The sequence below is a fragment of the Stenotrophomonas sp. YJH_SMC_80 genome (genome assembly GCF_059372495.1).
On record NZ_JCAFVP010000003.1, the window covers coordinates 54,635 to 167,834 of the forward strand.

The following is a 113,200-nucleotide window of genomic DNA, read 5'->3' on the forward strand; positions in this document are numbered from 1 at the left end:
CGCGTGCCAGCGCCGTGGCGTCCATGCCATCGCTGAAGTACTGGCGGGCGAAGCCGGGCGAAGCAATCGCTTGGTAGCGCATGGCGCCGAGCGGATGCACGTTGCAGCCCTTCACCGGCTGGCTTTCGGCGGTGACCGCACCCAGCACGCTGCCGTCGCGCAGCAACCGCAGGGTGTGGTCCTGGTCGTCCATGCGCAGGTCGAACAGGTAGCCATGGCGCTGGTGCAGGTCGGCGATGGCCGGCACGAACCACGTATCGAGCGAATCATCATTGACCGCCAGCGGGATCGGGGTGCGCGCAGCGTCGCTGCTGCCACGCTCGGGTAGCAGCTCGGCCAATGCCTCGGCCTCCAGCGCCTGCATCGGTCGCACCCGGCGCAGCAGCGCCTCACCGGCGGCGGTGGGGCGGCACGGCGCCTGGCGCACCACCGGCACCTGCCCGAGCCGGTCTTCCAGAGCCTTGATCCGCTGCGACAGTGCTGATGGGCTGATCGACAGGCGGCGTGCCGCAGCCTCGAAGCTGCCTTCCTCCAGCACCGCGGCAAACGCGGCCAGTTGCGGGTGTACCAGGTCCATGCCGGTGCCTCTTCAGTTTTCCTGCACAGGATAAAGAAAAATCAGTTTGTCTAAACAAGGCTGTTGGCCGCACCCTGCGCGTCCCCTCGCTGCCTGGCCTGTCCCGATGTGGATTGCCGCTACCGTCGCCGGCCTCTTCGCGGGCGCCGGCCTGATCATCGCCATCGGCGCACAGAATGCCTTCGTGCTGCGCCAGGGCCTGCAACAACGTCATGTGGGCAGGGTGGTGCTGGCCTGCGCCGGCGCGGATATCGCGTTGATCCTGGCCGGCGTGGGCGGCATGGGCGCGCTGGTGCTGCAGTGGCCGTTGCTGCTGCAGGTGCTGCGCATCGGTGGTGCGGTCTTCCTGCTCTGGTATGGCCTGCAGGCCGGGATGCGTGCGTGGCGCGGTGGCAGTGCACTGGCGGCGGGTGACTTGGACGGTGGCGATCGACGGCAGGTGCTGCTGACCTGTCTGGCCTTCACTCTGCTCAATCCGCACGTTTACCTGGATACGGTGGTGCTGCTGGGCAGCCTGTCCACGCGCTACCCGGGGGATCTGCGCTGGGCGTTTGCCGCCGGCGCCTGCGCAGCCAGCGTGATCTGGTTCTGCACGCTGGGCTATGGCGCGCGCCTGTTGCAGCCGGTGTTCCGCAGGCCGTCTGCGTGGCGGGTGCTGGATGCTGGCGTGGCGATGTTCATGTTCTGCCTTGCGACGTTGTTGCTGTTGCGTCCTTTATCGCCATGAGTGCGCGGTCGGGTACCGCGCGCTTGAGTCGTACTTCGTGCATACATCGATCACAGCGGGAGCTCCCATTGCAGGCGAAGGCTGGGTACGGAACGTCGGGTGTTGCGAAGTACCTGCGACCCGCCTTCGTCGAAACGCCACTGGCCGGTCTCGATGTCCTGCGCCAACAGGTTCGAGGCGGTCAAGCGCAGCTTGCCGTGCCGCTCGGTCGCGTACTGTGCCCAGGCTTCCAGTTCGCGTCGATAGGACGTGATGTCCAGCTCGCTCAGGCTGTAGCGTATTCTGCCTCCGCTGCGATGGGTGTAGGCCAGGCCGCTGCTCCAGCGCGATGAGATGCGGTAATCGAGCGACGCATTGGCGGTGAATGGCACCTGGTCTTCAATCCGATTGTCAGGCCCGGGAAGATCCCTGACCCGGGAGTGGTTCCAGGTGGCGTTGCCGCGCAGCTCGATATCCGGCCCTCTGCGGTACAGGCGTGCCAGCGGCATCCTGCCATCCATCTCGATTCCCCAGGCCATGGCGCGGGTACCGTTGACCGGCGTCGATACCCAGCGCCCGTCACGTAGCACCGTTTCATTGCGGATCGGTGCATCGATGCGACGCAGGTAGCCGCCGATGCTTCCTTGAGTACCTTCACCGCCGTGCATTTCCCAAGCCGCATCCAGACCCCACGCCAGTTCCGGACGCAGCGATGGATTCCCGATCTCGTCGGGGTTCAGTGGACGGTTGTTGGTAGAGGTGTACGGACGCGGGACCAGCGAGCGCAGCGCTGGTGCGCGGAAGCTGCGGCTCAATGAGACCCGTAGCTGGTCCTTGCCCTTTGCACGCTTCCACAGGCCCTGCAGGACCGGCGTGAACACGCTGGCACGGTGACGCGTGGTGGCGAAATTCCGACCTTCGCTGCGGGTCTGCAGTTGTTCCCAGCGACCGCCGACGTAGAAGGCACTGCGCGCGCCCCAAGGAAACTCATCCTGCGCGTACAGCGCCACGCGATTCAGCCGCGCATCGAAGGAGAGGTCGCTGACCGTCGATGGTTCGCTGGGGGAAGAATGCAATTGCTGCACTCGGGATTCACGCCGCGAGTCCATGCTGCTTTCGGCACCGACCTGCAGTGTATGGCGGCCCCACGCCGGCAGGGTCCACTTCACGCGGGTGGTGCCACCCAGCACGTGCAGCTTCGCATCGGTGCGATCGAAAAGATTATCCTGCTGTGCCTCATCCTGTCCTTGTTCGCGAAAGCGGTAGTCCTCCCGGTTTCCGTCCATTGCCAGGCGCAGGTTCAGGCTGCCTCCATCCGACAGTTTTTTCTCCCACTCTGCACTGACCTGGCCCTGGTCAAGGCGCAGGTGCGTGCGTTGCCGGTAATGGGGAGTGCGTAGTGCCGGGCCCAGCAGCGTGTCCCAATCAATGGTCATGTCGCGACGGAAGTCGGACGCGTCCACCAGGGCCTGCAGCGAAAGGGTGATGTCATCGCTGGTTCTGAACGTCAGTGAGGGCGAGAGCGAAACGCTGTTGCGTTGGCCGGTGGCACGCAGGCGCGATTGTCGATGCAGCAACGGCGTACCAACACCATCCCAGGCGTCCTCTCTACTGCGTTCCTCCGCCAGGAATGCGCGGGCGGTTGCCGTGGCGGTCAGTGAAACATCACGGTCGAGATTGGAACGGGCCTGCCGCCAGCTCGCTGACGGGGTCATGCGCCCTTGGGTATCCGTCCATGAAACCGTCAGCCGTTGACTGTCTTTTGCAACCGGTGCACGGGTGACGATGTTGAGTGTGCCGGCGATGGCACCCATGCCCTGATCAGCGGAGGGCGCGCGCAGGATTTCGATGCGCTCGATCAGATCGGTGGCCAGTGAGTCCAGGCTGAAAGCGGCGGGTGTGCGCTGGCCGTTCAACAGGATCTGTGTGTAGCCCGCGCCCAGGCCGCGTAGTGACACGGTGCCTGGACGGCCCGGTGCGCCGTTCGAAACGCTGACACCGGGCAAGCGCTTGAGTGCCTCCAGCAGGTCGGTATCGCCATGCCGTTGCAGCGCCTCGCGGTCCACCACGATGCGGCTCGCAGTGTCGTCACGGCGAGCGTCGTAGCGCTCGAACTGGACGTGCACTGCATCCAGATCGGTCGTGTTCGAAGGGGAGGGTGTCGTTGGTGGAAGGGCCATGGCATTCGCTGGTCCCATCAGGCAGCCAATGGTGAGCCACACGCCCGCGTGTGGCCGCAGTGTTGTCGGGGAGGGCGAAGATCGACGCATGGTCGTGCGGTTCCTTTGTCACGGCGGGACAGCGGGCCGCAGCAGGTCCTCCCGCGGCCGGGTATCGAAACGATGCATGGAGGGCGGCGGCAGGGCGCCGGTCAGTGCATTACTGCAACCAGTGCTGCGGGTCCACTCGTGTTCCGTTGCGCAGCAGTTCCATGTGCAGGTGTGGGCCGGTAGTGCGCCCGGTGTTGCCGCTGCGGGCGATGGGATCGCCCCTGCGCACCTGCTGGCCTGGCTGTACCGCGAAGTCCTGCAGGTGTGCAAACAGCGACTGCCAGCCACCGCCGTGATCGATCACGACAACCGTGCCGTAGTTCGCACCATCGGGATAGGCGTGCGTGGCAGCGATCACGGTGCCGTCGGCGGGGGCGAGCACGGCGGTGCCACGGCGCGCGGCGAAGTCGGTGCCGTGGTGGGCGCTCTGGCGGAAGTCGGCGACGTGCCCGAACACGCTGGTGACCCGCGCATTGGACAGTGGCATGAAGAATGACGGAGGTGGCAGCGTGGCTTCCACCAGTGTTACCGATGCGATGGGGAGTGGCAGCGTCACGGGCGTCGGTCCTGCCACCACGGTCGCCTGTACGGTGGCCACGCCGACTGTGCAGGCAGAGCCCAGTGCGAGCAGCAGCAGGACGCTGGTGAGGCCTGGGCGGCGACCGTTGTCACCCTTCAGCATGTGCTGCAGGCGCACCTGGTGGCCGCCGAGATCGCGATGGGTGAGGGCGCTGGTCGGCTGCACGGCCGTCGCGTAGCGAAGGGTCTGGACATAGGCGTGGGCCAACAGACGGCCGTCGTTGGCGGCGCCACCCTCGGCCAGTGCTCGCGCATCGCATTGCAGTTCGGCGGCCAGTTGCATGCGCGCGGCAATGCGTCGAACGAAGGGATTGAACCAGTACAGCGCACCAACAAACCGCATCAGCGCAGCGCGCTGGGGGTCGCGGCGCTGCAGGTGGGCCGCCTCGTGGCCGATGACCAGGCGAAGCGTACGATCAGGCAGGGCCAGGCATGCCGTGGGCAGGATGATCTGCGGCTGCGGCCTGCACAGGGCGAACGGCGTGCCGCTGCCTTCTACAATGCGCAACGCGACGCCTTCCTGCTGAAGCCCCTGCACAGCGTGGTGCGATTGCGGGCCAGGCAACTGCGCAGTCTGCAGCGGGTGGCTGCGGCGTAGCAGGGCCCGCAGCCTGCCGCTGGCCAATGCCCAACGAACGAGGGTCAGCATGACCCCCGCGATATAGACGGTCAGCAGCAGTGGCGTCAGCCAAGCCATCAATGGCTCGGTCGCCGCGAGTGCAGGCAGTTGTTGCACTGGCCGCAGTACGGCGGTGCCGCTGTCCAGCGCAACGGGCAATGCGCTGGCCAGCTTCTGCAACGGTGCCGCCTGCACCGGCAGCAACAGCGCAAGCAAGGGGGGCAGCACGGCACACAACCACGCCCCCAGCCAAAAGCGTGTCGACGCATGTGAAAGCCTGAGCAGCCGCTGCAGCGATTGCGCGCCGTACCAGGCCAGGCCAGCCCCCAGCAGGCTCGCAGCGAGGCTGATCATCCACGGCGCGGTTGATGACAGGCTCATGGCTGGTCCTCGTCATCCTGGAGCAGCAGCGCCTGCAGTTGCTCGATTTCCTTGTCGCTCAGCAGGCGGCTTTCGGCGAATGCCTGGGTCGGCAGCGGCCCGTCGATCTCCAGTACGCGACGAGCGAAGTCGGCACTGAGTGCGGCCAGGGTGGCCACCTTGCCGACCTTGGCACTGTAGACATTCAGACCGTGCTGGCTGCCCTCTTTCACCAGGCCCTTGTCGACCATCCGTTCCAGCGTCTTGCGCGTGGACGAGTACGACCAGTCCAGTGCGGCAGCTGCCGCGTTGTGCAATTCACGCGCGCTGCAGGCGCCGTCGCGCCACAGGCACTTCAACAACTCCAGTTCGGCGTTCGAAGGTGTTGGGACGCGGGGCATGGTCAGACCTGTGCGTGCGATTGATGTCGTGAGTGTGCGACAGATGTCGCACGCCATGCAAGAGGCACATCAAGGCGCGGAGGTGCTGAGGTCAGCCGGTCGCCATCCGGTCGATGGCGCACAACGGTGTCTCGCCGGGGCGCAGGGTCAGCACGCGCACGCCGCTGCCGGTGACCGCCACGGTGTGTTCGAACTGCGCCGACAGCTTGCCGTCGCGGGTGTAGACCGGCCATTCGTCCGGCTGCTGGCGGATGGCCGGCTTGCCCTGGTTGAGCATCGGCTCGATGGTGAACACCATCCCTTCTTCCAGCACCATGCCGGTGTTGGGATGCCCGTAGTGCAGGATCTGCGGTTCCTCATGCATCTCCTGGCCGATGCCGTGGCCGCAGTACTCCTTCACCACGCTGTAGCCGTGGCTGCGTGCGTGGCGGGCGATGGCGTGGCCGATATCGCCCAGGCGTGCGCCGGGGCGCACCGCGGCGATGCCTTTCCACATCGCCTGGTAGGCGGTCTGCACCAGCCGGCGCGCGGCGTAGTCGACCTCACCGACCAGGTAGGTGGTGCTGGAGTCGGCGATGTAGCCGTTCTTTTCCAGGGTGATGTCGAGGTTGACGATCTGGCCGTTGCGCAGCACGTCGGTGGTGCTGGGCACGCCGTGGCAGATGACGTTGTCGATCGAGGTATTGAGCACATACGGGAAGCCGTACTGGCCCTTGCTGGCCGGCCGTGCCTGCAGCTCATCGACGATCATGCGCTCGACGAATTCGTTGATCTCCATCGTGCTGCGGCCCTGCAGCGGCAGCTGGTCGAGCGCGGCGAACACCTGCGCCAGCAGGCGCCCGGATTCGGCCATCAACGCGATTTCGTCGGGGCGCTTGATGATGCCCATCGGCTCAGACCTGGCCCGGGGGCAGCAGCGGCGGCTGCACGCCGGCCGCGCGCAGCTCGCTGGCGACGATGTCCTGGAAGCTCAGCGTCGGGTTCAGCTCGCAGAGCATGCCGACCCGGATCCAGAAGTTGGCCTGGGCGTTGATCGAGCGGCTGGAGACGGTACAGGCACGGCGCAGCTGGTCGTGCAGGGTGTCATCGATGTTGACGATGCCCATGGATGGCCTCGAAGTATGAATATACGAAGCGTATATGTTTCGTATATCCATCTCAAGCCAACGTCATTCAGTCGGTGTGGGTGGCGAAGCGCAGCCGGTTGCCATCGGGGTCGCGCAGCAGCACTTCGCGGGTGCCCCATTCGGTGTCATGCGGGGGCTGCTCGATCGGCACGTTGGCGGCACTGAAGGCGCGGTGTAGGTTGTCGACGTCGTCGACGATGAAGTACACCGCGCCGCCGACCTCGCAGTCGCCGCTGTGTTCGGTGAGGAAGATCGTCTGGCCGTCGCGGGTGAGCTGGGCGAACAGTGGGAAGCCGGGTTCGAAGCGGTGTTCCCAGTCGACCACGAAACCCAGCCCCTGCACGTAGAACGGCAGGGTGGTGTCGGCGTGGCGCATGCGCAGTTGCGGGATGACGGTCTGGGGCATGGCGAGGGCTCCGGGACGGGAGTCCAGTGTAGTGCCGGCCGCTGGCCGGCATTGGTCTGGTAGATGCCAACCTTGGTTGGCATTGCCGGCCAGCGGCCGGCACTACCGAAGCCATGCCGGCCAGCGGCCGGCATTACCGGCGCGGTCAGCAGGCCGTCGGTACGGCGGCGATTGCCGCCAGCAGTTCGCGATTCACCTGCTGGTGACGCGCCTGCCAGGCAGGAAGATCTTCGGCGCTGATGTCTGGTTGGCCATCCAGCGATGACAGCCAGCGCTTGAAGCGGCTCTGGTAGTTGGCCAGCGACACTTCCCCGGTGATGTCACTGCCGACCAGGCCGCCGGCACGCAGCGCCTCGATCACCACCAGTGCGTCTTCCAGCTGGAATCGGCCCTGGTCCCAGTTGCTGCGCGCGACGTCCTTGGCGAACACGTCCTTGTCGATCGACAGGTAGGTCGGCTGCGGCGACTTGGCCTGTTCGGCAGCGAACGCGGCCACCAGCGCTTCGGGGTGCTCGAAGCGGCGGAACGCGTGGCCCATGCCGAGGCGATGGCCCCAGCTGACATCCACGTCCATGCACCAGTACGTCAAGCGACCGCCCAGCAGCGGGCGCCAGTGGTTCTCCCAGGCATGGCCGAGGCCGATGTCGCTGGAGGTAATGCCGAGCACATGGATGTGCGAGATCTGCGGCAGCTTGCTGGCGGCATTCACCCATGAGCCACAATGCATGCCGAACGGAAAACGCATGTTGTCCGGATGGTTGTCCAGCACTACCAACTGGAACGGCACCTGTGTGCGCATGCGGCGCAACAGCGGCAGGCTGAGGTGATGGAAGTCGCCACTGCCCAGCATCACGGTGCCGAGCTGCGCGGGCAGCGGCGCCAGCACTTCGGCGGCGAAACGGTGCAGGGTGGCATTGCTGCAGGCGAAGCGCAGCGGGTCGTGCCACTGCGGCAGGGCCAGGGTCTGCGCCTGGGGCAGCGGCAGCACGCCACCGTCCAGGTCGAGGATCAACGGAGAACGCAACGGCATCGTTCAACCGCCTCCATCAGGTTCGCCCTGCAGATGCGGCGCCAGCTTGCGCAGGGCAGCGCGCAGCAGCGGGGAACGGGCGTGGATCGCGTGCCGGGTGGAGGTGAAGCGGGCGCCCAGTTCGGCCTTGATCCGCGAGTCGGTCCAGCCGGCCACGTAGTGGCTCAGGCCGTGCTGCAGGGCATACTCGAGGTTGTGCATCCAGCTCACCGCGTACAGGTTGTGCTCGCGTGACTGCGGGTAGGCCAGGCCGATGTACTTGTCCACCAGCTTTCCGGCATGCACGTAGCACAGGTTCCAGCCGATCAGCTGACCTTGGTGGCGGTACAGGAACATTCGTCCCTGGCCCTGGCTGTCGGCCAGCAGGTACTGGAAATAGGTCAGGTCGAGCTGGTCGAAATGCACCGCGCTCTGCGCATACACGCCCAGGTACAGCGCATACAACTCGGCCTGCAGCCGTGGGTCGGCCAAGGCGGGATCACCGGTGGCGATGCAGTCGACCTGCAGGTCATCACGCGAACGGAGCTTGCGCCGGATGTTCTTGCGGCGCGAGGGCGACAGGCGGCCGAGGTAGCCATCGAGCGAATCGAAATCGACCGCCACCCAGGCAAGCGGCATGCCTTCCAGTTCAACGAAGCCGCGCGCCAGCAAGGCCTGCAGGAACGCCGCGCTGTGCGCATTGGCCGCGTCGTCCAGCAGCGGTGAATCGATGGCCAGGTCCTTGACCACCAGCAGCCGGGTATCGCCGATCGCGTGACGCGTCACGTCCTCGGCCAGCGCCTCAGGCGCGATGTGTGCCGGCAACGGGGTGTACTCGGTGCTGGTGGCACCGACGAAACGGGTCTTCCAGGTGATCCATGGCCGCCACAGGCGCGACAGCGGCAGGCCGAGCAGCCTGCCGCGCAGTTCGTCGTCCATTGTAGTGGTCAGGTCCAGCGGCGCACGGAAGGTCGGCAGGCCGCTGGGAAGGCGGCCTGCCTCGAATCCGAGCGGCGGGTGGGCCAGGAAGCCCTCCAGCAGCGCGGCCGGTTCCAGCGCGGTGCTGGATGCGCGTGACGTCATTTCCATCGGCACGGGAACCGGCAGCCCATCCAACCTCAGCCCTTGGCCTTGGTCAGCGCCTGGTCGAGCAGGGTGATCGCCAGGTCGATCTCTTCGTAGCTGATGTCCAGCGACGGCGCGAAGGTGATCACGTTCTTGTACCAGCCACCCACGTCGAGCACGAGGCCCATGCGCTTGCCGTCGTGCAGGAGGTCACCGGCCAGGCCGATGTCGACCATGCGGTCCAACAGTTCCTTGTTCGGGGTGTAGCCGTCGGCCTGGCAGATTTCGGCGCGCAGGGCCAGGCCCAGGCCGTCGACGTCGCCGATTTCCGGGTGGCGCTTCTGCAGGCCACGCAGGCCGTCCAGGAAGTACGCGCCCTTTTCCGGCACGGTGCGCTCGTAGTCCATTTCCTTGCCCAGCTTCAACACTTCCAGGCCCAGGCGGGTGCCCAGCGGGTTGGAGTTGAAGGTGGAGTGGGTGGAACCCGGCGGGAACACGGTCGGGTTGATCAGCTCTTCGCGTGCCCACAGGCCGGACAGCGGGTTCAGGCCGTTGGTCAGCGCCTTGCCGAACACCAGCACGTCCGGGGTCACGCCGAAGTGCTCGATCGACCACAGCTTGCCGGTACGCCAGAAGCCCATCTGGATCTCATCGACCACCATCAGGATGCCGTACTTGTCCAGCACGCGCTTGAGGCCGGTGAAGAAGTTGCGCGGCGGAATGACGTAGCCACCGGTGCCCTGGATCGGCTCGACGTAGAACGCGGCGTACTCGGCCTGGCCGACCTTGGGGTCCCACACGCCGTTGTATTCGCTTTCGAACAGGCGCTCGAACTGCCACACGCAGTGGTCGGAATACTCGTCCGGGGTCATGCCCTTCGGGCGACGGAAGGGGTATGGGAACGGGATGAACATCGCGCGCTCGCCAAAGTGGCCGTAGCGGCGGCGGTAGCGGTAGCTGGAGGTGATCGACGAGGCACCCAGGGTGCGGCCGTGGTAGCCGCCTTCGAAGGCGAACATCAGGCTCTTGCCGCCGCGCGCGTTGCGCACGATCTTCAGCGAGTCTTCAATGGCCTGCGCGCCGCCGACATTGAAATGCACGCGACCGTCGAGGCCGAACTTCTCGTGCATGTCCACGGCAATGGTCTTGGCCAGCTGCACGCGGGTCGGATGCAGGTACTGGCTGGCGACCTGCGGCAGGGTGTCGATCTGGTCCTTCAGCGCGTCATTCAGGCGCTTGTTGCTGTAGCCGAAGTTGCAGGCCGAGTACCACATCTGCAGATCGAGGTAGGGCACGCCCGCACCGTCGAACATGTAGCTGCCTTCGCCGCGCTGGAAGATCTTCGGCGGGTCGACGTAGTGGACGGTATCGCCGAAGGAGCTGTAGCGGGCTTCGTCGGCCAGCAGCTGCGCGTCGGAGGCAGCGGCGTCGGCGTTCTTGTCAAAAATGTTCATGCAGTTCGGTTCCGTGAAGGACGTTCGAAAGGGGCGACGGGGGAGCGTGCTTGGAGGGAGTGCTCAGGCGGTGGCCAGCAGCGGGGGCAGTGCGGCGGGCTGCGGACGGGCGTCGATGCGACGTGGCTGCAGCAGGCTGCCATCGAGCAGGCGCGGCAACAGTGCGACTGCATCGTGGAAGGTGTCGATGGCGGCATGCTCGATGCCGGCATTCGTGCAATGGGTAATCAGGCGGCGCTTGGCGAACACGAAGTCGGCGTCTTCGGACACACAGAAATCCGAGCTGCCGTCACCGATCATCAGCACGCGCGGTGCTTCGTTGGCGCGCGCCTGCGCGGCGCAGGTGCACTTGCAGGTGCCACTGCGGCAGCCTTCGGCCTGGTAGGGCGACTCCAGTTCCCAATGGTCTTCGCACCAGCGCAGGTGGTTGGCCACCACCGGCAGCTGCGACAGGCCGTGGTTGGCCAGGATGCGGTGGATCGCATAGTCCAGGCCGTCACTGACGATGCGCAGCGGCAGGCCCAGTTGTTCGGCACGGCTGACAAAGGCGGCGAAGCCCGGATCGATCTGTACCTGGTCCAGATGGGCGTCGAGCGTGGCCGGGTCCAGTTTCAGCAGCCGCACCTGGCCCTGCATGCATTCACGCGAGCCGATCTTTCCCGCTTTCCACTGGTCTTCCAGTTCCTGCCAGCCCGGCTGGCCGTACTTTTCCAGCAGCGAGTCGATGACATCTTCGAGGCTGATGGTGCCGTCGAAGTCACACAGGATGCTCCAGTGCATGGGCAGGTCCGTCGATGAAAGAAACGCCCGGCCCGATGCCGGGGCAGGCTCAATGTAGGCAGGCCGCCTTTCTCGTTCCTTTCCTGTTGAAAGGCTCTTCTGACAGGCTGGGAAAACGTTCAGGAAGGTGCACGGATGAATGCGCGGAGGGCAGGCTACGCGTGCACTTTCGGGTCAGGCGCGGGCCAGGAACTGCAGTATTTCGGCAGTCTCTTCGCGGGTCTGCCAGGCGCTGTTGCCAAGGGTCAGCATGCGTGCGGCGAAGTCGCGTGCATTGGGCATGTCGTCCTGCGGCACGATGCCGCGCAGGTACGCGTAGCCGGGCAGGGCATGGATGAACATGCGGCTGGCGCCGAGACCACGTGGCCACAGGTCTTTCAGCACGGCATCGCGGGCGCGCTGGCTGGGCAGCAGCAGCATCAGCAGTGGCCAGGTGCCACCGCTGCCGGCGAGGCCGTCGACCACCTCAACGGCTGGCAGCTGTGCCAGCTGCACGCGCAGCTGCAACGCACGCAGGCGACCGGCCTGCAGGAACGCCGGCAAGCGCCGCGCGGCACGCGCGCCGATGTTCTGCCGCCAGTGGCTGACCCGGTGCTGCGGTATATCAAGCGGGAAAATGTCACCGACCGCTTCTTCCAGATCGTCGCGTTGAAGCGCACTGCGCAATGGATTGCCATACACCAGCGACAGCAGCGAAGGGCGATAGCAGGCAGCAAGGCCGATCAACTGCACGCTGCGCAGCAGCTCCCAGCGCAGGCTGGAGCGAACGTGCTGGACGGCATGTTCGGCCAGCGCAGCACGCAGTTCGTCGTCACGGCTGACCAGCAGGCCGCCTTCATGCAGGCTCAGGCCCTTGCCGGCAGCCAGGCTGAAGAATCCGATATCGCCACGCAGGCCGACACTGGTGTTGCCAACGCGTGCGCCGAGCGCCTGCGCGGCATCCTCGATCACCCAGGCGCCGGCGCCGCGCGCAACCTCGCAGGCCAGCTCGACATCGGCGATGCGCCCGCCCAGGTGAGTGGGCAGGATCGCCAGCGTGCGTGCATCGGCCAGGCGCTTGAGCTGGCCAGGGTCGAAATCGAAGTGGCCATGACGGGTGTCGCACAATTGCGCGCGCAGGCCCAGGCTGTGCACCGCGATCGGCACCAGCGGGCAGGTATAGGCCGGCATGATCACGGTGTCGCGCCTTGGCGCGCGCTTGCGCAGCGTACGCAGCGCGATCAGCAGTGCGTGCGTGCCGGAACAGGTCAGCTGCAGTGGCGGTGTGCCGAGCTGGCTGGCCAGGACTTCGCGCAGGTCGCCACCACCGGGCAGGAAATCGCTGGCCTGAATCGGCAGGCCAGCGGTAGGTGGCAGTTCGCGCGCGAACAGGCTCATCGCAGCCCACTCACGACGCGCTTTCGGCGGGACTGTGCGGGTCGTCCGCTTCAGCGCGGCCGAGGCAGACGATGCCGGCCACGATCAGTACCGCACCGAGCAGATGGTGCAGGGTCAGTGGCTCGTTCAACAGCCACGCCGACAGCAGCAGCACGCTGATCACTTCCAGGTGCGAGGCCGCGAACGCCGGGCCGATCGGCGCATGGCGCAGCAGGCTCATCCAGGTGAAGAACGCACCCACGTAGCCGAGGATGGCGCCATACACCCACGGCTGCGACAGCACGCGCAGCAGCCAGGCGGTGTTGGCCTCGACCGGCAGCGCGGCGTCACCGGCGTACTTGAAGCACAGCTGGGCCAGCGTGTCGAAGGCCATCAGCAGCGGGAAACCGATCACATACAGGCGCCTCATGAGCCGGCCCCCACCACCGCCACGCCCGCGGTGACCAGCAGCATGCCGGTCACCCGCAGCGGCGTGAGCTTCTCGCGGAACAGGAAACGACCGGCGATCATCAACGCAACGATGTTGATCGAGCCCAGCAGCACGCCCTTGGACAGCGGCACCAGCGACAGGAACGCAATCCAGGCCACGAACTCGAGCACGTAGCAGGCGATGCCGATCCACAGCCAGGGGCGGCTGAGCATGTGTTTCCAGCGTTGCAGTCCTTCGCCTTCCTGCGGGTCGCTGGCGGCGGCCTTGAAGGCGAGCTGGCCACCGGTATCGAGTACCACATTGGCCAGCCACAGCAGGGTGGCGAGTGCCCCCATCTCAGGCCACCGCCTTGAGCACGCCCGTGCGTTCACCGATCTCGGTGAAAAAGCGCGCGCTGCGACGGATCACATCGCGGCGTTCGCGATCGATGGTGATCATGTGGTAGCTGTCTTCCAGCACCACCAGTTCCTTCGGGCCGCTGACCCGCGACATCACCAGCTCGGCGTTGCCCATGCTGGCCACATCGTCTTCGCGGGCGTGCATCACCAGGCACGGTGCGGTGACCTGGTGCAGGTGGCGGCGGGTCCACTGGCTCAGCGCACGCATCTCGGCCAGCGCATGCCAGGGGTTGCCCGGCAGGCCGGCAGCCGCGCTGTCGCCGGACAGCATTGCGGCGCTGACCTGCGCGCGCAGGCGCTCGTCGCGCAGGCCGTACGGCGGTTCTTCCATGAACATGCGGTCGCGGCCGATGTTGAAGCGCTTGAACCACGGCAGCAGGAACGAGAAGCGGGCCACGGCGGGAATGTTCCAGCCGTCGTAACGGAAAGTGGCGCCGTACACGCCCACGCCGGATACCCACTCCGGGCGACGTGCCGCCAACGCCAGCGAGAGTACCGCGCCCATCGACAGGCCACCCACGAACAGCTGGTCGACCTTGCCGCGCAGGGCGGCCGCCGCATCTTCCACGCCCTGGTACCACTGTTCCCAGGTGGTCGCCAGCAGGTCATCCACGGTGCCGCAATGGCCGGGCAGTTGCACGCCGTGGACGGTGAAGCCGGCATTGTTCAGGCCCTTGCCCAGCATGCGCATTTCCGCCGGGGTGCCGGTCAGGCCATGGACCAGCAGCACGCCCTGGGGGCCACCGGGGAGGAAGAAGTCGTGCGATTCGGTCACCTGGCGGCTCCGGGACGGCAGTGGGGATGGCAGGATCGCAAGCGCGATTTTCACCAGCCTTTCAGAGCGCCGAGCCGGGTCAGGGGGCCTTCAGCAGCGGCAGCGTGATGGCGACCTTGAGCCCCCCGCCCGGGCGGTTGAGGAAGCTCAGGCGGCCGCCGAAGTGCTCTACCGCCTCGTGCGCGATGGCCAGGCCGAGGCCGGTGCCGCTGGCAGCGGTGCCCGGCGCCCGGAAGAAGCGCTCGCCCAGCCGTGGCATCACGTCGTCGGGCACGCCGGGGCCGTTGTCTTCCACATAGAGTTCGACATCATTGTCGTCCAGCGCGTGCACGCCCACCGTGACGGTGGCATTGCGGCCGGCATAACGCAGGGCGTTGTCGATCAGGTTGTCCAGCGCCTCCTGCAGCATGGCGCCGTTGCCGAGCACACGCAGCGGATGGGGGCTGCCGCGGTAGCCGAGGTCGATGCCATCGCGGATCGCCTCCGGCACGCGCATGCCAACCCACTGCGGCACCAGCTCGCACAGGTCCAGTGCTTCCACGGTATCGGGCACGGTCTGCGCCCGGCTCAGCGCCAGCAGCTGGGTGCTGACCCGGGCAGTGCGCTGGTTGAGCCGGCGGATGTGCTGCAGCGCCTCGCGCACCGTATCGGGGTCACCGTGTGCCAGCGCCTGGTCCACGTGCAGGGCCATGCCCGCCAGCGGCGAACGCAGCTGGTGCGCGGCATCGGCAATGAAGCGGTTCTGCAGGGTGATCATTTCCGCCTGGCGGGCAAACAGATCGTCGATGGTGCTGATCAGTGGCTGGATCTCCTCCGGTACGTCGGCGTCGGAGATCGGTGCCAGTTCGCCACGGCGCTGCGCCAGGCGGGTCCTCAGCGGCGTGAGGATGCGCAGGCCGTAGGTCACGCCGAACCAGACCAGTGCTGCGGTGCCCAGCGCCAGCATGGTCATCAGCGGGATGATGATCATCAGGATCTCGCGCGCCCGCTGTCGGCGGTCGGCCATGCTCTCGGCCACGGTCACCGCCAGCTGGTCCTGCGGATCGTTCATCGCCTGCGTGCAGACCGTGGCCATGCGCACCTGCTGGCCATTGAGGTTGCCGTCGTACAGCGCCGGATGCACGCCGGTGCAGTCCTGAGAAGGGGCATACGGGCTGAAGTCGGCATTGCCGCTGAGCGTACCCATGCGGCTGCTGTCGACGTTGAAGTAGCGATGGCCGTCGGGGTCGTACTCGATCAGGAAGCGCGCCTGCGGCGACAGGTCGCTGGTCACCGGCATGGTGCTCAGCATCTGCGCGAACGAATGCGTGTCGTCGATCAGGTTGCGGTCGTGGATGCGGTTGGAATAGTCCAGCGCAACGTAGTAGGCCAGGATCGTGTTGAAGGTGAGCAGACCCAGCATCGGCAGCGCCAGGAAGGCGAGCAGGCGCCGGCGCAGGCTGGGCGGTCCACTGATCACGGGGTGCTGTCGTCCTGCGCGTCTTCCAGCATGTAGCCCAGCCCGCGCACGGTGCGGATGCCCATGCCGCCGGGCTGCAGCTTGCGGCGCAGGCGGTGCAGGGCGATGTCCAGGCCGTTGTCGGTCAGGTCCTGGCCCCAGTCGCACAGCGCTTCCACCAACTGCGCGCGTGACACGATGCGCTCGGCGCGCACTGCCAGTGCCGACAGCAGGCCGAACTCGCGTGCGGTCAGTTCCAGCGACTGGTCGTCGATCCACACCCGATGCCCGGCCAGGTCGATGCGAAGGCGGCCGATGCGCAGGTCCGGGTTGCCATTGCTGGTGACCCGGCGCAGCTGGGCGCGCACGCGCGCTTCGAACTCGTCCAGCGCGAACGGCTTGACCAGGTAGTCATCGGCACCCAGGTCGAGCACACGCACGCGCTCGGCCAGGCCGTCACGGGCGGTCACCACCAGCACTGCGAGGCCATCACCGCGCTGGCGCAGGCGCTGCAGCACGTCGCGGCCATCCAGCTGCGGCAGCCCCAGGTCCAGTACCAGCAGCGCGTACTGCGTCGAGCCCAGTGCAGCATCGGCGTGCGCACCGTTGTCGACGTGGTCGACCACGTGCCCCTGCCGGCGCAGCGAGGCGCACAGGCCGGAGGCGATATCCGGGTCGTCTTCAGCAATCAGAACGCGCATGCGCGGGGCTCCTGTAACGGTCAGGCCCACCGGATGGACGGGGGTGGGCCTCTCGGCTGCCGAGGGTAGCCGCAAACCGGCTGCAGGTGGAGCGCGTCGGCACCTCCCGGCACCGTCGCGCTGTCCCTCCATTCAGTCCTGCAGGCCCGGCTCACCGAGCGCCAGCGGCACCCGCGAACCATCCAGCAGGCCACGGCTGAGCTTGCCACCCTCGATGAACAGCAGTTCGCCGTTCTCGCCGTTCTTGATGCTGCTGTCGATGGCGATCACGCGGTCGCCGTGGAAGCTGCTGACGTGCGGCATCGAGGTATGGCCAACCACGATGCGCTTGAGCTGCAGGCGGTCGAGCACAGCCTGCACACCCGCGGTGTCGAGGCGGCCATCGAAATAGCCGCGGTACCAGATCGGGCTGGTCTTGCCGTCATACAGCGGTGCGGTGGCCGGGTCGGCCTTCACTTCGGCCTTGGGCAGGCCCAGCGAGGCCTGATAGGCCGCGTTGGTGCGTGCCGGGTCCAGCGCCAGCTGCACCGCCTCGGGCGAGATGCCGCCGTGCAGGAACAGGGTATCGCCGATCTTCAGCAGCACCGGGCGGGTGCGCAGCCACTGGCCGATCACCGAGTCGGCGCCATACAGCTGCGGGTAGCTGCGGCCGAGCAGCTGGGCGCTGCGCAGGTATTTCGGGTTGACGTAGCGCAGGTCGTCGTACAGCACCATGGTCTCGTGGTTGCCGAGCACGAAGTGCACCGCGCCGCCGGCGGCGGCCGCCTGCTGCTGCAGGCCATACAGCAGCCAGAAGGCTTCGGTTACCTGCGGGCCGCGGTCGAACACATCGCCGGCGATGACCAGGGTGTCCTTGCCCAGCGCCCAGCGGTCCTGTGCGTCGATGACCTTGTGGGCACGCAGCAGGCGCACCAGCAGCCCGTACTGGCCGTGGATGTCGGACAGCGCCACGATGCGCGGCACGGCCGGCAGCACGGAGACCGACGGAGCATTCGGGGCGGCCACGTGCACGCTGTGTTCGTAGCCGCAACGCGGGGTGATGTCGGTGCCTGCGGCCTGCGTGGCAAGTGTGTGAGACTCGACCTTGTCGTCGCAGATCCATCTGGCCTGCAGCTGGTTGCCCTGGCGGAACACATAGGGTCCATCGGCCTGTACGTGGTCGGCGGGCGCGGCAACCTCGCGGGCCTGCGTGGTTGCTGTGGCGCAGGCCAGCAGCGGCAACAGCAGGGCGGTCAGCAGGGAAGGGCGACAGCGCGACATCGGCGGCATCCAGCGGCGGAAAGATCCGATGCTAACCGGCGCGGGCGTCCGTCGGTGTGCGCGAATGGGCGGATCAGGTGTCGCGCCCGTCGTCCTTGAGCTTGCGCACGCGGGTGGCAGTGGGCTGAAGCGGCTGGCCATCGCGCCCGCGCGGCTGCATGTAGGGCAGCGGCCGCCGCGTCGCCAATTCGATCAGCTGCGAATGGGCTTCGCCTGCACCGAAGCGATGGCGCTCTCCCCACTGGCGCAGTGCGACCAGCAGCGGGAACAGTTCCAGGCCTGCGGCGGTGAGCACGTACTCCTGGTAGGCCGATCCATCGGAGGCTGGCTGCAGCTGCAGGATGCCGGCCTCGACCAGCCGGCGCAGGCGGTCGCTGAGGATGTTGCGCGCCGCGCCGAGGCTGCGCTGGAAATCACCGAAGCGGGTGATGCCGTCGAACGCGTCGCGGATCACCAGTAATGCCCAGCGGTCACCGAGCAGGTCGGCACTGCGGGCTACAGGGCAGGGGCTGTCGGCGTGCATGCTGGGTATCTCCGAATGTGGTTGCAGTTTAAAACCAATGGCGATAGCCTGCATCTGGTTTCAAAGTGCAACCATATGATGAGTGCCACATCGCTTCCCCGCCCGCTGCTGGTCCTGCTTGCGGCTGCCGCCGGCGCCAGCGTCGCCAACGTCTACTACGCGCAGCCGCTGCTGGATCAGCTTGCACGCGCCTTTGCGCTGGACCGGGCGGTGGCCGGCGCAGTGCTGGCTGCCACCCAGGCCGGCAGCGTGCTGGCATTGCTTGGCCTGCTGCCGCTGGCAGACCGCGGCGACCGGCGACGCCTGCTGCGGCTGCAGTTGATCGCGCTGGTGCTGGCCCTGTTGTGGCTGGCGGCGTCACGCACGGCGAGCTGGCTGTTGTCGGGCATGCTGCTGGCAGGCCTGCTGGGCACCGCGCTGACCCAGGGCCTGATTGCCTATACCGCCATGCTGGCACCGCCCGAGCAGCGCGGTCGCGTGGTCGGTGTGGTGCAGGGCGGCGTGTTCATCGGCCTGCTGCTGGCGCGCGTGGTGTCCGGTACGGTGGCGGCGGCCTTTGGCTGGCAGAGGGTCTACCTGCTGTCAGCGGTGGTGATGGCAGCGTTGGCGGCGCTGCTGTGGCGGCGCCTGCCCGCAGTACCGGTGCCGTCGGTCCCTCCACGCTGGCGCGAGCTGCTGGGCTCGATGCTGGGCATGCTGCGCCGCGATCGAACGCTGCGCGAGCGCGGGCCGCTGGCATTGCTGCTGTTTGCCGGCCTCAATGTGTTCTGGGCGGCGGCACCCTTGCCGCTGTCGGCACCGCCGCTGCACTGGTCGACCGCAACCATCGGCGCGCTCGGCCTGGCCGGCGTGGTCGGTGCGCTGATGGCGGCGCGGGTCGGACACTGGATGGACCGTGGTTTCGCGCATCGGGTCAGCCTCGGCGCGCTGTTGTTGATGCTGGTCGCGTGGTGGCCGCTGCTGGGCCTCCCGCATTCGCTGTCCTTGCTGCTGCTGGGGGTGGTCGTGCTCGACCTCGGCGGCCAGGCACTGCATGTCTCGAACCAGGCATTGTTGCTGCGTGCACCGGCAGAACAGCATGGGCGCCTGGTGGCGTTGTACATGCTGTTCTATGCACTGGGCAGTGGTGCAGGCGCGGCGGCGGGGCCCTGGATGCAGGTGCGGCATGGCTGGCCTGCCGTGTGCCTGCTGGGGGCAGGCATCGCGTTGCTGGCGCTGCTGTGGTGGGCAGCATGGCGGGTGGGGGCGGTGAAAGCAGCGGCTGGCGCGCGAACCGGTAGAGTCGACTTTTAGTCGACTGCTCTTCGTTCCGACGGCGAAAAATCCCGCGCTGCGCGCGATAGTCGACCAGCGGTCGACTCTACCTGTCCTGCCGTCATCGCTGCAGTGCACGCCGCCCCGGGGCTTCCTGCAGGTCCGCGCTGGCGACCACCACGCGGTTGCGGCCGCTGCGCTTGGCCTCGTACATCGCGGCGTCGGCACGTGCCATCAACCGCTCGTAGTCCGGATGACCATCGTGACCGGCCACGCCGATGCTGGCGGTCAGCTCCAGCACCTGGCCATTGGCCAGTGCTACCGGTGATTGTGCGATCTGTCGGCGCAGGTTCTCGGCGATCACGGTCGCCTGCGACTCGCTGGCGGCCACCAGCACCACCACGAATTCTTCGCCGCCATAGCGGAACAGGTAGTCGCTGCCACGCGTGAGCTGGCCGAGCAGGCCGGCCACGTGCTGCAACGCACGGTCGCCGGCATCGTGGCCATGGCCGTCGTTGATTGCCTTGAAATGATCCAGGTCGAGCAGCAGCAGCGAGAACGGTGTGCGGTTGCGCGTGGCCAGCTCGATTTCCCGGCGCAGCACGGTGGGCAGGAAGCGACGGTTGAGCAGGTTGGTCAGCGCGTCGCTGCCGGCATCCAGTTCGCCGATGCGCTCGAACAGCAGCGTCATCAGGGTGCGGATGGCGGCCAGGTCCTCGCGGATGGCCGGCAGCACCGCCAGTCGCTGCGCCGGAGCATCGCCACTCGCGCGCTGCAGGTGGCCGTCAATGCGGGCCATCAACTGGCCCACCTGCTGCGTTTCGCTGCTTTCGCCGAAGCTGGGGATGCCCTTGTGGGTGAACCACAGGCCGAACTCCGAGGTGGCCAGGCTGGCGTTGTCGCTGGCCTGCACGTGGCCGGCGAGGGCGTAGAGCAGGGCGTTCTCCCAGTCCAGCAGCAATGCGCGCTGGCGCTCGCGTTCGGTACCGACGTTCTGTACCAGCGAGAACAGCCGGTAGGCGGCGTCGGCACGGGTGGAGCGCTCGCGCGCATGGGTGTAGGCCAGGGTCATGCCTTCCATGGCGATGTCCATGATCGCGCTGAGGCAGGCGATGGCGGCGAACGCGGTCGCGCTGTCGGGCGCGTCGGCGCGCAGGCGCACGAACAGCTCGTGCTTGAGCACGCGCGCACCGCGGGTGACCAGGTCGACCGGGATGCCGACCCGTGCGTGTACGTCGCCGATCACCCGCTGCGAGGCGACCGTGGTGGCGATGCCAGCGGCGTCGGTGGTCAGCAGCTGTACCAGCCAGCGCTGCATGGCCGGCTGCAGGCGCTGCTTGACCTGGTCGTGGGACAGGAAGCGGCGTGCGCGCCCGTCCTGCAGCAGCACTTCGTAAAAGCGCTGGGCCAGCGCGGGTGGGGCATCGGTGGCAGCGGCGTTGAGCAGCGCGGTGGCGGCAGGGCCGGCCTGTAGCAGGCATTGCTGCCAGGCCTCGGCCAGCGGCTGGCTGGCATCGTCCAGTTGGGGTGGTTCCACGTCGATCTCTGACTGCGTACGGCAAACCATGGGTATCGGCCGCGGTGGCATACGGTTGATGGCGGGGTAGCCGGCCAGTTTACGCGCGGTGCAGGCTTGCACGGTGCGCAAAGCACATCGACGCCGCTGCGGCAATGAGTGAACGCATTTGAGAATCACTCGCATTGATGGGAGAATGCGCGCACGGAGCGGGCTGCAGGTGCCTGCAGGACGGCTCCGCCTCCCCCCCTCGTCGTTGCCTCAAGCCTTTGCCAGAGGCCCCGCAGCCCTGCCAGAAGGTCCTGATCATGTCTCCTGCCGTTGTCCATTCACCGCGCCCGCTGGCGCTTGCCGTCGCCGCCCTGCTGGCGGGCAGCGCCCTGACCGCCCAGGCCGAAACCGACGCCACCGACATCGACACGGTGCACGTCACCGCCTCGCAGATCGCGCGCCAGGCACTGGGTACCTCGACCATCACCGCCGAGGATATCGCCCGGCGCCCGCCAGCCAACGACATCGCCGAGCTGTTGCGGACCATGCCGGGCGTCAACCTGACCGGCAACAGCGCCTCGGGCCAGTACGGCAACAACCGCCAGATCGACCTGCGTGGCATGGGCCCGGAAAACACCCTGATCCTGGTCGATGGCAAGCGCATCGGCGCACGCGATGCCGTGCGCATGGGGCGCAGCGGCGAGCGCAATACCCGCGGTGACACCAACTGGGTGCCGGCGGAAATGATCGAGCGCATCGAAGTGCTGCGCGGCCCGGCGGCGGCACGCTATGGCTCCGGTGCCTCCGGCGGCGTGGTCAACATCATCACCAAGCGCCCGACCGGCGACCTGACCGGTGCGGTGGATCTGTATGGGCTGGTGCCCCAACACAGCGCCGAAGGTGGCAGCGAACGCGTCGGCCTGCAGCTGAGTGGGCCGATGACCGACACCCTGTCGTTCCGCCTGTACGGCAATCTCAACAAGACCGACGCGGACTCGCTGGAGCTCAACCGCCAGTACGCTACCAACCCCAACGCGGTGCCGCCGGCCGGTCGCGAGGGCGTCAAGAACCGCGATGTCAACGCGCTGCTGCGTTGGGACGTGACCGCCAACCAGGTGGTGGAGTTCGAAGCCGGCACCAGCCGCCAGGGCAACATCTACGCTGGTGATCGCGCGGTCAGCACCACCGGTACATCGACCGGTGTTGACCTGGCGGCACTGGCCGAGGGCGAAGCGGAGACCAACCGCATGTACCGCAACACCGGCGCGATCACCCATCGTGGCCGCTGGGGCGACGTGACCTCGCGGGTGACGGCCGCGGTGGAGGCGGTGAACAACTCACGCATCAACGAAGGCCTGGCCGGTGGCCCGGAAGGCAGCTTCAACGGCAGCGACTGGTCGACCTCGCGACTGCGCAACTACCAGCTGGACGGCGAAGTGAGCTTCCCGACCACGCTGGGTGGTGCCGAGAACATCTGGACGCTTGGCTTTGAATACCTGGACAGCCGCCTGACCGACCCGTACTCGATGAGCCAGTCCAGCAGCAGCGGCGGCGGCATCCCGGGGCTGTCGGCCGATCGTGCGCGGGGCAAGGCCGATGCGCAGACCACCGCCGTGTTCGTCGAAGACAACATCTACCTGGGTGAGCGCTGGATCGTTACCCCGGGCCTGCGCTTCGACCACCACAGCCAGTTCGGCAACAACACCAGCCCCAGCCTCAACGCGCAGTTCCGCATCAACGGCGACTGGGTGGTGAAGGGCGGCATCGCCCGGGCGTTCAAGGCGCCGAACCTGTACCAGTCGAATCCGGACTATCTGTATTACACCCGTGGCAATGGCTGCCCGAATGCACTGCCGAGCCTGGGCGCCGGCTGCTACATGCGCGGCAATGCGGACCTGAAGGCGGAAACCAGCCTGAACAAGGAACTCGGCATCGAGTGGGCACCGCAGAGCGGCTGGCAGGCCTCGTTGACTTACTTCCATAACGACTACAAGGACAAGATCCAGGCCGGCTACACCCAGATCGGCCTGACTGCCGACACCAGGGGCCGCATCTTCCGCTGGGAGAACGCGCCGAAGGCGATCGTGCAGGGGCTGGAAGGCAACCTGGTGATCCCGCTGCTGGGCGAGCAGGGCAACCGCCTGAAGTGGAGCAACAACTTCACCTACATGGTGGAGAACGAGAACAAGCGCACCGGCCAGCCGCTGTCGGTGATTCCGAAGTACACCGTCAACACGATGCTGGACTGGCAGGCCACCGACAAGCTGTCGCTGCTGCTGACCGGCACGTTCTACGGCAAGCAGAAGCCGGCCACCACCAACATCAACAATGATCCGCGCTGCACCGGCACCTGCGACCCATCGATCGCACTGCAGGATCGCGGTGCGTACAACATCTGGGGCGTGAGCGCGCGCTACAAGGTGACCGAGACGGTCAGCTTCGGCTTCGGCGTGAACAACCTGGCCGACAAGCGCCTGTTCCGCGAGGCCAACAGCAGCGATGCCGGCGCGGCGACCTACAACGAGCCGGGCCGCGCGTACTGGGCCAGCCTGCGCTTCGGGTTCTGACCCGATGAGGCCTGCGCCGGGGCGTTCCCCGGCGCAGCCTGAAGGCTACTTCACCTGCCGGCAATCGCGCAGGTGGACGCCACCGGTGTCCATCTTGTCGACCACGCCTTCCAGTTTCACCCAGTCGTTCTCGCGCAGGGTGGCGCCCAGCGCCATCTGATCCGGCGCAAGCGCACAGTGCACGGTGAAGTTGGCATTGTTGTCGTCGTTCGACTGGCGCCCGCCGATGCCACCGATGCCCTTCATCTTGGTGACCAGATAGCCCACCTCGAAGGTCTTGGCAAAGCGGTTGGGCTGGGCGGTGTACACCTGGCCATCGATGATGAAACGACGGCCGAAATACTTGACGAGCAACGGCTGGTACATCGCATCGGTATCCGGCGGGGTGCTGGTGCCGGAGAACAGCGCCCTGAGCGGTGCGGTGTTGATTTCCCGCTGCAGCCGCTTGGCGTCCTTGCCCATTTCGGTGGACATGCCGACCGCAGTGGCCTGGATCGGCTTGTCGAAACCGCTGGAGACACGCACGGCTTCCGCGATCGCCTCGCCTTCGGGGCCGGTCTTGAGCTTGTCCAGCCAGCCACACAGCGCGCTGCGTGCGTCCTCTTCCTTGGCGGTCTGCCCGCGTGACAGCTTGGTACCGACCACCACGTTGCCGCCATTGGAGGCGGTGATGATGCTGACCAGCGGCATCTTGGTGTCGGTCTGCAGCACGTACATCTGGCCTTCGGTCTCGGTGATGACATCTCCGCTGACGAAGTTGTTGCCTTCGTCGAGTGCCGCCTTGCGCAGCTGGCCCAGCGCACTGCGGGGCTTCAGGCCGGGAAGGGTGACCTCGGAGGTGAAAAACTGGCCATTGCGGGGGTCGCCTACCGCCTGGAAGTTCTGCTGGCAGGTCTTGGCCGAGGCGCTTGCGGCCACGCCCAGCGTGAAGGCCACGGCGACGGCGACCCAGGGGGTCTTGGTAGTCCACATGTTCCGGATTCCTTGTGCTTGGGTGTCCATTGCGGGCCGCAACGCCGAAGCGGTCTGGCTGCCCGTTCCCCGTCCAGAGGGGATGTGGTCATCATAGTGTGGCCCGGCACGGGCGCAAGCTGCGGCGAGCCGCGACGTGCAGTCTGCAATGTTATAAACACCGTGATAGTTTCCCCACGGCCGTCGGCGTAGCCTGCCTCCATCGCAAAGGAGCTGTTGCCATGGGCCACGACCACGATCACCTGCCATCCGAGATCCGCCACGAGAAACCCTTGTGGTGGGCGCTCGGCCTGACCTCCACCTTCCTCGTCGTCGAAGTGGTGGGCGCGTTCTGGACCAACAGCCTGGCGCTGTTGTCCGACGCGGCACACATGGCCACCGACGCGCTGGCCCTGATGATCGCGCTGGTCGCGGTGCGGCTGAGCCGGCGCCCGCCGGATGCGCGCCGCACCTACGGCTATGCGCGCCTGGAAGCGCTGGGCGCAATGATCAACGGCGCGATGCTGTTCGTGGTTGCCGGCTACATCCTGTGGGAAGCCGTCGGGCGCTTCAGCAAGCCGCAGGAGATCGCCTCCACCGGCATGCTGGTGATCGCCTCGGCCGGCCTGGTCATCAACCTGATCTCGATGCGCCTGCTGCAGGCCGGCAGCGGCGAGAGTCTCAACGTGAAGGGCGCCTACCTGGAAGTATGGGCGGACATGCTCGGCTCGGTGGCGGTGATTGCGGGTGCGGTGCTGATCCAGTTCACCGGCTGGAAGCCGATCGATCCGATCCTGGCGGTGCTGATCGGCCTGTGGGTGTTGCCGCGCACCTGGGTGCTGATGCGCGAGGCGATCAACGTGCTGCTGGAAGGCGTGCCCAAGGGCATGGACGTGGCCAAGGTGCGCGACAGCCTGTCCAGCCACGCCGCGGTAATGGACGTGCATGACCTGCACGTGTGGGCGCTGGCCTCCAGCACGCCGGCGCTGACCGCGCATGTCGTTACGCGCGACGGCACCGATGCCGATGCGCTGCGCCGTGAGCTGAGCGGGCGCCTGCACGATGACTTCGGCATCGAGCACGTGACACTGCAGCTTGAAGCGGACCACTGCGGCGAAGCCTGTGGTGAGCCGGCGCCGGTGAAGGGCGGCGAGCATGAGGGCCATGAAGGTCATGACCACGACGAGGACGCGCAGGGCCATCGCGGCCACGTGCATCGTTGAATGAAAATGAAAGCCGCACCGGGGAATGCCCGGTGCGGTCATTCGTCCCGTCGCGAGGCCAGCCGATCCGCCAGCCGGGTCGGCTCCGGCAGCCGGTAACCGCGCAGGGTGCGCTGCACCCAGTCCAGCGCGGTATCGGCACTGACCCGATGGCCACCGGCCACGAACAGCGGCTTGCAGCGCAGCTTGCTGCGCAGCACCCAACCCAATTGCTCATCGCCATCGAGCAGCGGCGTATGCGCGCCGGCCTCGGCGCCCGGTTCGACGAAGCGGCCGACCAGTTTCGACTTGGCCACACCGATGCTGGGCAGGTCGGTGACCACGCCCAGATGCGCGGCCACGCCCAGCCGGCGCGGATGGCTGATGCCGTGGCCATCGACGAACACCAGTTCCGGCGTGCGTGGCAGCAGCGCCAGTGCGGCCAGCAGAGCTGGCAACTCCCGGAAGCTGAGCAGGCCGGGAATGTACGGCATCACCGTGGGAATGCGCGCTATTTCCTGCGCCACGGGCTGCAATGTCTTCGCATCCAGCAGGACCGCTGCGGCGCGGGTGGTGGCACCGTTGTCCTCAAAGCCCACATCCAGCCCGGCCAGCCAGCGCACGTTGCGTGGCAGGCGGTCCTGGCGCTCCACGCGGCTGGCAAGCTGGGTCTGCTGCGCGCGGACAGCGGCGACGCTGCCTTCCCAGCGCCCGGGGTCGATCACCGTATTCATTGGCTGGAGCATCGCATGCGCGGCGCCACGGCCCGGTGAGCGGCAGCCGGGGCTACAATGGCGGCCTGCCTTTCCTCGCGTTGGAGACCCTGCAGTGACCCGTAAACTCGTACTGTTGCGCCATGGCCAGAGCCAGTGGAACCTGGACAACCGCTTCACCGGCTGGGTCGACGTCGACCTGACCGAGCAGGGGCGCCGGGAAGCGGCCGCCGCCGGTCGCCTGATGCGCGAGGAAGGCCTGCAGTTCGACGTCGCCCATACCTCCGTACTGAAGCGCGCCATCCACACCCTTCAGGGTGCGCTGGCCGAGCTGGAGCAGGACTGGCTGCCGGTGAACAAGTCCTGGCGCCTCAACGAGCGTCACTACGGCGGCCTGCAGGGCCTGGACAAGGCCGAGACCGCCGCCAAGCACGGCGAGGAGCAGGTCAAGGTGTGGCGCCGTTCGTACGACATCCCGCCGCCGCCGATGGAGCTGGAAGATCCGGGCCACCCGATCCATGACCGCCGCTACGCCGGCCTGGACCGCAACGCGCTGCCGGGCACCGAATCGCTGGCCACCACCCTGGATCGCGTGCTGCCGTACTGGCACGACGCGATCGCGCCGCAGCTGAAGGACGGCAAGACCGTGCTGGTCACCGCCCACGGCAACTCGCTGCGCGCGCTGTACAAGTACCTCAACAATGTCTCGCGCGAGGAAATCCTCGAGCTGAACATCCCGACCGGCATCCCGCTGCTGTTCGAACTGAACGACGACCTGACGGTGCAGTCGTTCCGCTACCTGGGCGACCCGGAAGCGGCGCGCAAGGCTGCTGAAGCCGTGGCCAACCAGGGCAAGGCGAAATAAGTAGATACCCACCGTTGGTGGGTATTCTTCTGCTGGGTGTGTGCGGACCAACGGTCTGCACACACCCGCTTGCGACCACGGGCGTTCCCCCTGTGACCTTTGGCCGGTCCCTGTCGTGGGCCTCCCCGGCTACCCTGTGAAATTACCCGCAGGAGAGCCTCATGAACGTCCGCAACCTGGTCCCGCTGGGCCTGACCATCGCCATCGCTGCCTCGCTGGCGGCCTGTGGCAAGAACGAAACCGCACCGGCGGCCGGTGCCGACGCCAAACCGGCCTTCGACCTGTCGCAGATCAAGACGCCGCTGATCTCGCTCAACAGCGCCGACCTCGATCCGGCCATCTCGGCCTGTACCGACCTCAATGGCTTCGTCAACAGCAAGTGGCTGAATGCCAACCCGGTGCCGGGTGACCAGACCACCTGGGGCAGCTTCGAGATCCTGCGCGAGCGCTCGCTGGAAGTGCAGCACGCGCTGGTGCAGCAGGCCGCCGCCAGCCAGGCCAAGGCCGGCTCGGTGGAAGCCAAGATCGGTGACATCTGGAAGACCGGCAATGACGAAGCCAAGATCGAAGCCGCCGGCCTCGCGCCGCTGCAGCCGCAGCTGGACAAGATCACCGCGCTGAACGATACCGCCGCCATCACCCAGTACCTGCGCGACAGCCAGGCCGAGGGCAAGGGCGTGCTGTTCTCGCTGTTTGCCAATGCTGATTACAAGGATTCGGCCAACGTCATCGCCTACGTCGGCCAGGGCGGCCTGGGCCTGCCGGAGAAGGGCTACTACTTCGACGATGCGCAGGCCAAGATCCGCGACGCCTACGTGGCCTACATCGCGCAGGTGCTGACCCTGTCCGGCGTGGACGCCGCGCAGGCCGCCGAGCAGGCCAAGGCCGTGATGGCCTTTGAAACCCGCCTGGCCAAGGCCTCGATGTCGCGCATCGAAATGCGTGACCCGGCCAAGCGCTACAACCCGCTCAGCGCCGCAGACGCCGACAAGCTGACCCCGAACTTCAGCTGGACCGCGCTGTTCGACACCCTGAAGGTGCCGGCCGCACAGAAGTTCTCGCTGGCCCAGCCGGGCTTCTTCGGTGAAATGGACAAGATGCTGGCCGATGTGCCGGCCAGCACCTGGCAGGCCTACCTGCGCTTCCACACCATCGACGACGCCTCGCCGTACCTGAGCAGCCAGTTCGAGAAGGCCAACTTCGAGTTCTATGGCAAGACCCTGCGCGGCCAGCAGGAAATGCAGCCGCGCTGGAAGCGCGTGCTGGAGTCGGTCAACGGTGGCATGGGTGAAGCCCTTGGCCAGCTGTACGTCGACGCCGTGTTCCCGGCCGAGTCGAAGGTGGCCATGCAGCACCTGGTGGAGAACCTGTCGCAGGCATTGAAGGCGCGTCTGGAGCAGCTGCCGTGGATGGGCGAGGAAACGAAGAAGAAGGCACTGGAAAAGTGGGCCAGCTTCACCCCGAAGATCGGCTACCCGGACAAGTGGCGTGACTGGGCGGGCCTGCAGACCAACGGCGACAGCTACCTCGGCAACATGCAGGCAGCGCGTGCGTTCAACTACCGCTACATGCTGGACAAGATCGGCAAGCCGGTGGACAAGACCGAGTGGGGCATGACCCCGCAGACGGTCAACGCCTACTACAACGCCACCAAGAACGAGATCGTGTTCCCGGCGGCGATCCTGCAGGCGCCGTTCTTCGACGCCAAGGCCGATCCGGCGCTGAACTACGGCGGCATCGGTGCGGTCATCGGCCACGAAATGATGCACGGCTACGACGACTCGGGCAGCCAGTTCGCCGCCAACGGCAACTTCGACAACTGGTGGACCGACGCCGACCGCAAGGCCTTCACCGAGCGTACCGACCAGCTGGTTGCACAGTTCGATGGCTACGAGTCGGTGCCGGGCGTGTTCGTGAAGGGCAAGCTGACCCTGGGCGAGAACATCGGCGATCTGGGTGGCCTGACCGTGGCCTACGACGCACTGCAGATGGCGCTGAAGGAAGACCCGAAGGCGAATGTGGAAGTGGATGGCCACAGCCAGGACCAGCGCTTCTTCATGAACTGGGCCACCGTGTGGCGCCGCAACTTCACCGACGGTGAGCTGCGCGTACGCCTGAACACCGACCCGCATGCGCCGGCCAACTTCCGAGCCAACGGTGCACCGTCGAACATGCCGTCCTTCTCTGCGGCGTTCCAGTGCAAGGCCGGCGACGCGATGGTGCGTGCCGACGACAAGCGCGTGGTGATCTGGTAATCGATCACCCGTGATGCGTGCGAAAGGCCCGGCGAACGCCGGGCCTTTTGTTTTCCAGGCCGATAGCGATGAGCGGACGGGTAGAGTCGAGTGTCAGTCGACTATCGCGCGCAGCGCGGGATTTTCTCGATCCGAAGAGCAGTCGACTAACAGTCGACTCTACCGCCGGGCGTTTCACGTGCCGGGAGTCGACCAACCGGTTCGACGGAATCCGCTTGGTAGAGTCGACCGTTGGTCGACTATCGCGCGCAGCGCGGGATTTTCTCGATCTGGACGAAGGGCAGTCGACTAACAGTCGACTCTACCCGGCGGGTCGTTTCACGTGCCGGGAGTCGACCAACCGGTTCGACGGAATCCGCTTGGTAGAGTCGACCGTTGGTCGACTATCGCGCGCAGCGCGGGATTTTCTCGATCTGGACGAAGGGCAGTCGACTAACAGTCGACTCTACCGGCGGGTCGTTTCACGTGCCGGGAGTCGACCAACCGGTTCGACGGAGTCCGCTTGGTAGAGTCGACCGTTGGTCGACTATCGCGCGCAGCGCGGGATTTTCTCGATCTGGACGAAGAGCAGTCGACTAACAGTCGACTCTACCGGCGGGTCGTTTCACGTGCGGGAAGATCTCAGGCCAGCTCAGGTTCCTGCGCCAGCAGGCGATGGAGGCGTTGCAGAACGTAAGGGTCGATCAGACCACCGGATTGCTCGTCGATGATGCGCAGTGCCGTCTCGTGTTCCATCGCGGCACGGTAGGGACGCACGCTGGTCATCGCGTCATAGGCATCCGCAACGGTGACGATGCGTGAGCCCAACGGAATGCTCTCGCCGCGCAGCCCATCGGGATAGCCACTGCCATCGAACGCCTCGTGATGGGCGCGGATCAGCCGCGCAACCGGTGCCGCATCGCTGCGGCCGGTGGCCAGGAAGATGTGTTCACCGCGCACCGGATGCTCGCGCATGATCGCGCGCTCCTCATCGGTATGCCGGCGCGGGGCCAGCAGCACCTCATCGGGAATGCCGATCTTGCCGATGTCATGGAAGCGTGCGGCCAGACCGATCTGCGCACTGGCCTCGTCATCCAGATCGCAGTGCGTGGCCAGGCGCTGCGCGAGCAGGCCAACGCGGTCGCAATGGTGGCGGGTGTAAGCGTCGCGCATCTGCAGCGACATCGAGAGGGCATCGATCAGGCAGGCCTGTGCATGCAGCAGGTCGGGGGCGGGTACGGCGTCAGGAAACATGGTCATCCGCCCGCACCGGGTGGGGACCGGTGCGGGGTGTTCGGGGGCGATCAACCCGGGGCGAGGGTGGTCAGAAGGGCGCGGGCCGCGTTGAAGCGGTCCTCCGGCAACGGCAGCGGATGCTTGATGCGAAGCTTGTCGGGCCCTTCCATGGCATAGAGGTTTGGCTGTTTCTGGATCAGCTGGATCACCGCCATCGGATCGATGTTCGGCTTGGACTCGAACACGATGCGGCCACCGTTCTCGCCCAGGTCCAGCTTGCGGATGCCCAGCGCGTTGGCTTTCAGCTTCAGCTCGGCGATGGCGAACAGGTGCTTGGCCGCATCCGGCAGCAGGCCGAAGCGATCGATCATCTCCACCTGCAGTTCGCGCAGCGCATCGCTGTCGCGCGCGCTGGAAATACGCTTGTACAGGGTCAGGCGGGTATGCACGTCCGGCAGGTAGTCTTCCGGGATCAATGCCGGCACATGCAGTTCGACCTCGGCACCACGCACTTCCTCGCCGGCATCCAGGTCGGGCAGCTTGCCCTGCTTGATGCTGCGTACCGCGCGCTCCAGTAGCTCGGTGTACAGGCTGAAGCCGACCTCGGCCATCTGCCCGCTCTGGTCCTCGCCGAGCAGTTCGCCGGCACCGCGGATCTCCAGATCGTGCGTGGCCAGGGTGAAGCCGGCGCCCAACTCGTCCATCGAGGCGATCGCTTCCAGGCGCTTCTCAGCGTCGGGGGTGATCGCGCGGCGGTCGGGGGTGATCAGGTAGGCGTAGGCACGGTGGTGCGAACGGCCCACGCGCCCACGCAGCTGGTGCAGCTGGGCCAGGCCGAAACGGTCGGCGCGGTTGATGATGATGGTGTTGGCGTTGGGGATGTCGATGCCCGATTCGATGATCGTGGTCGACAGCAGCACGTTGAAGCGCTGCTTCTGGAAGTCCAGCATCACCTTTTCCAGCTCGCGCTCGGGCATCTGCCCGTGGGCGATGCCGATGCGCGCTTCCGGCACCAGCTCGGACAGCTCGCGCTGCATGCGGCCGATGCTCTCCACGTCGTTGTGCAGGAAGTACAGCTGGCCGCCACGTGCCAGCTCGCGCTGGAAGGCTTCGCGCAGCAGCGCGTTGTCCCACTGGGTGATGAAGGTCTGCACCGCCAGCCGGTTCGGCGGCGGCGTGGCGATGATCGACAGGTCGCGCAGGCCGGCCATGGCCATGTTCAAGGTGCGCGGGATCGGCGTGGCGGTCAGGGTCAGCAGGTGCACGTTGGCGCGCAGCGCCTTCAGGGCTTCCTTCTGGCGCACGCCGAAACGCTGCTCTTCGTCGACGATGACCATGCCCAGGTCCTTGAACTTCACGTCGGGCTGCAGCAGGCGATGGGTGCCGACGATGACGTCGATGGTGCCGGCAGCGACCTTTTCCAGCTCGGCCTTGATCTCCTTGGTGCTCTTGAAGCGCGACAGCACCTCGACCTTCAGCGGGTAATCGGCGAAGCGGTCGCGGAAGTTGCGGTAATGCTGTTCGGCCAGCAGCGTGGTCGGCACCAGCACGGCCACCTGCTTGCCGGCACTGGCGGCGGCGAATGCCGCACGCACCGCCACCTCGGTCTTGCCGAAACCGACGTCGCCGCAGACCACACGGTCCATCGGCTGGCTGCTGGCGAGGTCGCGCAGGGTGGCGTCGATGGCGGCCAGCTGATCGGGGGTTTCCTCGAACGGGAATCCGGCTGCGAACGGCTCGTACATCGCACGGTCCACCTGCAGTGCCAGGCCGGCACGCGCCTGGCGGCGGGCCTGGATCTCCAGCAGTTCGGCAGCGACGTCGCGCACCTTTTCGGCGGCCTTGCGCTTGGCCTTGCTCCACTGCTCGCCACCGAGCGAATGCAGCGGCGCGGTTTCCGCTGAAGCGCCGGAGTAGCGGCTGATCAGGTGCAGCTGGGCGACCGGCACATACAGGCGGTCGCCCTTGGCGTATTCGATTTCGAGGAACTCGCCGGGCATGCCGCCGACGTCCATCGCGATCAGGCCACGGTAGCGGCCGACGCCATGGTCCTCGTGCACGATCGGTGCACCCTCGGTCAGCTCGCCGAGGTCGCGGATGATCGCTTCCGGCTCGCGGCCGGCACGGCGCGTGCGGCGGGTGCTGCCGGCGCGCTCGGGGAACAGCTGGCGCTCGGTCAGCACCGCGATGCGCGGATCGTCCAGTGCGAAGCCATCTTCCAGCGGTGCCACCGCGATCGCGAAGCGCGCATCGTCGGCGAGGAAGCTGGGCAGGTCGGCCACCACCGGCGGCTTCAGCTCGGCGGCCTGCAGCACTTCCAGCAGGGCCTCGCGACGTCCGGGCGAATCGGCGGCGATCAGTACCCGGCCCGGATAGTGGCCGAGGAAGGATTTCAGCGCGTCGCCAGCGGGGGCCTCGCGCGCGGCCACCGGCAGCGGCGGCAGCGGCTGGTCACCCAGCGCATGGGCATCGGCGATGCGCGCGTGGTCAGCCGACCACACCTCGATGCGCGGGGCATCGTTCAGGCGCTCGCGCAGCAGCTCCGGCGACAGGTACAACGCCGAAGGCGGCAGCAGCGGGCGCTCCACATCATGGCGGCGCTGCTCATAGCGGTCCGCGGTCTGCGCCCAGAACGCGACGGACGCTTCATACGCACCGGTACAGACCACCGGCAGGCTGCCGTCGGGCAGGTAGTCGAACAGGGTCGCGGTGCGTTCGAAGAACAGCGGCAGGTAGTACTCGACGCCGGCCGGGGCCAGCCCGGACTTCAGATCCTGGTACAGCGAACTGCGCCGGGTATCCACATCGAAACGCTCGCGCAGCGTGGCCAGCACGCGTGCGATGCTGGCCTCGTCCATCGGCACTTCGCGGCCGGGCAGCATGTGCACCGCCTCGACCTTGTCCAGCGAACGCTGGCTTTCCGGATCGAAGGCACGGATCGAGTCGATGTCCTCGTCCAGTAGTTCTACCCGCAGCGGCTCGTCGGCGCCCATCGGGAACACGTCGAGCAGGCCGCCGCGCACCGCGAAGTCACCTGGGTCCATCACCTGCGGCACGTTGCGGTAGCCGGCGCTTTCCAGGCGACGCTTCTCGGCTTCCAGGTCCAGGCGCTGGCCGACTTTCAGGTCGAAGCTGCCACCGATCACATAGCTGCGCGGGGCCAGCTGCTGCAGCAGGGTCTGCACCGGCACGATCACCAGGCCGCGCTTCAGCGCCGGCAGGCGGTGCAGGGCGGACAAGCGCTGCGAGATGATGTCCGGATGCGGGCTGAAGCGGTCGTACGGCAGGGTTTCCCAGTCCGGGAAGGCGACCACAGGCAGGGCCGGGTCACCGCCAAGCAGGGTCTGCAGGTCGGCTTCGAGCTGGTTGGCACCGTGGTTGTCACGGGCGATCACCAGCAGCGGGGCGTCATGCGCACGCGCGGACTGGGCCAGGTACCAGGCCAGGGCGGTCGGCGAGGCGGGGGCGCGCCACCAGGCGCGGAGCTGGCCGGCGCGCGGCAGCGGCGGGGCGGGGTATGAGGTACGCGACATGGACCCCGGATTTTAGCAGAAGCCCGATCGAAGCCCGGTGGGTCTTGTCGGCCGTTTGCCGACGGCCTCATGTGCCGTTGGGGGAACACAATGCCGGCCAGCGGCCGGCACTACCGGTAGGCATGGCCGGGCAGGGCCCGGCGCATCCGTCAGTTGTCCAGCTCCAGCACCATCCGCACCAGGCCTTCGGCACCGGTCGGGTGCGGCACCGGCTTGAAGCCCAGCGAGGCGGCCAACTGCTTCATCGGCTCGTTCTCGGCGGCAACGTCGCCGTACAGGCGGTCGAGGTACTTGCCGCGGCCCCACTTCACCAGCTTGCGCATCAGCTGCCGGCCCAGGCCCTGGCCAATGAGGAAGCGGCTGATCAGGATCGCGTACTCGGCTTCACGGGTACCGGGGATGATCGAGGCCCGGGCGACCGCGCCGACCACCGCTTCGCCAGCGGGCAGGGACTCGGCTGCGACCAGGGTGATCTCGGTCTTGGGATTGGGGTGGGTCAGGCGCTGGGTGGTTTCCGGCGACAGCTCGGTCACCGCCTGCAGGAAACGATCACGGATTTCTTCCGGCCCGAACAGGCTGAACGCCGCTTGCAGCGGTGCGCCATCTTCCGGGCGGATGGGGCGGATCAGCAGCTCGTGGCCGCTGGGAGCCTTGAAGATCTCATGCCAGGGCGGCATGCGGTTGCGAGTGGCCATACCGGGTGATTCCTTGGTGGTCCATCGATTGTGGCATCACCGGGGCTGCATTCCGTGAACGAAAGGCTCACGGCGGTACAGCCTCGTGAAGGCCGTTATTCGGGGGCTTTGAGCCAATCCAGGCGGGTGCTGGCCCCCGGTTCGCCCAGGTGCTGGCGCAGCGCCGGCAGGGCCGGGCCGACCACCCGGTCGAACTGCCACGGCGGGTTGAGCAGCAGCATGCCGCTGCCGTTGAGGCGCAGCGGCGAGTCGTCCGGGCGCACCAGGAACTCGATCGTCATCGCCGACTTGACCGGCAGGGCAGTGGCCTTGCGCAGGAAATGCAGGATGGTGCGGCGCTGCTTGATCGGGAACCAGACCGCACAGGTGGCCTGCGGCCAGCGTGCCAGGGTCTCGGCCAGGGCAGCCAGGATGTTCTGGTATTCGGCGTCCTGCGCCTCGTACGGCGGATCGATCAGCACCAGGCCACGACCGATCTTGCTGCCGTTGAACTTCGGCGGCAGCAGCGAGCGCAGCAGGGCATAGCCATCGCCAGCGCGCACATCGACGCGGCTGTCATGGGCGAACAGGGCCTTCAGCGTGGCCGTTTCGGCTTCCTGCAGCTCGCAGACCGCCATCCGGTCCTGCGCGCGCATCGCCTGTGCGCTCAGCAGCGGCGAGCCCGGGTAGTTGGTCAGCGCGCCGACCGGGTTGTCGGCCTGGACCGCCTTCAGGTAGCGCTCGACCACCTCCGGCAGCTTGGGCTGGGCCATCAGCCGCATGATCCCGGATTCGGCCTCCAGGGTCTTGCGGCTCTCTTCGCTGGCCAGCAGGTAGCGGCCGGCACCGCCGTGGGTGTCGAGCACGAAGAACGGGCTGTCCTTGCGCTTGAAGCTGTCGATCAGGGCCAGCTGCACGATGTGCTTGAGCACATCGGCGTGGTTGCCGGCATGGAAGGCGTGGCGATAGTTCATGGGCGGCAGTGTACGGGGCGGCGGCCGCAGCGGCTATGCTGCGCGCCATGACAGCTCCCGTTGCCCATGTCCTGGTAGTCGAGGACGAAGCCGCCATCGCCGAAACCGTGCTCTATGCGCTGCGCAGCGAGGGCTATGCCGCCAGCCACTGCCTGTTGGGCGGGGAGGCGCTGCAGCGGCTGCAGGCCGGGGATATCGACGTGGTGGTGCTGGACGTGGGATTGCCCGACCTGGGCGGCTTCGAGGTCTGCCGACGGCTGCGCGCGCAGCCCGGGCCGGTGGCGCAGCTGCCGGTGATCTTCCTGACCGCCCGCAACGATGAAGTGGACCGGGTGCTCGGCCTGGAACTGGGCGCCGACGACTACATGACCAAGCCGTTCTCGCCGCGCGAGCTGGTGGCGCGGGTGCGTGCACGCCTGCGCCGTGCGGCGCCGGTCATCGCAGCGCCCAGCGCCGATGCAGGCTGGCAGGAACATGGCGCGTTCGCCATCGACCGCGAAGGCCGGCGCATCCGCTTCCGTGGCCAGGCACTGGATCTGACCCGCTACGAGTACGCGCTGCTGGAGGCGCTGCTGCAGCGACCCGGTGCCATCCTCAGCCGTGCCCAGCTGATGGACCGTGGCTGGGACAGCAGCGCCGACAGTGCCGACCGCACCGTCGATACCCATGTAAAGACGCTGCGTGCCAAGCTGCGCGCGGCCGGTGCCAGCGACGACCCGATCCGCACCCACCGTGGCCTTGGCTACGCGCTGGAGGTCTAGCCGATGCGCCTGGTGCTGAAGCTGTTCCTGGGCTTCTTCCTGATCACCGGCATCGCGGCGTTCTTCGTGATGCGCGTGTTCGTCAACGAAGTGAAGCCGGGTGTGCGCCAGGCGATGGAATCGACCCTGGTCGATGCGGCCAACGTGCTGGCCGAGATGGCCGCCGCCGACGTCAAGGACGGCACCATCCGCAGCGGCAGCTTCACCCGCAACCTGGCCAAGGCACGGCAGCGCGACCTGAAGGCAATGGTCTGGCGTTTCCCGAAGCGCTCGCTGGATTACCGGGTGACCATCACCGATGCCAAGGGCATCGTCATCTACGACTCGCTGGGCCGTGACCTTGGGCGCGACAATTCGCGCTGGAATGATGTCTACCGCACCCTGCGTGGCGAGTACGGTGCCCGTTCCAGCCCGGAGATTCCGGGCGAGGAAGGCGATACGGTGATGCATGTAGCGGCGCCCGTATACGACCCGGCCGATGGCCGCACCCTGATCGGCGTGCTCAGCCTGGCCCAGCCCAACCGCAGCATCGATCCGTTCATCGCTGCCAGCCAGCGCGCCATCATCGAGCGCGGTGCCTGGCTCATCGGATTGTCGGCGCTGGTCGGCGTGCTGGTGACGATGTGGCTGACCACTGGCCTCGGCCAGCTCAGCCGCTATGCACGCGCGGTCAGCGCGGGCGAACCGGTGCCACCACCACGGCGCCGTCGCGACGAGATCGGCGATCTCGGCCAGGCGCTGGAAACGATGCGCCGCAAGCTCGAAGGCAAGGCCTACGTCGAGCAGTACGTGCAGTCGCTGACGCACGAGATGAAGAGCCCGCTGGCGGCGATCCGCGGTGCCGCCGAACTGCTGCAGGAGCCGCTGCCCGAAGCGGACCGCGTGCATTTCGCGCGCAGCATTGTCGACCAGCAGGAACGGCTGACCGAGACCATCGACAAGCTGCTGGCGCTGGCCGAAGTGGAACAGCACGGCTGGCTGCAGACCCGCGACCCGATCGCGCTGCAGGCATTGCTGGCCGATGCGGCCGCGGCCGCGCAGGTGCGCGCGCAGGCGGCCGGTGTGCGGGTCCACATCGGCAACGTGCCCGACCTGCGGGTGCAGGGCGACGGCTACCTGCTGCGGCAGGCGCTGCACAACCTGATCGACAACGCGATTGCCTTCTCGCCCTCCGGCGCGGAGATCGCGCTGCAGGCCGAGGTGGATGGACAGGGCGTGCGCCTGCAGGTGGCCGACCGCGGCGCCGGCATCCCGGACTATGCGCGCGAACGGGTGTTCGAACGCTTCTATTCGCTGGCGCGGCCCGGCAGCGGGCGGCGCAGTTCCGGCCTGGGCCTGCCATTCGTGCAGGAAGTCGCGCGCCTGCACGATGGACGCGCCAGTGTCGACGTCCGCGAGGGCGGCGGCACCGTGGCCAGCCTGTGGCTGCCATCGGGTGCGCCGGGCCAGCGCCCGCGCCGCTGACTTCACACTCGCTTCAAATTCGCCACAAACCCTGCTCACCCCAGCGGTCCATCCTGCAGCCCTCTCCAACGAGGATGGACCATGAAATCCCTGAAGATGCTGCTGAGGTTCGCCATTGTCGGCGGGCTGATCCTGCTGCTGCTGGTGCCGCTGACCATGATCCGCGGGGTCATCAACGAACGCAGCGCATACCGCGACGAGGCGTTCTCGCGGGTGGCCGACAGCCGCGCCGGTGCACAGCAGCTGGTGGGCCCGGTGCGGGTGGTGCCATGGGTGGAACGCAAACAGGTTGAACTGGTCGACCCGCTGGGCGTCAAGAAGACCGAGATACAGGTCACCGAGGGGCACTGGCTGCAGATGCCGGCGTCGCTGGAGGTGGGCGGCGAGATGCTGCCGAGCCAGCGCGAAGTGGGCCTGTTCAAGGTGCCGGTGTACAGCTGGAACGGCCAGATGAAGGCGACCTTCGCCGCAGACGACTATCCGGTGAAGGCCGGCCGCAGTTACGGCCAGCCGTATGTCGCGGTTGGTGTATCCGATGTGCGTGGCCTGGTGGGTACGCCGAACCTGCGCGTGGATGGCAAGCAGCTGCGGTTGCTGCCGGGCGTTGGCGCGGCCAGCGAGGTGGGGCGAGGCCTGCACGCACCGGTGGCTGGTTTCGCTGCGGATCAGGGCGGCACGCTGGCTGCCAGCACCGTTGAACTGGAGCTGCGCCTGGATGGCAGCCGCATGCTGTCGGTAGTGCCGTTGGGCGATGACACCCACATCGCGCTGCGTTCGAGCTGGCCGCATCCGTCGTTCAGCGGCGCGTTCCTGCCCAACGAACGCCGCGTTGATGCGCAGGGCTTCGATGCACGCTGGGCGGTGTCCTCGCTGGCCTCCGATGCCCAGCGCCAGCTGCGCAATGATGGTGCGGTTGAATCGCAGGCGGTGACGGTGTCGCTGGTCGATCCGGTCGATACCTACACCCAGGCCGACCGTGCCTCGAAATACGGCGTGCTGTTCGTGCTGCTCACCTTCGTCGGCTTCATCCTGTTCGAGCTGATCAAGTCGCTGCGCATCCACCCGTTGCAGTACCTGATGGTGGGCCTGGCGCTGGCGATCTTCTTCCTGCTGCTGATCAGCCTGTCCGAGCACATCGCGTTCTGGAAGGCCTATCTGGTCTCGGCGGTGGCCTGTATCGGCCTGCAGGCGGTGTACCTGGCCAATGTGCTGGGCCACTGGAAGCGCGGCCTCGGCTTCGCTGCGCTGCTGACCGTGCTGTACGGCGCGCTGTATGGCCTGCTGGTGTCGGAGAACAACGCGCTGCTGATGGGTTCGCTGCTGCTGTTCGTGATCCTGGCGCTGGCGATGTGGGTGACGCGCCGGGTCGACTGGTACGCGCTCGGCGCGGAACTGAAGTAAGGAGCAGGCCATGGGCTGGCGCCAGGGATTGCGGCAACGGGCACGGCAGGGCATTCCGGCCCTGCTGGAAGTGGATGCACTGCTGCAGGCACATGGCGTGCTGGCGGCCCTGCCGGGGGCACGGATCGCCCCCGGCCTGGTCCGCTTCCAGCTGGCGGCGGTGACCTGCGAAGGATTGCAGGGGCAGGGATTGCGCTGGCTGCAGGGCGCGCGGCAGGGACGCGGCGCGGTGGCTGGCCGGGTGCCGCGCTACCGGCCATGGAAGGCCGGGGCGGAGGCGCTGGCCGAGATCGGTATCGGTGGCCTTCCGGATGACTGGCCCGCACACGCGGCGGTGTACGGCTGCAGCAGCATCGACCGGCGGCACTGGTTGCTGCTGCTGCCGGAACGGGCACAGTTGTGGTTGGGATGGAGCGGGTGATTGGGCTGTTCATCCACGCATGGCGTGGATCTACTGTTGTGGGTGCGAACCTTGGTTCGCACGCTCCCGCCCATGACCGATGGGACGGTATCCCCGCGCCCCTGCTGGCTAGACTCGACGAGTTGATGATCGAGCCGAAGGGCAGGGGTGCGATGTGTTGAAGTGGGGCATGCTGGCCGCAGCGCTGGCGATGGGTGGCAATGCAGCAGCGCAGCAGCGCGAAACGGTGGACCTGGACATGGTCAGCCGCATCCGCCAGGAGGCGTTCCATCGTTCGCAGGTGATGGACACTTTCAGCTATCTCACCGAGCGCATCGGCCCGCGCCTGACCAACTCGCCGGCGATGGGGCGCGCCAACGCCTGGACCCGCGGCAAGTTCAACGAATGGAAGCTGGACAACGTCCACGACGAGGCCTTCGACGACTTCGGGCGCGGCTGGGAGTTCACTTCGGCGAGCGTGGAGATGCTGGGCGACCGCGTGCAGCCGCTGCATGCACTGCCCAAGGCCTGGACGCCGGGCACCAAGGGGCCGGTTGAAGGCGAGCTGGTCCAGGTCGAGATCAAGAAGCCCGAAGACATCGAGAAGTACCGCGGCAAGCTGCGCGGCAAGATCCTGCTGCTGGGCGAGGCGCGCGAGTACAAGCGCGGCACCGAGGCGGATTCGCATCGCCACGACGCCACCTCGCTGGAAGGCCTGCAGGAATTCACCCTGCCCAAGGACAAGGACGCCACCGCCGAGCGCGCCAAGCGGGTCAAGGAGTACCAGGAACGCCAGCAGCTGGCAGCCAAGGTCAATGCGTTCTTCGTCGAAGAAGGCGCGCTGGCCTCGATCAGCATCAGCAGCTGGGACAACGGCATCATCCGCGTTGCCGGTGGTGGTTCGCGCAAGGCCGGTGAGTCGGTGGGCATCCCCGAGCTGGCGATGATCAGCGAACACTTCAACCCGCTGGTGCGCGCGCTGGAGGCCAAGCAGACGGTGCGCCTGCGCGTGGATGTGGCAGCACGCTTCACCGATGAGGCCGACCAGCCCGGTTACAACACGCTGGCCGAGATCCGTGGCAGCAGCAAGCCCGATGAAGTGGTGATGATCGGCGCGCACCTGGATTCCTGGCACAGCGGTACCGGTGCGGCCGACAACGCGGCTGGCGTGGCGGTGATGATGGAGGCGATGCGCATCCTCAAGGCCACCGGCGCCAAGCCCAGGCGCACCATCCGCGTGGCGCTGTGGAGCGGTGAGGAACAGGGCCTGATCGGCTCGCAGGCTTATGTGGCCAAGCACTTCGGTCGTTTCCCGGAACCCACCGACCCGGCGCAGAAGGCGCTGCCTGCCTCGCTGCGCGAGCCCACCGGCGCGCTGCAGAAGACCCGCGATTACGGCAAGTTCCAAGTCTACTTCAACATGGACAACGGCTCGGGTCGCTTCCGCGGCATCTATGCGCAGGAAAACCTGGCGGCGATGCCGATCTTCGAAGCCTGGCTGGCGCCGTTCCATGACGTGGGTGCCACCACCGTGGCCACCCGCAACACCGGCAGCACCGACCACATCAGCTTCGACCGCATCGGCCTGCCGGGCTTCCAGTTCATCCAGGACCGGCTGGACTACTTCACCAATGTCCACCACAGCCACCTGGACACCTGGGACCACGCCGAACCGGACGACCTCAAGCAGGCCGCAGCCATCGTCGCCTCGTTCGCCTACAACGCCGCGATGCGCGAGCAGCCGTTCCCGCGCAAGGTGGAACCGTAAAAGGGGACGGAGGGGATTAAGTCGTTTCTCCCCTCCGTATCCCGGTTGCAGGCCCAGCGGCTGGGCAATCGCGACTTAATCCCCTCCGTCCCCTTTTTTCCGTCGGGGGCGGAGGGCTGGTAAAATCGGGGGATTCCCGTTCCTCGAGCCGTCCATGACCTGCCGCACCCGCTTCGCCCCCAGTCCCACCGGCTACCTGCACATCGGTGGTGCCCGCACTGCGCTGTACTGCTGGCTGGAGGCCCGCCACCGTGGCGGTGAGTTCGTGCTGCGCATCGAGGACACCGACCGTGAACGCAGTACCCAGGGCGCGATCGACGCGATCCTGGAGGCGATGGAATGGCTGGGCCTGGACTATGACGAAGGCCCCATCTACCAGACCGACCGCGTCGCCCGTTACCTGGAAGTGGCCGAACAGCTGGTGGCCGACGGCAAGGCGTATTACGCATACGAGACCCGCGAAGAGCTGGACGCGATGCGCGAGGCCGCCATGGCCAGGCAGGAAAAGCCGCGCTACAACGGTGCCGCGCGCGAGCTGGGCCTGCCGCGCAGGGACGACCCGAACCGCGTCATCCGCTTCAAGAACCCGCTGGAAGGCACGGTGGTGTTCGACGACCTGATCAAGGGCCGCATCGAGATCGCCAACAGCGAGCTGGATGACATGGTCATCTTCCGCCCGGACGGCTACCCCACCTACAACTTCGCGGTGGTGGTGGACGACTGGGACATGGGCATCACCGAGGTCATCCGCGGCGACGACCACATCAACAACACCCCGCGCCAGATCAACCTGTACGAAGGCATCGGCGCACCGGTGCCGAAGTTCGGCCACATGCCGATGATCCTGGACGAGCAGGGCGCCAAGCTGTCCAAGCGCACCGGCGCGGCCGACGTGATGCAGTACAAGGACGCCGGCTACCTGCCGGACGCGCTGCTGAGCTACCTGGCCCGCCTGGGCTGGTCGCACGGTGACCAGGAGCTGTTCAGCCGCCAGGAACTGATCGATCTGTTCGACGTGAAGGACTGCAATTCCAAGGCCTCGCGCCTGGACATGGCCAAGCTGGGCTGGGTCAACCAGCACTTCCTGAAGACCGAGGACGTGTCCGCGATCGTGCCGCACCTGGTCTACCAGCTGCAGAAGCTGGGCCTGGACGTGGCCGCTGGCCCGGCCCCGGAGGACGTGGTGATCGCCCTGCGTGAACGCGTGCAGACCCTGAAGGAAATGGCCGAGAAGGCCGTGGTCTGGTACCAGCCGCTGACCGAGTACGACGAAGCAGCGGTGGCCAAGCACTTCAAGGCCGGTGCCGAGGTGGCGCTGGGCAAGGCCCGCGAGCTGCTGGCCGCCCTGCCGGAATGGACCGCCGAGTCGGTGGGCGTCGCCCTGCACGAGGCGGCCGCAGCGCTGGAAATCGGCATGGGCAAGGTTGCCCAGCCGCTGCGCGTGGCCATCACCGGCACCCAGGTCAGTCCTGACATTTCCCATACCGTTTACCTGGCCGGCCGCGAGCAGGCCTTGAAACGCATCGATGTGGCCATCACCAAGGTAGCAACGGCCTGAGGCATCCTTGCCAGGCCCGAACCGGAGAACACGCATGCCCGCCAAGACCGCCACTGCCTGTACCGCCCCGCACCACCACGTCCACGATGCATCGGATTTCGTGGCGGTGGTCGAGCGCGTCTCGCGCGAACGCGGGCTGCGCCTGACCCCGATCCGCGCCAACGTGCTGAAGCTGATCGCCGAGGCCGGCAAGCCGGTCAAGGCCTACGAGCTGCTGGAGTGGGTGCGCAACGGCAAGGGCGTGGGTGCTGACGCCCCGCCCACCGTGTACCGCGCCCTCGACTTCCTGATGGCCAATGGCTTCGTGCACAAGCTGGAATCGGTGAATGCCTTCGTGGCCTGCCACCATCCCAGCAGCGCCGCGCATTCGGTGCCGTTCCTGATCTGCAACAGCTGCCACAGCGCGGTGGAGCTGGAAGACCGCGAGATCGTCACCCAGCTGGAGAAGCGCGCCAAGGAGCTGGGTTTCCAGCCGCAGGCGCAGACCCTGGAAGTGCATGGCCTCTGCGCGCGCTGCGCCGGGTAACGGATCGGTAGTGCCGGCCGCTGGCCGATCTGACCCCGTTTCATATCGGTGCGACAGGGCCCGCGTCCTAGTCCATCGCCTTGGAACGGGTATCCACCCGCACGATCACCGACATGCCGGGGCGCAGCTGCGCGGCCAGCTTCTGGCCTTTGTTGATCGAAATCCGCACCGGTAGCCGCTGCACCACCTTGGTGAAGTTGCCGCTGGCATTGTCCGGGCGCAGCACGCTGAATTCCGACCCGGTGGCGGGCGCGATCTCCTGCACGCGGCCCCGCAGCACCTGCCCCTGGAACGCGTCCACCGAGAACGTGGCCGGCTGGCCGATCGCCATCCCCCAGGTCTGGCCTTCCTTGTAGTTGGCCACCACCCACAGCGTGTCAGGTACCAGGAACAGCAGCTGCGAACCGGCGGCGACGTACTGGCCCACGCGTACGCTGGCTTCGCTGATCTGGCCGTCGCGTGGTGCGTGGATCACCGTGTTGGCCAGATCGATGCGCGCCAGTTCCAGCTGCGCCTGCGCGCTCTCCACCTGGGCCTCCAGGCTCTTGCGTGCCACCTGGGTCGACACCAGCGTTTCCTCGGCGATGCGGATCTGCGCCTGCGACTGCTGCACACTGGCCTGCGCCGAAGCCTGCGCGGTGCGGAACTTGTCGCGGTCGTTGATCGATACCAGCTGCTGCGCGGCCAGTTCCTCGTAGCGCTTGGTCTCGTTGCGTGAGCGTTGCAGCTCCGCCTGCCCGGCCGACAACGTGGCGCGGGCGGAGGCAATCTGCGCGCGGTTCTGCGCCTGGGACTGGTCCGAGTTGGCCAGGGCCGCGCGTGCGCTGTCCAGCGTCGCCTGCGCCTGGGCGACCCGCTGCGCATAGATGCGGTCATCGATGCGCAGCAGCGGCTCGCCTTCCTTCACGTGCTGGAAGTCCTTCACCAGCACCTCGGTCACATAGCCGTTGACCTGTGGCGCCATCACCGTGATCTGTCCGCGTACATACGCGTTGTCGGTCACCATCACGCTGCTGGTGAACGGCCACAGGTGCCAGGCGCGCAGGATCAGCGCAATGCCCAGCAGGGCCACCACCACCATCACCACCACGCTGCGCGCGCTGGGCTTGAGGTACTTCGGCGCGACAGCGGGTTCTACCGGCGTGGGGGCAGGCGCCGCGTCGGTCGGCGGCGGTGGGGTCACGTTGTCGGCGTCGTCGGGTCGGGGCGGGACGGGAGGCATGGTCGAGAACTCAGCGGGGCGCGGCCGGCGTGGCCACAGCGGGGGAAGTGGGGTGGCGCTTGCGCCATTGCTTGAGCACGGCGGTGCGCAGCGACAGCAGCAGCAACCAGCACAGGAAGCCGATGGCCAACCAACCGCTCAGCGTGAACACATCATTGAAGCCGCGTACGTTGGCTTCGCGGCGCGTCGTCTGCGCCAACTGCGCGCTGCCCTGCGCGCTGCGCAGCACCGGATCGGTGATCTGGGCGACGTACAGCTGCTGTTGGATGCGCAGGCGCTGTGCCACCACCGGGTCGGCTGGGTCGAGCTGGCTGGTCAGCGCGCTGGAATACAGCTGCTCGCGATGCAGCTGGAAGGTCCCCAGCACGGCCGAGCCGGCCAGGCCGCCCAGCGTCTGCGTGATCGACAGCGTCACCAGGAAGGTGATCATGTGGTCCACGCCCTGTTTCAGCGCGGCGGAAATGCCGAGCATGATCAACGGGCCCATGAACATGCCGGCACCGACCGAGGCCAGGAACTGGCTGGCGTAGAAGTCGTGCGGCCGATCCATGCTGGTGCGGTGCTGGTCGAAGAACGCGGCGGCGCCCAGCAGCAGGATCGCCATCAGCAGCTGCGGGATCAGCCGTTTGGGCCCGAAGGTCAGTGCAGTGCCGGCGATACCGGTGATCACGCCGGCAAGAATCACCACGAACAGCGGCCGCAACTGATCAGGGCCCATGCCGAGCGTGCGCATCAGGTTGACCACGCCGTAGGACTGCTCGGTGGTCAGGAAGCGGATCAGGAAGGCGCCGACGATGAAATGCAGTACGGGCAGGCTGGCCAGCCAGCGTGTCTGCAGCAGCGGATTGCGCCGGTAGTGCTCGATGATGAAGGCGGTGGTGGACAGCACGATCGAGGCGACCAGGGCCCAGCCCAGCCACGGCGTGTTAAGCCACCAGCGGGTGTAGCCCTGCGCCAGCACGATCACCAGCAGCGCGACGGCCGGTGCGAGCAGGGCAAAGGTGAGGAAGTCCAGCGGTTCGAAGGCCTTCACCTGGATGCCGGGCGGCAGCTTCAGCACCACCACTGCCGCGAACGCGCACAGTGCCAGCCCGGCTTCGAATGAGTAGAGCTGATGCCATTGGCCGGTATCGACCAGGCCTGGTGAAACGATCCAGGCGATCGGCACCGCCAGCTGCGAGAGGCCGACGCCGACCACCAGCAGATTGCCGGTAAAGCGGCGCGGCAGCGCCTGCAGCATGTACAGCGTGCCCAGTGTCGAACAGGCCGCACCCGCGAAGCCGCTGGCGGCGCGGGTCAGCATCGTGGTCTCGAAGCTGCCGACGAACAGGTGCAGCACCGCCAGTGCCGCGTACAGGCCCAGCCCGATCTCGGCGAACAGGCGGATGCCGTACTGCTGGCGGAACTTGAAGGCCAGCAGGTTGGCGGTGACATTCACCATGGCATAGGCGGCCACCAGCCAGCTGCCCTGGGTCGGGGTCAGTGCCAGCTGGCCCTGCAGGAACGGCAGGTTGGCGGTGACCAGCGCATTGCCGAGGCCGCCGGTGATCGCCACCAGCAGTGATACCAGCGCATAGGCCGCGCGCCGATACGGCGGGTGCCAGGGCATCGACGCCGAACCGGGCATGGTCGGCTTCTCGTGCTCCTCCCAATCCGGAACCGGCTTCAGATACGGCTGGACCATCAGCGAGCCTCGCTGGTTGCTCCCTGGAGACCCCCGCGCAGCAGTTGCAGTGCGCGCCCGGCCAACTGAGCGCGCTCGTCGCGGGTCTTGCCGCGCAGGGCCGCACCCAGCATGCCCGAGATCAGTGAAATATCCGTCTTTTCCAGGTCGGCACGGCACAGCCCGGCGGCCTTGGCGCGCGCGATCGGTTCCTCCAGCAGGTCGCGCACGGTCTCGCGCGCGGCGCGCATGGACGGCACGTCCGAATCGACCGCACGCCAGTAATCGGCCAATGCCGGCGAATCAATGATGCGCTGGGCCATGCCCTCGAACACCTCGAACAGGGCGTCGTCGCGGTCGCCGAGCTGCTCGACCTGGCGCCGGATGCGGTCGACCGTGCGCTGCAGCAGCGCCTGGATCAGTGCGGTGCGGTCGGGGAAGTTGCGGTACAGGGTGGCGCGGCCTACCTGGGCGCGTTCGACCACCAGGTCCAGCGGGGCGGTGACACCATGTTGGCCGAACACATGATCGGCGGCATCGAGGATGAGGGCACGGCGGGCAGCAGCATCGGCACGTTGGGCAGTCATGGAATTATTTTCGGACAAAAGTGTCCGATTGGCGAGACATTGGGTGACGGGATTGTCCGCTTGTTGTGGTACGCACATCTTTGTGACGGATGCGTGATGGCGTGGGTCGAAATGAAAACGGGGGCCCGAAGGCCCCCGTGGAATGGCGTGGGGGGTCAGAGCCCTTTCCTTCGAAAAGGGCTTCGACCCCGCCGTGCGCGATCAGAAGAACGCGCGGATGCCGAATGCGACACCACGGCCTGGCAGCGGCGAGTAGTCGCGCAGCAGCGAGGTATGCGGGCGCACTTCGCGGTTGGTCAGGTTGCTGCCATCCAGGAACACCTCGTAGCTGTTGCTGGCGTTGCGATCCCAGCGGTAGGCCAGGTGCGCGTCGACCAGGGTGTAGCCGTCGCTCGGGGCTTCGTTCTGGGCGACGTCCTTCTGGCGGGTGTAGCGGACCGCACCGACCGAAGCGCGCCAGCCGTCCTTCGACCAGCGCAGGTCGGCGCCGACGCGGGCCGGTGCGATACGCGGCAGATAGCCAGTGTTGGCCAGTTCCACCGTGTAGTTGTGGTTGTGGTCGCCATGCGGCACGGCGATGTCCAGGTTGCGGCTGCCGCTGCCATCCAGCTTGGCCTTCACGTAGTCGCCGAACAGGCGCAGATCCCAGTCACCGGCGCCGCCCTCGAACAGGTGCACCAGCGCTTCGGCCTCGGCACCGCGGAACACCGCATCCTGCTGTGTCCAGGTGCGCACCGGCAGGCCCTCGGTGATGCCGGTGTCGGCCAGGTAGATGAAGTCCTTGAACCTGGTCTGGTAGACCGACGCGGAGAAGTCCAGGCGCTCGCTGTGGGTGTGGATACCCAGTTCCACGCGCTGGCCGCGCTCGGTCTTCAGGTTGGCGTCGCCGATTTCCAGCGAACGGGTGGCGATGTGCGCGCCGGCGGCATACAGCTCTTCGTTGGTCGGTGCACGCTCGGAGCTGTCCACGCCGATGCGCAGGTCAACGGCATCGTTGAGCTTCCAGATACCAGCGGCAGACAGGTTGGTGGCACCGAAGGTGCGGCGGCGGTAGTCACCGCTCGGGTCCAGCTTGACCTGGTCGTGGCGGCCGCCCAGTTCCAGCTTGAACGGGCCAAACTGCTTTTCCTGCAGTACGAACAGGCCGATGTTCTTCGTGCCGGTATCCGGAACGAACGCCTCTTCGCCCTTGGCACCGAAATCACTGTTGCCGAACTGCAGGCCGAAGGCGCCGTCCCAGCCGCCGATCTGCTGCTGCACCGCTTCCAGGCGCGCTTCGATGCCGCGGTTGGTGAAGCGGGTCGACGGCGTACCGGCTTCCAGCTCTACGTGTTCGTAGTCGGTGTAGGCCACGCGTGCGTTGATGTTCTTCAGGAACGAGACCGGGTTGTAGATGCCGGCCTTGGTCTCGAAGCGGTTCTGCACCATGTCGATGCGCACGTCGTGCTCGTCGCCGCCTTCCTCTTCATCACCATGGTCGTGACCGTGGTCATGGCCATGATCGTCACCATCGGCGTGCACGTGCGCGCCATTGGGAATGCCGTAGTTGGTGCGGTAGGTACTGGCCGATACGCCGAAGTAGCCGCCGTCGCCCAGCCACGTTGCGCCGACGCCACCGGCGCGGGTGCGGATCGAGCTGTTGTCGAGGCGGCCGCGGCGCGGCTCTTCGCCTTCCTCGCCCGCATGATCATGGTCGTGGTCGTCGTGGTGGTCTTCCAGGCTGTCGATTACCGCGTAGCCGGGAATGCGGTAGTCGTCGCCGTTGCGGACCAGGCCATCCACATGCAGCACGACGTTGCCGCTGACGCCGTCGAGGCGGAACATGCCGCTGCGTTCATTGTTCACCGAATTGCCGCGCAGTTCGGCACGACCGCTGAGCGGCCGCTCAGGCAGCTCGCGCGCGATGCGCCCGTCGACCACATTGACCGCACCACCAATGGCGCCGCTGCCGAACAGCAGCGTGGCCGGGCCCTTCAGTACTTCGATCTGGTCGGCCAGGAACGGTTCGATGCTGGTGGCGTGGTCGGCGCTGACCGTGGACGCATCCATGTTGCCCATGCCGTTGGACAGCACGGCCACGCGCGGGCCTTCCTGGCCACGGATGATCGGGCGGCCGACGCCGGGGCCGAAGAAGGTGCTCTGCACGCCGGGCAGCTTGGCCACGGTATCGCCGAGGGTGCCGGCCTTCTGCTCGTCCAGGCGTTCACCGGCCAGCACCTCCACCGGGCGTGCCAGCGATTCGGCGTCACCCTGCAGCGGCGACGCGGTGACCTGCACCGACGACAGCTCGGTCAGGTGGCGGTCACGATGGGCGGTGTCCTGGCCGGCTGCAAAGGCGACGGACGGCAGCAGGGCGGCGAGGGCCAGGGCCAGGGAATGCGGCTTGAGCCGTGGGGTATGGGCGGGCATGGACGGGTCCTTTGTTACAATGTATCAATCGCGGGGCGCACGAATCCCGTCGATGGGACAGGGGGAGGGAAACCGTGCGGGTCGGAGAGGTATGTTATATTATTCCATAACGATTCGCCGACCCTGCTGGAAGTCATGTCCCTGTCCTCACGCCTGCGCCACCTGCTCGACCGTTTCGGCGCCACTGGTTCGATGCTGTGCGCGGTGCACTGCGCGGTGATCCCGGTGCTGCTGGCCGCAGCGCCTTCATTGGGGCTGTCGTTCTGGCTGAGCGACGGCATGGAACAGGCGCTGGTGGTGTTCGTGACCCTGCTGGGGTTGTTCAGCCTGGTCTGGGGCTACCGCCGGCACGGTGCGCTGCGTGCGCTGGGCTTCCTGATTCCCGGCCTGGTCGCATTGTGGGCCGGCGTGCTGTATGACCCGCTGCACCACAATGCGGTGCCGCACGCGGTGGTGATGACCATCGGTGGCCTGCTGGTGGGTGTGGCCCATCTGGTCAACCTGCGCCTCAACCACGGTCACGTGCACGACGCCAGCTGCGCGCACTAGGCGCTCCGTGATAGGATTTTCGATCGTGCGCGGGGGCGCCCAGCAAGGCGGCCCCGCCGAACCCGTGTCAGTACGGGGTAACCAGATTTCACATTTGAGGAGTTGAAGACATGGGTAAGGGTGACCGCAAGACCGCCAAGGGCAAGCGCTACAACGCCAGCTATGGCAACGCCCGTTCGCACACCGCCAGCAAGGTCGCCGTAGGCGCCGCCGCTCCGGTTGCCAAGAAGACCGTGGCCAAGGCTCCGGCGAAGAAGGCTGTGGCGAAGAAGGCCGTCGCCAAGGCCTGATCCGGTCGAACGACCGGTTCAATGAAAAACGCGGCGCCTGGCGCCGCGTTTTTTTATGCCTGTCCGGTGAGCCGAGCGTGGGTTCGGCTCTACAACCGCATCAGCGCAGTGTCTTCTTCAGCGTTTCCGGATTGCCATCGTTCGGCGCGGCCGGTACCTGCAGCAGGTGGGCCAGCAGCGGATAGACATCGACGTTGTCGAAGCCATCGATCACCAGGCCCTGGCGGAACGACGGGCCGCCGGCCACGAACACTGCGCGCATGGAAGGCAGTGCGTTGTCGTAGCCATGCGAACCTCGATCCTGCTTCGCACGCTTGGCGATCTTCTCCTGGTGCAGGGCATCCCAGCCTTCATCCATGACACAGACGATGGCCGGAACCCGCGGATGCGTGCCGTAGTGCCAGCGTGCCGGCAGGTTCTCCTTCTTCCAGCATTCGTAGTGCGCGTGGCGTCCGAGCAGGGCGCGTTCGGCTTCCGCTTCGCGGCCGGCGACCGGCGCAAAACCCACCGACTGCCCCTGGCTGATATTGCGTGCAATGGCCGGGTCGGCCATCGACTCGGTGGCGATCACGTTGCCGTCGGCGACGCTGGCCATGCCGTGGTCGGACACGACGATCACGTCGGTGGTCTTGGCCAGATCGCGCTGCTGCAGCCCGTCGAGCACCTGGCCGACGATCTGGTCGGCGCGCACGATGGCGTCGGCGTACTGCTTCGACCCGGGGCCGTAGTTGTGGCCGGCCTTGTCCACGTGTTCCATGTACAGCGTGGTGAGGCGCGGTGCATCAGCATCGGTCTGCGCCAGCCAGTCGAGCACGATGCCGGCCCGCTGCTCCAGCGGTTCCTTGCCGTCGTATACGCGCCACTTGCTGGGGCGCACGCCGCGGATTTCAGACTCACTGCCCGGCCACGCCGTGGTGGCCGAACGTACGCCAGCGTTCTCGGCACTGACCCAGATCGGTTCGCCACCCCACCAGCCGCTGGTGGTGACCGCGTCGCGGTTGCTCAGTTCGAAACGGCCCAGGGTTGCATCGTCCATGCTGTTGTTGACGATGCCGTGGTGGTCCGGCCGCAGGCCGGTGACGATGGTGTAGTGGTTGGGGAAGGTCAGCGACGGATAGGACGGCGTCATCCAGCGTGCACGCACGCCGCCGTCGATCAGTCGCTGCAGGTTCGGAGTGAGCCCACGGTCCAGCGCATCGGCGCGCAGGCCGTCGATGGAGATCAGCAGCAGCTTCGGAGGCGAAGCCGCAGCGGCGGAACCGGGAACGGAGGCGGAAGGGGCGGGCGCGGTGGTGCAGGCCGCCAATGGCAGCAACAGCGCCAGCGCGCAGGTCAGGCGTACGGAAGTCATCCACGCATGATAAGCCCGCGCAATGACGCGCCCAAGACACGGCGCGCTATCGCGCCCCGTGTCCGCGCATTTTTCCCTATCCCCGCGCCTGTCGGCGCGCCCCCTTCAACAGGAAGGGGGCTTTTCTCCAGACACAATTCCTGATGCTTCCATCCACGCATGGCGTGGATCTACCGTGTCGACCAAGGTCGACACCTACCAACAGTTGCGCAGAATGACGTTCGGACAGATCGCCGGAACCTGTCGAAGGCTGGGTGGGTCCGGTTGCAGGGGCGTGAGCGCCATGGATGGCGCGACCGAGCTTACAGGGACGTACTTGCAGCGTCCCCTGCAACTGGACCCACCCTGCCTCCCCGCAGGAAGCCCGCTGTTGCTGTTGCTCTAGCCTCTGCGGGTGCCGGGCGCAGCCCGGCCAGCCCTCTCAGGCGAACAGCGGGGCCTGGCGTTGTTCCAGCCGCAGCAGCGCGGCCTTGGTTTCCAGTCCGCCGCCGAAACCGGTCAATGCGCCGTTGCTGCCGATCACGCGATGGCAGGGCAGGATGATCGGCAGCGGATTGCGCCCGTTGGCCGCGCCGACCGCGCGGGTCGCACTGGGCTGGCCGAGGTGCTGCGCCAGCTGCAGGTAACTCCAGGTCTGGCCGAACGGAATCAGTGCCAGCGCCTGCCATACGCGCAGCTGGAACGGCGTGCCACGTGGCGCCAGCACAAGGTCGAAGCTGTTGCGCTCGCCGTGCAGGAACTGCAGCAGCTGTTCGCGTGCTTCCGGCAGGGCATCCGGTGCGTAGTGCCAGTCGTCGCGTCCGCGTGCCGGATGGCGGTTTTCCGGGAACAGCACATGTGACAGGCCACGCTCATCACCGGCGATGGTCAGCACGCCGATGGGGCTGTCGAAGCGATCAAACAACAGGGTCATGTCGGTTCTCCAACGAACGTGCCGGACAGGTGCCACAGGTGCAGCACGGCGTAGGCGCGCCACGGGCGCCACGGTTGCGAGCGCGCTTCAGTTGCACGTTCGCTCAGGCGCTGGCCCTGTGCGTGGCCGAGCACCTGCTGCAGCACCAGGTCGCCGGCGGGGAAGGCATCGGGCTGGCCGAGCCCGCGCAGGGCGATGTACTGCGCGGTCCACGGGCCGATGCCGGGCAATGCCACGCAGCGCGCAACAAATTCTTCCAGGGCCTGCCCGGGTCCGAAGTCGAGCTGGCCGCTGGCACATGCAGCGGCCAGCGCACGCACCGTGGCGGCGCGGCTGCGCGGCAGGCCGATCGATTCCAGCGGCGCCTCGGCCAGCACCTCGGGCGCTGGGAACTGGCGATCGAACTCGGACGGCATGCCCGGCAGATGCGCCCCATACGCATCCACCAGACGCCGCGCAAAGGTAGTGGCGGCGGCGACGCTGACCTGCTGGCCGAGCACGGCGCGTACGCCGACCTCGAAGCCATCCCAGCCGCCCGGAACGCGCAGCCCCGGGCGTTCGGCGATGCCGCGTGCCAGCAGCGGTTCCTCGCCCAGGGCGGCATGGACCTGCTGCAGGTCGGCGTCCAGATCGAACACACGACGCACACGGCGCACGATGTCGGGGATCAGGCGCGGGTCGACCGCGCCCAGCTGCAGACGCAGTTCCGGGCGCTTCGGGTCGGCGGTGACGCGCAGCAGGGTGGGGCGCTCGGGTGTGCCGAGCACGCGCTGGTAGCTGTCTTCGCCGATCAGTTCGATGCCAGGCAGGCTGCGCTTGCGCAGGAAGGCCAGCATGCGCGGGAAGTCCAACGGTGGGCGGTACACGAGCCGCAGTACCAGGCCGCCGTCATCGGCGGCCAGCGGCTGGTGCTGGCGACGCAGCGCCGTCGGTGCCATGCCGCAGCCCTGCAGGAAGGCGGTATTGAAGCGGCGCAGACTGTTGTAGCCGGCGGCCAGCGCAACATCGGTCACCGGCAGCGTGGTTTCGGTCAGCAGTTGCTTGGCCAGCAGCAGGCGGTGGGTGGCATGGATCTGTCCGGGTGTTGCGCCGAGATGTTCGACGAACAGGCGCTGCAGCTGGCGCGCGCTGAGGCCGATCTTCTGCGCGAGGTCTGCAACGGGCTGCTCCTGCAGGAAGCCGCCGTGGATGATGGCGAGGGCGCGCTGCACGGTTTGCCCGGCCAGTGCCTGCTGGGCCTGCGGTGCCAGTTCGGGGCGGCAGCGCAGGCACGGCCTGTAGCCGGCAGCAGCGGCCGCGGCAGCGGTCGGATAGTAGGTGATGTTGCGTGGCTTCGGCGGCGGCGCCGGGCAGACGGGGCGGCAATAGATGCCGGTGCTGCGCACGGCGGTGAAGAAAACGCCGTCGAAGCGTGCGTCACGGGCCAGGCGGGCGCGGTCGCAGGCGGCGGTGTCGAGGGCGAGGGCGGTGTCCATGGCGCCAGTCTAGGCGTGTGCGGGTAGGGATACTCGCCACATTCGGACATGGATGCTGAAGGGGGATCTGGCAGGGCTGCGCCCGGCACCCGCGGTAGTGCAGGCCGCTGGCCGGCAACGGCAACGGCAGAAGCTGGTTTCCTGCAGCAGGGCGGGGTGGGTCCGGTTGCAGGGGACGCTGCAAGTACCCCTCCGGGGCCCGGCCCAGCCGCTGGCGGCTGTGCGTTCGGGCGCTTGCGAAGCAGTGCTTCGCAAGCAAAGCGCCTTCACCCATGTAAGCTCGGTCGCCGCTTGCTCGTGTGCGCTGTCCTGCGCACACGGCAAGACCGGGGTTGGGCGTCCTGCCCAACCCGCCCGAGGCATGCCTCGGGCCCATGGCGCTCACGCCCCTGCAACCGGACCCACCCCGCCTTGGAGAGGTTCCTGCGACATGTCTTGCGGGCGTTCTGCGCTGCTGTTGGTGGGTGTCGACCTTGGTCGACACGCTTTTCCCAAGGGTCAGAAGGGGTTCAGTGCCACGCGCTGAATGCGTGCCCCGGACGGGTAGACTGTGGCTCTTGCTCACGTGAAGACTGGTTGCCCGATGTCCGCCAAACTCCGCTGGTTGCCCCTGTTGTGCCTGGCCCTGGCGGGCTGCAGCCAGCTGGAGAATCCGGGCAATGTCACCGCCGCCGACAAGGCCGCGCGCGCGCCGGCCAGCGATGGCGAGAACATGGTGTCGATCAATGCGGCTGACGCACCGCCACCGCCGGCGCCGCCGCGCAGCCGGGCGGATCGGCCGTGGCCGCAGGCGCAGTTGGAGAATGGCCGCGCCTGGGTCAGCTGCAGTACCGAGTACGCCGGTGAGGCGGGCGATGGCGTCGAGCTGGAGGGCCTGCAGCGCGAGCAGATCACCCAGGCGCTGACGCCGTGCGCCGAACGTGGCCTGATGCGCGTGCGTTACGCCGGCAAGATCAATCCGGGCTTCGCCGAGATGATGTGGCGGTTGGCGGTGGTCGCTGACGAGCAGAAGATCCACAAGCGCATCCTCGACCTGGATTCCAGCGGCGGCCAGGTGGAATCGGCGATTGTCGCCGGCGACAGCATCGGTGAATCGGGCTGGACGATCTGGGTGCGCGAGGGCTCGATCTGCCACAGTGCCTGCGTGTTCGTGCTGGCCGCCGGTGACAACCGCCTGCTGTCGGGCAAGGTCGGCATCCATCGCATGATGCGGATCAGCTCCAAGGCCACCTCGCGCGCGGAACTCAACCGCGAGCTGCACGAGGTCTACGACAACGTGAAGGACTACCTGCAGCGCAACGGCGTGGCGGTGGGTGTGGCCGATCTGATGATGACCGTGCCCAACCGCAGCCTGCGCCTGCTGACGCAGGATGAGCTGCGCCAGTACGGCCTGGACGGCACCAACGCGGTGCAGGACGATCTGGAACGGATCAAGCAGATGCGGTCCTGTGGCGATGACTTCGTGCAGCGCAAGGACGCGTTCCTGGTCGCCTTCGACCAGCAGTGCAAGCGCGAAGGCGCCGACATGGAATCGATCAACAGCTGCGGCCAGGCACTGAAGCAGCGCTTCGGTTTCCCGGATGCGGTGTGCCCGGAAGAAAGCCCACTGTCGGAGATCGATGTGGCAACGCTGCCACCGGCACCGTCGGAGCCGCCGCCGGTGGCCGAACAGGCGCCAGTGAACACCGCCGCGCCCGCCGCGCAGGCTGATGCGGCAGCGGTGGAGGGCAACGCCCCGGCACGCTGACGGCATAGTCACCGCGCTGGCGTAGACTGCGGTTCTCTCCAGAAAACCGGCGGTGTCCATGAAGCGTGTGCTCCTGCTGCTGTCCCTGCTGTCCCTGCTGCCCCTGACCGCATTGGCGCAGGCACCTGCGCCGGCCACGCCTGCACCGGCTCCGGCACGCCCGGCCCCGGCCTCGCCAGCGGCTGCGAAGCCAGCCACCGCCGGTGCCCCGGCTTTGACTGCTGCACAGCAGGCCCAGGTGCAGAAACAGGATGCCGAGATGGGCGCTGCTGCACTGAAAGCCGCGCAGCTGGTCGATGCCAACCGCGCCGGCGAACTGTGGGATGGCGCCTCCGCCGTCGCGCGCCGTGCAGTACCGAAGGCCGCATTCGTCAGCCAGCTGACCACCGAGCGCACGCGCTTGGGTGCGCTGGCCGGGCGTGGCCAGCCCACCATCACCCGGGTCAAGTACAGCGCAGGTGCCGCGGTACCGGAAGGGCTGTACATCAACGTCAGTTTCCCGACCCGTTTCGCCAACAGCGCGCAGCCGGTGCGCGAGCTGGTCTCGTTCCGTTTCGACGAGGACCAGGTGTGGCGTCTGGCCGGTTACAGCCTGCGTGCGTCGGCACCCTGAGGAGATGATCGATGGCAACTGAACTGACAATGCTGGCCTGGTCGGTGCTGCTGGGCTTCGTCTGTATCTTCGCCACCTCCACGGTGGTCACCCGCGAGCGCGGGATGAAGTGGAATGCCTCGGCACGCGATGGCGATGCAAAGCCGGTCAGCGCGCTGGCCGGTCGCCTGCAGCGTGCGCAGGCCAACTTCCTGGAGACGTTCCCGTTCTTCGCCGCCGCCGCCATCGCGGTGGTCGTGGCCGGTCGCGGCAACGACACCACTGCACTGGCGGCGCAGGCCTACTTCTGGGCGCGTGTGGTCTATCTGCCCCTGTACGCCGCAGGCGTGCCCTACGTGCGCAGCCTGGTGTGGCTGGTGTCGCTGCTGTCGATCCTGGCGCTGGTGTTCGCACTTCTCTAAGTCGGCCTGATCCAGATCAAGGCCGCTCAGGTGCGCGGCGCTATGCTGGCGCGGACTGAATCAACGGCAGGAGGCGCGCATGCGCAGGATGGACGTGGTGGTGGTCGGCGCCGGACCGGCAGGTCTGTGCTTCGCGCGCGCGCTGGCCGGCAGCGGGCTGCAGGTCGGGCTGGTCGAAGTGCAGCCGCGCCAGGCCCTGGCCGAGGCCGCCTTCGATGGCAGGGAGATCGCGTTGACCCATGCCTCGCGGCAGAGCATGGAGCAACTGGGTCTGTGGCAGCGCCTGCCGCAGGCCGAAGTCGCTGAACTGCGCGATGCCAAGGTGATGAACGGCGGCTCGCCATTCGCGCTGACCTTCGCCAGCAGCCAGGTCGACGGCCAGCCGCTGGGCTGGCTGGTACCCAACCATCTGATCCGCCGTGCCGCATGGGATGCGGTGCAGGGCCAGGACGACGTGGAACTGTTCGACGGGCGCAAGGTGCAGGGCGTGCAAGCCGATGCACAGGGCCATGTGGTCAAACTCGATGACGGCAGCCAACTGCATGCGCGGCTGCTGGTGGCCGCTGACAGCCGCTTCTCCGCCACCCGCCGCATGCTCGGCATCGGTGCGCAGATGCGCGACTTCGGCAAGTCGATGCTGGTGTGCCGCATGCAGGTCGAGCGCGACCATCGCCACACTGCCTGGGAATGGTTCGGCTACGGCCGCACGATGGCGCTGCTGCCGCTCAACGAGGGCCAGGCATCGGCGGTGATCACGCTGCCGCCGCGGCAGATCGAGGCGCTGCTGGCGATGGACGAGGTGGCCTTCGGCGAGGCCATCAGTGCTTGCTTCGAACATCGGCTGGGCCGGATGCAGCCGGTGGCCACGCCGCAGGCGTATCCGCTGGTGGGTGTGTACGCGCACCGTTTTGTTGGCGAGCGTTCGGCGCTGATCGGCGATGCCGCAGTCGGCATGCACCCGGTCACCGCGCATGGCTTCAACCTTGGCCTGGCCAGCGCACAGCGGCTGGCGCAGGGCATCGTCGCGCAGCAGCGTCGCGGTGCCGACATTGCCGCCGCCGGCATGCTGGCCAGCTACCAACGGGGTCACCGGCTGGCGTCGCGGCCGCTGTACGAGGCCACCAATGCGATCGCCAGCCTGTACACCGACGATCGCCGCCCCGCGCGGCTGCTGCGGGCGGCCGGCCTGCGCCTGGCGCAGGGCGTGGCACCGTTCAGGCAGCTGATTGCCTCGCACCTGACCCAGCGCGTAGCCTGAACAGCCTCACATCAGCCGGCGGCCAGCACCCGGATCTGGCTGTCGGCGAACTCGACCACCTGGCCTGCGCGGATCTTGCAGGCCTTGCGCAGTTCGACTTCGCCGTCGACCCGCACCAGGCCTTCGCTGATGACCATCTTGGCTTCGCCGCCGCTGGTGACTAGGTCGGCCAGCTTGAGCAGCTGCTTGAGTTCGACGTAGTCGCCGTCGAGGTCGAATTCGAGAATCTGCATGGAGCGGGGTTCCTGGGAAGAGGGGCGCAGGCCAGCGGCCGGGCCGGGAGGAGGGCGCGTATTGTGCGCCAGCACGGGGCATGACGGCACGCGCACGGAAAGCTGTACGCCTCGTTCAGGATCAATGCGGTATCATCCCGCTCTGAGCGAGTGAAATCTCCTCCGACCGAGCAGCGCCAGGGCACGCGATAAGAAGGGCGCCCAAAGCGCGGACCATCCCTTTTTTATCGCACTGCCAGGAAGACGGCAGTGCCTTCGGAGTTCCCCATGTCCCAAGATTCCCAAGCGCCGCTGCAGTTCGCGCAGCTCGGCCTGTCCGAGCCCGTGATGCAGGCGGTCACCGCCATCGGCTACGAAACCCCGTCGCCGATCCAGGCCGCCACCATCCCGGCGATGCTGGAAGGCCGCGACGTGCTGGGCCAGGCCCAGACCGGTACCGGCAAGACCGCCGCGTTCGCGCTGCCGGTACTGTCCAACATCGACCTGCAGCAGATCAAGCCGCAGGCCCTGATCCTGGCGCCGACCCGCGAACTGGCCATCCAGGTCGCCGAGGCGTTCCAGTCCTACTCGTCGAAGATCCCGGGCTTCCGCGTGCTGCCGGTGTACGGCGGCCAGCCTTACGGACAGCAGCTGTCGGCGCTGCGCCGTGGCGTGCATATCGTGGTCGGTACCCCCGGTCGCGTGATCGACCACCTCGACCGCAGCACCCTGGACCTGTCCGAGCTGAAGACCCTGGTGCTGGACGAAGCCGATGAAATGCTGCGCATGGGCTTCATCGACGACGTCGAAGCGGTGCTGAAGAAGCTGCCGGAGCAGCGCCAGGTGGCCCTGTTCTCGGCCACCATGCCGCCGCAGATCCGCCGCATCGCGCAGACCTACCTGCAGGACCCGGTGGAAGTGACCATCGCGGCCAAGACCACCACCTCGGCCAACATCCGCCAGCGTTACTGGTGGGTGAGCGGCATGCACAAGCTGGATGCGCTGACCCGCATCCTGGAAGTCGAGCCGTTCGACGCGATGATCATCTTCGCGCGCACCAAGGCCGGCACCGAAGAACTCGCCAGCAAGCTGCAGGCCCGTGGCCTGGCCGCTGCCGCCATCAACGGTGACATGCAGCAGGCCCAGCGTGAGCGCACCATCGCCATGCTGAAGGAAGGCAAGCTGGACATCCTGGTTGCCACCGACGTGGCTGCGCGCGGCCTGGACGTGGAGCGCATCAGCCACGTGCTGAACTACGACATTCCGTACGACACCGAAAGCTACGTGCACCGCATCGGCCGTACCGGCCGTGCCGGCCGCAGCGGCGAGGCGATCCTGTTCGCCACCCCGCGCGAGAAGGGCATGCTGCGCCAGATCGAGCGCGCCACCCGTCAGCCGATCGAAGAGATGCAGCTGCCGAGCGTGGAAGCGGTCAACGACACCCGCATCAACAAGTTCACCTCGCGCATCACCGAAACCCTCGGTGCCGGCGGCCTGGACTTCTACCGCCAGCTGCTGGAGCGCTTCGAGAACGAGCAGAACGTGCCGGCCATCGAGATCGCCGCCGCGCTGGCCAAGATGCTGCAGGGTGACACCCCGTTCCTGCTGCAGCCGCCGGTGCGTGCCCCGCGTGAAGAGCGCGCCCCGCGCGAGCGTTTCGACCGTGGCGACCGTCCGGAGCGTGGCGATCGCTTCGACCGCAACGAGCGTGGTCCGCGCTTCGAGCGTGGCCCGCGTCGCGACGACGCCGAAGGTGGTTTCGAGCAGCGTCCGCGCCGTGAGGTTCCGCCGCGTGGAGCACCGGAGCAGGGTATGGAGACCTACCGCATTTCGGTGGGCCACCAGCATGGCGTGAAGCCGGCCAACATCGTCGGCGCCATCGCCAACGAAGCGGGCCTGGAAAGCCGCTTCATCGGCCGCATCGACATCCACGACGACTTCTCGCTGCTGGACCTGCCGGCACAGATGCCGCCGGACGTGCTGTCGCACCTGCAGAAGGTGTGGGTGTCCGGCCAGCAGCTGCAGATGCGTGCGCTGGCTCCGGGTGAAGACACCAACCCGGCCCCGCGTCCGTTCAAGCCGCGCTTCGACAAGCGTGGCCCGGGCGGCCCGGGTGGCCCGCGTCGTGGTGGCCCGGGTGGTCCGGGTGGCCATGGTGGCCATGGTGGCGACCGCGGCGGTGACCGCGACAGCCGCCCGCCGCGTCGTGACGGCTTCAAGCCGCGCGGCCCGCGCAGCTTCTAAGCCGCACCCGCAGCCGTCCATAACAACGCCAGCCCCCGGGCTGGCGTACAGGAAAAGGGGACGGAGGGGATTAAGTCGTAAATGGCAGGCCATGCGCTTATGCCGAAAACGACTTAATCCCCTCCGTCCCCTTTTTCGCATGGTCCACACATTGCCGGTCATAGGCTGGGCCGGTTCCAAGGCAGGTTGTCACCGCAGCACATTCGGGGGGATCCGGGATGGGTAGAAGTGGCACGGACCAGCAGAGCCGGCGGGTGCCGATGACCCGTGGGCTGGGATTGCGCTTTGCGTTGTTGACGGGCATGGCGATCGGGTTGGTCGCGTTGTCCGCGTTGATCCAGGAACTGCAGGCAGCCTCGACGGCCTGGATTGCCGGCCAGGGGTACTGGTCACGAGGGCAGCAGGATGCAACCGCTGCGCTGAGCCGCTACCTGGCGCGTGGCCATGCCCAGGACCTGGATGACGCGCGCCAGGCGCTGCGGATTCCATTGGGCGATCTGCAGGCCCGGCTGGCGCTGGAACAGGCGGTACCGGACGAGGAAAAGGCCAGGCAGGGCTTCCTGCAGGGTGGCAACGCGCGCGCCGATATCCCGCGCCTGGTGTTCTCGTTCCGCCATGCACGCGACATCGGTGCATTCCGGGAAGCAACCACGCTGTGGCGACAGACCGACGATGATCTGTTGGCTGTGCAGCGGCTGGTTGCCGAGCTGCAGTCGGGGCACGCCCAGGGCGTGCTGCCAGCGGCGGAACGCGACCGGTACCTGCAACAACTGCGTGATCTGGACCGGCGGCTGCAGGTGCAGGCGCAGGCATTTTCGCAAGCGTTGCTGCGCATGGCCACGATGGTACGGATCGCCACGCTTGTGGTGGGCGGGTTGTCGGTGCTGGCGATCAGCCTGATGGCGGTGGCCCTCGCGCGCCGCGTCGGCAAGGACCTGACCGAGCATGAAAGCCGCTTCCGTGCAGCCTTCTACCAGGCCAATGTCGGCATGCTCAAGCTCGACACCGACGGCAAGGTGATCGAAGCCAACCAGGCGATGGCCGACATCCTCGACTACCGACGCGACGTGCTGCTGCAGATGTCGCTCGGCGATCTGTTGATGGAAGGCGAACTGGTCATCGATGGCGTCGGCCGCATCGACTGGGACCGGCAGCTGCGGCCGAGTGAACTGCGCTTCTGCCGCCGCGATGGCAGCCTGGTGTGGGGGCGCTGGAGTGGCACCGGCGTGCGCAGCGCGGGAGGCGGCCTGTCGGTGTTTGCGATCATCGAGGATGTCAGCCAGAACCATGCATTGGCACGTGAGATCGAGCATCACGCCAGCCACGATCCGCTGACCGGCCTGATCAACCGCCGCGAGATCGAGCGGCTGCTGGAACGTGCGCTGCTGCAGGTACGCAGTGATGGCGGTACGCATGCGCTGTGCTACATCAACCTGGACCACTTCAAGCTGGTCAATGACAGCTTCGGCCATGCCGCCGGTGACCAGATGCTGCGCAGTTTCACCGACTATCTGGTGGCGGCCGTGCGCGACGGTGACTGGGTCGGCCGCCTGGGCGCCGACGAGTTCGCCGTGTTCCTCGCCCATGCCGGGCAGGACGAAGCCAAGCGGGTGCTGCAGCGGGTGATTCGCAACCTGGGCCAGGCCACGTTCCCGATCAGCGAGGGCAGCCCGCAGCTGAGCTGCAGCATCGGCGTGGTCGAGGTCAGTGCCGATGCGCCGGACGTGAACTGGTTGATGAGTGCCGCCGACAGCGCCTGCTATGCAGCCAAGCAGGCCGGGCGCAACCGCGTGCACTGCTTCAATGAGAACCGCATGGCGCTGGAGGAGCGGCGGCAGGAGGCCGAGCGCCTGCAGGGCGTCAGCCTGGCGATGGCCGAGAATCGCATGCTGCTGTATGCACAGCGCATCGCCCGCGTGGGCGATCCGTCCTACCTGCACTACGAGGTGCTGGTGCGCATGCGTGGCACCGATGGCAGCCTGCATCTGCCCGGCCAGTTCATGCCGGCGGTGGAGCGCTATGGCATGGCAGTGGCGCTGGACCGGCACGTGCTCGGGCTGCTGTTCCGCCACCTGCAGGTGTGCCCGGCGCACGTGCGACAGCTGGGCCTGTGCAACGTCAACGTGTCCGCGCAGTCGATCGCCGAGCCGGGATTCCTCGCCTTCGTCTGCGACCTGCTCGAGCGCAACCGCGCGCTGGCCTCCAAGTTGTGCTTCGAGATCACCGAGACTGCGGCGATCAGCAACCTCAGCCAGGCCCGCGCCTTCATCGATGCGGTGAAGGCACGGGGGTGCCGGATGGCGCTGGATGACTTCGGCTCCGGCCTGTCTTCCTTCGGCTACCTGCGCCAGTTGCCGGCGGACATCCTGAAGATCGACGGCGCCTTCGTGCGCGACATGGATACCGACCCGGTCAGCCACGCCACGGTGCGCGCGATCAGCGAGCTCGGGCGCGAGCTGCAGATGGAAGTGGTGGCCGAGTGGGTGGAGACCGCCGAGGTTGCCGGTGCGCTGACCCGGCTTGGCGTGCAGGGGCTGCAGGGCTATGCCATCGAACGGCCGCAGCCGCTGGAGCGGCTGACCCTGGTCGATCTGCGCCCGGTACGGCTGGTCGCGGTGAAGGGGCCGCCGGCGGCTGGCTGAACCGCGGGCGCCGACTTTGGTCTACACATGCGTGGCGTGCCCGGCTGCGATAATGCGCGCCAGGGGCGGCGCGCAGTGGGCGCGGACGTAAGCAGGAACAGGACGTGGCGTGGGCGGCAGGCAGTGGCGGTATGGAACAGGAGCGGTGCTGGCCGTCCTGATGGTGTGGTTGGCGTTGCCGTGGCCGCTTCAGGCTGCAGAGGCCGTGTCGGGCCATGATTATCTCCTGGTCGGCGGCGCTACCGACGAGCCGACGCCGCACCGCGCATGCACGCCGCAGATGCTGTCCGGCGCCCGCCAGCAGGTGCTGGTGCCGGCTCCGCCGCAGGGCTGGTCAGGCCAACCGCAGGCGCTGGACGTGTTCAACGTCTTTGCCGGTGAAGTGCGCGTCCAGCATGGCGACCGCGAGATCTGCGGCAACATGCACGACGCGCGCACCCGCGATTCACGTTTCCGGGCTGGCATCGGCCTGGTGGCGGTACCGCCGGCCGGCAGCCATGAACCGTTCCTGGTCTCCTGGCAGACACCGCTGAAGACACGTTGGGTACCGACCCTGCGGCTGGGCGCGCCCAGCCCGGTGCAGCAGAACGACACCGCCCGCCTGCTGGTGCGCGCGGCCTGCATCGCGGTGGCGATCGCGCTGGCGCTGTCGGCGTTGATGGCCTTCCTGACCACCCGGGACCGCAGTTTCCTGGTATACATCGCCGGCACCACCGTGATGGTGCTGTGGCAGGCCATCCTCGGCGGGCTCAGCGGCTATCCGGAACCCTGGCTGCCGGTGGGCGAGCACGGCGCCTGGTGGCTGCTGGCGCTGACCGCTGCGACCCAGGCACTGGTGCTGCCGGCGCTGTGGCGGCTGAACGGAGGCGACCGCGTGCTGCCTCGATCGCGCCCGGCCCAACTGGCGGTGTTGTGGACCCTGATGGCGCTGGCCGTGCTGGTGCCGTGGCTGCGCTGGGAGCATCTGGCCTGGGTCGCGAAGGGCTTGCAGGTGTCCTATCTGTCCGGATGTGGCCTGGCACTGATGGCCGGCGTCTGGGCACGCTGGCGCGGCGACCGTTGGGCGCAGGCGGGTCTGGCCGCGCTGGCACCGATGCTGGTACTGATCATCGCCGATGCCTGTGGTGCGGCGTGGCTGCTGGAATACCGGGTGGAGGCGCTGCAGCTGGCGGTGACCTGGCTGTTGATGATGGCCGCGTATGCGTTGAACCAGCGGCTGGGCCGGCTGCGCCAGCAGCGTGATGAACTTCGCCAGCTGGCCGAGACCGATGGCCTGACCGGGCTTCCCAACCGTCGCGCCGGACTGCAGCAGCTGGCCCGCCATCTGGAACGGGTGGACCGTGAGCGCGGCCCGTTGGTGATCGGCTTCCTCGACATCGACCTGTTCAAGGACATCAACGACCGCCACGGCCACGCAGTGGGCGACCAGGTGCTGGTGGCGGTGGCGCGTGCCCTGCGCGCGGCGGTGCGCAGCCAGGACGAAGTGGTGCGGATGGGCGGCGAAGAGTTCCTGCTGCTGATGCCCGGCATGCCGCGCGAGGCGGCGTCGGCGCGGCTGGACCGCCTGCGCCAGCGCATCACCGAGGCTGGCCAGGCCCTGCAGGTGCCGGGGCTGGAGGTGACTGCCAGCATCGGCCTGGCGCAGTGGCGACCGGGCGAGGACGATCTGGCCGGGCTGCTGCGGCGCGCCGACCATGCCATGTACGTGGCAAAGCGGGCGGGCCGCAACCGGGTCTTCGACGGCGAGGAGCTCGATCCGCCCGCCCTGGCATGAAGCGCAGCGGGCGGCGATGCCGGATAATGGGCCGATGACCACCCGACTCAACAAACATATCGCCGACACCGGCTTCTGCTCCCGCCGCGAGGCCGATCGCCTGATCGCCGCGCGCCGCGTTACCGTCAACGGCCATCCGGCCGGTACCGGCGCGGTGGTGGGCGAGGAAGACCAGGTGCTGGTCGACGGCCAGCCGCTGCGCGCCCGCGTGGCACGCAAGCCCGGCGCCCGCCGCCACGTCTACATCGCACTGAACAAGCCGGTAGGCGTCACCTGCACGACCGAAACTTCGGTCAAGGGCAACATCGTCGACTTCGTCGGCCACGAACAGCGCATCTTCCCGATCGGCCGCCTGGACAAGGAATCCGAGGGGTTGATCCTGATGACCAGCAACGGCGACATCGTCAACCAGATCCTGCGCGCCGAAAATGGCCACCAGAAGGAATACCTGGTGGCGGTGAACAAGCCGGTCACCGATGAGTTCCTGCGCGGCATGGCGCGCGGCGTGCGCATCCACGACCAGATGACGCTGCCGTGCAAGACCTCGCGCATCGCCAAGTTCGGCTTCCGTATCACCCTGCAGCAGGGCCTGAACCGGCAGATCCGCCTGATGGCCGCCGAATTCGGCTATCGCGTGACCCAGCTGCGCCGCGTGCGCATCGACAACATCAAGATCGGCGCGCTGAAGCCGGGCCAATGGCGCAACCTGACCGAGCAGGAACTGCAGGGCCTGCTGCCGAAGCAGCTGGACTGGTAACGCGCGGTAGTGCCGGCCGCTGGCCGGCTGCTCCAGGCATCGAATGAGCGCGGGATGCCGGCCGGCGGCCGGCACTACCCGTTGTGCGGATTACGCGCCGGCATCAGCTAGACTTTGCAGTGACCTGCCGGAACGTGACGCTGCATGATCAAGCCCGACAAGCCTGCCAACGAAGCCCTTCGGCTCCAGGCGCTGTACCGCTACCGGATCCTTGATTCGCAGCGCGAGAAGTCATTCGACGACCTAGTGGCGATCGCCAAGGCGGTCTGCGGTACCTCGATGGCGGCGGTGACCCTGATTGACGTCGAACGGCAATGGTTCAAGTCGATCCAGGGCATCGACGCGGCGGAAAACCTGCGCAGCGAATCGATGTGTGGCCACGCCATCCTGCAGCCGCACGAAATCATGGTGGTCGAGGATGCGTTGCAGGACATCCGCTTCCATGACAACCCGGTGGTGACCGGCGACCCGCACATCCGCTTCTACGCCGGTGCGCCGCTGATCAGTTCCGATGGCCTGCCGCTGGGTACGCTGTGCGTGTTCGATGCACAGCCGCAGCACCTGCCCAGCGACAAGGCCGAGGCGCTGGCCGCGCTTTCACGGCAGGTGATGCTGGTGATGGAGCTGCGCCGTTTCGCGCTCGACATCCAGAAGCACATGCTGGAACGCGATGACTACGAGCGCCTGCTGTCGGAGTACCAGGACGTGCTGCTGGCGCAGAATGCCGACCTGGCCGAACAGAGCCGCACCGATGCGCTGACCGGCCTGCCCAACCGCCGCGCGATGGCAGCGGCACTGGAAGAGGCGGTTGCGGAGATCGATGGGCAACCGGGAGTAGCCTGCGTGGCCCTGCTGGACATCGATCATTTCAAGCACATCAATGACTTCCAGGGCCACGCCACCGGCGACCGGGTACTGGCCGAGCTGGGCGTGCTGCTGCGTTCGCATTTTGCCGGCCGTGGCATGGCCGCGCGCTATGGCGGGGAGGAGTTCGTGGCGGTGATGCCGGGCACTGATCTGCGCACGGCCGAACTGCAATGCGAGTTCCTGCGCCTGGCCGTGGCGGATCTGCCGCTGGGATTCCCGGTCACGATCAGCATTGGTGTGGCCCAGCACCAGTCCGGTGAAAGCGTGGATGAGATGCTGGCGCGCGCCGACAAGGCGCTGTACCGGGCGAAGGGCAACGGTCGCAACCGGGTGGAGCTGGCGGGCTGAAACACCGGCGGTTCGCGCGTTGAACGCATGCGACGCGTGGATGACTCGATGCCGCTCCAGTAGATCCACGCCATGCGTGGATGCTCTTCCCGTTTCACCTGGCGTCGCAGCTCCTGCGATCAGAACCGGCCAGCATGACGTCCCTGTTTCCACGGATACCAGCCATGCTGCAGACCCTGGCCATCGCCCACTATCGCTCGCTGCACGGGCTGGTACTGCCGCTGCAGCCGTTGAACGTGGTCACCGGTGACAACGGCAGTGGCAAATCCAGCCTGTACCGCGCGCTGCGCCTGCTGGCGGAAACCGCCCAGGGCGGCGTCGCGGCGGTGCTGGCCCGCGAAGGCGGGCTTGGTTCGGCGCTGTGGGCCGGCCCCGAATCCATCGATCGCCGGGTTGCGGCCGGCGAGATCCCGCTGCAGGGCGGGCCCCGGCAGGCGTCAGTGGGGCTGAAGCTGGGATTCACCACCGACGAGTTCGGCTATGCCATCGACCTGGGCTACCCGCCACCCAGCCGTTCCGCGTTTGCACTGGATCCGCAGATCAAGGCGGAGGCGATCTGGGCCGGGCCGTTCCTGCGCAGCGCCAACCTGCTGGTCGATCGCCGTGGGGCAATGGTGCGGCAACGCCATGCGCACGGCTGGGATCTCGTGGATGACCGGTTGTCGCTGTTCGACAGCCTGTTCACCCAGGTCGGCGATCCGCAGCGCATGCCGGAAACCATCGCCCTGCGTGAGTACATCCGTCGCTGGCGCTTCTACGATCATTTCCGCAGCGACGCCGATGCCCCGGCGCGACAACCGGCGATGGCAACGCGCACGCCGGTGCTGCATCAAGACGGCCGGGATCTGGCGGCGGCCTGGGTGACCATTCTCGAGATCGGAGATCCGGTTGCGTTGGCACGCAGTGTCGATGATGCCTTCCCCGGCGCCACGGTCGGCTTCGAAGAGCTGGACGGTCGACTGGCCCTGCGATTCCACCAGCCCGGGCTGCTGCGGCCGTTGTCGATGGCCGAATTGTCTGACGGTACCCTGCGATTCCTGCTGCTGGCCGCGGCACTGCACACGCCGCGGCCACCGCCGCTGCTGGTGCTGAACGAGCCGGAGACCAGCCTGCATCCGGACCTGCTGCCGGCGCTGGCGCGGCTGATCATCGCCGCCAGTGCGCGCAGCCAGGTGTGGGTGGTGTCACACGCCAGCCGGCTGATCGCGGCGTTGGAGCAGGCGCCGGGCTGCCACTCGCTGCATCTGCACAAGGAACAGGGCCGCACGCTGCTGAGCGGGCAGGGCCTGCTGGATGCGCCGGCCTGGCATTGGCCGCAGCGCTGAGACATCGATCCGGAACCGGCAGATCCACGCCATGCGCGGATGCACTCAATCGGCGATGTTGCGTGCTTCGGCCGTGCCAAGGATTTCCGGGTGCTGCACCGGCTTGCGGCGGTTCAGCAGCGGATGCAGGAACACCGCGCCGACAATGATGGCCACGCCCAGGTAGAACCACGGCGTGACCTCGTGCTGCTCGCGCAGCAGCACCACCGCCAGCACCACCGCATAGACCGGCTCCAGGTTGGTCACCAACTGCACCGTATAGGCGCTCAGGTGGCGCAGTGCGACCAGGGCCAGGGCGAACGGCAGCAGCGTGCAGAACCCGGCCAGCACCAGCAGCAGGATGCTGTCGTGCAGATTCGGGACCACCCACAGCGGGCTGGCCAGTGCTGGCAGCAGGTAGGGCATCAGCGGTGCCAGCAGGGTCAGGGTGAGGGTGCCGGCACCCAGCTCCAGGGCGGTGACCGTGAGCGGATCGGCGTGGCTGACCATGCGCTTGTTGAGCGAGCCGAACACCGCCACCAGCAGCGCCGATATCGCGCCGATCAAGACACCCAGGCGCATGCCATCGGGCACGCCACCGACCACCAGCGCAACACCCGGCAGCACCGCCAGGCCGAACGCCAGTTCACGTAGCTGGAACGGCCGCTTGGCGACCCAGGGTTCGATGATCGAGGTGAACACCGGGGCCAGTGCAATGCAGGTGGCGGCCACCGAGGCATTGGCCAGTTTCACCGCGCCGTAGAAGGTCAGCCAGTGCAGGGCGACCAGCGCACCGATGCCGGCGTAACCGGCCACCAGCCGCAGGGGCAGGGTGCGCAGCCCGCGCCAGACCCGCGGCAGCAGGGCCAGCATCGCCGTCACCAGCAGCATGCGCCACCACACCAGCGGCAATGCGGGCAGGGTGATCAGCTTGCCGAGGATGGCGGTGACGCCCCACAGCAGGACACAGAAGTGGATCTGCCACAGCGCTTTGCGGGTGTCGGGTGTGCTCATCCGCCTATTGTGAGGCAAGGCGAACGTCGCAGCGCTACCCGCGTGCGGGATCGCTGCCCTGGCCAACCCGCCGCTGCAGTGCCATCGCCGCCGCTGGGTTGCGTGCCTTGCCCGCGCCGATGCACAGCAGGTAGACCTCGCGCGGGGTTTCCGGAGCTGGCGCGGCCAGGCAGGGCAGGTCATCCACCGGTTCGCCGCGTGACCAGCGGCGTGCGCGTTCGGCCCAGCGCTGCTGCACGGGCGCCGGCAGGCCCTCGTTCAAGCGCGCCTGGCTGCGCTTGATCCGCGCATAGACGAAGCCGGCACTGACATCGCCGTGCAATGGCGCCTCGTCGCTGTCCTCGATCACCAGCGCCACGCCATGGCGGCGGGCGGCGTCGACCAGTGCCGGGCCATGTGCCTCGGCGTTGCGGACCTCCAGCGCATGCTGCAGCGGCACCCCGTCCAGCTGCTTAGGCAGCTGTGCCATCAGCCGTTCCAGTGCTTCGGCGCCGGCCGGATGCCGTGGATCGAACTGCCACAGCAGCGGGCCCAGCCGGTCACCGAGCGCAGTCGCCGCCTGCAGGAAGGGCGCGGCCGCCTCGACCGTACTGGACAGGTCGCGGCGCTGCACCAGGTAGCGTGGCGCCTTCATCGAGAACCGGAAGCCTTCCGGCGTCTGCGCGGCCCACTGCGCGCACTGCGCGGCGGTGGGCGTGCGGTAGAAGGTGCCGTTGATTTCGATGCAACGCAGCGCACGGCTGGCATGGGCCAGTTCTTCACGCTGCGGCAGGCCCACGGGGTAGAAAACGCCGCCGCGCCATTCGGGAAACACCCAGCCACCGATGCCGCAGCGGATCGTTCCGGCGGTCACTGGCCGTGGTCCGCGCGCCACGGGTCGTAACTGCCGAACCACCACAGGTAGCCTTCCGGGTCGGCGCAGGCATAGCCACGGCCGCCGTAGTCCTGGTCGGCGATGTCGATGACGATTCGGGCACCGGCGGCCTTGGCCCGGGCGTAGTGCGCGTCGGCATCGGTGACGATCACGCAGGCACTCTGCGTCTGGCGGCCGCCGACCTCATCAGGCATCGCCGCATGCTCGCTCCACGCGCTCTGGTTGCTGGCCGAGCCCAGCATGATCATGCCGGTGCCGAAGGTCAGCTGCGCATGGAACACCGTATCGCCATCGGCGTAGACGGCCTGGGCATGGAAGCCGAAGGCGCGCTGCAGCCAGTCGATGGCAGCCTGCGCATCGCGGTAGCGCAGGCACGGAATGATGGTGGAGCCGCTGCTCGGTTGGCCGTTCCCGCCCATGACACCCCTCCTATGGCACAGGGCAGGGTGCAACGCAGAACGTTACCATCCCGCGAAACCCCGGTGACGGCCTGCACATGGCCGCCACCCCTGTTCGGAGATCGTGCTGGATGAAACCCTGGATTGGAGGAGCCGTGCTGCTGGCGTGCACGACCATGGCGAGCGCTGCCACCCCGGCGCAGTTGCAGGAGCTGGATGCAACCGTTGAGCGCGTGCGCGCGCAGTTCGACGTGCCCGGTATTGCGGTGGCGGTGGTCAAGGATGGCGAGGTGGTGCTGGAGCGCGGCTGGGGCGTGCGCGAGCAGGGCAAGCCGGAACCGGTGCAGGCCGATACGCTGTTTGCCATTGCGTCCAACACCAAGGCGTTCACCGCCACCTCGCTGAATCTGCTGGCCGAGGACGGCAAGCTGAAGATGGACGACAAGGTAATCGACCACCTGCCGTCGTTCCGCATGTCCGATCCGTTCGTGACCGGCCAGATGACGATCCGCGACCTGCTGTCGCATCGCAGCGGACTGAGCCTGGGCGCCGGTGACCTGTTGTTCTGGCCGACCACCTCCTACAGCAATGCCGAAGTGGTGGAACGGCTGGGCAAGGTGCCGCTGAAGGGTGGATTCCGCGAGGGCTATGCGTACGACAACATCCTGTACGCGGTCGCCCAGCAGGTGATCGAGCATGTTTCCGGCATGAGTTACCAGCAGTTCCTGCAGACCCGCATCTTCGACAAGGTGGGCATGGCCGGCACGCGCTACAACGCCGATCACCTGAAGCCAGGCGACAAGGCCGCGGTCGGCCACGCCAAGTACGATTTCAAGGACCTGCGCACCGTCGCGCCGCTGACCTGGTCGAACAATGCCGGCGCCGGCGGCATCTATTCCAGCGCGCACGACATGGCGCGCTGGATGCAGGTGCAGCTGGCCGAAGGCAAACTGGCCGACGGCACGCCGTTGTTCACCGAGAAGAGCCAGCAGCAGATGTGGCGGATGATCACGCCGCAGTCGATCCCGGCGCCGAGCGTGCCGGAGCTGGCACCGGCGCGGGCCAACTTCGCCGGCTATGGCGAAGGCTGGAGCCTGAGCGACTACCACGGGCGGAAGCTGGTCTGGCACACCGGTGGCTGGCCGGGCATGGTTTCGCGGCTGACCCTGGTACCGGGCGAGAAACTGGGCGTGGTGGTGCTGACCAATCAGGAAGTGGGCGCGGCGTTCAATGCGATCACCCTGAGTGTGCTCGATGCCTACCTGGGCGGTGAAAAGCATGACTGGGTGGACGCCTATGCCAAGGCCGTGGCCAAGGGACAGGACAAGGCCGACGAGGCGTGGGCCAAGCACCAGAGCGCGCGCGACAAGGGCAGCAGGCCGTCGCTGGCGCTGGCCGGCTACACAGGCACGTTCCGCGACCGCTGGTATGGCGACATGCAGGTCAGTGCCGAGGGCAAGGGACTGCGCCTGCGCTTTGCCAAGACCGCGCAGCTGAGCGGACGCCTGGAGCACTGGCAGCACGACACCTTCATCGTGCGCTGGGACGACCGTTCGCTCAACGCCGACGCGTTCGTGAACTTCAGCCTGGACCCGGATGGCAAGGTGCGCGAGGTGCGCATGCAGCCGATTTCCGACCTGACCGATTTCAGTTTCGATTTCCAGGACCTGCTGTTCACCCCAGTGAAATGACGCCGCCGGGCGTGGCCCGGCGCTGACGTTCGACGAATCCGATGGGTAGTGCCGGCCGCTGGCCGGCAACCTCATGATCCCCGGATGCGTCGCAAGGGTGCCGGCCAGCGGCCGGCACGACCGCAGCCGCAGCGATCGTCGGCCGGCGTACACATGCGGCATGGGATACTCCGCCAGCTAAAGATGGCGAGGGAATGCGATGTTCCGTTGGTTTGAATCCCTGATTCCGGTGTTCCCGCCCGTGGACGGGCGGATGCCTCCGCGCAAGGTGCTGCCGTTCTACCTGCACTACCTGCGCCCGGTGTGGCCGGTGCTGCTGGCCACGCTCATCGCCGGCCTGCTGCTGGCGCTGGTGGAAGTGGCGATGTTCGATTACCTGGGGCGCATCGTCGACATGGTCGCCGAGCAGCCCGGTGCCGACTTCTTCAAGCGCCATGCCAACGACCTGGGCTGGATGCTGTTCATCACGGTCATCGCGCGTCCGATCCTGGTCGGCCTGCACAACCTGCTGGTCAACCAGGCCATCGTGCCCGGCCTGAGCAACCGCTCGCGCTGGTTGATGCACAACTATGTGGTGCGGCAGAGCCTGAGCTTCTTCCAGAACGACTTCGTCGGCAGCGTCGCCAACCGGGTGATGCAGACCGGTACCTCGCTGCGCGAGTCGGCGGTGCAGATGGTCGATTCGCTCTGGTACATCGTGGTCTATACCGGCACCGCGCTGTACCTGTTCGCGCAGGCCGACTGGCGGCTGATGGTGCCGCTGATCCTGTGGCTGCTGGCCTATGCGGTGATCATGGTCTACTTCGTGCCGCGTGCGAAGGAACGGGCCTGGATTGCGTCCGAAGCGCGTTCCAAGGCGATGGGCCGCATCGTCGATGGCTACACCAACATTCCCACGCTGAAGCTGTTCGCCCATGGCGGGCGCGAGCAGGCCTACGTGGCCGAGTCGATCCAGGAACTGGCGGTCAAGCACCGCGCGCAGACCCGGGTGACCACCGGCATGGACCTGACCATCGCCATCGTCAACGGTTTCCTGATTGCCGGTACCTGCGGGCTGGCGCTGTGGCTGTGGAATGGCGGCCACATCACCGTCGGTGCGATCACGTTGGCGACCGGCCTGGTGATCCGCATCCACAACATGTCCGGCTGGATCATGTGGACCATCAACGGCATCTTCGAGGACATCGGCACGGTGCAGGATGGCATCACCACCATCGCCCAGCCGCTGACCGTGCAGGACCGCGAGGATGCAGTGCCGTTGCAGGTGACCCGTGGCGGCGTGCATTTCCAGGACATCCACTTCCACTACGGCAAGAAGGGTGGCGTGATCGCAGGCCTGGACCTGGTGGTGAAGCCGGGCGAGAAGATCGGCCTGGTCGGTCCTTCGGGGGCCGGCAAGTCGACCCTGGTCAATGTGCTGCTGCGCCTGTACGACCTGGAAAGCGGCCGCATCCTGATCGACGGCCAGGACATTGCCTACGTCACCCAGGAAAGCCTGCGCCAGCAGATCGGTGTGGTCACCCAGGACACCTCGCTGCTGCATCGCTCGATCCGCGACAACCTGCTGTACGGCCGTCCAGACGCGACCGATGAGCAGCTGCGCGCTGCGGTGGCCAAGGCGCGTGCCGAAGCCTTCATCGACACGCTGGTGGACGGGCAGGGGCGTCGCGGCTACGACGCGCATGTCGGCGAGCGTGGCGTGAAACTCTCCGGCGGCCAGCGCCAGCGCATCGCCATTGCCCGCGTGCTGCTGAAGGACGCTCCGATCCTGGTGCTGGACGAAGCAACCTCGGCACTGGACTCGGAAGTGGAAGCGGCGATCCAGGACAGCCTGGATGAGCTGATGGGCGGCAAGACGGTGATCGCGATCGCGCACCGGCTGTCGACCATCGCGCGCATGGACCGGTTGGTGGTGATGGACCAGGGACGCATCGTGGAGACCGGCACCCATGCCGAGCTGATTGCGGCCGGTGGCCTGTACGCACGGTTGTGGGCGCGGCAGACCGGTGGATTTGTTGCTGCCGATCAATGATCGCTTCGGGGTCGGATCCCTTTCTGCAGGAAAGGGCTCTGACCCCAGCGTGTTTCCGGAGACCTGCATGATCCGCCCCCTGCGCTCCCTGTTGCTGGCACTCAGCCTGGTTGCCACGGTTGCCACGGTTGCCACGGCTGCGCCGGCACCCATGGACGGCGACCAGCTCGAGCAGGTCGTCCTGCTCAGCCGTCACAACCTGCGCGCGCCGGTGGTGGCCTCCGGCGCGCTCGCCAATGCGACGCCCGAGACCTGGCCGCGCTGGGAGGTGGCACCGGGCGAGCTGACTACCAAGGGAGGCGTGCTGGAGGTCTACATGGGCCGCTACATCGCCCAGTGGCTGCGGCAGGCGCAGCTGTTGCCGGTGTCGGGTTGCCCGCAGGAGGATGACTTCCACGCGTACGCCAACAGCCTGCAGCGCACCCAGGCCACCGCGCAGTTCTTCATTGCCGGTGCTTTCCCGGGCTGCCATGTTGCGGTCGAACAGCGTATGCCGCTGGGCTCGATGGATCCGTTGTTCGATCCGGTGATCCGCCGCGACGACGCGGCATTCCGCACGCGCGCGCTGGAGTCAATGCAGCGAGCGCTGGCCGCAGTGGACCTGGCACCGGCTTTGTCCGTGGTGGAGGAGATCACCCGCTATCCGCAGTCGGCGGCATGCAAGGGGCACAGCGACTGCCATCTGGCGCTGGCCGATACTACCTTCAGTACGGAACCGGGCAAGGAGCCTCGCGCATCCGGATCACTGGCGCTGGCCAGCGGGCTGGTCGATGCCTTGTTGATGGAGCACTACCAGGGCAGTGGCATCCCCCGCGAAGGCTGGGGCCGGTTGACCACCGAGGCGCAATGGCAGGCGCTGGCGCAGATCCGCAACCGCTACCAGGACATCCTGTTCGGAACGCCCGAGGTGGCGCGGGATGTGGCCGCTCCGCTGCTGACAAGGGTGAATGCGTTGTTCGACGACCCGGCGTCGCCGAAGGTGACCCTGCTGGTCGGTCACGATTCCAACATCGGCTCGGTGCTGGCGGCGTTGGGAATCAGCGACTACAGCCTGCCGGGGCAGTACGAGAAGACACCGATCGGTGGCCTGCTGCAGTTCGAACGCTGGCGTGATCGCCACAGCGGGGTGGAACGGATCCGCCTGGCCTACGTCTACCCGACCACCGCGCAACTGCGCGATGCGCTGCCGCTGGCCAACGCGCAGCCGCCGGGCCGCGTCGTGCTGCGTGTGCCGGGGTGCGCGGCTCAGGGGTGCACCGTCGCCGAGTTCCAGCGCCTGCTGCATCCGAAAGCCCGCTGAGGCGCGCTGCTAACGCAGCGGCGTGCGCACGATGCCATGCGTGGCCATCAGCGTAAGGTCGCCGCCCAGCCGTGGCGAGTGGAACGGGCCGCGTGCATGCGCGGCGTCGAACACGCCGCCGTCAGGTGAGCGCAGGCGGTAGAACTCGACCCAGCCGCTGGCCTGCAGGGGCAACTGGGCAACGCCGGTGTGCTGGTTGAACCATGCAGGGTCCTTGCTGCCTTCGATGACGCGGCGGGCAAGGCGGTCAATTGCATGGTCCTTGCTGGCATACCAGTCCTGGCCGCGCAGCCGCGCCAGCTCGGCCATCATCACCAGTGGCGCCAATGCGTAGTCGTGATAGTGCAGGGCCCGTTGCCCGCGGGCCATCTCCAGCGGCAGGCTGCCATCGTCCTGGATGTCATCGATGCCCTTCTGGAACGCGGCGTGGCCGGCCTGCCACAGGGCGTCGTCGTTGGTGGCCAGTCCGGTGGCCAGCACGCCCAGCCCGCCCCAGTAGTAGTGGTTGTTGCGGCGCCGTTTCGGATTGTCCCAGTACGCCAGATTGGCCCGTGCCAGCTTCTGCAGCCACGGATCGATACGCGCACGCTGCTGCGGGTTGGCCTGGTCATGCACTTTCAGGTAGGCCATGGCTACCGCATCGAGCATCCACTGCCGCATGTAGAACGACTGATCGTTATTGACCCGGATCATCTGCCCGAGCATGGCGCCGTCGTCGGCCCACGCACCCAACCAGCTCAGCGTGCACTGTGCCGCTGCCGGGTCACTGGTGCGCAGGTAGTCATCGCTCATGCGCGCCACGTCGGCGGCATAGCGGTCCAGCGGCGCAGTGGCGTCCTTGTTCTGCTGGTGCAGTACCGGGTCGATCACCGAGCCGACCTTGTCGGTGTAGTAGCCAAGCGCGCGGATGTCCGGCTGGCCGGGCGGCGGCGCGGGGCAGGCGGCGAAGGCACTCGCACTGGCCAGCAGCGTGGGCAGCAGGGCGAGGCGCAAGGGGAGAGACATTGGAAACCGGCGGAAGGGGGAATCCGGCGAACGATGCGCCTGGCCATGTTGCCGGCATGTGATGCGGAGATGGCTTGGCGATCCCCCACATACAGATCGGCCCGGGTTTCCCCGGGCCGATCCGCTTCAACTCACACCACCCCGATCACTCGATCGGCTGGTCCAGCATCAGCTGGCGTGCGAAACGCACCGGGGGTGCGCCGTAGGACAGTACCTGGTCGTGGTAGGCCTTCAGGTTGAACTTGTCGCCCAGCTTCTCCTGCACCGCCTTGCGGGTGTCGAAGTGTTCCTGCGCACCGACGAAGTAGGTCGGTAGCTGTGCCGAGGTCAGCTGTGCACGCACCCACTTGCCCGCCGCTTCGCTTTCCTGCTGGAACGCGTCGTGGGTCATCAGGTGCATTGCCTTCTCGCGATCCCAGTTGTCCACGTGCACGCCCTGGTCGAGGATCGCGTTGGAGATCGTGCGCAGGTAGAACTTCAGCTGCACCAGGTGGAACAGCGGGTCGTTGTTGAGGTAACCCTGCTCCTGCATCATGCGCTCGGTGTAGACCGCCCAGCCTTCGGCGAACAGGCCTGAACGCAGCACCGCACGCAGGGTGGAGGGGAACTTGGCCGAATGCCAGCCTTCCAGGTAGTGGCCCGGGGTGCCTTCGTGGATGCTCAGCAGGTGGATCATGCGCGAGTTGTACTCACGCAGGAACGAGTCGACCTGCTTGTCGTTCCAGTCGTCCGGAATCGGCGACACGGCGTAGAAGGTCTTCAGGTTCTTGTCCAGCGGACCCGGTGAATCACAGTAGGCCACGGCCACGCCACGCTGGAATTCCGGCATCAGGATGATGTCCACCGGCGCGTCGGGCAGCGTCATCAGATCGTGCTCGCGCACGAACGCGGTGGACTGCTCCAGTGCGGCCTTGGCATCGTCGACGACCTTGTCGCGTGCCGGCTTGTCGGCGTAGGCCAGTTCCAGCGCAGCTTCGATGGCCTTCTGCTGCTGCTCGTCGGTCGGCTGGGCCGGCATCTCCGGCGCACCCGGCTTGTCCTTCAGCACGGTCTGCGCGATGCCGTACATGTCTTCGCGCACGCGCTTGAGTTCAGCGCGTGCACGCTCACCGATTTCCTGGCGCGACAGCGAGGAGCTCAGCGCGAACTTCAGCTTCTGGTCGTACTTTTCCGCACCGATGCGGAAGTCGCCCTTGGCATTCGGCACCAGGGTCTTGTCCAGCCAGGTCTGCTGCTCGTCCACCGCCTTCTTCAGGCCGTCGATGGCGGCCTGCAGACGCTGCTGGTCGGCCTGCGGCAGTTCACCGATGTGCGGGGTGATGAAGGTATCGACGATGCTGAGGATGCCCTTGTTCTGCTTGGCCACCGTCTCGGCATGGATCTTCGGCACGCGCGCCGGATCCAGGTTCTCGCGGGCCTGGGCGAAGATCGCCGGCAGCTTTTCCATGCGCGCGGTGGCCGACTTCAGGCGCTCCGGCAGCGGCGCGAACTCGCGCGCCATCAGGCCGTAGATCGCGCTGCCGGCGATGCCGTTGTACAGCTGCGGGTCCCACTTGCCGGACTGCAGCACTTCGGCGTTCCATATTTCCGACTGCAGCTGGTTGCGCAGGATCGCCGCGTCTACCTGGTTCTCGCGGCCCAGCTTGGCCACCTCGATCTTGTCCAGCTCGCCCAGCAGCGCCTTGTAGGCTGCCAGGGTCTTCTGCTGGCCGGCGGCACTGAGGTCGTCCAGCTCGCTGTCGTAGCGGTGGTCACCGATCTGGGTAGCGCTGACCGGCGACAGCTGCATCCAGGTGTCCAGGGCGCGCTTGGACAGGTCGGCGAAGGCGGCATCGACCGCCGCGTCACCGGCCTGCTGGCTGGTGGCCGGGGTGGAAGCGTTGGTCGGGGCGTCGGCCGGCTGGCAACCGGCCAGCGCGGCGACCAGGGCGAGGGCAAGAAGATGCGGGCGCATCGGCGTTCCTGTACGGGGTCAAACCCTGAGCATAGGGCCGCGTGGCTGCTTTGTCCCCGTGCCATAGGATTACCATGGGCGTCGACAAGGACCCTCCAAAGGAGCGCAGAACATGGAATACCAGGGAAGCTGCCATTGCGGCAGGATCGCATTCACCGTACAGGCCGGGGCGCCGATCAGCGACGTCATCGACTGCAACTGCTCGATGTGCCGCCGCCGTGGCAGCCTGTTGTGGTTCGCCCCGCGCGAAGCGTTCCAGCTGAGCACCGATCCGGCGGACGTGGCCACCTACCACTTCAACAAGGCCCACATCGACCATCACCATTGCCGCGAATGCGGCATTGCCCCCTACAGCGAGGCGGTGGATCCGCGCAGCGGTATGCCGATGGTGGCGGTGAACGTGCGCTGCGTGCCTGCAGTGGATCTGGCCACGCTGGCGGTGACCTCCTACGACGGGGCCGCACTGTGAGGCCGGTGCGCGCGTGGATGTGCATGGCAGCAATGCCGGTGCTGCTGCTGGCGCTGGGCGCCTGCGCCAAGCAGGGCGACATGGCGGCGGATGCGGGCGCCACGGCGGCCGAGGCTGCCATCGCTTCACCGGAAGGCGCATTCCTCGCCTACGAACACGACGTGCAGGTGGAACTGGAAGCGGCGCAGATCGCACCGCGCATCCAGCAGGTGGCACAGGCCTGCCAGAGCGCGAAGTTCGGTGACTGCGCGGTGCTGCAGGTAGACCAGCGCAGTGGCGAGCAGCCCAGCGGCGAGGTCAAGGTGCGGATTGCACCGAAGGGCACCGAGCCGTTGATCGCGTTGGCCGGTGAGGGCGGCACGCTGCAGTCGCGCAACACGCGTGCCGAGGACCTCGCGCAGGCCGTGGCCGACACCGCGCTGACCAAGGCGCGGCTGGAGAAGGAACATGCGCGGCTGCTGGCCTACCAGGACCGCAAGGACCTGAAGATCGAGGACCTGATGGCGATCACCACGCGGCTGTCCGAGATCGAGGCGGGCGTCGAACAGGCCAGCAAGGATGCCGCGCAGCAGCGCCGGCGCATCGATACCCAGCTGGTGACGATCCATTTCGATACCACGTCCGGCCAGCGCAGCCGCAGCGAGATCGGCGAGGCGCTGAGCGAGTCGGGCAGCATCCTCAGCACCAGCGTTGCGTTCCTGATCCGCGCCGTCGCCGCGCTGCTGCCGGTGGCGGTGCTGGCCTTGATCGCGGCCTGGGGTGTGCGTGCATGGTGGCGCCGCCGCCGTCGCAAGCTGCCGCCCAACCTCTGAGGTGGAGGCTGATGCCGGCAGCCCGCCGGCATCAGCCCTCGTCGGTCTCGTACTCGACGAACACATCCAGCTCCAGCGCCAGTTCCTGCACTGCGTCGCGCACCTTCTGCGCGGTGCTTTCATTGCCGACTTCCACTTCCAGCTCATGGATGCCCGGGCCGATGTCGTCGGACAGCCCGGCCGAGCTGGAATCGTCGTCGTCCATGTGCGGCATCAGATCGTCGGTTTCCTCGACATGCTCGATGCCCTCCAGGCCGAGCAGCAGGTCGCTGATGGCACGGGCGTCGTCTTCAGTTCCGGTGATGCGCAGTCGCAGCATGGCCATGGCGTAGGTACGTTGTGGAGTTGCCTGCAGCCTAGCCAGCGCCGGGCAAAGAACGGGTGAGGGTGCAGTCAGGCGCGTGTGGCCGGACGCCCGAGCAGGCTGTCCGGCAATGCGGGAATCGGTGTGCGTTCGTCCTGCGCCTGCTCCAGCAGCCAGTCGATGAACAGGCGCGCGGCCGGGCTGGGCGGTTGTCCTTCGGCATGCACTACGTGATACGCATAGCGCGCCTTCAGCGCCGGGCCGGGCAGGCGCACCACCTCGTAGCGCTGCAGATAGGGCTGGGCGATGTGGGTGCGCGCCAGCACCGCGCCCATGCCATACACCGCAGCACGCATCGCATCGGTGCTGTCGGCGAAGGTGTGCATGGGTGGCAGCGGCGACGGCGTGCGCACGCCGGCGTGGCGGAACCAGTCGCGCCAGCCCTGCGGCGACAGGTCGGTGAGCAGCGGCAGGTCGGCGATGCGCGCCGGATCGACCAGCGTTTCGACGCCGGCCAGTGCCGGTGAGGCGACCGGGAACAGGTAGTCATCCATCAGGTGCTGCGCACGCAGGCCGGGCCATTGGCCCAGGCCGTAGCGGATGCCCACTTCCGGGCCGTTGTCGTCATAGCGATCCAGCCCGCTGCCGGTATGCAGTTCGATGCGGATGTGCGGGTAGGCCTGGGTGAAGCGCGGCAGCCGTGGCAGCAGCCAGCAGTAGGACAGCGAGCGCAGCGTGGTGATCCGCAGCGGCACGCTGTCAGCATCCGGCTGCAGGTGATGGGCGACGGCCGCGACATCGGTGAAGGCGGCGCTGGCGGCGTCGGCCAGTTGCCGGCCCTCGGCAGTCAGGCGCACGCCACGCGCGTGGCGCAGGAACAGGCGCACCTCGAGCACCTCTTCCAGGCGGCGCACGTGGTGGCTGACCGCGCTGGCGGTCAGGTGCAGCTCCTGCGCGGCCTGGGCGAAGTTCTGGTGGCGCGCGGCGACCGCGAACACGGCCAGTGCGGGTAGCAGGGAAGGGCGTAGCAGCATGTCGAGCCTCAAACCATATTTGTGGCTGGCAGCGATACTACGCGCTTGTGCGGCGGGCGTCTGCGCCTGATCCTATCCGCCTTGGCGAGGAACTGACGATGTACGGAGGCAAGGCATGAATGCGGTCCCACAGGCGGCCGAGCGCGATTGGCGCACGCCGCTGGAATTGACCCTGCTGGGCGCCATCTGGGGCTGCTCGTTCCTGTTCATGCGGGTGGCGGTGCCGTCGTTCGGCCCGTTCGCGCTGGTCGAGGTGCGGCTGGTGCTGGGTGCGCTGGTGCTGCTGCCATTCCTGTGGCGCGCCCGCGCGCAGTTCCCGCCGCGGCGCTGGCTGTGGCTGGCGCCGATCGGCCTGATCAACTCGGCGTTGCCGTTCGTGTTGTTCGCCTATGCAGCGGAACAGGCGCCGGCGGCGATCGGCGCGATCTGCAATGCGATGACGGTGCTGTTCGCCGCGCTGATCGCCTTCCTGTTCTTCGGCGAGAAGATCGGCATGCGCCGCGCCGGTGCCTTGCTGGTTGGCTTCGCTGGCGTAGTGGTGCTGGCCACCGCCAAGGTTTCCGGCCTGAGTATCGGCACCGCGGTGCTGGCCGGTGCGGCGGCTTCGCTGCTGTACGGCCTGGGCGTGAACCTGGTGAAGCGGCACATGACCGGCCTGCCGTCGGCGGCAGCGGCGGCGGCAACGCTGTCGTGTGCCTCGCTGTGGATGCTGCCGATGGCGGTGAGCCACTGGCCGCAGGCGGCGATTCCACTGAAGGCCTGGGGCGCAGCGATCGCGCTGGGCGTCGCCTGCACCGGGCTGGCGTTCCTGATGTTCTACCGCCTGATCGGCCGTATCGGCCCGTCACGCGCGTCGACGGTGACGTACCTGATTCCCCTGTTCGGCGCGGCGTTTGCGTGGTTGTTCCTGGGGGAGGCGGTGACGGTGCAGATGCTGATTGCGGGTGTGTTGATTCTGGGCAGCGTGGCGGTGAGCCAGAAGGGCTGAGGGTGCCGAAGCGCTGGTAGTGCCGGGCGCTGCCCGGCAGGTCTTTTCCGCGCCTGCGGAGAGGTGTCACTTTCTTTGCTCGTGCAAAGAAAGTAACCAAAGAAACACGCCGCCAGGTCGCGAGCCGGTGCTGCGCACCGGTGCCCTGCGCACCTCGGCCCGTCGAGGGACGGCGCGGGAACTCGCTGCGCTCAGACACCCGCGCCTCTTCGCCCTCGCCGGACCTGCGGTGCTCGGCTCGCTCAAGGCGGATCCAAGATCAAAGGCAGAAGCGGTCGCTTCGCTCGCCGGGCCCGGCCCGGCACTACCATGCATCGTCGTGCAGCTGTGGCTCTTGACCTTGGGTCCGCCTTGAGTGAGCCGAGCATCGCAGGGGAATCAGGGGCGAAGAGGTGCCGATGTCTGAGCGCAGCGAGTTCGGCACCGTCCCCTGATTCACCGAGAAGCGCAGGGGACCGACGTGCGAAGCACGGCGGCTCGCGACCTGGCGGCGCGTTTCTTTTGGTTACTTTTCTTTTCGCGCGAAAAGAAAAGTGACGCCCATGAACAGTGAAGCACCTTCAGCACGCGTCACGCGCAGGAAACCATCAGCGCACCGGCACCGGAATATTGCAGAGATCGATATGCCCCGCCGGACGCTTGTAGAAATCATCCACGCGATTGCGCCGTGCCTCCACCGTATCGGCAAAGGTCTTCGAATCGGTGCGCAGCACCTGGATCGGCGTGCGCTCTGCAGCCGGCACATCGCTGGCGCGGCGGATCGACACGATCGGCGTGCGCAGTTTCGGGTCTTGGTAGAAGCCCATCGGCGCGGGCCCGCGCGGTGTTGCGCTGAGCAGTTCCATGCCCTTCAGCACGCGGCCGACCAGGGTGATGTTGCGGTCCAGCTGGCGCGGCGACTGGCCGGTCACCACGTACAGTTCGGCGCCGATGCTGCTGTCTTCTTCATTGCTGCGGCCGGCGCCGAGCATGCCGTAGCAGTGCGCCAGCCAGGCCTTGCCGGCCTGCGGGTCCTGGCCGACCGGGAAGCCGTCGACGAAACCGGTCTGCGCGGCCCAGCCATCGCGATCCGGCAGCACGCTGACCTTCAGGCCGGCGCTGGCGCGCTCGAACTCGGCCGGCAGCTTGCGTGCGGCACTGCCGAACGGCCTGGCCTTGGCTGCGTCATCGGCGTCGGCATCGCCGAACTGCACCACGAAGTTGTCCTGCGAACGGTAGATGCTGGTGCCGTCCCAGAAGTGCTCGTGGGCGAAGGTCTGGATGTTGGCGACATGGCGCGGGGCGAACTGCGGTGCCAGCTCGACGATGACCCGACCGGCCGGCAGGTCCATGTACAGCAGGTTGGCCGGGTCCGGGGTGCGCCAGTCGCTGGCCGCCGAGGCGTCGAGGATCTGCTGCGGGCTGCGGTAGGGCGTGGCCGCGCTGGTCAGGGCGGGTAGCAGGCAGGACAGGGCGAGGGCGGTCAGGGCAAGACGGCGACGGTGCGGCATGGGATCCCCGGAACATGAACGAGGCTTCGATTCTGCGCGAGCGGCCCGGCCACGCCAACCGGCACGATGACTAACGACACATTCGCTATACCGAACTTCGCACTACTGTGGACTTCAACGTAGTGGAGGCCCGGTCATGTCCGAGGACGATGTCCACCTGAAGAAGTTCCAGAAGGAGCTGAGCGCCGGAACGGTGTCGCTGGCCCTGCTGGCGGTGCTGGCCCGGGCCGGGGAGCCGCTGTACGGCTACCTCATTGCCAAGGAGCTGGAGCGGGTGGGCGAGGGCGTGCTGAGCGGCAAGCAGAGCGCGCTGTACCCGGTGCTGCGCAACCTGGAGGCTGCCGGTCTGCTGGAAAGCCACGTGGAGCCGTCCAGCAGCGGTCCGCCGCGGCGCTACTACCGCATCAACGAACGTGGCCGCGACGTGCTGGCGCAGTGGCGCCAGGCCTGGCAGGCCACCCGAGATTCCGTCGATTCCGTGTTGGAGGGGGTACCGCAATGAACGACCCGAGCCTGGCAGGCCGAGCCCTGCCCACGACCATCCCGCAGTACCTGGCGCAGCTGCGTGTGGCGCTGGAAGGTGCCGACCCGGCGATGGTGCAGGACGCGCTGTACGACGCCGAGGAATACCTGCGCTCGGAGCTGGCGGCGCAGCCCGGCCGCAGCGAGGCCGAGGTGATCGCCGACGTTGCCGGTAGCTATGGCGCGCCGGACGAAGTGGCCGAGATCTACCGCGAGACCGAAGTGACGGTGAACCGCGCGCTGCGCACGCCGCGTGCGGATACCGCACCGGTGCTGCGCGCAGCGGCCGAAGCCAGTGGCGTCGAGCCGGCCGCACCGCCGCCGGCGCCGGTGCAGCGCTCGCTGCTGGCGCGTTTCTTCGGCGTGGTGACCGATCCGCACACCTACGGTGCGCTGTTCTACATGCTGCTGTCGCTGGCTACCGGCATCTTCTTCTTCACCTGGGTGGTGACCGGCCTGTCGCTGTCGCTGGGCCTGCTGATCCTGATCGTGGGCATTCCGCTGACCGTGCTGTTCTTCGGCTCGGTGCGCGGGCTGGCGCTGCTGGAAGGGCGGCTGGTGGAAGCGCTGCTGGGCGAGCGCATGCCGCGCCGTCCGCGTTACACCGATCGCAGCCGCACCTGGCTGCAGCGCATCGGCGACATGTTCACCGATGGCCGCACCTGGCTGACCCTGCTGTACTTCGTGCTGATGCTGCCGCTGGGCGTCATCTACTTCACCCTCGCGGTGACGCTGCTGTCGCTGTCGCTGAGCCTGATCTGGGCGCCGGTCGCGGCGATCTTCAGTGGCGACATTCCGGGCGTGTACGTCGATGGCGTGAACGTACTGCCGATGGCTGCATCGCCGCTGGTGGCGATCACGGTTGCTGCGGCGGGCGCGCTGCTGCTGCTGCTGACGATGCATCTGGCACGCGGCATCGGCAAGCTGCATGGGCTGATCGCCAAGAACCTGCTGGTGCGGTTGTAACAGGCCAGGGGTCGGATCCTGTTCGCAGAACAGGGCTCTGACCCCGGATCCCATCATGCTGGGGTCAGAGCCCTTTCCGCTGGAAAGGGAACCGACCCCTGCCGGGAATCAGCCCGCCTTTCGCCGCAACGGGGTCACGTTGCTCTTCTTCTTCGTGGCCTTCGCCGCCGGTGCTTCGGCATGCGCGGCGAAGAAGTCGCGCACCTTCGGGTACACCACTTCGCGCCAGCGACGGCCGCTGAAGATGCCGTAGTGGCCGGCACCTTCGACGATGAAATGCTCACGGCGGTCCGCAGTGATGCCGGTGCACAGCGCCTGTGCGGCTTCGGTCTGGCCGAGGCCGGCGATATCGTCCAGCTCGCCCTCGATGCTCAGCAGCGCGGTATCGCGGATCGCCGACGGATCGACCTTCTCGCCGTTGACCACCCACTCACCACGCGGCAGCAGGAAGTCCTGGAACACCACGCGGATCGTATCCAGGTAGTACCTGGCCGGCATGTCGAGCACCGCGTTGTACTCGTCGTAGAAACGACGGTGCGCGTCGGCGTCTTCCAGGTCGCCCTTGACCAGGTCGGTATAGAAATCCCAGTGCGAACTGAAGTGGCGGCTCGGGTTCATCGACAGAAAGCCGGCGTGCTGCAGGAAGCCCGGGTACACGCGGCGACCGGCGCCGGGATAGCTGGCCGGCACGGTGTGGATGACGTTGTTCTCGAACCACGACAGCGGGTTCTGCGTGGCCAGGTTGTTCACTGCGGTCGGGCTGCATCGCGCATCGATCGGGCCACCCATCATCACCAGCGTGCGCGGCGTCGGTTCGCCACGGCTGGCCATTAGCGAAACCGCGGCCAGCACCGGTACGGTCGGCTGGCACACGCTCACCACGTGCAGGCGCTCCACACCGAGGTGGCGGATGAATTCCTGGATGTAGGCGATGTAGTCGTCCAGGCCGAATTCGCCTTCGCTGGCCGGCACCATGCGCGCGTCCACCCAGTCGGTGACGTACACGCGGTGGTCGCGCAGCAGCGTGCGCACGGTATCGCGCAGCAGCGTGGCATGGTGGCCTGACAGCGGCGCTACCACCAGCACGAACGGCTGGTTGAGCATGGTGTGCAGCTGGTCGGCTTCATTGCTGTGGCGCTTGAAGCGCAGCAGCTTGCAGAACGGCTTGCTTACTTCCTCGTGCACGACGATCGGCACGCGTTCGCCATCGACGTCGATTTCGTTGATGCCCCACTCGGGCTTCTCGTAATCCTTGCCGATGCGGTGGAAGAGTTCATTGACCGCCGCCAGGCGATCAGCGCCGGGCATCTGCGACCACCAGTGCCCCTGGTTGGCGAAGAACCTGGCGTTGGCCTGAGCCTGGTGCACCCAGGGGGCGAGCAGGTTGCGGGTCAGTTCGTGCAGTTGATAGAGCATGACGACCGAATATGTATGGTCATATGTTGCCGCGCAGCATATCCCATCCGGGTGTCCCGCAGGTTAAGTCGGCTGAAAATAATGAATCTGGATTCACATCCGTTCCAGCGCGGCCGCATCGCCTGCCAGGGCGGGGCCGAGCCAGCAGTGCGACCCCACCGGCTGCAGGCCATGCCGGGCCAGCGTGCGGCGGTACCAACGCGCCGGGCGCGCCTGGAAGCCGTCGTGGTCGCCTTCGAACGCGTCCTCGGCGGCGAAGGTCTCCAGGAAGGCCACGCCGCCCGTCAGCTCTGCCACGCCGGCCAGTCCGGCGCGCAGCTCGCGGTCGGGCACGTAGTGCATCACGTCCGAGCAGACCAGCAGGTCGACCGGGGCACAGGGCCGCAGCCAGGCGAAATCGCCGAAGCGGGCCATGTGCAGGTTGCGGGTCCTGCCGTAGCGGCGCACAGCGTACTCGCTGCTGTCGAAGCCGAGGTATTCGACCTTCGGACGCAGCTTCAGCAGCGGTGCGCGCCAGGCGCCTTCGCCGCAGCCGATGTCCAGCACGCTGCGGATCGGTCGTTCCAGGTAGTACTCGGCACTGGCCACGGCCAGGGCGACCTTTCGCGCCAGGCGGGCGCTGCCGCCGATGTCGGCACGGCGGTACCAGCGTTGGAAATAGGCGGCGTCGTAGGTCTTGTCCATGGGGCGGTGCGCGATCGGGGAAAACGGCGCCTATCGTACGGTGTTGCGCCCCCGGGTGTGGCGGGCCTGCAGTAGAGCCACGCCATGGGTGGCTGCCATGCTGCGGCGATTGGACGCGGCAGCCACCCATGGGGTGGCTCTACTGCGACAATGGGTACCCATCTACGCCAGCCGCCGGAGCGAGCGCATGCAGAGCTACTACTGGGTCAAGACCTTCCACATCGTGTTCGTGGTGGCGTGGATGGCCACGGTGTTCTACCTGCCGCGCATCCTGGTGAACCTGGCCGAGACTGCGGGCCAGCCGGCGGTGACCGAGCGCCTGCAGCTGATGGGCCTGCGCCTGTACCGCTTCGGCCACTCGATGTTCGGCCTGGCATTCCTGCTGGGCCTGGTGCTGTGGCTGGGCTACAAGGTCATCCCCGATTTCCCGACCATGGTCGCGCCTGGTGGCGCCGGCTGGCTGCATGCCAAGCTGGGACTGGTGGTGCTGCTGCTGGTGTACTTCGGCTGGATCGGCCGCCTGCTCAAGGGCGTGGCCAAGGGCAGGGCGCTGCCGTCGTCGCGCGCGCTGCGCTGGATCAACGAGATCCCGCTGCTGGCCTTCATTCCGATCGTATGGCTGGTGCTGGCCAAGCCGTTCTGAGGCGGGGTCATCTGCACCCGGTAGATCCACGCCATGCGTGGATGCCGTCAGGGCGCAAACGAAAGCGCCGGGCAAATGCCCGGCGCTTTCGTTTCTGCAATCACCTGCGTGTTGCCGGCCAGCGGCCGGCACTACCAGGCCTACCTGCATGCCGGCCAGCGGCCGGCACTACCAGGCCTACCTGCATGCTGGCCAGCGGCCGGCACTACGTCAGGCTGCTTCGTACGTGCCGTAGCTGCGCAGGCGCGCGTAGCGCTGCTCCAGCAGCTGTTCGGTGGACAGCTTGTCCAGCGCATCCAGCTCGTTCAGCAGCACCGCCTTCAGGCGCTTGGCCATCTGCGTCGGGTTGCGGTGGGCGCCGCCGGTGGGCTCGCGCACGACCTTGTCGACCAGGCCCAGGCTCTTCAGGCGCGGGGCGGTCAGGCCCAGCTGTTCGGCCGCGTCCTTGGCCTTGCCGGCGTCCTTCCACAGGATCGAGGCGCACCCTTCCGGGGTGATGGTCGAGTACACCGCGTATTCCAGCATCACGGTGCGGTCGCCCACGCCCAGCGCCAGCGCGCCGCCTGAGCCGCCTTCACCGATCACGGTGCAGATGATCGGCACCTTCAGTTCGGCCATCTCGATCAGGTTGCGCGCGATCGCTTCGGACTGGCCGCGCGATTCGGCGTCGATGCCCGGCCAGGCGCCAGCGGTGTCGATCAGGGTCAGCACCGGCAGGCCGAAGCGCTCGGCCATCTTCATCAGGCGCAGGGCCTTGCGGTAGCCCTCCGGCTTGGGCATGCCGAAGTTGCGCTTGATCTTCTCCTTGGTGTCACGGCCCTTCTGGTGGCCGATCACCATCACTGCACGGCCGTTGATGCGGGCCAGGCCACCCATGATCGCCTTGTCGTCGGCGAAGGCACGGTCGCCGGCCAGCTCCTGGAACTCATCGAACATGACGCGGAGGTAGTCGGCGGTGTACGGGCGCGACGGATGACGGGCCAGCTGCAGCACCTGCCACGAGGTCAGGTTGCGGAAGATCTGCGCGGTGCGCATGCGCAGCTTGTCCTGCAGCGCGTGCACTTCCGCCTCGACATTGACCGCCGGCCCGGCACTGGCGTTGCGCAGTTCCTGGATCTTGGCTTCCAGGTCGGCGATGGGTTGCTCGAAGTCGAGGTAGTTCGGATTCATCGGAAGCCGTCGTGTAAAGAAGAGGGGAATTCTAGCCGAATGCGCGCAAACCACCCGTACGCCTTCGTCTGGAAGGCGACGGTAGCGCAGCCGGGCGGGGCGCGCCAGTCAGCTCAGGGCACCACCAGGGCGCTGCGGCCCATCAGCTGGCTGCGCTGGGAAACGAAGTCGTTGTAGGCCTCGTTGGCGTCACGGCCCAGCCCGCTGCCCAGCGTGGCGGTGGCCGAGGTGAAGGCCATCTGCGCAGCGAAGTCCTGCTTGCGCAGCGCCTTCTGTTCATCGGCGGTGGTCGCCTTCAGCCAGCGCGTATAGACCTCGCGCAGCGGCGCGGCGTGGGCCTCGAAGGCCGGCACCAGCGCCGGCAGGCTGGCCGGGGCCGGTTCCAGGCTGAACGCCGGGGCCACGTAGCCAGCCGGCTGCTCGCGCTTGAACGCGCCGGGCTCGCCCATGCCTTCTTCCACGTAAGCGATGAAGTCCGTGGCGGTGAACACCTTGGCCACGATCTGGCCGCCGCTGGCGTCGACGTGGGCCACCACCTTTTCCTTCGGGAAGGGCTCGCGCACGCCGTAGGTCCAGGTCTTGTCGATGAACAGGTCGTGGCTCTTTTCGAACGGGCCTTCGAAGTCGACCCCGCCAAGTTCGATGCCCTTGTTGCCGACGCCGAAGTTCTTCAGCTTGCTCTCGTCGGTGACATAGACCTCGCGGGCGATCACGTACTCGCTCAGGGTCGGGTTGATCAGGCCGCCACGGCCATCGACGTAGACGATGAAGCGCACGTCGCCCAGTTTGTCGGTGTGCAGGCGGTGCTCACCGACAGCGAGCGAGATCGGGCGCGAGCCCTGTGCGGCCACCGGCAGGTCCTTGCCATCGATGCTCAGGGCCAGCGGCGCATCGGTCGGGTTGTCGATCTGGAACTCGACCTTCGAGGGCGAACAGGCGGCCAGGGCCAGCGCGGCGGCGAACGGGAACAGCAGGGTCTTCATTGGCAATCGTCCTTGATGACTGGAACGGGAAAGCAGGAGGGTCAGGAAAACCAGAGCCAGCCTCAGCTGGCCCACGGTGGGCTGTAGCGCACTTTCAGCGTGCGTACGGCGGGGTCGGCGCGCAGCGCCTCCATCAACTTGGAATCGATGCGCACCGCGCTCTGCCCGGAAACATCGAGCATGCCGGCGACGCCGCCGTGCGGGCCCTTCAGCAGCAGGTCCAGGCGCAGCGGCGTGCGCCCCGGGCGATGGCGATCCAGCAGCGCATTGACGCGCTCCCAGACCGGGCGCTGCTGGCGCAGGTCCAGGCGCAGCGACAGCCGCGTGGCGTAGTTGGCGCAGACTTCGTCGAAGTCCCAGCACTGGCGGATGCGCAATGCGTAGCCACCGTTGAACTCGTCCTCGCGCAGGCCGCCCTTGACCACCAGGATGCGGTCCTTGGTCATCAGGTGCCCGAACTCGGCCATCGCGTCGGAGAACGCGCTGCACTCGACGCGGCCGCGGCCATCTTCCAGCTGGATGAAGATCTGGCTCTCGCCCTTGCGACGCACACCGACCACCTGGCCGGCCAGCACGGTCTGTACTTCCGGGCGCCAGCGCTTTTCGCCGCCGCCACCACCACCGCTGTTGGCGCTCCAGATCTTCTCCACCGAACCCAGGTCGTTGCCGACCAGATCGCGTACATCGTCGCGCCATGGATCGAACGGGTGGCCACTGAGATAGAAGCCCAGCGTGTCGCGCTCGCCGTTGAGGCGCTGCAGCAGCGGCCATTCTTCGGCTTCGGGCAGATCCAGCTGGATCGTGGTCGCGCTCGGGTCCGGGCCACCGAACAGCGAGTTCTGTCCCGAAGCGCGCTCGCGGGCCATCTGGTCGGTAGCCTTGATCACCTCCGGCAGCTGCAGCATCAGCGAGGCACGGTTGCGGCCAAGCTCGTCCAACGCACCACAGTTGATCATCGCTTCCAGCGTGCGCCGGTTGAGCTTGGCCGAGCCGACGCGGGTGCAGAAGTCGAGCAGGTCCTTGAACGGGCCGCCCTTCAGCCGCTCCTCGACCACCGCCTCGCAGGCACCCTGGCCGACGCCCTTGATCGCACCGAGGCCGTACTGGATGGTGTCCGGGGTCACCGCTTCGAACATGAAGGCCGACTGGTTCACCTTGGGCGGCAGCACGGTCAGGCCGAGGTTGCGCACCTCGTCGAGGAAGCCGACCACCTTGTCGGTGTTGTCCAGATCGGACGACAGCGTGGCCGCCATGAACTCGGCCGGGTAATGGCGTTTCAGCCATGCGGTCTGGTAACTGACCAGCGCGTAGGCGGCGGCGTGCGACTTGTTGAAGCCGTAGCCGGCGAACTTCTCCATCAGGTCGAAGATCGCGTCGGCCTTGGCTTCGTCCACGCCGTCCTTGGCCGCACCTTCGCGGAAGATCTCGCGGTGCTTGGCCATTTCGGCCGGCACCTTCTTGCCCATCGCACGGCGCAGCAGGTCGGCGCCGCCCAGCGAGTAGCCGCCGACGATCTGCGCCATCTGCATCACCTGCTCCTGGTACACCATGATGCCGTAGGTGTCTTTCAGGATCGCTTCGGTGCGCGGATCGGGATAGATGATTTCTTCCTGGCCGTGCTTACGCGCATTGAAGGAGGGAATCAGGTCCATCGGGCCGGGGCGGTACAGCGACACCAGCGCGATCAGGTCTTCGAAACGATCGGGGCGCGCGTCCTTCAGCAGGCGGCGCATGCCCGAGGATTCGAACTGGAACACTGCGCCCGTATTGCCGTTGGCGAAGATGTCCTTGTAGGTGGGCGTGTCGTCCAGCGGAATCGCGGCGATGTCCACCGGCGGGATGCCGGCGCGCTCATGGCGCTTGTTGATCGCCTTCACCGCCCAGTCGATGATGGTCAGCGTGCGCAGGCCGAGGAAGTCGAACTTCACCAGGCCCACTTCTTCCACGTCGTTCTTGTCGAACTGGGTGACCGGGTTCTTGCCGAGACCGTTCTCGTCGTGTTCGGCGTACAGCGGGCAGAACTCGCTCAGCGGTTCGGGCCCGATCACCACGCCACCAGCGTGCTTGCCGGCGTTGCGGGTCAGGTCTTCCAGCTGCAGCGCCAAGTCGATCAGGTCGCGGACATCGTCCTCGGTCTCGTAGCGCTGGATCAGTTCCGGCGACGCCATTTCCGAGCTGGGGCCTTCCTTGCCCTTGCCCAGTGCATCCTTCAGGTGGATGCCGAGGATGTTCGGGATCAGCTTGGAAACACCGTCGACCAGGCCGTACGGGAAGCCGAGCACGCGCCCGGAGTCGCGCACCACCGCCTTGGCGGCCATGGTGCCGTAGGTGATGATCTGGCTGACGCGCTCGCGCCCGTACTTGCGCGCGACGTAGTCGATCACCTCGTCGCGGCGGTCCATGCAGAAGTCGATGTCGAAGTCGGGCATCGACACGCGTTCCGGGTTCAGGAAGCGCTCGAACAGCAGGTTGTACGGCAGTGGGTCCAGATCGGTGATCTTCAGCGCCCACGCCACCAGCGAACCGGCACCCGAACCACGGCCCGGGCCGATCGGGATGCCCTGGTTCTTGCCCCACTGGATGAAGTCGGCCACGATCAGGAAGTAGCCGGGGAAACCCATCTTGATGATGGTGTTGAGCTCGAACTCCAGGCGCTCGAAATAATCTTCGCGGGTCTTGCCCGGCGCCAGCGGATTCTTCTCCAGTCGCTCTTCCAGGCCGTCGCGCGACATCTTCTGGATCCAGGTGTCCAGGGTCTCGTCGTCGGGGACCGGGTAATTGGGCAGGAAGTAGGTGCCCAGCCGCATCTCGATGTTGCAGCGCTCGGCCAGCGCCAGCGTGTTGTCGATGGCATCGGGAATGTCGGCGAACAGCGCACACATCTCTTCGGCCGATTTCAGGTACTGCTGGTCGCTGTACTCGCGCGGGCGCTTGGGGTCGTCCAGCACGCGGCCGGTGGAAATGCACACGCGCGCTTCGTGCGCGCTGAAATCGGTGGGCGCCAGGAAGCGCACATCATTGCTGGCCACCACCGGCAGGCCACGCTGGCCGGCGGCCATCAGCGCGAACTGGTTGAAGGTTTCCTCGCCCTCGCGGCCGGTGCGGGTCAGCTCCAGGTGCAGGCCATCGCCGAACACGCGCTGCCAATCGGCCAGTTGCTGCTCGGCCAGTTCATGCTTGCCGTCCAGCGCCAGGCGCCCGGCCAGGCTCTGCCGGCCGGCCAGCGCGAACAGGTTGGCGTTGCCGGCCTTCAGCCAGTCCGGATGGATGGCCACGCCGCCTTCGGGGCGATGGCCTTCCATCCACGCGCGGGTCAGCAGCCGCGACAGGCTCAGGTAGCCCTCGCGGTCGCGGCACAGCAGGGTCATCCGCCACGGATCCTGCCCTTCCTCGGCGATCAGCACGTCGGCGCCGGCGATAGGCTTGATGCCCACGCCTTCGGCCGCCTTGTAGAACTTGACCAGGGCGAACAGGTTGTTGAGGTCGGTCACCGCCAGCGCGGGCAGGCCGAGTTCGACCGAGCGTGACAGCAGGTTGGCCTGCTTGGCCTTCTTCGGGTCCGCCTGGTCCGGCTTGGCCGGCACACGGATGGTGGAGTCCGCCAGCGAGAACTCGGTGTGGACGTGGAGATGTACGAAGCGGGAGTTGGACATGCCGGACCAGGTTGGAGCGCGCGGGCCCCGGGTGCTGACGGGGGAATCGTCGCCGGGGTCGGGAAGCGCTGGAGTGCCCGGTCAGGGTAGCGAGGGCTGGAGGGCGCGACAAGCTCTTGACGGCATGCGATATCGCATCCGCGCTATCGCTCCCCACGGTTCGCTGGCAAACCGCGGGCCCCGCCTGACCCTGCTTTCGCAGCCGGGTGCAGCGACCGTTCAGGCGACTCAGGCGATTGCGATGTCTGCGGTCACAGCTGCCGGGTTTTCCAGGCACTCGCGCACCGGGGCGAAGCTGCGCCGGTGCTCCATGCAGGGGCCGTGCTCGCGCAGGGCGGCCAGATGGGCCGGGGTGCCGTAGCCCTTGTGCTGCTCGAAGCCGTATTGCGGGTGGCGGGCATGCACGTCCTGCATGTAGCGGTCGCGCGAGACCTTGGCCAGGATCGAGGCGGCCATGATCGCGCGGTCGATGCCATCACCGCCGACCAGCGCCTGCGCCGGCAGTACCAGGCCCTTGGGCACCACGTTGCCGTCGATGCGGGCGAAGCCGGCCACGTGGGCGACCGCTGCAACGACGTCACGCATGCCCTGCAGGGTGGCCTGGTAGATGTTCAGGCGGTCGATGGTCTCCACGTCCACCAGCACCACGTGCCAGGCCAGTGCACGTTCGATGATGCGGTCATGCAGTTGCTCGCGGCGGGCTGCGGTGAGTTGCTTGGAATCGTCCAGGCCGTTGATGCGTGGCCGTGCCGGGTCGAACACCACCGCCGCCACCGCGACCGGTCCGGCCAGCGGACCGCGGCCGGCTTCGTCGACGCCGGCGACCAGACGCTCCGGCTCGACCACGGCGGCACCGTCGAACAGGGCCAGGCTGGCCGCTGCGGCATGGCGGCGGCTCATGCCTGGGCCTGGTCGCGCATCAACAGCTCGCCCACAGCGTCGGCCGCGCGGGCCGAGGCATTGCGGCGCAGTCGTTGATGCAGGCGGGCATAGGTGTCCTGCAGGTCGGTCACCCGCTGCGGGTGGTCGAACCATTGCTGGATGGCCGCCGCCAGCTTGTCCGGCGTGCAGTCGTGCTGCATCAGTTCCGGTGCCAGGTCCTGGCCCGCCAGGATGTTGGGCAGGGCAAAGCGGTCGACCTTGATCAGGCCCAGCGCCTTGACCAGGCGGTAGGTCAGCTCGTTGACGCGGTAACCGACCACCATCGGCCGCTTGACCAGCATCGCCTCCAGCGTCGCGGTGCCCGAGGCCAGCACCACCACATCGGCGGCGATCATCGCGTTGCGCGCCTCACCGTCGAGTACATGCGAGAAGGCTACCGGCAGCGCCGAGCGTGAAAGCTGCTCTTCGATCAGGCGCTTGCAGGCCGGGTTGGCGGCAGGCACTACCACGTGCAGGCCGGGGATGCGCTCGGAGACCTGCCAGGCGGCCTCGAAGAACGGTTCACCGAGGCGCGAGATTTCGCCCAGGCGGCTGCCTGGCAGCACCGCCAGCACCTTGGCCGAGGTCGGCAGGCCAAGCGCGGCGCGCGCTTCCTCGCGGTTGCCCTGCAGGGGGATGTCATCGGCCATCGGATGGCCAACGAAGCGCGCGTCGATGCCGTGCCTGGCATAGATCGGGGGTTCCATCGGGAACAGGCACAGCACCAGGTCGGCACTGCTGCCGATCTTCTCGGCGCGCTTCTCGCGCCAGGCCCAGACCGAGGGGCTGACGTAGTGCACGGTGCGCACGCCGCGCTGCTTCAGCCAGCGTTCGATGCCCAGGTTGAAGTCGGGCGCGTCGATGCCGATGAACACGTCCGGCTGCCATTCCAGTGCACGCTGGCGGAACGCGGAACGCAGTTTCAGCAGGCGTGGCAGGTGGCGCAGCACTTCGGTCAGGCCCATCACCGCCAGCTCGCTGGCATCGTGCCAGGTCAGGCAGCCGGCGCTGCGCATGGCATCGCCACCGATGCCGGCGAATTCGGCATTCGGAAAGCGTGCCTTCAGCTCGCGCACCAGGCCCGCACCCAGCAGATCACCGGAGGCCTCACCGGCCACCAGAGCGATCCGCAACGGGCGCTCGCTGAGCACCCGCTGCGCGGGGACGCTGCCGGCCATCGAGGCCAGCGGAATCACGGCGGCGCCGGCCGGCGCCTGGCCGGTCGTGCTGCTCATCGCAGCAAGGGCCTCTCAGCGTGCTCGATGAAGTCCAGCATGGCCTTCACGTCATCGCTGTCGCGTGCCTGTTCGGTCAGCTGCACCTTGGCTTCGGCCAGCGGCAGGCCCGCCACGTACAGGGTGCGGTAGGCGCGCTTGATGGCGGAGATGCGCTCGGCGTCGAAGCCACGACGCTTCAGGCCTTCGCTGTTGATGCCGCGCGGGCGGCCCAGCGAATCGGTGCCGACCATGGTGAACGGCGGAACGTCGCCGTTGGTCAGCGCGCCCATGCCGAGGAAGGCGTGGGCACCGATGCGGCAGAACTGGTGGGCACCGGCGAAGCCGCTGATGATCACGTAGTCGCCCACGGTCACGTGGCCGGCCAGGGTGGTGTTGTTGGAGAACACGCAGAAGTTGCCGACATGGCAGTCGTGCGCCACGTGCGTGTAGGCCAGCATCCAGTTGTCGTTGCCGATGGTGGTGATGCCGCCGCCGCCGCCGGTGCCACGGTTCAGGGTGACGAACTCGCGGAACACGTTGCGGTCGCCGATCACCAGTTCGGTGCGTTCGCCAGCGAACTTCTTGTCCTGCGGCTCGCCACCGATCGCGGCGTGGCCGATGAAGCGGTTGTCACGGCCGATCCTGGTCGGGCCGTGGATGCTGCAATGGGGGCCGACCACTGTGCCGGCGCCGATTTCCACATCGGCACCGATCAGGGTGAACGCGCCGACCTGGACGTCGTCGGCCAGGCGCGCGGCCGGATCGATGACGGCAGTCGGGTGGATCCGTGGTGCGTTGTCAGTCATTGCTGCCTCCCGTGGATCAGCCCTTGGCACCGGCGCACATGACCTCGGCCGAGGCAACGACTTCACCGTTGACCTTGGCCTCGCCGTAGTACCAGCCCATGTTGCGGATCAGGCGCTTCATCTGCACATCCAGCATCAGCACGTCGCCGGGCACGACCTGCTTGTTGAAGCGGGCGTTTTCCACCTTGACCATGTAGAACAGCTTGGACTGCGCATCGCGGCCAAGCGTCAGCTGGGTCATCACGCCACCGGCCTGGGCCAGCGCTTCGATGATCAGCACGCCGGGCATGATCGGGCGGCCCGGGAAGTGACCCTGGAAGAACGGCTCGTTGATGCTGACGTTCTTCTGCGCCAGGATGCGCTTGGCGTCGATGTCGAGCTCAAGCACCCGGTCCACCAGCAGGAACGGGTAGCGGTGCGGGAGCAGTTCCTGGATCTGGCAGACGTCGATCGGAAGCTGCAGCGTGTCGTTCATTCTTTCTCCTTGCCAGCAGCCAGGACGCGGCGAGCCAATGCGTCCAGCTGCTTGAAGCGCGCGGCGTTCTTGCGCCACGTGCGGTTGTCGGTCAACGGGGTGCCGGACGAGTACTCGCCCGGCTCATGGATGGAATTGCGGACCACCGACTTGCCGGTGATCACGACCTTGTCGCAGATCTCGAGGTGGCCGACCACACCGACGTGGCCGCCGAGCAGGCAGTAACGGCCGATCCTGGCGCTGCCGGCGATGCCGGTGCAGCCGGCGATGGCCGAGTGCGCACCGATCTGCACGTTGTGCGCGATCTGTACCAGGTTGTCCAGGCGCACGTCTTCGTCCAGCACGGTGTCTTCCAGTGCACCACGGTCGACGCAGGTGTTGGCGCCGATTTCGCAATCGTCGCCGATGCGCACGCCGCCGAGCTGCGGCACCTTGATCCACTTGCCGGCGTCCATCGCCAGGCCGAAGCCATCGGCACCGAGCACGGCACCGGGGTGCACGCGCACGCGCTTGCCGAGCTTGACCCGGGTGACCAGGGTGACCCGGGCGATCAGTTCGCAGCCGCTGTCCAGGCTGCAGTCTTCGCCGATCACGCTGCCGGTGCCGATGATGCAGTTCTCGCCGACCACGCTGCGCGCGCCGATGGAGACGAAGGGACCGATGTGGGCGCTGGCGGCGACCTGGGCGCTGGGATCGATGACGGCGCTGGGGTGGATGCCCGGTGGGCGCGTGGGCGCGATGTCGAACAGCGCGGCGATCTTGGCGAAGGTGGTGTACGGGTCCTTGGCCACGAGCGCGGCGCCGGGGGCGGCCTCTGCGTCGTCGGCGCGCAGCACGACCAGCGAGGCCTGGCTGTCGGCCAGCTGGGCGCGGTAGCGTGGATTGGCGAGGAAGGTCAGCTGGCCAGGACCGGCGTGGGCGAGGGTGGCCACGCCGTGGATGGCGGTGGCGGGGTCGCCATGGACCTGCAGGCCGAACTGCTCGGCGAGTTGCTGGGCGGTGTAGGTGGGAGTATTCACGGCGGGAGTTTAACGTGTGACGCCATTGCGGTCATGCGGGGGGGCAGGGCTTGGCGCCTGCCTGGTACGGGCGGGAGGCGGCGGGTGGCCCTGGCCAGGACACGCAAAAGCCCCTCCATGGTGCTCGATGGCGCCTTGCTCGTGTGCGCTGTCCTGCGCACACGGCAAGACCGGGGTTGGGCGTCCTGCCCAACCCGCCCGAGGCATGCCTCGGGCCCATGGCGCCAACGGTCCTGTCCAGGGCCACCCGCCGCCTCTGGACAATTTCCCGCGAGCGCGGCCAAAAGCCCGTGCCGTGCAGTGTCATCTGAAAAACGAAAACGCCGGGCAGAGCCCGGCGATTCGCACCCCGTCTGGTGGAGAGCCCCCCTTCTGTTAAGGGGGGCGCGCCAATGGCGCGGGAGATAGGAGGTAGGTCGGGACCCGCTGCTTGCGACAGCAAGCCGCGGCGCACCTTCGGTGGTCAGCTCTTAGAACTGACCGCCGAAGGTAAATTGCAGGCGTTCGATCTTGTCGCCGTCTTCCTTCTTCAGCGGGAAGGCGTAGCTGATCGAGATCGGGCCGACCGGGGCGCGCCACAGCAGGGCGACACCGGTGGAGACGCGCAGTTCGTTGGCCTTGAAGTTCTTGGTGCCGTTGTAGACGTTACCGAAGTCGACAAAGGCCGACACGCGGGCCGATGGGCTGTCGAACAGGCGCGGGAAGTAGGCTTCAACCGAACCGACGGTCTTCAGCGAACCACCCAGCGGCTGGCCTTCCGGATAACCCTGGGTTACTTCGCGCGGACCGAGGGTGTTGTCCTCGAAGCCACGTACCGAGTTGGTACCACCGGCGTAGAAGTTCTCGAAGAACGGCAGGCCGCTGGCGGTGACGGTACGGGTTTTGCCGTCGGCGTCGGTGATCGTGCGGGTGTAGTCCTTGCCGTAGGCATCGCCGTAGCCCACTTCGGCGCGGGTGTTGATCACCAGCGACGGCATGATCGGCCAGTACTTGCTGATCTGGTAGTTCAGCTTGTAGTACTCGATGGTCGAGCCAGGCAGCGTGGTTTCCAGGCCGACGCGCTGGTAGGTACCGCGGGTCGGCATGAAGTAATCGTTGCGCGAGTCGCGCGCCCAGCCCAGCTCGGTACGCCAGGCATGGAAGGTGCGGGTACCGACCGCATCGATGTAATCGATGATCGAGTCCGGGGTCGAGTTGCGATATGTGGTGATCTGGTTGCTGTCGATGCCGAACATCAGCGAGACGGTGTCGGTCTCGGTCAGCGGCACGCCGAACACCACCTGCGCAGAACCATTGGTGCTGTTGTACTGCGCGGTGTTGAAGTCGGAGTAGTCCAGTTCACGCCAGGACAGGTTGTAGCCCAGCGAAACGCCGTCGTCGGTGAAGTACGGGTTGGTGTAGCTGAAGCCGTAGCGCTGCAGGTAGCTGCTGCGCGAGGCTTCGACCGACACGCGGTTGCCGCCGCCGAGGAAGTTGTTCTGCGACAGCTGCACCGAGGTGGTCATGCCGTAGGACTGCGAATAGCCCAGGCCGAACACGAAGCTGCCGGAGGTGGTTTCCTTGACGTTGTAGACGACGTCGACCTGGTCGTTGCTGCCGCTGACGGCCGGGGTCTCGACGTCCACCGACTCGAAGTAGCCCAGGCGCTGCAGGCGGATCTTGGAGCGGTCGATCGCGGCCTGCGAGTACCAGCTGTTCTCGAACTGGCGCATTTCGCGACGCATCACTTCGTCGGAGGTGCGGGTGTTGCCACGGAACAGGATGCGACGCACCGACACGCGCGGGCCGGGCACGACCTGCATGTTGATCCCTACCGTCTGTTCGGCACGGTTGGTGGTCGGGATCGGGTTCACCTTGGCGAACGCGTAGCCGATGTTGGACAGCGAGTTGGTGATGGTGTCCGAGCTGAATTCCAGCAGGGCACGCGAGAACGTGTCGCCCGGCTTCTGGATCACCATGCGCTCGACGTCCTCCTGCGGAAGGATGGTGTCGCCGCTGACCTTGATCTCGGAGATCTTGTACTGCGCACCCTCGGTCACGCCCGCGGTGAGGAACATGTCGCGCTTGTCGGGGCTGATCGAGACCTGGGTGGAATCGATGCTGAAGTCGACGTAGCCGCGGTCCAGGTACCACGAGTTGAGCTTTTCCAGGTCGCCGGACAGCTTTTCCTTGGAGTACTGGTCGTCACGGCGGTACCACGACGCCCAGTTGTGCTCCTTGGACTCCCAGGTCTCCAGGATGTCCTTGCTCTCGAACTTCTCGGTGCCGACCAGGTTGACGTGGCGGATCTTGGCCGCCTTGCCTTCCTTGATGGCGATCGCGATGTCCACGCGGTTGCGGTCCAGCGGGCTCACGGTCGGGGTGATCTCGACGGTGTACTTGCCGCGGTCGTTGTACTGGCGGCGCAGTTCCTGGGTCACGCGGTCCAGGCTCAGGCGGTCGAAGGTGCCGCCCTCGGTCAGGCCGATGTCGGACAGGCCCTTGAGCAGCTGCTCGGACTTGATGTCCTTGTTGCCGGTCACGGTCAGCTTGTTGATCGCCGGGCGTTCCTTGACGGTCACCACCAGGATGCTGCCCTGGCGGTCCAGCTGCACGTCTTCGAAGAAGCCGGTCTTGTACAGCGCGCGGATGGTCTCGCCGACCTTGTTGTCGGTGATCGTCTCGCCCCGTTCCACCGGCAGGTAGGTGAACACCGTGCCCGAGCTGATGCGCTGCAGGCCATCGACGCGGATGTCGCTGACAGTGAAGGGCTCGGCTGCCTGGGCCAGGGCGGGAGCGCCGGTGACGGCGGCGAGGGCGAGGGCCAGCAGGCGGCGATTGGGGAGTCGCGTCATGTCACGTCCGGTAGGAAGGTCGATTTCATTGGTGCGGGATGCCGACGCTGTAGACGGCAACAACGTGGAAAAGTTCATCGCGGGACCAGGCCGAGGATGTCGTTGTAGAACGCCAACCCCATCAGCCCGGCCAGCAACGCCAGGCCGATGTATTGGCCGGCGGCGATGGCACGCTCGCTCAGCGGGCTGCCCTTGACCAACTCGATAAGGTAATACAGCAGGTGCCCGCCGTCCAAGATCGGGATCGGCAACAGGTTGATGATGCACAGGCTGAGTGACAGCAGGGCAAGGAACTGCAGGAACCAGTCGAGCCCGCGTTTGGCCGAGACATTGGCCACGCGGGCGATGGTGACCGGCCCGGAAACGTTCTGCAGCGAGGCTTTGCCGGTGACGATGCGGGCCATCATGCCCAGCGAATCGGCGGCAAGCCGGCCGGTTTCACGTACGGCGACGGTCACTGCATCCAGCGGCCCATAGCGCAGCAGGGTGTCGTAGGAGGGGCTGTAGGTGGTGGGGAAGCCGACGCCGATCTGCCAGACCGGGTTGCCCTTGCCATCCTTGCCCTGGCGGGGCGTGACTTCCAGTGCAAGGCGTTCACCGCCTCGCAGGACCTCGATCATGCCGGGGCCTCCGGCACGGCCGAGGGCCTGGATCTCGCCGATCACCTGGTCGACGCTGTCGATGCGCTGGCCGTCGATCGCCACGATCAGGTCGCCCGGCTGCAGCAGCCCGGTGACCACCGAATCGGCGGTGAGCGAGTCGACCAGTGCCGGCTGCAGCCACGATTGCCAGTACAGGCCGGCCAGGATCGGTACCCGTCGTTCATCGAAGCCGGCGGGCAGCTGCGACAGCGGCAGGGTGCGCACGCGCACTTGGTCCGCAGGGTCGAGTACCTCAAGCGTGACGTCGCGGCGATCCATCGCGGCGGCGGTCAGCGCCATGCTGGCCTCGCCCAGGGTGGCGACCTGGCGCTCATCCACCCGCAGAACGCGGTCACCGCTGAGCAGTCCGGCGCTGGCGGCGATGCCGTCAACCCGGCCGATCGTCGGCGAGTAGTCCTGCTTGCCGATCACGAACATCGCCCACAGCAGCAGGATGCACAGCAGCAGATTGGCGATCGGCCCTGCAGCAACAATGGCGATGCGCTGCCACACGGTCTTGTGGTTGAAGGCCTGGCCACGCTCGTGGGGATGGACCTCGACCTCACGTTCGTCGAGGAACTTCACGTAGCCACCCAGCGGGATGGCGGCAATGGCGAACTCGGTGCCGTGCCTGTCGCGGCGCGACCACAGCGGACGGCCGAAGCCGACCGAGAAGCGCAGGATCTTGACCCCACAGAGGCGGCCGACCCAGTAATGCCCGAACTCGTGGAACGTGACCAGCAGCCCGAGGCTGACAATCATCCACCAGACCGATCCGAGGAAGTCAGTCATGCAGGCTCACAGTGGCGGGCAGGGGCGGCGGCGTCATGCTGGGCGAGGCGGTCGTTCAGGCGGCGTCGATGGCGTTCAGGGTGAGCTGGCGTGCCCGCTGGTCGGCGGACAACAGGACCTCCAGTGTATCGGCTGGCTGGGTCGGCAGTGTTGAAAGAGCGTTAGCAACCAGCTCCGGGATGGTCAGGAAACCGATCCGGCCCTGAAGAAATGCTGAAACCGCCTCTTCATTGGCGGCGTTCAGCACCGCCGGGGCAGTACCGCCGGCCTGCATGGCCTGCCAGGCCAGCGCCAGGCAGGGGAAGGCGTAGGTGTCAGGCGCCTCGAAATCCAGCCGGCCCTGCGCCAGCAGGTCCAGCCCGGCCACGCCCGATTCGATGCGCTGCGGCCAGCCCAGGCCGACCGCCAGGGTGGTGCGCATGTCCGGCAGGCCCATCTGGGCCAGGGTCGAGCCGTCGACGAATTCGACCAGCGAATGGACCAGGCTCTGCGGGTGCACCAGCACCTCGATGCGCTCGCCGGGCACCGAGAACAGATGGTGCGCCTCGATGACTTCCAGGCCCTTGTTCATCAACGTCGCCGAATCGACCGAGATCTTCGGGCCCATCGACCACTTCGGGTGAGCCACGGCCTGGGCCGGGGTGACCTCGGCCAGCTCGGCGCGGCTGCGGCCGCGGAACGGGCCGCCCGACGCGGTCAGCAGGATCCGGCGCACGCCGGCGCCGTCGATGCTGGCGTCGCGCGAACGCAGGCACTGGAAGATCGCGCTGTGCTCGCTGTCGATCGGAATGATCTCGGCGCCGGCGCGCTCGGCGGTGCGGGTCAGCAGCTCGCCGGCCAGTACCAGCGATTCCTTGTTGGCCAGCAGGATGCGCTTGCCGGCCGCAGCGGCGGCGAGGGTCGAGGACAGCCCCGCAGCACCGACAATGGCCGCGACGACCGTGTCGCAGGCATCGCTTGCTGCCAGCTGGTCCAGTGCGGCATGACCGGCGTGGGCCTCGGTCGACAGCCCGGCATCGCGCAGGCCGTCGCGCAGTTCGGTGAACAGCGCTTCGTCGGCGATGACCGCGTGCGCGGGCTTGTGCTGGCGGCACAGGGCCAGCAGTGCCTGCACCTGGCGGCCGGCGGCCAGCACCGTGGCCTGGTAGCGCTGCGGGTGGCGGGCGATCACGTCCAGCGTGGAGGCACCGATCGAGCCGGTTGCGCCGTATACGGCGACCCGGCGCAGGTCTGCGACAGCATTCATGGTCAGAACCCGAAGATTTCCTTGCCCAGCGCGAACACCGGCACGGCGGCGAGGACGCCGTCGACGCGGTCGAGCACGCCACCATGGCCCGGAATCAGGTTGCCCGAGTCCTTGGCACCGGCGTGGCGCTTGATCAGGCTTTCGAACAGGTCACCCAGCACCGACGCGAATACGGCCACCACCGAGGTGATCAGCAGGCCCGGCAGGTGCGCGATGTCGATGCCGGCCAGCCAGCCCAGTCCGAGGGCCACGGCGACACCGGCCAGCAGGCCGCCGAACAGGCCTTCCCAGGTCTTGTTGGGGCTGATCCGCGGCGCCAGCTTGTGCTTGCCGAAGTGACGGCCGGCGAAATAGGCGCCCGAATCGGCTGCCCAGACCAGTGCCAGTGCCGCCAGCAGCCACAGGTGGCCCTGCTTGCCTGGCGGGTCACCGCCAGCGTGGATCAGCACCAGCGCTGCCCAGGCAGGAACGATGGCCAGGGTGCCGGCCAGCATCTTCACGATCCGGGACGGGGCCGTCGGCTGGGCGCCAAAGTTGAAGAAGCGCAGCCAGGCCAGCGCCGCCAGCCACCAGGCAACGCCTGCCAGTGTGGTGATCTGGAACAGCACCAGCGTGCTGCCATCGGCCCACACCAGCAGCACCATCAGCAGCAGGTTCAGCACCAGCAGCACGGTGCGCGCGAGGGTGTCTTCGATGCCGGCCAGCTTCAGCCATTCCCACAGGCCGATCAGCAGCACCGCGGCGGCGGCGGCGGCCAGCCATTGCGTCGGCAGCAGCAGGATCGCGGCAATGGCGAGCGGCGCCATGATCAGCGCGGCGAGGACTCGGGTCTTGGTCATGGGCTGGAGGTCTCGGTGGCCAGTGCGGCGATCTGGGCGCTGGTCAGGCCGAAACGACGCTCGCGGCTGCCATAGGCATCCAGCGCCTGCTGCAGCAGGGCGGCATCGAAGTCCGGCCACAGCGCCTCGGTGAACCACAGCTCGGTGTAGGCCAGTTGCCACAGCAGGAAGTTGCTGATGCGGGTGTCGCCACCGGTGCGGATGAACAGATCCGGCGGCGGCAGGTCGGCCAGGGCGACCTGGCTGCCCAGCAGCGATTCGTCGATCTGTTCGGGCAGCAGGCGTCCTGCGGCGACTTCAGCGGCCAGCGCGCGCGCGGCACGGGCGATGTCCTGGCGACCGCCGTAGCTGGCGGCGATCGACAGGGTCAGGGTGGTGTTGTCGGCGGTGCGCTGCTCGGCCAGCTGCATGCGGCTGACCAGTCCGGCACCAAAGCGCTCGCGTTCGCCGATGAAGCGTACGCGCACGCCGCGTCGGTGCAGTTCGTCCACTTCGCGGTCGAGCGCGCCGAGGAACAGCTTCATCAGGGCGTCGACTTCTTCCTGCGGCCGGCCCCAGTTCTCGCTGGAAAACGCGAACAGGGTCAGCGCCGGAATGCCCAGTTCAAGGCAGCGCTCGATGGTGCGGTTGACCGCGCGCGCGCCGGCACGATGGCCGATCACGCGCGGGCGGCGGCGCTGCTGTGCCCAGCGCCCGTTGCCATCCATGATGATGGCGACGTGGCGGGGCAGGGTGGCCGGCAACGGAGGCGGGACTGAAGGCATCGACTTCAGACCGACAGCAGTTCTTTTTCCTTGTCGGCAACGACCTTGTCGACGTCCTTGATGTTGGTGTCGGTCAACTTCTGGATGTCGTCCTCACCGCGCTTCTTCTCGTCCTCGCTGATCGCCTTGTCCTTGACCAGCTTGGCGATTTCCTTGTTCGCGTCCTGACGGATGTTGCGGATCGCGATCTTGGCGCCTTCGCCTTCCTTCTGCACCTGCTTGACCAGCTCCTTGCGGCGCTCTTCGGTCGGCGGCGGCATGTTGATGCGGATCGCGGTGCCCAGCGTGTTCGGGGTGAACTCGGCGTTGTAGAGACCCTTCTCGATCTCCTTGATCATGCCCTTGTCGAACGGGGTGACCAGCAGCGAGTGCGCATCGGCGTTGGAGATCGAGGCAACCTGGTTCAGCGGGGTGCTGGCGTTGCCGTAGGCATTGACCGTCACGCGGTCCAGCAGGGCCGGCGTGGCACGCCCGGTCCGGATGGAGGTGAGGGTGTGCTTCAGAGCGTCGATGCTCTTGGCCATGCGCGTCTGCGCGTTGTTCTTGATGTCGTTGAGCATCGCCCGGTCCTGGATGTATCTGGAATCGGGCGATTATAGGCGAATACGGGACGCTGCCGGGCCTGAATCGGCCCGGTTGTCGCCGCGCGCTCAGGCTCAGGCCGGATCGCGGCCCTGGACCAGGGTGCCGATGTTCTCGCCGTTGAGGATCTTCAGCAGCTCGCCCGGCTGGCCCATGTCGAACACGCGCATCGGCAGGTCGCTGTCGCGGGCCAGTGCGAAGGCGGCGGTATCCATCACTTCCAGGCCGCGGCGGATCACTTCGTCATAGCTCAGGCTGTCGAAGCGGACCGCATCGCTGTGCTTGTTCGGGTCCTTGTCGTACACGCCATCGACCTTGGTGGCCTTCAGCAGCAGGTCGGCACCGATCTCGATCGCGCGCAGGGCGGCGCCGGAGTCGGTGGTGAAGAACGGGCTGCCGACGCCGGCGGCGAAGATCACCAGGCGGCCCTTTTCCAGGTGGCGGATGGCGCGGCGGCGGATGTAGTCCTCGCACACGTCGTTGATCTTGATCGCGCTCATCACGCGCGCCTTGGCGCCCAGCTTCTCCAGGGCGTCCTGCATGGCCAGGGCGTTGATGACCGTGGCCAGCATGCCCATCTGGTCGCCGGTGACCCGGTCCATGCCGCCTGCGGCCAGGCCAGCGCCGCGGAAGATGTTGCCGCCGCCAATCACCAGGGCCACTTCGGCACCGGCCTGCTGGGCTTCGATGACCTCACGGGCCAGGCGGTTGATGATCTTCGGGTCGATGCCGTAGTCCTCATCTCCCATCAGCGCCTCCCCGGACAGTTTCAGAAGGATGCGGCGATAGGCGAGCTTGGACATGGGGACCTCGGGTGCGTGGAAATCGCGGGCGATTCTACGCGCATGCGGCGTCGGGCCATAGTGTTTTGTGCACTGCGGCGTAAAATCCTGGCGTTCGCCCCGGTCATCCGGGGCTCCCGGTTCAGCCCAGCTCGGCGCCCGCGGTCGCTGACAGCTCGTCGTGGCCGAGGGCGCCGGGGGAGCGCGCGATCACCCGGTTGCGGCCGAGGTTCTTGGAGCGGTACAGCACGTCGTCGGCGGCGCGCAGCAGGTCCTGCACGTCGGCGAAGCGTTCGTAGCCGCCCTGGGTGGCCACGCCGGCGGAGAAGGTGACGAACAGCGGGCCGCCTTCCAGTTCGGCCATCGGCGTGGCAACGATGTTGGCCAGCACCCGGCGGATCACGTCCAGTGCTACCGTTTCGCTGGTGTTGGGCAGCAGCGCGACGAACTCCTCGCCGCCGAAGCGGGCCACGGTGTCGCTGTGGCGCAGCTGGCCCTGCAGTTTGCCGGCAAAGGCCCGCAGTACCTCGTCGCCGGTCAGGTGGCCATGGGCGTCGTTGATCTTCTTGAAGTCGTCCAGGTCGATGAAGGCCACCGACAGCGGCCAGCCCTGCCGACCGGCGCGCAGGAATTCCTGCTCCAGCACGGCTTCCAGCTGGCGCCGGTTGAGCACGCCGGTGAGGGCATCTCGATGGGCCTGGTCGGCCAGGCGCTTGGCCCGGGCTTCGAATTCGTCAGCGCGGCGACGGGCCTGGTCGGCATCCTGCAGTTCGCGCAGGTTGCGCAGGGTGGCCAGCTCCTGCGCGTGGTCGATCAGCTCGCGCACCCGCGAGGGGGAATTCAGGCCGGCCTCGAACAGGCTGGCGATGTCCGGCAGGGCCTCGCTGATGCGGGTCAGGACCTGGTCGAAACGGGCGCTGTCCAGTTCAAGGCGGTCATGCACCTGCTGCAGGGCGCGCTCGCGGGCGGCATCGGCGTCATCGTCCAGCCAGATGTCGGCCACGGCACCGGACAGCTGCACGCAGGCCTGGAACGGCGATTCCGCAGCGTCCAGGTCTTCGCTGCGGCTGATGCTCTCCACCAGGTAGCGCGGCAGGCCCCACTGCTCGGCCACCCAGGCGCCGACCTCGGCGTGGCTGCAGCCCAGTTCGTCGCGCTCGCGCGCGACCAGGTCGATGTTGTCGCGTGCTTCGCGCAGCAACGGCAGGTAGCGCTCCGATTCGGCCTGGGCCAGGCACAGTACGCCCAGGTCCTGCAGCAGGCCGGCCAGCATCAGTTCTTCCAGCCGGCGCAGGCCGCGGGCCTGGCCCAGCTGGCTGGCAGCCAGCGCGCTGAGGATGCTGCGCTTCCAGGCGCGTTGGCGCAGGTCGTGGTCGGCGCCGGTGCCGCCGGTCAGCCCCTGGGTGACGGTGAAGCCGAGGGCCAGGCTGATCGTGGCATTCAGGCCGAGCATGGTCAGTGCCTGGCCGAGGTTCTCGATCCGACGGCGGCTGGCGTACAGCGGCGAATTGGCGATGCGCAGCATGCGAGCGCTCAGCGCCATGTCGATGGCGATGATGTCGGCGGCGGTGGCGATATCCGCTTCCGGGTCCTGTGCCAGTTCGATGATGCGCAGGGCAATACCGGGTGGCGAGGGCAGGTTGCGGCAGAGCGCCAGGGCAGCTGTCAGCTCGGGAGGCATGTCGGGTCGTTCAATTCCATTGGGACAAGAATACCTAGGAATGCATCACAGTCCGCGATTTTCGTTCCTGCTAAATGACTGTTGATTCCCTGTGCCGAGTATCGGCTTGATTCGCGCGCAACGCAAAGGTGCCGCTGTGCGCACCCCACAGGGCCGCCGGCATAAAAAAAAGCCGCGGTCTCCCGCGGCTCCTTCTGGTTGCTTCACAGCCGGAAGGCTGGAATCAGACCTGCATCGCCTTGGCAACTTCGGCGGCGTAGTCTTCCACCACCTTCTCGATGCCTTCGCCGACGATCAGCAGCTTGAAGCCAGCAACATCGGCGCCAGCGGCCTTGACCACCTGCTCGACGGTGGTGTCGCCCAGCACGTAGGTCTGGCCGTACAGGGTCACGTCGCTGACGATCTTGTTGATCTTGCCGCTGATGATCTTTTCCAGGATGTCAGCCGGCTTGGCCTTGTCCTTTTCGGACATCTTGGCCAGCTCGATTTCCTTTTCCTTCTCGACGAAGTCGGCCGGAACGTCCGCAGCCTTGTTGTGCGGCGGCTTCAGCGCAGCCACGTGCATGGCCAGGCCACGGGCCAGCTCGACGTCGCCGCCGATCAGATCGACCAGCACGCCGACCTTGCCGTTGGTGTGGACATACGCACCGATGTTGCCGGTGGTGTCGACATTCACCATGCGACGGATCTGGATGTTCTCACCCAGGGTCTGCACGGCGGTGGCGCGGGCTTCTTCAACGGTGCGGCCATCGGCCAGCTTGGCAGCCTTCACGGCTTCGACGTCGGTGGCGCCCGATGCCAGGGCGGCAGCGGCAACGGCATTGACGAAGGACTTGAAGTTGTCATCGTTGGCGACGAAGTCGGTTTCCGAGTTGACTTCGACCAGCACGGCCTTGCCGCCATCCTGGGCCAGGCCCAGACGGCCTTCGGCGGCCACACGGTCAGCCTTCTTGTCGGCCTTGGCAGCGCCGGACTTGCGCATGGCTTCAGCAGCAGCGTCGATGTCGCCGTTGGCTTCGGTGAGCGCCTTCTTGCATTCCATCATGCCGGCGCCGGTGCGCTCGCGCAGTTCCTTGACCAGGGAAGCAGTGATTTCCACGGGATTACCTCACGAAAGAAAGGGGTTGGGCCGGCATGGTGGCCGGCCCGTGTGACACGGTCCTGTCACGCGCCAAAGGCTGCGCGCAGGGAGGGTGGACGCCGGGCGTCCACCCCGGGCCTGGATCAGGCCTGGGCGTCGTCGCCCTTCTTGGCAGCCTTCTTGGCCGGAGCGCGGCGGGCCGGCTTCTCTTCGCCTTCAGCAGCGGCTTCAGCGAACTCTTCCTCACGCACCGAAGCAGCATGCGGAGCAGCAGCCTTGCCTTCCAGCACGGCGTCGGCAGCGGCGCGGGCGTACAGCTGCACAGCGCGGATGGCGTCGTCGTTGCCCGGGATGGCGTAGTCCACCAGTTCCGGGTTGTAGTTGGTGTCGACCACGGCGATGACCGGGATGCCCAGCTTCTTGGCTTCCTTGATCGCGATGTCTTCGTGGCCGATGTCGATCACGAAGATGGCGTCCGGCAGGCGGTTCATGTCCTTGATGCCGCCCAGCGAGGCTTCCAGCTTGTCGCGCTCGCGACGCAGGCCCAGCACTTCGTGCTTGACCAGCTTCTCGAAGGTGCCGTCGGTTTCACCGGCTTCCAGTTCCTTCAGGCGGGCAACCGACTGCTTGACGGTACGGAAGTTGGTCAGGGTGCCGCCCAGCCAGCGCTGGTTCATGAACGGCATGCCGCAACGCTCGGCTTCTTCCTTGATGGTTTCGCGGGCGCTGCGCTTGGTGCCCAGGAACAGGACGGTGCCGCGCTTCTGGGCAACCGACGAGATGAAGTTCATCGCGTCGTTGAACAGCGGGACGGTCTTTTCCAGGTTGATGATGTGGATCTTGCCGCGGGCGCCGAAGATGTACGGAGCCATCTTGGGGTTCCAGTAGCGGGTCTGGTGGCCGAAGTGGACGCCGGCTTCCAGCATCTGACGCATGGTGACCTGGGGCATTGCAATACTCCTGATATGGAACCAGCGATTCCGCCCGCGGGGATAGGTATGCGGGACGCGTGGAAGCGCGATCGGTTCCGGGGTTGGGCTTCCCTGTTGCCTCCGTGGCCGAACTCCTTGCGGAGCACCCCGGCACGGATGGGGGCAGCAGGTGTGGATTCACCGGTGACGTCCGGTGTGGACGGGTTCCCGCGCACGCAGGCGGCAGGAATCCGGTCGATTATAGCCCGCTCGGTGCGCTGGCTGCAATTGCCGGGCCTGGAGCGACCAGATCGACCATCCGGCCATCCTGCAGCCGGGCCTGGAAATGACCGCCGGCGTAGCCATCAGCGCGGGCGGGCAGGGCCCAGCGGCGCTCATGGCCGGCCAGCAGATACCCGGCCAGGCCGGGCAGCAGCAGGGTGCGCTGACCGCCGCTGGTGATGTAGGCGAGATCGTTCAGGCGTGCGTGCAGGGTACCGGTGTTGCTCAGTCGCAGGAAGGTATGTGACTGGCCGGGTTCGATCCCTGCATGCAGCCGCGATTGGGCCATTGGCGTGGCGTGCCCGCGGAACAACGGCAGCGAATAGCGCTGCAGCCCTGGCGTAGTGGGGGCCAGGACGACCCGATAGGCCTGTTCGCCGACAGCGGATGCCGGCTGGCGTGGCAGCAGCCAGATGCGCTGTCGGACGCCGGGCGGGATGTCGAGCAGGGTGGGGCTGGCGAGCACCTGGTCGGTGGGACGCAGCATGTCCGCGTCGGTCTGCTGGTCCCACGCAAGGATCTGTACCCGGCCCTGCCAGCGGCCGGGACCGGGGTTGAAGAGCCAAAGTTCGCCCTGGCCACCTTCGGCGGGCAGCTGCAGTGTGGTCGGCAACAGGTCCAATGCCGCGGCAGGCAACGCCAGCAGCATCGCCAGCAGGGTCAGAAGTGCCCGCATCAGTAGATGACGGTCACGGCGGACGTCGTGTCTTCGTCGTCGGCGGGAGGCGCGAGCTCGCGGACCTGGGGCGGAAGTTGCGGTGTGTCGCTGCGCTGGTGGGGTGCGGGGCAGTGGGTACTGCCGGGGTCATCGCGGCAGGCTTCGACCACGGTCAGGCGGATCTGCAGGTTGCTGGGGCCGGGTTCGGCCCACGCCAATGTGCTGGCGAACAGTATCGCCCCGATCAGAAATGCGCGAGCCACCTGGCAACCACCGTGCTGAAAGATCTCGCTGCGCGGTATCGGCTGGATCGGCCGAATCTGTAGCGTCGACTGTCAGTCGACTGCTCCTGGCACAGGAATGATGCGCGCATCCACGCATGACGTGGATCTGCCGAAACCCCGGTGGGTGTCGACCGTTGGTCGGCATGCAGGTCAATAGGTGATGGTCACCTGCACCACATCGTTGTAGATGCCGGCCGGGGGCTGGCCGGTGACCGGCGGCACCCGGCCATGGATCGCGAGTTGCTGCGCGCTGCCACTTCCGGTGCCGCCAACGGTATCGACGTTGAGGGTATTGCCCCAGCGCAGGCTGCGCGCGGCATCGCGGTACAGCTCGTAGGTGAGGTAGTAGGTGCTGCCGCCGATGGTAGTGGCCATGCGCCGCGTGCTGGTGGCGGTGGGATTGTTCTGGCCGTTGTTGAGGCTGACTTGGTAGGCCGTGTTCTTCAGGCAGGTCAGGGTCAGGGTGGCGGTCCGGTCGATGTTGGCGGGAATGCCGCCGGTGACGTTGCCGAAGTCCATGTTGGTGGTGACGTAGCTGCCGCACTGCGGCAACACGTTGGCGGTGGCGGTGAAGCTGAAGGCGTTGCTGATGCTGTTGGTGCCGCTGGCGCCGCCGTTGCAGTTGGCGGGCACCGTGGCATTGCCGAGCAGGACCTCGTTCCAGGCCCAGGTCAGCACCACGTTGGCGCCGTTGAAGGTGCTGCTGTAGGCGCCTGACGCCAGGATCTGATTGGCGGGGATCTGTGCGGACAGCTGCGTGGTCTGCGTGCCGCTGCCGCCGGTCAGGGGCACGTTGTAGGTCAAGGTCAGCTCCTGCGCCGGCGGCGAGCCGCGCGGGGTCAACCCGGTCACCTGGCTGAAGTTGGAGGTGTTGTAGAGCTGGAAGTTCATGCTGTCGCTGGTGCTGGTCTTCATCGTCCGCCAGCTGGAGCTGCTGCCGCCGCCGCTGCCGGCGCCGATGCCCACGCAGACCCGCACGCCGGTAGTGGCCAGCACGCTCAGCGCGGCAGTGGTGCAGGTCACGGTGATGTTGAGCGTGCCGGTGGTTGCACCGGGGGCATTGCTGTTGACGTTGCCAAAAGGCAGCGTCGGGTCGGCGACGGCGGCGCACACCGCGACGGCGCGGGCCGGTCCCGCCGCCAGCAGGCCGGCGACCAGCAGCAGGCCGAGCAGCAACGTCCTCATGGCGCTACCTCCGGGATGCACGCCAGCGGTGCCGGCTTCGGCCGCGCGCCGGAAGCCACCACCTTGGGCACGTCCGGTACCTTCACCCTGCATTGCCCGCGGCTGGTGGTGATGTACAGCACGCTGCCGGCGGACACGTCTTCCAGGTACAGCAGCCCGTCATAGCCCACCAGCGCCTGTCGCCCGTCCGGCAGCTGCACCTCGCTGCCGACCTCCAGCGGTTGCCCGTCCATGCCGTGCAGGGTCAGGTTCAACGACGGCCGCGAACGCAGCGCGAAGGTCACGCGGGTGCCGGCGCGTTGGCGGGGTGTCACCCAGTCTTCGATGCG

General features: G+C 67.1%; 100 protein-coding genes (2 of these 100 cut by a window edge). 34 read left to right on the forward strand and 66 right to left on the reverse strand.

Annotation, left to right across the window (positions count from 1 at the left end):
* Window positions 1-577, reverse strand: partial view of a LysR family transcriptional regulator ArgP gene (locus AC5P99_RS06025; protein WP_495212984.1) — the 5' portion only. 320 nt of this gene lie to the left of the window's left edge; the window shows 577 of its 897 coding nt (coding positions 1-577); its start codon is at window positions 575-577; its stop codon lies beyond the left edge, outside the window.
* A 106-nt stretch (window positions 578-683) separates the two neighbouring features.
* Here AC5P99_RS06025 and AC5P99_RS06030 point away from each other — a divergent pair, with 106 nt between their 5' ends.
* A complete protein-coding gene (locus tag AC5P99_RS06030) occupies window positions 684-1,304 on the forward strand; it encodes a LysE/ArgO family amino acid transporter (RefSeq protein ID WP_123958341.1) in 621 nt (206 codons plus the stop codon).
* Between the two features lie 50 nt (window positions 1,305-1,354).
* Here AC5P99_RS06030 and AC5P99_RS06035 read toward each other — a convergent pair whose 3' ends face one another.
* From AC5P99_RS06035 to AC5P99_RS06120, 18 genes are all read right to left on the reverse strand, one after another.
* A complete protein-coding gene (locus AC5P99_RS06035) occupies window positions 1,355-3,409 on the reverse strand; it encodes a TonB-dependent receptor plug domain-containing protein (RefSeq protein WP_495212985.1) in 2,055 nt (684 codons plus the stop codon).
* 253 nt (window positions 3,410-3,662) lie between these two features.
* Window positions 3,663-5,132 carry a M23/M56 family metallopeptidase gene (locus AC5P99_RS06040; RefSeq protein WP_149500870.1) on the reverse strand — a complete coding sequence of 490 codons (1,470 nt, stop codon included), beginning with the start codon at window positions 5,130-5,132 and terminating at the stop codon, window positions 3,663-3,665.
* Complete coding sequence (locus AC5P99_RS06045) at window positions 5,129-5,512, reverse strand: BlaI/MecI/CopY family transcriptional regulator (RefSeq protein ID WP_005408657.1); 384 nt, start codon at window positions 5,510-5,512, stop codon at window positions 5,129-5,131. The genes AC5P99_RS06040 and AC5P99_RS06045 overlap by 4 nt, the downstream gene beginning before the upstream one ends.
* A gap of 91 nt (window positions 5,513-5,603) precedes the next feature.
* Window positions 5,604-6,395 (reverse strand): type I methionyl aminopeptidase, encoded by a 792-nt coding sequence (gene map, locus AC5P99_RS06050; protein WP_171039729.1) that lies wholly within the window; start codon window positions 6,393-6,395, stop codon window positions 5,604-5,606.
* Between the two features lie 10 nt (window positions 6,396-6,405).
* Window positions 6,406-6,618: a ParD-like family protein gene (locus AC5P99_RS06055; protein ID WP_005412680.1), complete on the reverse strand. Its 213-nt coding sequence runs from the start codon at window positions 6,616-6,618 to the stop codon at window positions 6,406-6,408.
* 67 nt (window positions 6,619-6,685) lie between these two features.
* Complete coding sequence (locus AC5P99_RS06060) at window positions 6,686-7,045, reverse strand: bleomycin resistance protein (RefSeq protein ID WP_099605766.1); 360 nt, start codon at window positions 7,043-7,045, stop codon at window positions 6,686-6,688.
* Between the two features lie 145 nt (window positions 7,046-7,190).
* Window positions 7,191-8,075 (reverse strand): arginase family protein, encoded by an 885-nt coding sequence (locus AC5P99_RS06065; RefSeq protein ID WP_262091416.1) that lies wholly within the window; start codon window positions 8,073-8,075, stop codon window positions 7,191-7,193.
* A gap of 3 nt (window positions 8,076-8,078) precedes the next feature.
* The gene (locus AC5P99_RS06070) at window positions 8,079-9,143 is read right to left on the reverse strand and encodes a GNAT family N-acetyltransferase (RefSeq protein ID WP_495212986.1); all 1,065 of its coding nucleotides are present in this window, start codon (window positions 9,141-9,143) and stop codon (window positions 8,079-8,081) included.
* Window positions 9,144-9,172: 29 nt separating this feature from the next.
* Window positions 9,173-10,573: an aspartate aminotransferase family protein gene (locus tag AC5P99_RS06075; protein ID WP_005408663.1), complete on the reverse strand. Its 1,401-nt coding sequence runs from the start codon at window positions 10,571-10,573 to the stop codon at window positions 9,173-9,175.
* A gap of 63 nt (window positions 10,574-10,636) precedes the next feature.
* Window positions 10,637-11,353 (reverse strand): MtnX-like HAD-IB family phosphatase, encoded by a 717-nt coding sequence (locus tag AC5P99_RS06080; RefSeq protein ID WP_005408664.1) that lies wholly within the window; start codon window positions 11,351-11,353, stop codon window positions 10,637-10,639.
* Between the two features lie 174 nt (window positions 11,354-11,527).
* Window positions 11,528-12,730 carry a DegT/DnrJ/EryC1/StrS family aminotransferase gene (locus AC5P99_RS06085; RefSeq protein ID WP_099605764.1) on the reverse strand — a complete coding sequence of 401 codons (1,203 nt, stop codon included), beginning with the start codon at window positions 12,728-12,730 and terminating at the stop codon, window positions 11,528-11,530.
* Between the two features lie 10 nt (window positions 12,731-12,740).
* Window positions 12,741-13,139, reverse strand: coding sequence for a DMT family transporter (locus AC5P99_RS06090; RefSeq protein ID WP_005408666.1), 399 nt, complete (start codon window positions 13,137-13,139; stop codon window positions 12,741-12,743).
* Window positions 13,136-13,495 (reverse strand): EamA family transporter, encoded by a 360-nt coding sequence (locus tag AC5P99_RS06095; protein ID WP_012479558.1) that lies wholly within the window; start codon window positions 13,493-13,495, stop codon window positions 13,136-13,138. Before AC5P99_RS06095 ends, AC5P99_RS06090 begins: the two co-directional genes overlap by 4 nt.
* 1 nt (window position 13,496) lies before the next feature.
* A complete protein-coding gene (locus tag AC5P99_RS06100; RefSeq protein ID WP_065179649.1) occupies window positions 13,497-14,333 on the reverse strand; it encodes an alpha/beta hydrolase in 837 nt (278 codons plus the stop codon).
* 79 nt (window positions 14,334-14,412) lie between these two features.
* A complete protein-coding gene (locus tag AC5P99_RS06105) occupies window positions 14,413-15,792 on the reverse strand; it encodes a sensor histidine kinase (RefSeq protein WP_005412674.1) in 1,380 nt (459 codons plus the stop codon).
* On the reverse strand, window positions 15,789-16,472 hold the full coding sequence (locus AC5P99_RS06110; RefSeq protein WP_005408670.1) for a response regulator: 684 nt from the start codon (window positions 16,470-16,472) through the stop codon (window positions 15,789-15,791). The genes AC5P99_RS06105 and AC5P99_RS06110 overlap by 4 nt, the downstream gene beginning before the upstream one ends.
* A 132-nt stretch (window positions 16,473-16,604) precedes the next feature.
* On the reverse strand, window positions 16,605-17,732 hold the full coding sequence (locus tag AC5P99_RS06115; protein ID WP_049451889.1) for a metallophosphoesterase: 1,128 nt from the start codon (window positions 17,730-17,732) through the stop codon (window positions 16,605-16,607).
* A gap of 73 nt (window positions 17,733-17,805) precedes the next feature.
* The gene (locus tag AC5P99_RS06120; RefSeq protein ID WP_005408672.1) at window positions 17,806-18,255 is read right to left on the reverse strand and encodes a winged helix-turn-helix transcriptional regulator; all 450 of its coding nucleotides are present in this window, start codon (window positions 18,253-18,255) and stop codon (window positions 17,806-17,808) included.
* Between the two features lie 75 nt (window positions 18,256-18,330).
* On the opposite strand from AC5P99_RS06120, the gene AC5P99_RS06125 reads away from it, so the two are divergent.
* Window positions 18,331-19,548 (forward strand): MFS transporter, encoded by a 1,218-nt coding sequence (locus AC5P99_RS06125; RefSeq protein ID WP_414715522.1) that lies wholly within the window; start codon window positions 18,331-18,333, stop codon window positions 19,546-19,548.
* Window positions 19,549-19,630: 82 nt separating this feature from the next.
* Here AC5P99_RS06125 and AC5P99_RS06130 read toward each other — a convergent pair whose 3' ends face one another.
* The gene (locus AC5P99_RS06130; protein WP_108270635.1) at window positions 19,631-21,046 is read right to left on the reverse strand and encodes a GGDEF domain-containing protein; all 1,416 of its coding nucleotides are present in this window, start codon (window positions 21,044-21,046) and stop codon (window positions 19,631-19,633) included.
* A gap of 287 nt (window positions 21,047-21,333) precedes the next feature.
* On the opposite strand from AC5P99_RS06130, the gene AC5P99_RS06135 reads away from it, so the two are divergent.
* A complete protein-coding gene (locus AC5P99_RS06135) occupies window positions 21,334-23,583 on the forward strand; it encodes a TonB-dependent siderophore receptor (protein WP_088436645.1) in 2,250 nt (749 codons plus the stop codon).
* Between the two features lie 45 nt (window positions 23,584-23,628).
* On the opposite strand, the gene AC5P99_RS06140 is transcribed toward AC5P99_RS06135, so the two are convergent.
* On the reverse strand, window positions 23,629-24,555 hold the full coding sequence (locus tag AC5P99_RS06140) for a hypothetical protein (protein WP_088436617.1): 927 nt from the start codon (window positions 24,553-24,555) through the stop codon (window positions 23,629-23,631).
* Window positions 24,556-24,776: 221 nt separating this feature from the next.
* Between AC5P99_RS06140 and AC5P99_RS06145 the strand changes: the two genes are divergently transcribed.
* A complete protein-coding gene (locus AC5P99_RS06145; RefSeq protein WP_329752759.1) occupies window positions 24,777-25,757 on the forward strand; it encodes a cation diffusion facilitator family transporter in 981 nt (326 codons plus the stop codon).
* Window positions 25,758-25,795: 38 nt separating this feature from the next.
* Here the strand turns inward: AC5P99_RS06145 and nfi are convergent, their stop codons facing one another.
* Window positions 25,796-26,470: a deoxyribonuclease V gene (nfi, locus tag AC5P99_RS06150; RefSeq protein WP_285311869.1), complete on the reverse strand. Its 675-nt coding sequence runs from the start codon at window positions 26,468-26,470 to the stop codon at window positions 25,796-25,798.
* A gap of 94 nt (window positions 26,471-26,564) precedes the next feature.
* Between nfi and gpmA the strand changes: the two genes are divergently transcribed.
* Both gpmA and AC5P99_RS06160 read left to right on the forward strand, forming a co-directional pair.
* The gene (gene gpmA / locus AC5P99_RS06155; protein ID WP_005408679.1) at window positions 26,565-27,314 is read left to right on the forward strand and encodes a 2,3-diphosphoglycerate-dependent phosphoglycerate mutase; all 750 of its coding nucleotides are present in this window, start codon (window positions 26,565-26,567) and stop codon (window positions 27,312-27,314) included.
* 161 nt (window positions 27,315-27,475) lie between these two features.
* Window positions 27,476-29,569 (forward strand): M13 family metallopeptidase, encoded by a 2,094-nt coding sequence (locus AC5P99_RS06160; protein WP_495212987.1) that lies wholly within the window; start codon window positions 27,476-27,478, stop codon window positions 29,567-29,569.
* A 621-nt stretch (window positions 29,570-30,190) separates the two neighbouring features.
* Here the strand turns inward: AC5P99_RS06160 and AC5P99_RS06165 are convergent.
* The 4 genes from AC5P99_RS06165 to AC5P99_RS06180 all read right to left on the reverse strand — a co-directional run bounded on the left by AC5P99_RS06165 (window position 30,191) and on the right by AC5P99_RS06180 (window position 35,965).
* A complete protein-coding gene (locus AC5P99_RS06165; protein WP_495212988.1) occupies window positions 30,191-30,808 on the reverse strand; it encodes an HD-GYP domain-containing protein in 618 nt (205 codons plus the stop codon).
* A 44-nt stretch (window positions 30,809-30,852) separates the two neighbouring features.
* Window positions 30,853-34,317: a transcription-repair coupling factor gene (gene mfd, locus AC5P99_RS06170; protein ID WP_237827126.1), complete on the reverse strand. Its 3,465-nt coding sequence runs from the start codon at window positions 34,315-34,317 to the stop codon at window positions 30,853-30,855.
* Between the two features lie 149 nt (window positions 34,318-34,466).
* Window positions 34,467-35,012 (reverse strand): GNAT family N-acetyltransferase, encoded by a 546-nt coding sequence (locus AC5P99_RS06175; RefSeq protein WP_004150340.1) that lies wholly within the window; start codon window positions 35,010-35,012, stop codon window positions 34,467-34,469.
* A 95-nt stretch (window positions 35,013-35,107) separates the two neighbouring features.
* Window positions 35,108-35,965 carry a 23S rRNA (adenine(2030)-N(6))-methyltransferase RlmJ gene (locus AC5P99_RS06180; RefSeq protein WP_005408683.1) on the reverse strand — a complete coding sequence of 286 codons (858 nt, stop codon included), beginning with the start codon at window positions 35,963-35,965 and terminating at the stop codon, window positions 35,108-35,110.
* Between the two features lie 35 nt (window positions 35,966-36,000).
* Here AC5P99_RS06180 and creB point away from each other — a divergent pair, with 35 nt between their 5' ends.
* The 7 genes from creB to AC5P99_RS06215 all read left to right on the forward strand — a co-directional run bounded on the left by creB (window position 36,001) and on the right by AC5P99_RS06215 (window position 43,843).
* Window positions 36,001-36,726, forward strand: a complete 726-nt coding sequence (gene creB, locus AC5P99_RS06185) for a two-component system response regulator CreB (protein ID WP_080047689.1) — start codon at window positions 36,001-36,003, stop codon at window positions 36,724-36,726.
* Window positions 36,727-36,729: 3 nt separating this feature from the next.
* On the forward strand, window positions 36,730-38,190 hold the full coding sequence (gene creC, locus AC5P99_RS06190) for a two-component system sensor histidine kinase CreC (RefSeq protein WP_012479573.1): 1,461 nt from the start codon (window positions 36,730-36,732) through the stop codon (window positions 38,188-38,190).
* A gap of 81 nt (window positions 38,191-38,271) precedes the next feature.
* On the forward strand, window positions 38,272-39,591 hold the full coding sequence (gene creD / locus AC5P99_RS06195; RefSeq protein WP_005408686.1) for a cell envelope integrity protein CreD: 1,320 nt from the start codon (window positions 38,272-38,274) through the stop codon (window positions 39,589-39,591).
* Window positions 39,592-39,601: 10 nt separating this feature from the next.
* Window positions 39,602-40,012 (forward strand): hypothetical protein, encoded by a 411-nt coding sequence (locus tag AC5P99_RS06200; protein WP_012479575.1) that lies wholly within the window; start codon window positions 39,602-39,604, stop codon window positions 40,010-40,012.
* Window positions 40,013-40,181: 169 nt separating this feature from the next.
* On the forward strand, window positions 40,182-41,759 hold the full coding sequence (locus AC5P99_RS06205) for a M20/M25/M40 family metallo-hydrolase (protein ID WP_495212989.1): 1,578 nt from the start codon (window positions 40,182-40,184) through the stop codon (window positions 41,757-41,759).
* A 154-nt stretch (window positions 41,760-41,913) separates the two neighbouring features.
* Window positions 41,914-43,317 carry a glutamate--tRNA ligase gene (gene gltX, locus AC5P99_RS06210; protein WP_187757048.1) on the forward strand — a complete coding sequence of 468 codons (1,404 nt, stop codon included), beginning with the start codon at window positions 41,914-41,916 and terminating at the stop codon, window positions 43,315-43,317.
* A 34-nt stretch (window positions 43,318-43,351) separates the two neighbouring features.
* A complete protein-coding gene (locus AC5P99_RS06215; RefSeq protein WP_004150412.1) occupies window positions 43,352-43,843 on the forward strand; it encodes a Fur family transcriptional regulator in 492 nt (163 codons plus the stop codon).
* A gap of 67 nt (window positions 43,844-43,910) precedes the next feature.
* On the opposite strand, the gene AC5P99_RS06220 is transcribed toward AC5P99_RS06215, so the two are convergent.
* The 4 genes from AC5P99_RS06220 to AC5P99_RS06235 all read right to left on the reverse strand — a co-directional run bounded on the left by AC5P99_RS06220 (window position 43,911) and on the right by AC5P99_RS06235 (window position 49,724).
* The gene (locus AC5P99_RS06220; RefSeq protein WP_111117913.1) at window positions 43,911-45,065 is read right to left on the reverse strand and encodes an HlyD family secretion protein; all 1,155 of its coding nucleotides are present in this window, start codon (window positions 45,063-45,065) and stop codon (window positions 43,911-43,913) included.
* Between the two features lie 10 nt (window positions 45,066-45,075).
* Window positions 45,076-46,749, reverse strand: a complete 1,674-nt coding sequence (locus AC5P99_RS06225; protein ID WP_005408691.1) for an MFS transporter — start codon at window positions 46,747-46,749, stop codon at window positions 45,076-45,078.
* On the reverse strand, window positions 46,749-47,315 hold the full coding sequence (locus AC5P99_RS06230) for a TetR/AcrR family transcriptional regulator (protein WP_005408692.1): 567 nt from the start codon (window positions 47,313-47,315) through the stop codon (window positions 46,749-46,751). Before AC5P99_RS06230 ends, AC5P99_RS06225 begins: the two co-directional genes overlap by 1 nt.
* Before the next feature lie 201 nt (window positions 47,316-47,516).
* Window positions 47,517-49,724: a TonB-dependent receptor gene (locus AC5P99_RS06235; RefSeq protein ID WP_049451874.1), complete on the reverse strand. Its 2,208-nt coding sequence runs from the start codon at window positions 49,722-49,724 to the stop codon at window positions 47,517-47,519.
* A 135-nt stretch (window positions 49,725-49,859) separates the two neighbouring features.
* Here AC5P99_RS06235 and AC5P99_RS06240 point away from each other — a divergent pair, with 135 nt between their 5' ends.
* On the forward strand, window positions 49,860-50,273 hold the full coding sequence (locus AC5P99_RS06240) for a MerC domain-containing protein (RefSeq protein ID WP_495212990.1): 414 nt from the start codon (window positions 49,860-49,862) through the stop codon (window positions 50,271-50,273).
* Window positions 50,274-50,383: 110 nt separating this feature from the next.
* Window positions 50,384-50,563 (forward strand): 30S ribosomal protein THX, encoded by a 180-nt coding sequence (locus tag AC5P99_RS06245; RefSeq protein WP_004150462.1) that lies wholly within the window; start codon window positions 50,384-50,386, stop codon window positions 50,561-50,563.
* Between the two features lie 100 nt (window positions 50,564-50,663).
* On the opposite strand, the gene AC5P99_RS06250 is transcribed toward AC5P99_RS06245, so the two are convergent.
* The 3 genes from AC5P99_RS06250 to AC5P99_RS06260 form a co-directional block, all read right to left on the reverse strand.
* Window positions 50,664-51,914, reverse strand: coding sequence for an alkaline phosphatase family protein (locus AC5P99_RS06250; RefSeq protein WP_164222629.1), 1,251 nt, complete (start codon window positions 51,912-51,914; stop codon window positions 50,664-50,666).
* Window positions 51,915-52,335: 421 nt separating this feature from the next.
* Window positions 52,336-52,827 (reverse strand): methylated-DNA--[protein]-cysteine S-methyltransferase, encoded by a 492-nt coding sequence (locus AC5P99_RS06255; RefSeq protein ID WP_005408696.1) that lies wholly within the window; start codon window positions 52,825-52,827, stop codon window positions 52,336-52,338.
* Window positions 52,824-54,302 (reverse strand): DNA-3-methyladenine glycosylase 2 family protein, encoded by a 1,479-nt coding sequence (locus AC5P99_RS06260; RefSeq protein ID WP_111111854.1) that lies wholly within the window; start codon window positions 54,300-54,302, stop codon window positions 52,824-52,826. Before AC5P99_RS06260 ends, AC5P99_RS06255 begins: the two co-directional genes overlap by 4 nt.
* 583 nt (window positions 54,303-54,885) lie before the next feature.
* Between AC5P99_RS06260 and AC5P99_RS06265 the strand changes: the two genes are divergently transcribed.
* From AC5P99_RS06265 to ubiM, 4 genes are all read left to right on the forward strand, one after another.
* Window positions 54,886-56,049: a COG3904 family protein gene (locus tag AC5P99_RS06265; protein ID WP_495212991.1), complete on the forward strand. Its 1,164-nt coding sequence runs from the start codon at window positions 54,886-54,888 to the stop codon at window positions 56,047-56,049.
* A gap of 58 nt (window positions 56,050-56,107) precedes the next feature.
* Window positions 56,108-56,662: a DUF4019 domain-containing protein gene (locus tag AC5P99_RS06270; protein ID WP_108270497.1), complete on the forward strand. Its 555-nt coding sequence runs from the start codon at window positions 56,108-56,110 to the stop codon at window positions 56,660-56,662.
* A gap of 11 nt (window positions 56,663-56,673) precedes the next feature.
* On the forward strand, window positions 56,674-57,063 hold the full coding sequence (locus AC5P99_RS06275) for an MAPEG family protein (protein ID WP_495212992.1): 390 nt from the start codon (window positions 56,674-56,676) through the stop codon (window positions 57,061-57,063).
* A gap of 79 nt (window positions 57,064-57,142) precedes the next feature.
* Window positions 57,143-58,321 (forward strand): 5-demethoxyubiquinol-8 5-hydroxylase UbiM, encoded by a 1,179-nt coding sequence (gene ubiM, locus AC5P99_RS06280; RefSeq protein ID WP_099523468.1) that lies wholly within the window; start codon window positions 57,143-57,145, stop codon window positions 58,319-58,321.
* Window positions 58,322-58,332: 11 nt separating this feature from the next.
* Here ubiM and AC5P99_RS06285 read toward each other — a convergent pair whose 3' ends face one another.
* Entirely contained in the window at window positions 58,333-58,554 is a 222-nt protein-coding gene (locus AC5P99_RS06285; protein ID WP_005408703.1) for an RNA-binding S4 domain-containing protein, read from the reverse strand.
* Window positions 58,555-58,821: 267 nt separating this feature from the next.
* Between AC5P99_RS06285 and AC5P99_RS06290 the strand changes: the two genes are divergently transcribed.
* The 6 genes from AC5P99_RS06290 to AC5P99_RS06315 all read left to right on the forward strand — a co-directional run bounded on the left by AC5P99_RS06290 (window position 58,822) and on the right by AC5P99_RS06315 (window position 68,490).
* Window positions 58,822-60,777 carry a DEAD/DEAH box helicase gene (locus AC5P99_RS06290; protein WP_099605749.1) on the forward strand — a complete coding sequence of 652 codons (1,956 nt, stop codon included), beginning with the start codon at window positions 58,822-58,824 and terminating at the stop codon, window positions 60,775-60,777.
* A 218-nt stretch (window positions 60,778-60,995) separates the two neighbouring features.
* Window positions 60,996-63,419, forward strand: coding sequence for a putative bifunctional diguanylate cyclase/phosphodiesterase (locus AC5P99_RS06295; protein WP_495212993.1), 2,424 nt, complete (start codon window positions 60,996-60,998; stop codon window positions 63,417-63,419).
* 109 nt (window positions 63,420-63,528) lie between these two features.
* A complete protein-coding gene (locus tag AC5P99_RS06300; protein ID WP_495212994.1) occupies window positions 63,529-65,193 on the forward strand; it encodes a sensor domain-containing diguanylate cyclase in 1,665 nt (554 codons plus the stop codon).
* Window positions 65,194-65,227: 34 nt separating this feature from the next.
* Window positions 65,228-65,950: a pseudouridine synthase gene (locus AC5P99_RS06305; RefSeq protein WP_005408708.1), complete on the forward strand. Its 723-nt coding sequence runs from the start codon at window positions 65,228-65,230 to the stop codon at window positions 65,948-65,950.
* A gap of 144 nt (window positions 65,951-66,094) precedes the next feature.
* On the forward strand, window positions 66,095-67,165 hold the full coding sequence (locus tag AC5P99_RS06310; protein WP_088436634.1) for a sensor domain-containing diguanylate cyclase: 1,071 nt from the start codon (window positions 66,095-66,097) through the stop codon (window positions 67,163-67,165).
* Window positions 67,166-67,329: 164 nt separating this feature from the next.
* On the forward strand, window positions 67,330-68,490 hold the full coding sequence (locus AC5P99_RS06315) for an AAA family ATPase (RefSeq protein WP_099605752.1): 1,161 nt from the start codon (window positions 67,330-67,332) through the stop codon (window positions 68,488-68,490).
* A 45-nt stretch (window positions 68,491-68,535) separates the two neighbouring features.
* Here the strand turns inward: AC5P99_RS06315 and AC5P99_RS06320 are convergent, their stop codons facing one another.
* The 3 genes from AC5P99_RS06320 to AC5P99_RS06330 are packed head-to-tail and all read right to left on the reverse strand — an operon-like array spanning window position 68,536 to window position 70,776.
* Window positions 68,536-69,483 carry a DMT family transporter gene (locus tag AC5P99_RS06320; protein ID WP_005408711.1) on the reverse strand — a complete coding sequence of 316 codons (948 nt, stop codon included), beginning with the start codon at window positions 69,481-69,483 and terminating at the stop codon, window positions 68,536-68,538.
* Between the two features lie 34 nt (window positions 69,484-69,517).
* Window positions 69,518-70,336 carry a DUF72 domain-containing protein gene (locus tag AC5P99_RS06325; protein WP_088436636.1) on the reverse strand — a complete coding sequence of 273 codons (819 nt, stop codon included), beginning with the start codon at window positions 70,334-70,336 and terminating at the stop codon, window positions 69,518-69,520.
* The gene (locus AC5P99_RS06330; RefSeq protein WP_005412719.1) at window positions 70,333-70,776 is read right to left on the reverse strand and encodes a VOC family protein; all 444 of its coding nucleotides are present in this window, start codon (window positions 70,774-70,776) and stop codon (window positions 70,333-70,335) included. Before AC5P99_RS06330 ends, AC5P99_RS06325 begins: the two co-directional genes overlap by 4 nt.
* Before the next feature lie 110 nt (window positions 70,777-70,886).
* Here AC5P99_RS06330 and AC5P99_RS06335 point away from each other — a divergent pair, with 110 nt between their 5' ends.
* From AC5P99_RS06335 to agp, 3 genes are all read left to right on the forward strand, one after another.
* On the forward strand, window positions 70,887-72,446 hold the full coding sequence (locus AC5P99_RS06335) for a serine hydrolase (RefSeq protein WP_062607482.1): 1,560 nt from the start codon (window positions 70,887-70,889) through the stop codon (window positions 72,444-72,446).
* A 199-nt stretch (window positions 72,447-72,645) separates the two neighbouring features.
* On the forward strand, window positions 72,646-74,478 hold the full coding sequence (gene smrA / locus AC5P99_RS06340) for a multidrug efflux ABC transporter SmrA (protein WP_495212995.1): 1,833 nt from the start codon (window positions 72,646-72,648) through the stop codon (window positions 74,476-74,478).
* Between the two features lie 67 nt (window positions 74,479-74,545).
* On the forward strand, window positions 74,546-75,778 hold the full coding sequence (gene agp / locus AC5P99_RS06345; RefSeq protein WP_495212996.1) for a bifunctional glucose-1-phosphatase/inositol phosphatase: 1,233 nt from the start codon (window positions 74,546-74,548) through the stop codon (window positions 75,776-75,778).
* Between the two features lie 9 nt (window positions 75,779-75,787).
* Here agp and AC5P99_RS06350 read toward each other — a convergent pair whose 3' ends face one another.
* Window positions 75,788-76,783, reverse strand: coding sequence for a polysaccharide lyase (locus tag AC5P99_RS06350; protein ID WP_187757052.1), 996 nt, complete (start codon window positions 76,781-76,783; stop codon window positions 75,788-75,790).
* A 145-nt stretch (window positions 76,784-76,928) separates the two neighbouring features.
* Window positions 76,929-78,737, reverse strand: coding sequence for a DUF885 domain-containing protein (locus AC5P99_RS06355; protein ID WP_005408718.1), 1,809 nt, complete (start codon window positions 78,735-78,737; stop codon window positions 76,929-76,931).
* A 112-nt stretch (window positions 78,738-78,849) separates the two neighbouring features.
* On the opposite strand from AC5P99_RS06355, the gene AC5P99_RS06360 reads away from it, so the two are divergent.
* Together AC5P99_RS06360 and AC5P99_RS06365 are read left to right on the forward strand one after the other, a co-directional pair.
* Window positions 78,850-79,206, forward strand: coding sequence for a GFA family protein (locus AC5P99_RS06360; RefSeq protein WP_012479600.1), 357 nt, complete (start codon window positions 78,850-78,852; stop codon window positions 79,204-79,206).
* 23 nt (window positions 79,207-79,229) lie between these two features.
* Entirely contained in the window at window positions 79,230-80,018 is a 789-nt protein-coding gene (locus AC5P99_RS06365; protein WP_495212997.1) for a DUF4349 domain-containing protein, read from the forward strand.
* A gap of 31 nt (window positions 80,019-80,049) precedes the next feature.
* On the opposite strand, the gene AC5P99_RS06370 is transcribed toward AC5P99_RS06365, so the two are convergent.
* Window positions 80,050-80,343 carry a hypothetical protein gene (locus AC5P99_RS06370; RefSeq protein ID WP_005408721.1) on the reverse strand — a complete coding sequence of 98 codons (294 nt, stop codon included), beginning with the start codon at window positions 80,341-80,343 and terminating at the stop codon, window positions 80,050-80,052.
* A gap of 68 nt (window positions 80,344-80,411) precedes the next feature.
* Window positions 80,412-81,356, reverse strand: coding sequence for a LysR substrate-binding domain-containing protein (locus AC5P99_RS06375; protein ID WP_005408722.1), 945 nt, complete (start codon window positions 81,354-81,356; stop codon window positions 80,412-80,414).
* A gap of 115 nt (window positions 81,357-81,471) precedes the next feature.
* Here AC5P99_RS06375 and AC5P99_RS06380 point away from each other — a divergent pair, with 115 nt between their 5' ends.
* Entirely contained in the window at window positions 81,472-82,344 is an 873-nt protein-coding gene (locus AC5P99_RS06380) for a DMT family transporter (RefSeq protein WP_049454681.1), read from the forward strand.
* A gap of 587 nt (window positions 82,345-82,931) precedes the next feature.
* On the opposite strand, the gene AC5P99_RS06385 is transcribed toward AC5P99_RS06380, so the two are convergent.
* The gene (locus tag AC5P99_RS06385) at window positions 82,932-83,834 is read right to left on the reverse strand and encodes a peptidylprolyl isomerase (protein ID WP_329755871.1); all 903 of its coding nucleotides are present in this window, start codon (window positions 83,832-83,834) and stop codon (window positions 82,932-82,934) included.
* Between the two features lie 136 nt (window positions 83,835-83,970).
* Between AC5P99_RS06385 and AC5P99_RS06390 the strand changes: the two genes are divergently transcribed.
* Together AC5P99_RS06390 and AC5P99_RS06395 are read left to right on the forward strand one after the other, a co-directional pair.
* Entirely contained in the window at window positions 83,971-84,336 is a 366-nt protein-coding gene (locus tag AC5P99_RS06390) for a PadR family transcriptional regulator (RefSeq protein ID WP_049395935.1), read from the forward strand.
* Entirely contained in the window at window positions 84,333-85,322 is a 990-nt protein-coding gene (locus AC5P99_RS06395; RefSeq protein WP_049395934.1) for a sensor domain-containing protein, read from the forward strand. Before AC5P99_RS06390 ends, AC5P99_RS06395 begins: the two co-directional genes overlap by 4 nt.
* Window positions 85,323-85,430: 108 nt before the next feature.
* Here AC5P99_RS06395 and AC5P99_RS06400 read toward each other — a convergent pair whose 3' ends face one another.
* Both AC5P99_RS06400 and AC5P99_RS06405 read right to left on the reverse strand, forming a co-directional pair.
* Window positions 85,431-86,738 carry a polyhydroxyalkanoate depolymerase gene (locus AC5P99_RS06400; protein WP_005408728.1) on the reverse strand — a complete coding sequence of 436 codons (1,308 nt, stop codon included), beginning with the start codon at window positions 86,736-86,738 and terminating at the stop codon, window positions 85,431-85,433.
* Window positions 86,739-86,831: 93 nt separating this feature from the next.
* Entirely contained in the window at window positions 86,832-87,422 is a 591-nt protein-coding gene (locus AC5P99_RS06405) for a class I SAM-dependent DNA methyltransferase (RefSeq protein WP_005408729.1), read from the reverse strand.
* Window positions 87,423-87,609: 187 nt separating this feature from the next.
* Between AC5P99_RS06405 and AC5P99_RS06410 the strand changes: the two genes are divergently transcribed.
* A complete protein-coding gene (locus tag AC5P99_RS06410; RefSeq protein ID WP_005408730.1) occupies window positions 87,610-88,065 on the forward strand; it encodes a CopD family protein in 456 nt (151 codons plus the stop codon).
* 210 nt (window positions 88,066-88,275) lie between these two features.
* On the opposite strand, the gene AC5P99_RS06415 is transcribed toward AC5P99_RS06410, so the two are convergent.
* From AC5P99_RS06415 to AC5P99_RS06520, 22 genes are all read right to left on the reverse strand, one after another.
* Complete coding sequence (locus AC5P99_RS06415) at window positions 88,276-89,235, reverse strand: acetyl-CoA carboxylase carboxyltransferase subunit alpha (protein WP_005408731.1); 960 nt, start codon at window positions 89,233-89,235, stop codon at window positions 88,276-88,278.
* A 113-nt stretch (window positions 89,236-89,348) separates the two neighbouring features.
* On the reverse strand, window positions 89,349-90,218 hold the full coding sequence (locus tag AC5P99_RS06420) for a hypothetical protein (protein WP_149500885.1): 870 nt from the start codon (window positions 90,216-90,218) through the stop codon (window positions 89,349-89,351).
* A gap of 62 nt (window positions 90,219-90,280) precedes the next feature.
* Complete coding sequence (dnaE, locus tag AC5P99_RS06425) at window positions 90,281-93,871, reverse strand: DNA polymerase III subunit alpha (protein WP_005412734.1); 3,591 nt, start codon at window positions 93,869-93,871, stop codon at window positions 90,281-90,283.
* A gap of 228 nt (window positions 93,872-94,099) precedes the next feature.
* Window positions 94,100-94,771: a ribonuclease HII gene (gene rnhB / locus AC5P99_RS06430; protein WP_005408734.1), complete on the reverse strand. Its 672-nt coding sequence runs from the start codon at window positions 94,769-94,771 to the stop codon at window positions 94,100-94,102.
* Window positions 94,768-95,970, reverse strand: coding sequence for a lipid-A-disaccharide synthase (gene lpxB, locus AC5P99_RS06435; RefSeq protein ID WP_043034888.1), 1,203 nt, complete (start codon window positions 95,968-95,970; stop codon window positions 94,768-94,770). Before lpxB ends, rnhB begins: the two co-directional genes overlap by 4 nt.
* 53 nt (window positions 95,971-96,023) lie before the next feature.
* Entirely contained in the window at window positions 96,024-96,815 is a 792-nt protein-coding gene (gene lpxA / locus AC5P99_RS06440; protein WP_005412736.1) for an acyl-ACP--UDP-N-acetylglucosamine O-acyltransferase, read from the reverse strand.
* A gap of 16 nt (window positions 96,816-96,831) precedes the next feature.
* Complete coding sequence (fabZ, locus tag AC5P99_RS06445) at window positions 96,832-97,290, reverse strand: 3-hydroxyacyl-ACP dehydratase FabZ (RefSeq protein ID WP_005408737.1); 459 nt, start codon at window positions 97,288-97,290, stop codon at window positions 96,832-96,834.
* Window positions 97,287-98,309: a UDP-3-O-(3-hydroxymyristoyl)glucosamine N-acyltransferase gene (lpxD, locus tag AC5P99_RS06450; RefSeq protein ID WP_005408738.1), complete on the reverse strand. Its 1,023-nt coding sequence runs from the start codon at window positions 98,307-98,309 to the stop codon at window positions 97,287-97,289. The genes fabZ and lpxD overlap by 4 nt, the downstream gene beginning before the upstream one ends.
* Before the next feature lie 470 nt (window positions 98,310-98,779).
* Window positions 98,780-101,143 carry an outer membrane protein assembly factor BamA gene (gene bamA, locus AC5P99_RS06455; RefSeq protein ID WP_049451313.1) on the reverse strand — a complete coding sequence of 788 codons (2,364 nt, stop codon included), beginning with the start codon at window positions 101,141-101,143 and terminating at the stop codon, window positions 98,780-98,782.
* A gap of 74 nt (window positions 101,144-101,217) precedes the next feature.
* Window positions 101,218-102,576 carry an RIP metalloprotease RseP gene (gene rseP / locus AC5P99_RS06460; protein ID WP_005408740.1) on the reverse strand — a complete coding sequence of 453 codons (1,359 nt, stop codon included), beginning with the start codon at window positions 102,574-102,576 and terminating at the stop codon, window positions 101,218-101,220.
* A 55-nt stretch (window positions 102,577-102,631) separates the two neighbouring features.
* Window positions 102,632-103,822 (reverse strand): 1-deoxy-D-xylulose-5-phosphate reductoisomerase, encoded by a 1,191-nt coding sequence (locus AC5P99_RS06465; protein ID WP_495212998.1) that lies wholly within the window; start codon window positions 103,820-103,822, stop codon window positions 102,632-102,634.
* A gap of 2 nt (window positions 103,823-103,824) precedes the next feature.
* Window positions 103,825-104,661, reverse strand: a complete 837-nt coding sequence (locus tag AC5P99_RS06470) for a phosphatidate cytidylyltransferase (protein WP_005408742.1) — start codon at window positions 104,659-104,661, stop codon at window positions 103,825-103,827.
* Entirely contained in the window at window positions 104,658-105,425 is a 768-nt protein-coding gene (gene uppS / locus AC5P99_RS06475; RefSeq protein WP_005408743.1) for a polyprenyl diphosphate synthase, read from the reverse strand. The genes AC5P99_RS06470 and uppS overlap by 4 nt, the downstream gene beginning before the upstream one ends.
* A gap of 5 nt (window positions 105,426-105,430) precedes the next feature.
* Window positions 105,431-105,985 carry a ribosome recycling factor gene (gene frr, locus AC5P99_RS06480; protein ID WP_005408744.1) on the reverse strand — a complete coding sequence of 185 codons (555 nt, stop codon included), beginning with the start codon at window positions 105,983-105,985 and terminating at the stop codon, window positions 105,431-105,433.
* A 96-nt stretch (window positions 105,986-106,081) separates the two neighbouring features.
* Entirely contained in the window at window positions 106,082-106,810 is a 729-nt protein-coding gene (pyrH, locus tag AC5P99_RS06485) for a UMP kinase (RefSeq protein ID WP_005408745.1), read from the reverse strand.
* Window positions 106,811-106,931: 121 nt separating this feature from the next.
* Window positions 106,932-108,470: a GGDEF domain-containing protein gene (locus tag AC5P99_RS06490; RefSeq protein WP_108270488.1), complete on the reverse strand. Its 1,539-nt coding sequence runs from the start codon at window positions 108,468-108,470 to the stop codon at window positions 106,932-106,934.
* Between the two features lie 223 nt (window positions 108,471-108,693).
* Entirely contained in the window at window positions 108,694-109,569 is an 876-nt protein-coding gene (gene tsf, locus AC5P99_RS06495; RefSeq protein WP_005408747.1) for a translation elongation factor Ts, read from the reverse strand.
* Between the two features lie 125 nt (window positions 109,570-109,694).
* Window positions 109,695-110,501: a 30S ribosomal protein S2 gene (rpsB, locus tag AC5P99_RS06500; RefSeq protein WP_005408748.1), complete on the reverse strand. Its 807-nt coding sequence runs from the start codon at window positions 110,499-110,501 to the stop codon at window positions 109,695-109,697.
* Window positions 110,502-110,721: 220 nt separating this feature from the next.
* Window positions 110,722-111,420 (reverse strand): fimbrial biogenesis chaperone, encoded by a 699-nt coding sequence (locus AC5P99_RS06505; RefSeq protein ID WP_043034858.1) that lies wholly within the window; start codon window positions 111,418-111,420, stop codon window positions 110,722-110,724.
* Window positions 111,420-111,665, reverse strand: a complete 246-nt coding sequence (locus tag AC5P99_RS06510) for a hypothetical protein (RefSeq protein WP_033834089.1) — start codon at window positions 111,663-111,665, stop codon at window positions 111,420-111,422. Before AC5P99_RS06510 ends, AC5P99_RS06505 begins: the two co-directional genes overlap by 1 nt.
* Before the next feature lie 171 nt (window positions 111,666-111,836).
* Window positions 111,837-112,871 (reverse strand): Csu type fimbrial protein, encoded by a 1,035-nt coding sequence (locus tag AC5P99_RS06515; RefSeq protein ID WP_329768818.1) that lies wholly within the window; start codon window positions 112,869-112,871, stop codon window positions 111,837-111,839.
* Window positions 112,868-113,200 carry the 3' end of a fimbria/pilus outer membrane usher protein gene (locus AC5P99_RS06520; RefSeq protein WP_099604852.1) on the reverse strand. It continues 2,046 nt past the right edge of the window, so 333 of the gene's 2,379 nt are visible here — the last part of the coding sequence; the start codon falls outside the window, past its right edge; it ends in the stop codon at window positions 112,868-112,870. The genes AC5P99_RS06515 and AC5P99_RS06520 overlap by 4 nt, the downstream gene beginning before the upstream one ends.

Excerpts from the sequence above, each read along its gene's own strand:
- AC5P99_RS06285 (WP_005408703.1), bottom strand. The coding sequence starts at position 58,554 with ATGCAGATTCTCGAATTCGACCTCGACGGCGACTACGTCGAACTCAAG.
- AC5P99_RS06490 (WP_108270488.1), bottom strand. The coding sequence starts at position 108,470 with ATGCCTCCCGAGCTGACAGCTGCCCTGGCGCTCTGCCGCAACCTGCCC.
- AC5P99_RS06385 (WP_329755871.1), bottom strand. The coding sequence starts at position 83,834 with ATGCCGCACCGTCGCCGTCTTGCCCTGACCGCCCTCGCCCTGTCCTGC.
- AC5P99_RS06375 (WP_005408722.1), bottom strand. The coding sequence starts at position 81,356 with ATGCTGCTACGCCCTTCCCTGCTACCCGCACTGGCCGTGTTCGCGGTC.
- fabZ (WP_005408737.1), bottom strand. The coding sequence starts at position 97,290 with ATGAACGACACGCTGCAGCTTCCGATCGACGTCTGCCAGATCCAGGAA.
- AC5P99_RS06165 (WP_495212988.1), bottom strand. The coding sequence starts at position 30,808 with ATGACCATGTTTCCTGACGCCGTACCCGCCCCCGACCTGCTGCATGCA.
- AC5P99_RS06370 (WP_005408721.1), bottom strand. The coding sequence starts at position 80,343 with ATGGCCATGCTGCGACTGCGCATCACCGGAACTGAAGACGACGCCCGT.
- AC5P99_RS06175 (WP_004150340.1), bottom strand. The coding sequence starts at position 35,012 with ATGGCCACTCGCAACCGCATGCCGCCCTGGCATGAGATCTTCAAGGCT.
- AC5P99_RS06220 (WP_111117913.1), bottom strand. The coding sequence starts at position 45,065 with ATGCCTCCCGTCCCGCCCCGACCCGACGACGCCGACAACGTGACCCCA.
- AC5P99_RS06295 (WP_495212993.1), top strand. The coding sequence starts at position 60,996 with ATGGGTAGAAGTGGCACGGACCAGCAGAGCCGGCGGGTGCCGATGACC.
- AC5P99_RS06125 (WP_414715522.1), top strand. The coding sequence starts at position 18,331 with ATGATGAGTGCCACATCGCTTCCCCGCCCGCTGCTGGTCCTGCTTGCG.
- AC5P99_RS06250 (WP_164222629.1), bottom strand. The coding sequence starts at position 51,914 with ATGACTTCCGTACGCCTGACCTGCGCGCTGGCGCTGTTGCTGCCATTG.
- rpsB (WP_005408748.1), bottom strand. The coding sequence starts at position 110,501 with ATGCCCCAGGTCACCATGCGTCAGATGCTGGAAGCCGGCGTCCACTTC.
- AC5P99_RS06225 (WP_005408691.1), bottom strand. The coding sequence starts at position 46,749 with ATGGTCCAGCCGTATCTGAAGCCGGTTCCGGATTGGGAGGAGCACGAG.
- AC5P99_RS06065 (WP_262091416.1), bottom strand. The coding sequence starts at position 8,075 with ATGCCGTTGCGTTCTCCGTTGATCCTCGACCTGGACGGTGGCGTGCTG.
- rseP (WP_005408740.1), bottom strand. The coding sequence starts at position 102,576 with ATGACTGACTTCCTCGGATCGGTCTGGTGGATGATTGTCAGCCTCGGG.
- AC5P99_RS06360 (WP_012479600.1), top strand. The coding sequence starts at position 78,850 with ATGGAATACCAGGGAAGCTGCCATTGCGGCAGGATCGCATTCACCGTA.
- AC5P99_RS06085 (WP_099605764.1), bottom strand. The coding sequence starts at position 12,730 with ATGAGCCTGTTCGCGCGCGAACTGCCACCTACCGCTGGCCTGCCGATT.
- ubiM (WP_099523468.1), top strand. The coding sequence starts at position 57,143 with ATGCGCAGGATGGACGTGGTGGTGGTCGGCGCCGGACCGGCAGGTCTG.
- creC (WP_012479573.1), top strand. The coding sequence starts at position 36,730 with ATGCGCCTGGTGCTGAAGCTGTTCCTGGGCTTCTTCCTGATCACCGGC.
- bamA (WP_049451313.1), bottom strand. The coding sequence starts at position 101,143 with ATGACGCGACTCCCCAATCGCCGCCTGCTGGCCCTCGCCCTCGCCGCC.
- creD (WP_005408686.1), top strand. The coding sequence starts at position 38,272 with ATGAAATCCCTGAAGATGCTGCTGAGGTTCGCCATTGTCGGCGGGCTG.
- AC5P99_RS06415 (WP_005408731.1), bottom strand. The coding sequence starts at position 89,235 with ATGAATCCGAACTACCTCGACTTCGAGCAACCCATCGCCGACCTGGAA.
- AC5P99_RS06145 (WP_329752759.1), top strand. The coding sequence starts at position 24,777 with ATGGGCCACGACCACGATCACCTGCCATCCGAGATCCGCCACGAGAAA.
- AC5P99_RS06505 (WP_043034858.1), bottom strand. The coding sequence starts at position 111,420 with ATGCGGGCACTTCTGACCCTGCTGGCGATGCTGCTGGCGTTGCCTGCC.
- AC5P99_RS06260 (WP_111111854.1), bottom strand. The coding sequence starts at position 54,302 with ATGGACACCGCCCTCGCCCTCGACACCGCCGCCTGCGACCGCGCCCGC.
- AC5P99_RS06400 (WP_005408728.1), bottom strand. The coding sequence starts at position 86,738 with ATGCTCTATCAACTGCACGAACTGACCCGCAACCTGCTCGCCCCCTGG.
- AC5P99_RS06290 (WP_099605749.1), top strand. The coding sequence starts at position 58,822 with ATGTCCCAAGATTCCCAAGCGCCGCTGCAGTTCGCGCAGCTCGGCCTG.
- mfd (WP_237827126.1), bottom strand. The coding sequence starts at position 34,317 with ATGTCGCGTACCTCATACCCCGCCCCGCCGCTGCCGCGCGCCGGCCAG.
- AC5P99_RS06110 (WP_005408670.1), bottom strand. The coding sequence starts at position 16,472 with ATGCGCGTTCTGATTGCTGAAGACGACCCGGATATCGCCTCCGGCCTG.
- nfi (WP_285311869.1), bottom strand. The coding sequence starts at position 26,470 with ATGAATACGGTGATCGACCCCGGGCGCTGGGAAGGCAGCGTCGCCGCT.
- AC5P99_RS06090 (WP_005408666.1), bottom strand. The coding sequence starts at position 13,139 with ATGAGGCGCCTGTATGTGATCGGTTTCCCGCTGCTGATGGCCTTCGAC.
- gltX (WP_187757048.1), top strand. The coding sequence starts at position 41,914 with ATGACCTGCCGCACCCGCTTCGCCCCCAGTCCCACCGGCTACCTGCAC.
- rnhB (WP_005408734.1), bottom strand. The coding sequence starts at position 94,771 with ATGAGCCGCCGCCATGCCGCAGCGGCCAGCCTGGCCCTGTTCGACGGT.
- AC5P99_RS06420 (WP_149500885.1), bottom strand. The coding sequence starts at position 90,218 with ATGAAGACCCTGCTGTTCCCGTTCGCCGCCGCGCTGGCCCTGGCCGCC.
- AC5P99_RS06405 (WP_005408729.1), bottom strand. The coding sequence starts at position 87,422 with ATGGACAAGACCTACGACGCCGCCTATTTCCAACGCTGGTACCGCCGT.
- AC5P99_RS06390 (WP_049395935.1), top strand. The coding sequence starts at position 83,971 with ATGTCCGAGGACGATGTCCACCTGAAGAAGTTCCAGAAGGAGCTGAGC.
- AC5P99_RS06135 (WP_088436645.1), top strand. The coding sequence starts at position 21,334 with ATGTCTCCTGCCGTTGTCCATTCACCGCGCCCGCTGGCGCTTGCCGTC.
- AC5P99_RS06160 (WP_495212987.1), top strand. The coding sequence starts at position 27,476 with ATGAACGTCCGCAACCTGGTCCCGCTGGGCCTGACCATCGCCATCGCT.
- AC5P99_RS06200 (WP_012479575.1), top strand. The coding sequence starts at position 39,602 with ATGGGCTGGCGCCAGGGATTGCGGCAACGGGCACGGCAGGGCATTCCG.
- AC5P99_RS06070 (WP_495212986.1), bottom strand. The coding sequence starts at position 9,143 with ATGGAAATGACGTCACGCGCATCCAGCACCGCGCTGGAACCGGCCGCG.
- agp (WP_495212996.1), top strand. The coding sequence starts at position 74,546 with ATGATCCGCCCCCTGCGCTCCCTGTTGCTGGCACTCAGCCTGGTTGCC.
- AC5P99_RS06335 (WP_062607482.1), top strand. The coding sequence starts at position 70,887 with ATGAAACCCTGGATTGGAGGAGCCGTGCTGCTGGCGTGCACGACCATG.
- smrA (WP_495212995.1), top strand. The coding sequence starts at position 72,646 with ATGTTCCGTTGGTTTGAATCCCTGATTCCGGTGTTCCCGCCCGTGGAC.
- AC5P99_RS06315 (WP_099605752.1), top strand. The coding sequence starts at position 67,330 with ATGCTGCAGACCCTGGCCATCGCCCACTATCGCTCGCTGCACGGGCTG.
- pyrH (WP_005408745.1), bottom strand. The coding sequence starts at position 106,810 with ATGTCCAAGCTCGCCTATCGCCGCATCCTTCTGAAACTGTCCGGGGAG.
- AC5P99_RS06205 (WP_495212989.1), top strand. The coding sequence starts at position 40,182 with ATGCTGGCCGCAGCGCTGGCGATGGGTGGCAATGCAGCAGCGCAGCAG.
- AC5P99_RS06080 (WP_005408664.1), bottom strand. The coding sequence starts at position 11,353 with ATGCACTGGAGCATCCTGTGTGACTTCGACGGCACCATCAGCCTCGAA.
- AC5P99_RS06395 (WP_049395934.1), top strand. The coding sequence starts at position 84,333 with ATGAACGACCCGAGCCTGGCAGGCCGAGCCCTGCCCACGACCATCCCG.
- AC5P99_RS06350 (WP_187757052.1), bottom strand. The coding sequence starts at position 76,783 with ATGTCTCTCCCCTTGCGCCTCGCCCTGCTGCCCACGCTGCTGGCCAGT.
- AC5P99_RS06245 (WP_004150462.1), top strand. The coding sequence starts at position 50,384 with ATGGGTAAGGGTGACCGCAAGACCGCCAAGGGCAAGCGCTACAACGCC.
- AC5P99_RS06060 (WP_099605766.1), bottom strand. The coding sequence starts at position 7,045 with ATGCCCCAGACCGTCATCCCGCAACTGCGCATGCGCCACGCCGACACC.
- frr (WP_005408744.1), bottom strand. The coding sequence starts at position 105,985 with ATGCTCAACGACATCAAGAACAACGCGCAGACGCGCATGGCCAAGAGC.
- AC5P99_RS06515 (WP_329768818.1), bottom strand. The coding sequence starts at position 112,871 with ATGAGGACGTTGCTGCTCGGCCTGCTGCTGGTCGCCGGCCTGCTGGCG.
- AC5P99_RS06075 (WP_005408663.1), bottom strand. The coding sequence starts at position 10,573 with ATGAACATTTTTGACAAGAACGCCGACGCCGCTGCCTCCGACGCGCAG.
- AC5P99_RS06030 (WP_123958341.1), top strand. The coding sequence starts at position 684 with ATGTGGATTGCCGCTACCGTCGCCGGCCTCTTCGCGGGCGCCGGCCTG.
- AC5P99_RS06470 (WP_005408742.1), bottom strand. The coding sequence starts at position 104,661 with ATGACCAAGACCCGAGTCCTCGCCGCGCTGATCATGGCGCCGCTCGCC.
- lpxA (WP_005412736.1), bottom strand. The coding sequence starts at position 96,815 with ATGACTGACAACGCACCACGGATCCACCCGACTGCCGTCATCGATCCG.
- AC5P99_RS06255 (WP_005408696.1), bottom strand. The coding sequence starts at position 52,827 with ATGACCCTGTTGTTTGATCGCTTCGACAGCCCCATCGGCGTGCTGACC.
- AC5P99_RS06380 (WP_049454681.1), top strand. The coding sequence starts at position 81,472 with ATGAATGCGGTCCCACAGGCGGCCGAGCGCGATTGGCGCACGCCGCTG.
- AC5P99_RS06330 (WP_005412719.1), bottom strand. The coding sequence starts at position 70,776 with ATGGGCGGGAACGGCCAACCGAGCAGCGGCTCCACCATCATTCCGTGC.
- dnaE (WP_005412734.1), bottom strand. The coding sequence starts at position 93,871 with ATGTCCAACTCCCGCTTCGTACATCTCCACGTCCACACCGAGTTCTCG.
- AC5P99_RS06310 (WP_088436634.1), top strand. The coding sequence starts at position 66,095 with ATGATCAAGCCCGACAAGCCTGCCAACGAAGCCCTTCGGCTCCAGGCG.
- AC5P99_RS06180 (WP_005408683.1), bottom strand. The coding sequence starts at position 35,965 with ATGAACTATCGCCACGCCTTCCATGCCGGCAACCACGCCGATGTGCTC.
- AC5P99_RS06095 (WP_012479558.1), bottom strand. The coding sequence starts at position 13,495 with ATGGGGGCACTCGCCACCCTGCTGTGGCTGGCCAATGTGGTACTCGAT.
- AC5P99_RS06235 (WP_049451874.1), bottom strand. The coding sequence starts at position 49,724 with ATGCCCGCCCATACCCCACGGCTCAAGCCGCATTCCCTGGCCCTGGCC.
- AC5P99_RS06270 (WP_108270497.1), top strand. The coding sequence starts at position 56,108 with ATGAAGCGTGTGCTCCTGCTGCTGTCCCTGCTGTCCCTGCTGCCCCTG.
- lpxB (WP_043034888.1), bottom strand. The coding sequence starts at position 95,970 with ATGGCCGGCAGCGTCCCCGCGCAGCGGGTGCTCAGCGAGCGCCCGTTG.
- AC5P99_RS06355 (WP_005408718.1), bottom strand. The coding sequence starts at position 78,737 with ATGCGCCCGCATCTTCTTGCCCTCGCCCTGGTCGCCGCGCTGGCCGGT.
- AC5P99_RS06275 (WP_495212992.1), top strand. The coding sequence starts at position 56,674 with ATGGCAACTGAACTGACAATGCTGGCCTGGTCGGTGCTGCTGGGCTTC.
- AC5P99_RS06115 (WP_049451889.1), bottom strand. The coding sequence starts at position 17,732 with ATGTCGCGCTGTCGCCCTTCCCTGCTGACCGCCCTGCTGTTGCCGCTG.
- AC5P99_RS06265 (WP_495212991.1), top strand. The coding sequence starts at position 54,886 with ATGTCCGCCAAACTCCGCTGGTTGCCCCTGTTGTGCCTGGCCCTGGCG.
- AC5P99_RS06215 (WP_004150412.1), top strand. The coding sequence starts at position 43,352 with ATGCCCGCCAAGACCGCCACTGCCTGTACCGCCCCGCACCACCACGTC.
- AC5P99_RS06120 (WP_005408672.1), bottom strand. The coding sequence starts at position 18,255 with ATGCACGCCGACAGCCCCTGCCCTGTAGCCCGCAGTGCCGACCTGCTC.
- creB (WP_080047689.1), top strand. The coding sequence starts at position 36,001 with ATGCTGCGCGCCATGACAGCTCCCGTTGCCCATGTCCTGGTAGTCGAG.
- AC5P99_RS06305 (WP_005408708.1), top strand. The coding sequence starts at position 65,228 with ATGACCACCCGACTCAACAAACATATCGCCGACACCGGCTTCTGCTCC.
- uppS (WP_005408743.1), bottom strand. The coding sequence starts at position 105,425 with ATGCCTTCAGTCCCGCCTCCGTTGCCGGCCACCCTGCCCCGCCACGTC.
- AC5P99_RS06230 (WP_005408692.1), bottom strand. The coding sequence starts at position 47,315 with ATGACTGCCCAACGTGCCGATGCTGCTGCCCGCCGTGCCCTCATCCTC.
- AC5P99_RS06055 (WP_005412680.1), bottom strand. The coding sequence starts at position 6,618 with ATGGGCATCGTCAACATCGATGACACCCTGCACGACCAGCTGCGCCGT.
- AC5P99_RS06140 (WP_088436617.1), bottom strand. The coding sequence starts at position 24,555 with ATGTGGACTACCAAGACCCCCTGGGTCGCCGTCGCCGTGGCCTTCACG.
- AC5P99_RS06040 (WP_149500870.1), bottom strand. The coding sequence starts at position 5,132 with ATGAGCCTGTCATCAACCGCGCCGTGGATGATCAGCCTCGCTGCGAGC.
- AC5P99_RS06465 (WP_495212998.1), bottom strand. The coding sequence starts at position 103,822 with ATGAATGCTGTCGCAGACCTGCGCCGGGTCGCCGTATACGGCGCAACC.
- AC5P99_RS06045 (WP_005408657.1), bottom strand. The coding sequence starts at position 5,512 with ATGCCCCGCGTCCCAACACCTTCGAACGCCGAACTGGAGTTGTTGAAG.
- AC5P99_RS06410 (WP_005408730.1), top strand. The coding sequence starts at position 87,610 with ATGCAGAGCTACTACTGGGTCAAGACCTTCCACATCGTGTTCGTGGTG.
- AC5P99_RS06365 (WP_495212997.1), top strand. The coding sequence starts at position 79,230 with ATGGCAGCAATGCCGGTGCTGCTGCTGGCGCTGGGCGCCTGCGCCAAG.
- AC5P99_RS06320 (WP_005408711.1), bottom strand. The coding sequence starts at position 69,483 with ATGAGCACACCCGACACCCGCAAAGCGCTGTGGCAGATCCACTTCTGT.
- AC5P99_RS06240 (WP_495212990.1), top strand. The coding sequence starts at position 49,860 with ATGTCCCTGTCCTCACGCCTGCGCCACCTGCTCGACCGTTTCGGCGCC.